Source organism: Pseudomonas mendocina (assembly GCF_900636545.1).
Lineage (GTDB): Bacteria > Pseudomonadota > Gammaproteobacteria > Pseudomonadales > Pseudomonadaceae > Aquipseudomonas > Aquipseudomonas mendocina.
The window spans coordinates 226570-340753 of sequence record NZ_LR134290.1 but is presented as its reverse complement, the minus strand read 5'-3'; the positions used below and the strand labels follow the sequence as shown (position 1 = coordinate 340753).

The following is a 114184-nucleotide window of genomic DNA, read 5'->3' as shown; positions in this document are numbered from 1 at the left end:
AGAACCAGGCGCATGGGTTCGACGAGCGTGGACAAGCGACCTCCCCCAATGATCAAGAATGATGGCGAATCGTGTCGCCTGACCGCGTCTTAACCGACGTCTAATCAATCACATCCGGGTGAAAGTGAACGCACATCCTGAGGTATAGCCAAAAAACCGGCAAGTGGAACCAGAGTACTGCATCCGTTCCGATAACCCAGCGCGCTGCGCTTCAATTCCGTGCGCCAGGCCACAGTTCCGGACGGTCGCGGCAGAAGCCGCCAGGCCTGTTAAAATGCGCGGCCATTTTTCTGTGATCGATCCCATGTCCCGACTGAACCCCCGGCAACAAGAGGCCGTGAACTATGTCGGCGGCCCACTTCTGGTGCTCGCCGGCGCAGGCTCCGGCAAGACCAGCGTGATCACGCGCAAGATTGCCCATCTGGTGCAGAACTGCGGCATCCGTGCCCAGCACATCGTCGCCATGACCTTCACCAACAAGGCCGCGCGCGAGATGAAGGAGCGCGTCGGCACCCTGCTCAAGGGCAGCGAGGCACGCGGCCTGACCGTGTCGACCTTCCACAACCTGGGCATGAACATCATCCGCAAGGAATACGCACGCCTGGGCTACAAGCCCGGCTTCTCGATCTTCGATGATGGCGACATCAAGGCACTGCTCACCGACATCATGCAGAAGGAGTATTCCGGCGATGACGGTGCCGACGAGATCAAGAACTACATCGACAGCTGGAAGAACAACCTGATCCTGCCCGACGAGGCGCTGGCCAATGCCCGTGGCCCGAAGGAGCAGACCGCCGCCATCGTCTACCTGCACTACCAGCGCACGCTCAAGGCGTACAACGCGGTGGACTTCAACGACCTGATCCTGCTGCCGGTGAAGCTGTTCCAGGAGCACGCCGACATCCTGGAGAAGTGGCAGAACCGCATCCGCTACCTGCTGGTCGACGAATACCAGGACACCAACGCCAGCCAGTACCTGCTGGTGAAGATGCTGGTGGGCATGCGCAACCAGTTCACGGTGGTCGGCGACGACGACCAGTCGATCTACGCCTGGCGCGGCGCGCGCCCGGAAAACCTGATGCTGCTGAAGGAAGACTATCCTTCGCTGAAGGTGGTGATGCTGGAGCAGAACTACCGTTCCACCAGCCGCATCCTCAAATGCGCCAACGTGCTGATCGCCAACAACCCGCACGTGTTCGAGAAACAGCTCTGGTCGGAGATGGGCCATGGTGACGAGATCCGCGTGATCCGTACCCGCAACGAAGACGCCGAGTGCGAGCGGGTGGCGCTGGAAATTCTCACCGAACACCTACGCACTCAGCGCCCGTACAGCGACTTCGCCATCCTCTACCGGGGCAACTACCAGGCCAAACTGATGGAGCTGAAGCTGCAGCACCACCAGATTCCCTATCGCCTGTCCGGCGGCACCAGCTTCTTCGCCCGCCAAGAGGTGAAGGACCTGATGAGCTACTTCCGCCTGCTGGTCAACCCGGACGACGACAACGCCTTCCTGCGGGTGATCAACGTGCCGCGCCGCGAGATCGGCTCGACCACCCTGGAAAAGCTCGGCAACTACGCCAGCGAGCGCAAGATCAGCATGTACGCCGCCGCTGGCGAGATCGGCCTCGGCGAGCACCTCGACGCGCGCTTCACCGAACGCCTGCAACGCTTCACCAAATGGATGGATCGGGTGCGTCAGGAATGCGCGCAGAACGACCCGATCGCCGCCATCCGCAGCATGGTGATGGACATCGACTACGAGAACTGGCTACGGCAGAACGCCTCCAGCGACAAGGTGGCCGAGGCGCGCATGGGCAACGTCTGGTTCCTCGTCGAGGCACTGAAAAGCACGCTGGAACGCGACGAAGACGGCGACATGACCATCGAGGACGCCATCGGCAAGCTGGTACTGCGTGACATGCTCGAACGCCAGCAGGAAGAGGAAGAAGGCGCCGAGGGCGTGCAGATGATGACCATGCACGCCTCCAAGGGCCTGGAATTCCCCTCGGTGTACATCATCGGCTTCGAGGAAGAGATACTGCCGCACCGCTCCAGTATCGAGGCCGACACCATCGAGGAAGAGCGGCGCCTGGCCTATGTCGGCATCACCCGTGCCAAACGCAACCTGGCACTGACCTTCGCCGCCAAGCGCAAGCAGTACGGCGAAATCATCGACTGCTCGCCGAGCCGCTTCCTTGATGAGCTGCCGCAGGAAGATCTGGTCTGGGAAGGCCTGGAAGAGGCGCCGACGGAGGTCAAGACCGCGCGCGGCAACGACGCCCTGGCCAATATGCGCGCCATGCTCAAGCGCTGAAGCGGGGACTGGTTGTCTGGTGGGCTTCAGCCCACCACTTCGATGCCACCGGCACCCTCGCCATATTTGCCAGTCAGAAGAACACCACGTTCAGAAACAGGGGCTGAAACCATGCGCACATTCACTCTCGACCTCGACGCCTTGGTTCAGTTGATCAACGGACGCGAACAGCAGGAACACTGGCTGGACCTGGAAAGCGGCAGCGTCCTGAGCCTGTTACCAGAGGATCAGCACAGCGAACAGCGCCAGCAGATCGAACTCGATCCCGACCGCTACAGCCAGGTACCCAACCTCGACACAGCGCAGCGCATCGCCATGCGCGAGTCGTTCCTGTTCACCCTCGATGACCTGCATGCGCACCCGCTGCTCAGCGCCGCGCTGACGGGGCGCAAACCGCTGCGCGCCTTCGATTACGAGATCGAAGCCTTTGCGCCGATTCGCCAGCAGTGGCAGGCCTACGAGCTCAAGCAACTGCGCGAATACGCCCTCAACTGGCTCTACGAACTGGGCCTGGAACCCGCACCGGACAAGTTGCCGCTCGATACCCGCGGCATCCCCAGGGACATTCTGCGCAGGCTGACCAAGAGCGCCTGAGCCGAGCGCCCCGTATTGCATCCGGGCTACGGCGCCAACAACCTGTCTGAGCGGTCAACTGGCTACGACTGTCAGTCAGGCTTCGGTTTCACTACACAATCCGGGGTGTTTTGAGCGAAAATCGGCAGCTTTTCTGCTCAACCAGAGGATCGACCGTGGAGTCGTTGAAACAGAAGATTCGCAGCGAAGGCATCGTGCTGTCCGAGCACGTACTCAAGGTGGACGCCTTTCTCAACCACCAGATCGATCCGCGCCTGATGCAGGAGATCGGCCATGAGTTCGCCCAGCGTTTCGCCGGCCAGGGCATCACCAAGATCGTCACCATCGAGGCCTCGGGCATCGCCCCGGCAGTGATGGCCGGCCTGGAGCTGGGAATCCCGGTGATCTTCGCGCGCAAGTTCCAGTCGCTGACGCTCAAGGACGACCTGCTGATCTCCAAGGTGTTCTCCTTCACCAAGCAGACCGAAAGCACCATCGCCATTTCCGCGCGTCACTTGACGGCTGCAGACAAGGTGCTGGTAATCGACGACTTCCTCGCCAACGGCCACGCTGCGAAGGCCTTGATCGACCTGATCCAACAGGCTGGCGCCCAGATTGCCGGCATCGGCATCGTCATCGAGAAGTCCTTCCAGGACGGTCGCAACCTGCTGCAAAGCGAAGGCTACCGCGTCGAATCGCTGGCCCGTGTCGCAGCGCTGGAAAACGGCCAGGTACGCTTCCTCGACTAAGGGCTGTACACGGCGTCGCGCTTCGCCTCAGCGCGCGGCGGTCGCCTGCAGCCCCGCTAGCAACAAGCGCTGGTACAAAGCCTCGCGCACGCCATCCGGGGCTTCCAGGCTCATGCGCCGCAGGTGTTCGGGATAGGCGCCCGGCTCCGGCGCATCGAGCGTGGCCTTGCCCAGCTCCAGCACCTCGGTCAGGCGCAGCTTGCTCTTGAGCCAGCTCAGCGCCCGCACCAGGTCCTGCTCGACGGCACTGAAGTCGCTGCCCAGCGGGTATTCGGCAAACAGCTCAGCATGCTGCTCGCGCAATAGCTGCAGACGCTCGGGCAGATTGTTGGCAAAGCGCGGATCGAGACGGAAATCCGCCGGCAGCTTGCCCGCCTGCTGCGCCTGCTCGATCAGCCCACTCTGGAAGCGCGAGTCGCTGATATTGAGCAGCGCCTCGATCACCTGGGCGTCGGTCTTGCCGCGCAGATCGGCGATACCGTACTCGGTCACCACGATATCGCGCAGATGCCGGGGAATGGTGGCGTGGCCATACTCCCAGACGATGTTGGAACTGACCTCCCCTCCCGACTCGCGCCAGCTGCGCAGCAGCAGAATAGAGCGCGCGTCCTCCAGTGCATGCGCCTGGGCGACGAAGTTGTACTGCCCGCCCACGCCGCTGAGCACGCGGCCGTCCTCCAACTGATCCGCCACTCCGGCACCCAGCAGGGTCATGGTGAATACGGTATTGATGAAGCGCGCCTCACGGCGCTGCAGGCGCTTGAGTGTCTCTTCGCCGTACAGCTCGTTGATGTAGCGAATACCGGTCATGGCAAAGCGCTGCCGCTGGGCATCCTCCAGCTCGCGTAGGCGGCGATAGAAGCCCTCGGGCCCGAGGAAGAAGCCACCATGCAGTAACACACCACCCCGCGCACGGCCGAGCCAGGGTTGCAGGCGAGTCTGAGTATCCGGATCACCCAGATCCGCTGCCGCATGACTGCCGTCTGGCAGATGCAAGCAGCCATCCTCCAACTGCACATCACCATGCAGCAGACCGCACTCATGCAGCCAGCTCAGCTCAGAAGGCTGCAGTGCTGACGCCAGCCCGGCATCGAGCAGGGCCTGTACGCTGCGCGGGCGCCCCTGATCATCCAGCGCACCACCGAGCGCCAGGCGCTGCAGACGTACATCCGGGTATACCGCACGCCGCACCAGACCAGCCTCGGCCAGCGCCAGCAAACCGTTGACGAACATCTCGCTGCAGCCATACAGACCTTGTTCGAGCGGGGTCAGGCCGCCGTTGGCGTTGATTGTCTGCCCCCAGTTGCCGCCACCACCCAGTGCCTGCACCAGGCTGCGGTAACGCGAGTTGTCGTGCTGACGGGCCATCAGGGCCGCGGCCAGCGCATCGCCCATCGCGCCAATACCGATCTGCAGCGTGCCGCCATCACGCACCAGGGTGCTGGCAAGCAGGCCGATGCAATGATCCTGCAGCGTCACCGGCATGTTCGGCGTTGAAAACAGTGTGGTGCGCTCATCCTCGACGATGTGGATATCGAAGGTATCGCGCGACACCTGAGCATCGCCTGCCATGTAGGGCAGGTCGCTGTGAATCTGGGCGACGCTGAGTACGGTTTCGCCCGCCGCGCGACGCTGCTGCAGCAACGGCAACAGGTCGAGGGTGACGTCCGGGTTGCAGCTCAGGCTGAAATGCTCGGGCTGTGCGGGGTGGGCCGCAACCAGCTGGGCGACCAGGTTCAGGCCCTTGGCATTGAGGTCGCGGGCGACATGGCTGTAGTTGCTGCTGATGTAGTCCTGCTGCGCCGGTTCGCATTCGAGCAGGCTGCCCGGCTGGAAGAAGAACTGCTCGACACGCACGTTGCCCGGCAGGTTGCCGGCATGCAGATCAGCGAGAAACTGCAGCTCGGGATAATCGCCGTAGACGCGGTCGACGAACGGCTCGAGAAAGCGCCGCTGCAGGTCCTGATCGGCACGTGGGCGTGCCAGGCACAGCGCGGTGTAGATGGTCAGCTGCCGCTCGGGCAGATTGCGCATGCGCTCATAGAGCGCGTTCACCCAGCGATTGGGTTTGCCCAGGCCGAGGGGCAGGCCCAGATGAATCGGCCCGTCGATCTCGCTCAGCACGTGGTCGACGGCCTGCTCGAGGGTACAGGTGTGCGGCATCTGGCGCTCCTTGCGGCATCCGTGGCGAATGCTGCTTGGACTGTGTAGCCACCGGCATGGTTGCATGCCAGAGCCAGAAACGAAAAAACCGCCCAGAGGGCGGTTTTTTCAGGGAAGCGGCGGGTCTTACAGACCGGACATCTTCTGGATCGCTTCGCGCAGTTCGTCATCCGAGCAATCAGCGCAGGTGCCCTTCGGCGGCATGGCGTTGATACCGGAGATCGCCTTGGCCAGGATTCCGTCGAGGCCGCCCTGGTGGTCAGCACGTTCTTTCCAGGCAGCAGTGTCACCGATCTTCGGTGCGCCCAGCACGCCAGCACCATGGCAGGCGTTACAGTGCTTGGCGATGATGTCGTCAGCGCTACGCGCACCACCACCGGCGGATGCAGCGACGGTTTCGACGCCCTTGCACTCTTCGCCCATGATGCACACTTCGCCTACAGGCTTGAGGCGCTCGGCGATGGCTTCATCGGTCGTGGCCTGAGCAGTCACTGCCCACAGGGCCAATACGGCAGCCGGTACTGCCAGCATTTTCTTCATCAGATTCACGGTACACCCTCTTCGTGGCTAGTCACGCCCGCGGCCACGGTTTCGCGAGCGGGCGACAGTATAACGGCAAGCGCGTCCCACCGAAACAACCCATATTGTCGCAGGGTTATTGGCTTGTGGGCGACCGTCGAGGTTCCATTTTCTCGGCCAGATCATTCTGCGGCATCCGCACGTAAGTGCCAAAGACATGATCCCAGAGTGGCGAAGAAACCCCGAAATTCTGCTCCACGCCACGTTGATGGTGCAGGTCATGGTTGGCGATCAGCCCCGGCATGAAGCGATAGAAGCAATGCTCGGGCCGATGCATCACGTAATGCAGGCCGATGTAGGCCAGGTAGCCCAGCATCACGCCAGCGAGCAGCGAGGCCAGCCCGAGCGCCTGGGACAGAAGCAAAAGGCCGACGAAGGTGGCTGTGGTCTTCCAGCTTGAGATGCCGATCAAGGCCAGTACGTCGACGTGATGCGTCCAGTGCTCACGCCGGTACAGGGAATGAAACAGGAAGCGATGCATGGCGTATTCGACGAAGCTCCAGAGCAACACGCCAGCTGCGATCTGCCAGAACTGTACGGGGCCCAGCCACAGGGCGAGCGCGAACAGCAGCGGCACCGTGAAAAAATCCAGGTAGTAGGCGAACGAGGACATCAACCACTTGTTGCTGGCTGCCATTGGCGGCTCCTTGCCATGCCGGACCGAAGCCGGCCTATCCATTGAGAGAGGGCCCCTACTCTAGCGCCACAGAAGCGGACTGGCGCTCGACGAGTTGGCGAATCGGGGCTTGCACGAAAAACGCCCCCGCGGCCAAGCCAAGGGGGCGGGAATCGGATTCAGAAATTGGCCGGTGTGGTGGCGCTGATCAGACGTGCCGGCACATCGAACGGGTTGCGAAAGCGGTGCGGCTTGCTGCTCTCGAAGTAGTAGCTGTCGCCCGGTTCGAGGATGAACACCTCGTTGCCCACGGTCAGCTCCAGCTTGCCTTCGACCAGCATGCCGGCTTCCTCGCCCTCATGGGCATACATCTCGTCACCGGTATCGGTGCCGGCCGGGTAAGTCTCGTCGAGGAAGGAAATGGCGCGGCTCGGATGAGCCTTGCCGATCAGCTTCATGGTGATGGCGCCACTGCAGATATCGGTCAGCTCGGAGGCCCGGTAGACCACCTGAATCTGGTTCTCCTGCTCCATGTCGAGGGAGAAGAATTCCACCAGCGACATGGGAATACCGCTTAGCACTTTTTTCAGCGAGCTGATCGAGGGGCTCACGCTGTTCTTCTCGATCATGGAAATGGTGCTGTTGGTGACGCCCGCCCGCTTGGCGAGTTCACGCTGGGAAAGACCTTTGAGCTTACGAATCGATTGCAGTCGAACACCGACGTCCAATGCTGGGGTCCCCCTCTGGGAGTGATACGGAAAGTGTCCGTATCATGGCATAGCGTTCGGAATTTACAACACTTGCGTTCATGCTCTTCTACAGCCGGTCGAATCAGCCCCCGAGATAGAGCAGCGGTACTCGGCGCAGGTTGCAGAAAATCTGATAAGGAATGCTGCCCGCAGCCATGGCCACATCGCTGGCCAGCACCTGCTTACCCCACAGCTCGACACGGCTGCACAGACCCGCCTGTGGCAGATCAGTGAGGTCGACGGTGAGCATGTCCATCGACACACGGCCGATCAGGCGAGTCGGCTGGCCGTCCACCATCACCGGCGTGCCGGTCGGTGCATGGCGTGGATAGCCGTCGGCATAGCCCATGGCAACCACGCCGACACGAGTCGGTCGCTCGGAGACGAAGCGCGCACCGTAACCCACGGGCTCGCCGGCTGGCAGTTCGCGCACGCTGATCACCTTCGACTCCAAGGTCATCACCGGGAGCAGACGCGCGGCCTGCTCCTGAGCCTGTTCGAACGGCGTGGCGCCATACAACATGATGCCGGGGCGCACCCAGTCGCTGGGCACTTGTGGCCAGCCGAGCACGGCCGGTGAGTTGCGCAGGCTGACCTCGGCGGCCAGGCCTTCGCGCGCCTGTTGGAAAACGGCCAACTGCTCGGCAGTACGCTCGCACTCGGGCTCGTCGGCATGGGCGAAGTGGGTCATCAGCACGATCTTGCTGATCTTGCCGCTGGCCAGCAGACGACGATAAGCCTGCTGGTAATCGCTTGGATGCAGGCCAACGCGGTGCATACCGCTGTCGAGTTTGAGCCACACGCTCAGCGGCTTGCTCAGTTGGGCCTGTTCGATGGCCTCGATCTGCCACTGCGCATGCACGACGCACCATAGGTCATGCTGGTCGATCAGCGCCAGTTCGTCGGTCTCGAAGAAGCCTTCGAGCAGCAGGATTGGCGCCCCGATGCCGGCCTCGCGCAGCGCCAGCGCTTCTTCGATGCAGGCTACGGCAAAACCATCGGCCTCGGCTTCGAGCGCCTGCGCGCAACGCACCGCTCCGTGTCCATAGGCATCGGCCTTGACCACGGCCAGAGCGCGGGCGCCGCTCAACTCGCGGGCCAGTTGGTAGTTGTGACGCAAGGCGTCCAGGTCGATAAGGGCACGGGCAGGGCGCATGGTTCGTTATTTCTCACTGCTTCGCTGGTTTCGTAGCCCGGATGGCTCCGGGGACGGTTCGACTTGCATCCGCATTACGCGGTGTAAAAAAAGCCCGGCGGGGAGCCGGGCGAGAAGCCAACACAAACAATTTTCTGGAACAATTTTTGACGTCGCCCCGCGACGGCCCGTAAGGGCGGCCGCCAGGGATGGCGGGCCGCAAAAAATTGTCTGGAACAATTTTTGACGTCGCTCTGCGACGGCCCGCAAGGGCGGCCGCCAGGGAGGGCGGGCCGCAAAAACTGTTCACTGCGATGACTGCCTCAAACGGCAGCCACCACGCACATTTCCACCAGCACCTCGGGCTTGTACATCTTCGCCTCGACGCAGGCGCGCGCCGGTGCATGGCCATCGGCGACCCAGGCGTCGTATTCGGCGTTGAGGCCATCGTAGTCGGCCATGTCCTTGAGGAAGATGGTCAGCGAGAGGATCTTGCTCTTGTCGCTGCCACCCTCAGCCAGCATCTTGTCGATGTTGGCCAGGGTCTGGCGGGTCTGCTCACGGATGTCACCGTCGAAGTCGTCGGCCAACTGGCCGGCGAGGTAAATCGTGCCGTTGTGGATCACCACTTCGCTGTAGCGCTTGGCCACATGCAGGCGCTGGATCGACATGCTGCGAATCTCCTTTGAATTTCCGGGCCGCGCAGCCTATCAGGTGCGCAGCGGCTGCGGTGCGCTATGCACTTCGCGAGCCTTGCGCGAGTAACGCGAGATATCCAAGCCATCAGCGCTGATCTGCGGGCGCTTGTTGGCCATCAGGTCGGCCAGCAGGCGACCGGAACCGCAAGCCATGGTCCACCCCAGGGTGCCGTGACCGGTATTGAGGAACAGATTGCGGAAGGCGGTGCCACCCACGATCGGCGTGCCATCAGGCGTGGCCGGGCGCAGGCCGGTCCAGAAATCGGCGCGCTGCAGATCGCCGCCTTCCGGGTAGAGATCAGAGGTGATCATCTCCAGGGTTTCGCGGCGACGCGGGTTGAGCGACAAGTCGAAACCGGCGATCTCGGCCATGCCGCCAACGCGGATACGACCGTCGAAGCGGGTGATGGCAACCTTGTAGGTCTCGTCGAGAATGGTCGAGGTCGGTGCCATTTCCGGATTGGTGATCGGCACGGTCAGCGAGTAGCCCTTGAGCGGATACACCGGCGCGCGGATGCCCAGCGGCTTGAGCAGTTGCGGGCTGTAGCTGCCGAGGGCGAGCACGTAGCGGTCGGCGGTTTCCAGCTTGCCGTCGATCCATACGCCATTGATGCGGTCGCCCACGGCGTCCAGGCGCTGGATGTTCTGGCCGAAGCGGAACTCGACGCCGAGCGCCTTGGCCATGTCCGCCAGCTTGGTGGTGAACATCTGGCAGTCGCCGGTCTGGTCGTTGGGCAGGCGCAGGGCACCGGCCAGCTTGTGCTTGACGCTGGCCAGGGCCGGCTCGACGCGGGCGATGCCGTCGCGGTCGAGCAGCTCGAACGGCACGCCGGACGCTTCCAGCACGGCGATGTCCTTGGCGGCAGCATCGACCTGGGCCTGGGTGCGGAACAGTTGGGTGGTGCCAAGCTGACGGCCTTCGTAGCTGATACCGGTTTCGGCACGCAGCTCGTCGAGGCAGTCGCGGCTGTACTCGGACAGACGCACCATGCGTTCCTTGTTGATCGCATAGCGACTGGCGGTGCAGTTGCGCAGCATCTGCGCCATCCACAGGTACTGGTCGACGTCACCGGTGGCCTTAATCGCCAGCGGCGCGTGCTTCTGCAGCAGCCACTTGATGGCCTTCAGCGGCACGCCCGGGGCAGCCCAGGGCGAAGCGTAGCCGGGGGAAACCTGGCCGGCGTTGGCGAAGCTGGTTTCCAGTGCCGGGCCATCCTGGCGGTCGACCACCACCACCTCGAAGCCCTGACGGGCGAGGTAGTAAGCACTGGCGGTACCAATCACACCGCTGCCGAGAACCAGAACACGCATGTTTTTCTCCCCGCCGCGCCAAAGGCGCGTGCGTTACAGGCCATTGTTGTCGATAGGCGCAGTATAGGAAGAGCCGCGCAGTGCTTTTCACCATATACACAGCTATATTTGGCGAGAATTCTTGGCAAAAAGCCGTTTTACAGAGGCGGATTCCCCATGAGAACCCAGCATCAAAGCCGTCGTGAACTGGACAAGATCGACCGCAACATCCTCCGCATCCTGCAGGAGGACGGGCGCATCAGCTTCACCGAACTGGGCGAGCGCGTGGGCCTGTCGACCACGCCGTGCACCGAGCGCGTACGCCGCCTGGAGCGCGAAGGCATCATCATGGGCTATCACGCCCGCCTCAATCCGCAGCACCTCAAGGCCAACCTGCTGGTGTTCGTCGAGATCAGCCTGGACTACAAGTCCGGCGACACCTTCGAGGAGTTTCGCCGCGCCGTGCTCAAGCTGCCGCACGTGCTGGAATGCCACCTGGTGTCCGGCGACTTCGACTACCTGGTGAAGGCGCGCATCAACGAAATGGCCAGCTACCGCAAGCTGCTCGGCGACATCCTGCTCAAGCTGCCGCACGTGCGCGAATCGAAGAGCTATATCGTCATGGAAGAGGTGAAGGAGAGCCTGGCGCTGCCGGTGCCGGAGTAGAACAGCGGCAGAAGAAGAACGCCCACATCGCTGCGGGCGTTCTTGCACGGTGCAAATGGCTTACCAGAAGGTGCCGCGCAGAGTCAGGGTAAAATTGCGCGGCTCGCCATAGTAGTTGCCGTACTCGGACGTACCGACGCTGGCGTAGTAGCGGCGGTCGAACAGATTGTTGCCGTTGAGGGCGACCGTCCAGTTCTGGTCGACGTCGTACTCGACCATCGCATCGTAGACCGCGTAACCCGACTGACTGAAATCGTAGTCGCGGCTATCGATGACGTTCCCACTGCTGTCGAAACGATACGCCTGGCCTTCCACATAGGTCGGGCTGGTCACGGTCACACCGCCGCCAATACGCCAGTCGGACAATTCACCCGGCAGGTTGTACAGCGTCCACAGCTTGAACAGGTGCTTGGGCGTAACGGTGCTGTAGAGCCTCTCCTCGGTGTCGTTATGGATCTGGTTGTAGGTGTAGCCGGCCATGATGTCCCAGCCTGGCGAAATTTCCCCGGTCGCTTCAAGATCGATGCCCTTGCTGGTGATCTTGTCCTGAGCCAGGAAACAGCATGAAGCGCTGTAGCTGAACGGAGGGTTCGGGTAGGCCGGGTCTTCCGCCGCCTGGTTCTCACGCGTGGTGTAGAACAGCGCGGCGCTGACGTTCAGGCTGCCGCCAAGCAGCTCACCCTTGATGCCGGTTTCGTAGGTCTTGCCGGTCATGGGCTCGATGGATTTCTTCGCATCCAACGGCCCCTGGAGTTTCTGCGCCTGAGGCTTGAACACCTCGGCATAGCTGACGTAGGTCGACCATTCATCGTTCAGCGCATAGATCAAGCCACCGTAGGGCACGAGCGTGGTCGGCTGGCGATCGAACACATCATCCTGCAGCGTCCACGGCCCGGTTCCGTCCTGCGCACGCGTGCTGTAGGCCTGCTCGAACTTGTAGCGCTGGTCGCGGGCGCCGATCACCAGTTTCAGCGGATCGGCCAGCTGCAGACGTAGCGTCGAGTACAGGCCGTACTGTTCACGACCGTTGGGGTGGTAGTCGCGCCAGAAGCTGTGGTTGGTATCGTTGTGCGGCAGCGGTGTGGCCCCTGGGTTCCAGATGTCGATCAGGTCCCCCTTACCCAGCATGCCCTGGGCTGCACGCCAGCGACTGGTAACCTTCTGATAATCACCGCCGACGAGAAGCTCGTGCTGCCGTCCGAAGGCATCGAAATAGCCCGACAGGTTCACATCGAACACCTGCTGCTTGCTCCAGCTGGAGACGTAGCTGCCCCACCAGTACGGGCCAGTGCCGGTGGTTTCGTCCACGGAGCCGTAGGGGATGATGCCCTCGGTGGTGGAGCCGTTGTAGGAGTATGTGTAAGAGGTGTTGAGTTTCCAATCCTCATTGAAGTGGTGATCGAGTTTCACGAACCACTCACGGGTGTAGCTATCGGACCAGGCCTGAACGGTGGTGTACCAGGTGCTGCGAGGCAACTTCAGATCACCGCCGGTGCTGTAACGCGGCAGGCCGTCACCCGTGCCGTTCTCCTTGAGTTTGTCGTAGCTGCCACCCACCGTGAGCATGGTGTCGTCGCTGAGATCGGCCTCGAAGATGCCATAGAGAAAGGGCTTCTCGGTACTGCGGTTGTCCATGAAGTACTGGCGATCCGTGTACGCGGCCACCACACGTCCACGCAGCTTGCCGTCGAAAGCCAACGGGCCGGTGACGTCGACCTCGTGTCGATAGTTGTCCCACGAGCCAGCAGAGGTATTTAACTTCAGCTGATAGCTGTCCAATGGCCGCTTGCGCACCAGGTTGACGATGCCACCCGGATCCCCCGTGCCACCCAACAGACCGCTGGCGCCACGCAGCACCTCCACGTGGTCATAGGGCGCCATGTCGTAAAGACGGTCGCTATAGAACGTACCCAGCCCGGTACCGATATCCATCGGCGAAGCACCGTCGATCTGCACGTTATCGATGCCGAAGCCACGCGAATAGAACTGCTGAACGTGATAGTTGTTGTTGCGCACGGTGATGCCCGGCGCTCGCTTCATGGCCTCCGGCAAGGTGGTAATGCGCTGATCCTCGATCATCTGCTGACTGATGATCGACACCGTTTGCGGCGTTTCCTTGAGGCTGACCGGGGTCTTGGAGCCGACGCTGACCAGGCCAGTGGTGTAAGAGCCTGAACCTTCGGTCGCCTCGCCCATGCCCTGTCCCTGAATGGTGATCGCGCCGAGGTTCAGCGCGGCGCCAGCCGAAGCGGGCTCGGCGATCACGTAACTGCCATCACCGGTCTCCTGCACCGTAAGCCCAGTACCCTGAAGCAGACGCTGCAGGGCCTGTTGCAGGGTCAATTCGCCGCTCAAGGCAGGCGCCTGCTGGTCAGCGGCAATCTCGGTGGCGAACAGGATACGGCTGCCGGTCTGTCCCGCCAGAACATTGAGCGCCTTATCCAGCGGCTGCGCAGGCAGATTGAGGACGTAGGTGGCGTCCTGCGCATGCAGGGTAGACGCCAGCATGATGCCAGCCGCCAGCAGTGATAGACGGCTCAGCCGCGAACGGCGCGATGATGGTTTGGTGCTCATGATTCTCCCCGGTGACGCGATCAGAAATGACGTTCACAGGGAGTGGCGGATGAGCGTCGGGCGATGTTGAGGTCGAGATGCAAAAAATTCTCGTTACTCTCTCGGGACTGGGATCAGAAAACGTGGGAGGGGCTTGAGCTGCGACTGCCTCGGTACAGAGTCAAAAGCTCGCGGCTAAAGCCCCTCCCACACGAAGCTGAAAGAGCTAGCGTCCGCTGATCGTCACGCTGCCATCATCACTGCGCATAAGCGCCACCGGCAGGATGACCGGCAGCAGGTCGAGCAGCGACTCGACGGCATCGCTGTCGAACTCGCCGGATACGCGCAAGCTGGCGAGACGAGGGTCGGCCAGACGAACCGGCGCCTGGCGATAACGCTGGATATCGGCGATCACCTCACTCAACGGCGTGCCGTCGAAGCGCAGCTTACCGTGCTGCCAGGCAGTGACGCGCTCCATGTTCGCCACCTCGCCGGCACCAACCCGGCCGGCATGAGCCAATGCCTGCTGACCGCCCTGCAAACGCTGAGGCGCTGACTGTCGGGTGGAGACCTCAACCTCGCCCTCCAACACGGCAACGGCAACACCGCGGCTATCGCTGCGCACGTTGAACACGGTGCCGATGTCGCGCACCGCGACATCCTGGCTGCGCACGATGAAGGGCTTGTCGCCATGCTCGACGGTGAAGGTCGCCTCGCCACTCAGCAGCTCGATCTGCCGACTGCGCAGGCGCCGCTCGATGCGCAGGTGCGTAGCGCTGTTGAGCACTACCCGGCTGCCGTCGGCCAGTTGCAGGCTGTCACGCTGGCCGACGGCGGTACGTACATCTTCGCTGTGCCAGGAGGGATCGAAACTCCATACGGTAAAACCCAACAACACCGTAGCCAGACCACCACCCAGTGCCTGCTTGCGCCGGCGCTGGCGAGCGCTTTGCGCCTTGGCTTCCGCAAGCAGCGCATCGCGCGAAGGCACGCGGTTGCGCAGTGCGTGCTCGAATGGCGCAAGCGGGTCGCTACCGGCTACGCCGTCAGAACGATCGGACTGAGCCATGCCTCAACCTCGCCCGGCCAGCGCTCGCCGCGCCGGCTCCCAGTCGCGGGCGATACTGCGCATGGCGCGGGAGAAATGCTGGGTCACCATGTTGGTGGAAATGCCCAGCTCGTCGGCGATCTCGCGCTGCGGCATGCCGTGGATGCGGTGCAGCAGAAATACCTGTCGGGCGCGCGCGGGCAAAGCCTCAATAATGGCCAGCAGAGCTTCGAGCTGTTGTTCGAAATCCAGTGCAGTTGCACCATCGAGCTCGTGCACGTGCCAGTCCGGCACTTCGGCGGTCACTTCGAAATAGGCGTTGCGCGTGTTATCGGCACGACGGCGGTCGATGGCGCGATTGAACGAGGCGCGGCGCAGGAAGGAAAAAGGCAGGTTCACCGGCTGCTGCGGCGGTTTCTCCAGCAGTTGCAGGCAGACATCGTGCACTACCTCGCGGGCGAACTGACTGCCCTGAAAACGCCGGCGAATGTACTCGACCAGCTCGTCGTAATGCAGCGCAAGGGCGCCGATCAGCTCGACGCTGGAGGAGGATTTGGTCATGGCGGCGACACACGACTAATTGAAAGTGAGTCGCATTATATCTACGCATCGAGGAATCCACTACACCAGACGCTGTCGCGTCGTGGCGATCAGCCGGTGCACCTTACGCTCCACCGCCGGCTCGATCGGCTGCTCCGGCCCGCGGCCATGCGGGCAAGGCAGACGCGGTGTGGTGCCGAACAGGCGACAGATCAGCGGGCGCTGGTCATACACCTCGCAGCCATTCGGTCCCAGATGCACGCAGTTGTATTCGGCCAGCGCCGCATCGTGTTCGGCATCGCTCTTGACCGGCAGGCGCGCCAGCTCCTCGGACGAGGCCGTGACCGGCCCACAACAGTCGTGACAACCAGGTACGCAATCGAAACGGGGAATCTGTCGGCGCAAGTGATCGATCTTGCGGTCGGTGCAACTCATGCTCAGGCATCCTGACGTAATCGCCACAGTCTACCCGCACGATTCGGCGCGCACGCCTTACCGCAGAGGAAATCCCCGCTTTTTTCCCTCGGACACTTGGCGTCGAATGGATTGCACGCTTATGCTGCGTTGAATTTTCCACACAACAAAATCAGGATTTCGCACATGAACGCCCGCGTTCACCAGCCCGTCCACAGCCCACAGCATGCCGCTTCCTACTACGCCGCCACCGTCAATCGCCAGCAGGCCTACCCCCCTCTGGACGGTGAACGGCAGGTGGATGTGTGCATCGTCGGTGGCGGGTTCAGCGGCCTGAACACGGCCATCGAGCTGGCACAGAAGGGTCTCTCGGTGGCACTGCTGGAGGCGCGCAAGATTGGCTGGGGCGCCAGCGGGCGCAACGGCGGGCAGCTGATTCGCGGCGTCGGCCATGATGTCGAGCAGTTCGAGGCGGTGGTCGGCAAGGATGGCGTACGCCAGTTCAAGCTGATGGGCCTTGAAGCCGTGGAGATCGTGCGCAGCCGTATCGAGCAGTTTCGCATCGACTGCGACCTGACCTGGGGTTATTGCGACCTGGCCAATAAACCGGCACACATGGACGGCTTCGCCGAGGACAAGGCCGAGCTGGAAAGCCTCGGCTATCGCCACGAACTGCGCATGGTGCCGCAGGAGCGCATCCATGAAGTGGTCGGTTCCGATAACTACCACGGCGCCATGATCGACATGGGTTCGGGCCACCTGCACCCGCTCAACCTGGCGCTCGGCGAAGCTGCAGCCGCCCAGTTGCTGGGCGTGCAGCTGTTCGAGGAGTCGCCAGTGACGCGCATCGACTACGGCAGCGAGGTGCGCGTGCACACCGCCAACGGCCAAGTGCGCGCCAAGTACCTGGTGCTGGCCTGCAATGCCTATATCAACGGTCTCAACCCGACGCTGAGCGGCAAGGTGCTACCGGCCGGCAGCTATATCATCGCCACCGAGCAGCTTTCCGAAGAGCAGGCACGGCAGCTGATTCCGCAGAACATGGCGCTGTGCGACCAGCGTGTGACTGTCGACTACTACCGCCTCTCCGCCGACCGTCGCCTGCTGTTCGGCGGTGCCTGCCATTACTCGGGGCGTGATCCAGCCGATATCGCCGACTACATGAAGCCGAAGATGCTCAAGGTATTCCCGCAACTGGCCAATGCGCGTATCGACTTCCAGTGGGGCGGGATGATCGGTATCGGTGCCAATCGCCTGCCGCAGATCGGCCGCGTCAAGGACCAGCCCAACGTGTTCCATGCCCAGGCCTACGCGGGGCACGGCGTCAATGCCACGCACCTGGCCGGCAAGCTGCTCGCCGAAGCCATCGCCGGGCAGGCAAGCCGCGGCTTCGACCTGTTCGCCCAGGTCCCGCACATGACCTTCCCCGGCGGCAAGCACCTGCGCTCGCCATTGCTGGCACTGGGGATGGCCTGGCATCGGTTGAAGGAACTGCTCTAGCGAGCCCACCGTCGGCTGAATGACTTCTCGTAGGGGGCACCCTGCCGCCGAACACCGACCTGTATCCGTGTCGGGCGCTAGGAGGTGACCTTGCGCGACTCGAAAACCAGGCGTACCGCCAACCCGGCCAACACGCCGCCCATCACGTAGCGCTGCGCGGCCAGCCACTGCGGCCTGCCCACCAGCCACGCCGACAGGCTGCCGGCAAATAGTGCGATGAGCAGATTGACGGTGAAGCTGACGCTGATCTGGGTCAGCCCGAGCAGGATGCTCTGCTGGAATACCGAACCATGCTCAGGCGATACGAACTGCGGGAAGATCGACAGGTAGAACACGGCGATTTTCGGGTTCAGCACATTGGTCATAAACCCCATCAGCAGCAGTCGTGAGGGTGGATCTGCAGGCAGTTGCCGGGCTGCGAAAGGTGATCGTGCACCGGGCCGGACAGCCTGCCAGGCGAGATAAAGCAGGTAGGCTGCCCCCGCCCATTTGAGCAGGTCATAGGCGACGGGAATCGCCAGGAACAGAGCGGTGATACCCAGTGCCGCGGCGAACATGTGCACGACAAAGCCGAGGATGACACCCAGCACCGAGATCACGCCGGCCTTGCGCCCCTGGCAAATGGAGCGCGAGATCAGGTAGATCATATTGGGGCCCGGCGTCAGCACCATCAGCAGCGCTGCACCGGCAAACAGCAGCAAGTCGTTCAGCGGAACCATCAAGGTCTCCCCATCTCAACCAGGCGGGGCCTCATTCATAGCGTCCAGAACGGTCGGCTCGCCTCACGCTCGGCCTGAGCACGGGTAAGGCCAATGTCGCGCAGATGCTGGTCGCTGAGCTTGAGCAGCATGCGACGGGTATTCAGACGGCGCCAGAAGGCCGGCCAGTCGCGGCCGAAGTAGCGAGTCTCGCTCTTCCCCGACCCTACCCGTGCTACCTCGCCCACTGCGGCAAAATCTGTCTTGCTGAACCCAGTCATGCTTGCGCTCCCGTAGCCATCTGTCATGGGAGATCAGCATGCCGTGAGCAGAAAAGCCATGACAGATTCAAAAAACTCTTATTAACTCCATACAGATTCCGCAAATTTCTCCTGAATGGGAATTTTTGCACCGATCTGTACTGGTCTCAGTTAATGCACCCTGCACCAACCGGACGACTGTCATGACGCTCTATCTGAATCTGGCCGAGCTGCTCGGCACCCGCATCGAGCAGGGACTGTACCGCCCCGGCGACCGCCTGCCGTCGGTACGCAGCCTGAGCCAGGAGCATGGTGTCAGCCTCAGCACGGTGCAGCAGGCATACCGCCACCTGGAAGATATGGGCCTAGCCTCGCCACGGCCGAAGTCCGGCTACTTCGTACCACTGGGGCGGCAAATGCCTGCGCTGCCGCAAACGAGCCGTCCCGCGCAGCGGCCAGTGGAGGTCTCACAGTGGGATCACGTCTTGGAACTGATCAGCAGCCCAGGTCGGCACGAGGTGCTCTCGCTGGGCCGCGGTCGTCCGGATATCAGCGGCCCGACGCTGAAGCCGCTGCTGCGCAATCTGTCGCGCCAGGCGCGTCGGCAGGACCCGGACGTCCTCACCTACGGCAATATCCGCGGCGATATTCGCCTGCGCGAACAGATCGCCCGGCTGATGCTCGACTCCGGTTGCCAACTGGCCGCCGAAGACCTGGTGATCACCACCGGTTGCCACGAAGCGCTGTCGGCAGGGGTGCGCGCCATCTGCCAGCCCGGCGATATCGTCGCGGTCGACTCGCCAAGCTTTCATGGCGTGATGCAGGCGCTCAAGGGCTTCGGCATGAAGGCGCTGGAGTTGCCCACCGACCCGCTCACCGGAATCAACCTCGATGCTCTGGAAATGGCCCTGGAGCAGTGGCCAATCAAGGCCATTCAGCTCACGCCGAACTGCAACAACCCGCTCGGCTACATCATGCCCGACGCCAACAAGCGCGCCCTGGTGGCCCTGGCGCAGCGCTTCGATGTGGCCATCATCGAGGACGACGTCTACGCCGACCTCGCTTACAGCTATCCACGGCCGCGCAGCATCAAATCCTTCGACGAGGATGGGCGCGTGCTGTTCTGCAGTTCCTTCTCCAAGACCCTGGCACCGGGCCTGCGGGTCGGCTGGATTGCCCCGGGACGCTACCTGGAGCAAGTGGTGCACATGAAGTACCTGGGTACCGGCAGCACCGCCCAGTTGCCACAGTTGGCCATCGCCGAGTACCTCAAGGACGGGCATTACGAACCGCACCTGCGGCGCCTGCGCGCGCAGTACCTACGCAACCGCGACCTGATGGTGGATTGGGTCAGCCGCTATTTCCCGGCCGGCACGCGGGTCAGCCGGCCGCAAGGCAGCTTCATGCTGTGGGTGGAGATGCCGCAGGGCTTCGACAGCCAGAAGCTCAATCGCGCGCTGCTGCCGCACAAGATCCAGATTGCGCCGGGCAGCATCTTCTCGGCGGCTGGCAAGTACCGTAACTGCATCCGCCTGAACTACGCCGAACCGCCGAGCGCGACCATCGAAGCGGCGGTGAAGCAGATCGGTGCGACCATCGCCGAGCTGATCGAGGAAGCCGATCTGCAGCAGACCCAGGCCCTGGGGCAGTGGCGCTGAGCAGGTTCAGGAACGCGCTGCCTCCATCTCGCTGAATGCGCCACGCTTGCTCGCCAGGATGATGAACACCAGCGCACCGGTGGCCATCATCAGCGGCAGCGCATGGCCGCTCAGCCACTGGCTGACGGCGCCGGTGGTCAACGGCCCGATCAGGCAGCCCAGCCCCCACAGCTGAGCGACGTGAGCATTGGCACGCACCAGCTCGTCATCACGATAACGCTCGCCGATCATGATCAGCGACAAGGTGAACAGGCCGCCGGCACTGGCACCGAAGGCCACCAGCACCGGCCAGATCACCGGCGTGTGCAGCAACGGTGGGATGGCCAGGCTGGAGACCAGCAGCACGACGCCACAGGCGCGGAACAGCAATTGCCGCGACATGCGGTCGGCCAGCCAGCCGATGGGCAGTTGCAGCACAGCGTCGCCGACCACCACCACGCTGACCATGAACAACGCCACCTCCTGAGTGAAGCCCTGGCGCAGGCCGTAGATCGGCAACAGGGTCAGCATCATCGCTTCGAAGGCCGCGAACAGCATCACTGCCCAGGCGATAGCCGGCAGCTTGCGGCAGAACACCATCAGCCCGCGCCCGGAGGCGCTGTGCGCATCCACCTGGGGTGCGCCAGTGCGCCCGAGTAGGATCAGCGAGCCACCGATCAGCAGGCACACGCCCGTCCAGAAACCCCGGTCGGTTGCAGTGCCGAGCGCCGTCAGCAGCAGTGGGCCACTGAGCTGGCTGAGGGCATAGCCCGTGCCGTAAAGGGCCACCAGGCGGCCGCGCCATTTTTCCACGGCGAGTTGATTGATCCAGCTTTCGCCGAGGATGAACACCACGGTCAGCGCCACGCCGATGAACAGGCGCAGGCCGACCCAGACCGCGTAGTTCTGTACCAGCGCCAGCCCGGCTACCGACACTGCACCGAGCAGCAGGCACAGCTGCATCAACACGGTGGTGCCGAAGCGCGCCGCCAGGCGCCCGGCCAGCAAGGCACCGAGCAGCACACCGACAGCCGGAGTCGCGGCCATTACGCCGATGGCGAAGGAGTCGTAGCCCCAGCTTTCCAGACGCAGCGACACCAGCGGCATGGTCACGCCCAGCGCGAGGCCGATGCTGATGACCGCCGCACAGACGGCGAAGTAGGTACCCCAACGCATTGGTGAATTCCTTGGCTGACGAGCCACTGCAAAGACAACGGCCGGGTTCCTCGGGAACCCGGCCGTAGGTTTCGGGAGCGAGGTAGCCGGCAGTTTCGCTGCACTCTAGACCCTCTCCCCCAACCCCTCTCCCATGAATGGGAGAGGGGAGCCGATCACCTGGCCGACGACCAGGAGATCGCCCCGCCACCTTTAAAGTTTGATCCAGGTGGACTTCAGTTCGGTGTACTTGTCGAACGCGTGCAGTGACTTGTCGCGGCCGTTACCGGACTGCTTGAAGCCACCGAACGGCGCTGTCATGTCGCCGCCGTCGTACTGGTTGATCCACACGCTACCGGCGCGCAATGCCTTACCGACCAGATGGGCGCGCGACAGATTGCTGGTCCACACCGCTGCAGCCAGGCCGTAGACGGTGTCATTGGCGATGGCAATGGCCTCGTCCTGATCATCGAAGCCGATCACCGACAGCACCGGGCCGAAGATCTCTTCCTTGGCGATGCGCATGGCGTTGTTCACGCCGTCGAAGATGGTCGGCTCGACGTAGGTGCCGCCGGTCTCTTCCATCACTCGCTTGCCGCCGGCCACCAGTTTGGCGCCGTCGTCATGACCGGCCTGGATGTAGCTCAGCACGTTGTTCATCTGCGTGGTGTCGACCAGCGCACCGACGTTGGTCGCCGGGTCCAGTGGGTTGCCCGGTTTCCAGGCCTTGATCGCCTCGACCACCATGGGCACGAACTTGTCCTTGATGGAGTTCTCCACCAGCAGGCGCGAACCGGCTGTGCACACTTCGCCCTGGTTGAAAGCGATGGCGCTGGCAGCGGACTCGGCAGCGGCCTGCAGGTCCGGTGCGTCAGCGAAGACGATGTTCGGGCTCTTGCCGCCGGCCTCCAGCCAGACGCGCTTCATGTTCGACTCGCCGGCATAGATCATCAGTTGCTTGGCGATCTTGGTCGAGCCGGTGAACACCAGGGTGTCGACATCCATGTGCAGGGCCAGGGCCTTGCCGACGGTGTGACCGAAGCCCGGCAGCACGTTGAATACGCCAGCCGGGATGCCGGCCTCGATGGCCAGCTGGGCGATGCGAATGCCGGTCAGCGGCGACTTTTCGGAGGGCTTGAGGATGATCGAGTTACCGGTGGCCAACGCCGGGCCGAGCTTCCAGCAGGACATCAGCAGCGGGAAGTTCCACGGCACGATGGCGGCGACCACCCCCACCGGCTCGCGAGTGACCAGACCGAGCTGGTCGTGAGGCGTGGCGGCGACCTCGTCATAGACCTTGTCGATGGCCTCGCCGCTCCAGCGAATGGCATTGGCCGCGCTGTTCACATCGATGCTCAGCGAATCGCTGATCGGCTTGCCCATGTCCAGGGTTTCCAGCAGCGCCAGCTCCTGGCCATGCTCTTCGATCAGCTCGGCGAAACGGATCATCACCTTCTTGCGCTGGGCCGGCGCCATGCGTGACCACACACCTGAGTCGAAGGTGGCGCGGGCGTCCTTGACCGCCAGCTCGGCGTCGGCCTGATCACAGCTGGCGACCAAGCCAAGGAGACGACCGTCGACCGGGCTAATGCACTCGAAAGTGGCGCCGGACTCGGCAGCGCGATATTCGCCGTGGATGAAGGCACGGGTTTCGATAGTCAGGGTCTTGGCACGCTGTTCCCAGTCGCTACGAGTCAGGCTAGTCATTCCGGCATCCTCTCAATGGGTGGAAGCGGCGCCCCAGGGACGCGCACTGTCAATAATTCTGCAAGGCCAGCTCGCTGGCCGAATTCTGTTCGCCACACTAAACCAGAGGGCTGTGGCTTTTCAATATTTTTGACAAAGCCCAGTAAAAGCCCCTTGTCATGTTCGTTTTATTAAACATAGACTGCTGCCACGTCTTGACCGTCGCGCCACTGCCGGCCGCACGGTTGCCGCCACCGACCATCACGGAACAGCCAGATGAATATCGAGCAGATCGTCGACTTCGCCCAGGCCGGCACGGCCGCCGAACACTATCGCCCTGCTGCGGAGAAGGTGCTCAAGGGCGACCCCGAGCAAAACGTCCGCAACCACTACAGCAGCCCCTGCGGCCAGTTCAGCACCGGCATCTGGGAAGGTGCGGTGGGCCAGTGGACGGTGAACTACACCGAGTACGAGTACTGCGAGATCCTCCAGGGCGTATCTGTGCTGCGTGATGCCGATGGCAACGCCAAGACCGTACGCGCCGGTGACCGCTTCGTGATTCCCGCCGGGTTCTCCGGCACCTGGGAAGTGCTGGAAGCCTGCCGCAAGGTCTACGTGATCTTCGAGCCCAAGTAAGCACCTGACCCTGCGCCTTACGGACTGGTTCCGGGCTCACCGAATCCTGTTGTTGCTTGTCACCCTTCGACCCGCCTCGTGCGGGTCTTTTTCTGCGCGGTGGGGGCTTCGGCGCACTGGCACTGCCTCGACCACGGTCGAACGCATGGCGCCCGCTGCCAATGCCAGCAGCGCGAAGAGCACGACGGCATGCGTCAGACTCAGCCAGCTCGCCAGAGCGCCGAACACCGGTGCGCCCAATGTCTGGCCAACGGCAATGCCAAGAAAGGCGATGGTCAGCCCGGTGGCGGGGCGTTCTGACAATGCAGCCACGCCCCAGACCAGATAGATGCCGCTCAGGGTGATATAGGCCGCACCAAAGAGTGCGCCGCCGAGCAGCGCCAGAGCCGGCACGTTGCCTATCCCGACCAGAATGATGGCCGCCGCCAGTGCGGCCAGACACAATCGGTGCGCCCAGTCGATGCCCAGCCTGGCGACCAGAGCCCCAGCCCCGGCACCAGCGATCCCGGCGGCGCCGATCACCACCCAGAGCAATCCGGCCCCGGCGCTCTGCCAGCCCAGACGCTGCGCCACGATCTCGCTGCCGAATGACCACAAGGCCGTGCTGGCCGCCCCCATCAACAGGGACGCCGCCACCAGCCGCTTCAAGGTGGCGCTGAACAGCGCAGCGCCAGCATGATCCTGCGCAGGCGGCGCGGAGGTACGCGGCACATGCAAAACCACCAGCACGGCCAGCACGCAGGCCGCGGCTGCGAACACGCCGTAGGCCAGCCGCCACTCGGCGCCGAACATCAGCGCGACCGGGCCGGACAGAATCACGCCTGCACTGGTGCCGGCGTTGATCAGGGTATTGGTACCGTCCTGACGCTGCGGCTGGACGATCGCAGCCATGGGCCGTGAAGCCAACCCCGTGCTCACGCCCGCGAGCAGCACCGCAGCGGCGAGCCAGAACGCCGATGGCGCGAGGGCGATACCGAGCATACCGAGCATGGCGACCGATGCTGCAGCGAATGCGACGGTACGCGCCCCCAGGCGCTCGGTCAGTTGCGCGGCGACGACGATGGCGAGGCAGTAGCCAAGAAACGAGCCACCGGCGATCAGGCCGCCAACGGCGTCCGGCAGAGCGAGGTCAGCATCGATCTGTGGCAGGAACAGGCCGAAAGCGAAACGGGCAAAACCGTAGCACACCGCGATCAGGCCGAAGCCCGTGACACCGAGGCGCCATTCGCGGGTCACGCCCGCCCCCGCAGTGCCAGCAGCGTCGCCGCGCGTCCCGCCGTGGCCACTGCCGCCAAGCCGCGGTAGCTGGCCGCGGCCGTCGCACCCTCGAAGAGAATGACCACCTGCTCGACCAATTCCTCATCGGCGCGGGTGCCCAACTGTCGGGTGAGAATCCGCCGCACCGTCTCGCTGAAACGTGCCTTGTAAGCCGCCACGACCTCGGTAACTTCCGGCAGGGCCGTGCCGAGTTCGCCCTGGGCACGCAGGAACAGGCAGCCTCGCGCGCCCTCCTCGGCCATCCAGCTGGCCAGTGCATCGAACAGCGCCGCGACGCTGTCCAACTCCAGGCGCTGCAGGAAACGCTGCCCACGCGTCATCAGCACGGCAGCGATCAGCTCGTTCTTGCTGCCGGCGTGCTTGTACAGCGTGCGACTGGACATCCCGGCAGCCTGGGCCAGACGGTCCATGCCAGTTGCGTTGAAGCCGTTGCGGTCGAACAGCTCTTCGGCAACGGATATAAGCTTGGCGTCGATATTCATGCGATAAAGGTAAAACGATCATTTTACCTAGTCAACCGGATAGCCAATTTCAGGCAAAAAAAGACCCGCACAAGGCGGGTCTCTTCATAAGCACGCAGGCGCGTGCTCAGCTTCCGGCTCAGGCCAGTTCGTCGAAGCACTCGGCGACGATGGCGATGCCTTTTTCCAGTTGCGGGTCCGGAATGGTGACGGGCATCAGGAAGCGGATGACGTTGTAGTAGGTGCCGCACGACAGCAGGATCAGGCCCTTCTCGCGCGCCTTGGCGACGATCTTGCCGACCAGCTCGGCAGCCGGCTTGTGCACGTCACCGCCCTCGAACAGCTCGATGGCGACCATCGAACCCAGGCCGCGCACGTCACCGATGACCTTGTGCTTCTCGGCGATCTTGCTCAGGCCGGCTTTGAGCTTCTCACCGACGGCGTTGGAACGCGCCAGCAGGTTCTCTTCGTCGAACACCTTGAGCACGGCCAGGGCCGCGGCGCAGGCGATCGGGCTGCCGGCATAGGTGCCGCCCAGACCACCGGGGGCGATCTTGTCCATGATCTCGGCCTTGCCGCACACGCCGGAGATCGGGAAGCCGCCGCCGACGGACTTGGCGAAGGTGGTGAGATCCGGCACCACGCCCAGTTGCTCGGTGGCGAAGAAGGTGCCGGTACGGCCAGCGCCGGTCTGCACTTCGTCAGCGATCAGGAGGATGCCGTGCTGGTCGCACAGGGCGCGCAGGCGCTGCATGAAGGCCGGCGAGTTGACGTAGAAACCGCCCTCGCCCTGCACCGGCTCGATGATGATCGCAGCGATGTCCTGCGGCTGCGCGTCGTTCTTGAAGATGCGCTCGATGCTGGCGATGGACTCGTCCTCGCTCACGCCATGCAGCGGGCACGGCGCCTGGGCACGGTACACGCCAGCCGGCATCAGGCCCATGCCGGCGGAGTACGGCACCACCTTGCCGGTCAGCGACAGGGTCATCATGGTGCGGCCGTGGTAGGCGCCGGTGAAGGCGATCACGCCGGCGCGGCCGGTGGCGGCACGGGCGATCTTCACGGCGTTCTCGACGGCTTCGGAGCCGGAGGTGACCAGCAGGGTCTTCTTGGCGAAGTCACCCGGCACGCGCTTGGCGATCTCTTCGCACAGCTCGATGTAGGGTTCGTAGGCCAGCACCTGGAAGCAGGTGTGGGTCAGCTTGGTCAGTTGCTCCTGAACGGCAGCGATCACCTTGGGATGCAGGTGGCCGGTGTTCAGTACGGCGATACCACCGGCGAAGTCGATGTACTCGCGGCCTTCGACGTCCCACACGGTGGCGTTCTCGGCGCGCTCGGCGACGATCGGGTGGATCTGGCCGACACCGCGCGGTACGGCGGCAGCACGGCGTTGCAGCAGGGATTCGTTGGTCTTGCTCATGGTGTCCTCATGGTCATCCCCGGCGGGAGGGCGGCTCAGCATGCGATGATCGACTGAGCCGAGCCCGCGAGGGACTCAATAGGGTTACGACTTACAACCGGGGCGCCGCACGCTCTTTCGCACCTTGCCCCGTCTTGGCATCAGATGCCGCCCAGGCACATGTACTTGATCTCGAGGTAATCCTCGATGCCGTACTTGGAGCCTTCGCGGCCCAGGCCGGAAGCCTTCACGCCGCCGAACGGCGCGACTTCGTTGGAGATCAGGCCGGTATTGATACCCACCATGCCGTACTCCAGCGCTTCGGCCACGCGGAACACGCGGCCCAGGTCACGGGCATAGAAGTAGGAGGCCAGGCCGAACTCGGTATCGTTGGCCATGGCGATCACCTCGGCCTCGTCCTTGAAGCGGAACAGCGGCGCCAGCGGGCCGAAGGTTTCTTCCTTGGCCACGGCAGCGGTTTTCGGCACGTCTACCAGGATGGTCGGTTCGAAGAAGGTGCCACCGAGGGCATGCAGCTTGCCGCCCAGGGCCAGCTTGGCGCCCTTGTTCACCGCGTCGGCGATGTGCTCCTGCACCTTGGCCACGGCCTTCTCGTCGATCAGCGGGCCGGTGGTGGTGCCGTCTTCCAGACCGTTACCGATCTTCAGCTTGCCCACGGCGGCAATCAGCTTCTCAGCGAAGGCATCGTAGACACCGTCCTGCACGTAGATGCGGTTGGCGCAGACGCAGGTCTGGCCGTTGTTGCGGTACTTGGAGATCAGCGCGCCTTCGACAGCGGCGTCCAAGTCGGCGTCATCGAAGACGATGAACGGCGCGTTGCCGCCCAGCTCCAGCGACACCTTCTTGATGTCCTGCGCACACTCGGCCATCAGTTGGCGACCGATTTCGGTCGAGCCGGTGAAGGACAGCTTGCGCACGATGGGGTTGCTGGTCAGCTCGCCACCCACTTCGCCGGCGCTGCCGGTGACCACGCTCAGCACACCTTTGGGGATGCCGGCACGCTCGGCCAGCTCGACCAGGGCCAGGGCGGAGAACGGCGTCTGCGAAGCCGGCTTGATCACCATGGTGCAACCGGCGGCCAGTGCCGGGCCGGCCTTGCGGGTGATCATCGCCGCAGGGAAGTTCCACGGGGTGATGGCGGCGGTGACGCCGATCGGCTGCTTGATCACGATCAGGCGCTTGTCCGGCTGGTGGCCTGGAATCACGTCGCCGTAGACACGCTTGGCTTCCTCGGCGAACCACTCGATGAAGGAGGCCGCGTAGGCGATCTCGCCCTTGGCTTCGGCCAGCGGCTTGCCCTGCTCCAGGGTCATCAGGCGACCAAGATCATCCTGATTCTCCATCAGCAACTCGAACCAGCGGCGCAGCTTGTTGGCGCGCTCCTTGGCAGTCAGCGCACGCCAGGCCGGCAGCGCCTTCTCGGCAGCCTCGATGGCACGGCGCGTCTCGGCACGGCCCATCTTCGGCACATGACCGATGATCTCACCGGTGGCCGGGTTGTTCACGGCGATGGTCTGACCGCTGTCGGCGTCCAGCCACTGGCCATCGATATAGGCCTGTTGGCGCAGCAGCTGGGGGTCTTTCAGTTGCATGGCAGTCTCCTTCAGTTCCGACACCCGGGCGTCGGCGTAAGTCGTTGGAGTCACGGACAGAACCCGCAGGCTGAACATGAGCCGTGCGGGGCCTGGTAATGGATTCAGAGCCGTTGAACGTGCGAGGGTTCAGAATGACCGAACGCACCGTTTGAAATCTCAAACGAATCCTAGGAGCGAGTCGGGTAAAGGGCAATAGCCGAAGGGGCTAAATCGACGAAAGAATGATAAAAAACTTGCGTACGCCAGCTGGAACAGGCCAGAAAGTGTAAAGCGCGTTCTGAATAACGAACACTCATGCACAATGGACGCTAACCGCCGAGATGCGTATGATTGCGCCCCGCAACGCACTCGTAGCTCAGCTGGATAGAGTACTGCCCTCCGAAGGCAGGGGTCGTGGGTTCGAATCCCGCCGAGTGCGCCAGATAAATCGAGGGCCTAGGTGAAAACCTAGGCCCTTTGTTTTTTCCAATGGTGCATGTCTCATGGACATGACCAACGACTTCGCGCCAAGGCCTGAAGCAAGGCCAGGTTTTCCCAGGAAGCATTTGGCGCACTCATTTTCTCACGTGCCGATATCGCACAAGACGAAGCCCTTGATCGCTGGAGCCTGTTAATCACATAAGTCAGGCGCGATGAAGGTGCAGCGACTCGAATAGTCGCGGGTTGACGTGTCGCCCCCCACCCGGCAGCAGGTCGGCGCGCCTCGCGATGGCTCTGATATCCAGGATGGCCTTTGGCTACTCAGCACTCCGCTTATCCGGAATCACCGTTTTTAGCTTGGGTATAACAGCTCGCGTGGTAGGGTTAGTCCCTGCTCACTTTACAATTGGCCCCCGTACAGGGCCTTCACAAGAGCCTCCCAATGCAAGCCAAGGCACGCGAAGTTCCTGTGCTGCCGGTGCTGCAAGATCTGCGGGCCGGCACTGCAAAACTGCACATCAGACTGGAAAAACAGCTTCCTTTTTTCTCAGTTCTTCTCGATACGAACGCCTTTCAACGGCTGATGCAGGCGTACTACGGTTTCTATCTGCCGCTTGAAAACGCGTTGCTCGACAGCGACGTGACGCCTGCCGATTTCGATCTGGTGTCGCGTCTCAAAGCACCGACCCTGCGCCAGGACCTGCATGCTCTAGGTCTGTCAGACGAGGCCATCGAGTGTTTGCCGGTCTGCCAGTCGTTGCCTGCAATAAGCTGCAGGCCCACCTGGCTGGGCGTTCTGTATGTGCTCGAAGGGGCAACACTCGGTGGACAAATCCTGCGCCGGGAAATGGCTTCGCGGCTGGGCCTGGATGCCGACAACGGAGCGGCATTCCTCGATATCTACGGTGCGGAAACCGGGCGACGCTGGCGCAGTTTTATCGCGTACCTGGGTAGTCGATCCCTGGATACGGACGAGCGCGGAGCCGTTGTCAGGGCGGCCCAAGCCACATTCGCCTGTTTCGAGCGCTGGCTCGAAAGCAGAGAGGTACTGATATGACCCCACCGAACAAAGAGGCCTTCGAAGTACTGCTGGCCAACTGCGCCGACGAACCCATCCGCTTCCCCGGAGCGATTCAGCCTCATGGCGTACTGCTGACTCTCAGCGAACCCGGCCTCGAGATCATTCAGGTCAGCGCCAATGTCGAAACCTTGCTGGCGCACACGCCGCAAGAAGTGATCGGCCTGCCGTTACACCGGCTGATCGGCAAGGCCCATGCCGACGCGGTGTGCAAGGCGCTCGTGCAGCCTGGGTTTGCAGACGCCGGCCCGCTGCACTTTCACGTCAATGGCAAGGCATTCGAGGGCTTGCTGCACCGGCATGAAGGTGTGTTGATCCTGGAGCTGGAAATCCACGTCGAGAATTTCCAGCCGCGCAACGTCGCTGGGCTCAACGCCAACCTGGGACGCATGCTCCAGCGCCTGCAAAAAGCGAGCGCGCTGCAGGAGCTATACGACATCAGTGTCAGGGAAATTCAGGCGATGACCGGTTACGACCGGGTGCTGATCTACCGCTTCGAGGAGGAAGGTCACGGCCAGGTCATCGCTGAAGCCTCCGCCCCGTCAATGGAGGTCTTCAATGGTTTGTTCTTCCCCGCCTCGGATATCCCCGAGCAAGCTCGTGAGTTGTATCGCACCAATTGGCTGCGAATCATCCCCAATGCCGATTACCAACCGGTGCCTCTGGTACCGAAGCTGCGTCCCGACACGCAGACCCCGCTGGATCTGAGCTTCGCCACGCTGCGTAGCGTTTCCCCGATTCACTGCCAGTACATGAAGAACATGGGGGTGCTGTCGTCGATGAGCATTTCCCTGCTCAAGGGCGATCAGCTTTGGGGCCTGATCAGCTGCGGCAATCGCCAGCCGTTGCACGTACCGCATGAGCTGCGCAGCGCCTGCCAGACCATCGGTCAGGTACTCTCATTACAGATCAGCGCCCTGGAGTCGCTGGAGATCAACCGTCAGCGTGAAGAGAAAATCGATGCGCTTACGCTGCTCAATCAGGCCATGAACGACTCTACCCCGACAGTTTTCGATGGGCTGGCAAGGCGGCCTGACGTGCTGATGGCGCTAACAGCGGCTGGCGGTGTCGCGATCATCGAAGACAAGCAGTTACACCGATACGGCAACTGCCCGGAGCCCCAGGAAATCCGTGCGCTGCACAAATGGTTGCAAGACAGAGGCGAGCCGGTGTTTTCCAGCCATCACCTTTCAGGGGTCTATCCGCCCGCCGCGCAATACCCACAGGTGGCTAGCGGTGTACTGGCGATGAGCCTACCCAAACCGGTGGATAACGCTGTGTTGTGGTTTCGACCGGAGGTAAAAGAGAGCATCAACTGGAGCGGCGACCCGCGCAAACCCATGGGTCTGGAAAATTCCGATGCAGGCTTGCGCTTGCGGCCTCGCACTTCGTTCGAAATCTGGAAAGTCGAGATGGCTGGGATCTCAACCAAGTGGAGCCAGGGAGATCTGTTTGCGGCCAAGGACCTGCGCCGCTCGGCGCTGGAGCATGACCTCGCCCGCCAAGTACTGCGCGAACAGGAAGCGGTGCGTGCCCGTGACGAGTTGGTTGCCGTGGTTTCGCACGATCTGAGAAATCCCATGACGGTGATTTCGATGCTCTGCAGCATGATGCAAAAGACCTTCAGCTCCGACGGTCCGCATACGTCACGACGCATCGCCACAGCACTCGACACCATGCAGCAGGCTGCCGGACGAATGAATACGCTGCTCGAAGATTTGCTCGACACGTCGAAGATCGATGCCGGGCGCTACACCATCACCCCGCAAAAGCTCGATGTCGGGCACATGTTCGAAGAAGCGCAATCGTTGCTCGCACCACTGGCCCTCGACAAGGACATCAGCATTTCCTTCGAGGCGGATCCTGACCTACGGATTCACGCTGATCCCGAGCGGCTGTTTCAGGTGCTCTCAAACCTGATCGGCAATGCGATCAAGTTCACCCCACGCCGGGGCACAGTCGGCGTTCGCGCAAAATCTGTCGGCGGCGATATCGTATTTAGCGTGCGCGACAGCGGCGAGGGCATCCCCGAGGAGCATCTGCCTCATGTATTCGATCGTTACTGGACAGCAAAAGATGGCAATCCAACCGGGACCGGGCTTGGTTTGTACATTACCCAAGGCATAGTGGAAGCCCACGGCGGGCATATCGTCGTCGAGAGCGAATTGGGCAAGGGCTCGGAGTTTCAGTTCACCGTGCCGGCGCTTGCAGAAAGTGCCCTGTAGGCGACTCGGAGGCCTCTCTAACGGCGAGGTTTTCGCTGGATAGGCGTCCGAGATCAGCAGGCCGCTGCTGCCACGACCATCGCTAGCCAATGGAGAGAAATACGCATGGATATTCTGCCGCTGATCGCTATCGCATTCGTGGTGCTTTCCATCTATTCGTGGCAACGCTCAAGGCCCAAGTCACTCGCGGGTAAAAAGAGGAGAAGCGGCCTGAACGGGCAGGACTCCAACACCGGCTTTGGTGACGGGGACTTCGACTCGGGCGGCGGGGGCGATGGCGGAGGGGGCGACTGAGCCGCTAAGTACCAGGCCCAGTTGAAAAACCTGGGCCTTTTTGTTTTCCGCTCTCAAACCAGCCGCAGGACGCGTTTGCCGGCCACCGTCGATCTGACGAGACGGCGCAGGGCTAGGCTGGAGTGACGGCCTGCGTCTTGCGCAGATGCCCGAGCAGATCGGAAAAGATGCGCTCGGGCGCCATCGAGAACAGCAGCATCTCCACCTGATGGTGACCGTCCACGCCCAGGCCAAGCTGTATGGCGACCTCCTCGAGCAGCGCAACGTAGCGCGAATAGGTCTGCTTCTCCGGAAGATGAAATTTCTTCTGCACCCGCGCAGAGAGCTGGCGATGCCGGACATCGTCGTCGCTGATCAGGTCCAGACGGGCCAGGAGGAAGAGGGTCTCCAGATCGATCAGGCTCAGTCGCGGGCTGCGCCCTTCCGGCATCGGATAAAAGCAGTCCAGCTGGCCGTGCATGTAGTTGATGGCGTTGATCGCGAAGGCCACCCGCGAGTCGTAGATAGGCGCCCAGTCGCACAGCAGACTCAGGTACTTGGACCAACTGCTGACACCCTTCAGCTCCACCTGCTCGAACGCCTGCCGCCCTTCTGCCGCCTGGGCACGAGTCCAGTCAACGACACGTTCGAGGTTCTTGTTGGTGCCCACGCCACCCCAGTCGGAAATGAAGTAGCTGGCGATGTCCAGATGTTCCTGGCGGCTATCCGATTGTGCCAGACGCTCTTTCAGCCGGGCTTTAAGAGCCAGCGTCTTGTCGAACCAGGTGGCCTCTGCCGGCAAGGGCTGATCGAGGTACTTCGCTGCCGCTACCTCGTTGAATGACCACTTGTAATGTTCATTCACGTTGCCGATGAAGTCGCGCAGATAGACGGTTAGTGGATTGTCTTGATGCATCTTTTCCCTCACTGGAAATCCTCACGCGACACGCAGCGCACGCCCCGCTCAATTCTTGATCGCTACGCACTCATACCGAGGTGCTGCCCTGTTGGATGGCCACGCCTCGCCAGAACCCATGAAGCAGCCCATCGGGGTCAGGCGGGGTGTCGAAAGAGTCGTAGTAGAAAGAAGCCAGACGCTCGCTGGCAAGCACTTCGCCCCGCATCGCCGCCCACTGCAGCCAGTACAGCCCGAGTAGTGGATCGAAGACACTCGATAACTCATCCAATGCCAACCGGCCGAGCAGGTAACAGGCCATGGGATCCTGCTCATCGGCACCATGCCTGTACCAAGCCAGGGCTTTGGCATGATCAGCGGCAAAGCCCTCGTCACCGTTTTCGTAAAGCCCGCCAAGTGCCTGCGCGGCACATCGAACACCCTGCTGGAACGCCAATTCGTAGTACTCGCTGGCCAGGTGCAGATCGACGACCACGCCCTTGCCGTAAGCGTGCTGCTCGGCCTGGTTGAACAGTGCTTCAGCCGAGCCCTGCATGGCTGCGATCCTGAACAGTTGCTGTGCCAACTGCGGGTCAGCTTCGACACGCGAGCCGTTCAGCCACAACCAGCCAAGATCGTTCAGCGCATCGGCATCACCAGCGACGGCTTGCGCGCGCAGCACCTCGTAATGCTGACGTAGGGCATGCGGGTCGTAGAGACTCCGAAGCCGGTTACCGGCCTTTATCTGGCAGTAGGTCACGCAGCCCTGCGTCGCCATTTCCTCGATACGCAACGACGGCATACCTATACCGGCGTAAAGCATTTGCAGTAGGCCTGGCTGGCGGATGTCGATTGCGGCGACTTGCGGAAGAAGCCCGTCGACAAGATTGAACACGTTGCTCGATTTGCTCATGCTGCCGCCCGTTCGCTGATCGCCTCGGCACATTCTCTACATCATCGCGACAGGCCATGTCGCATGAGCACAAGGACGAAACATGGAGCAGCTTTATCGTCATGACCTGATCCTTCGCCTGCTTCCCGGCAAGGACAACCCGCTGAACTCCCAGGCCATTCACCAGCGCGTGCTCAATCAGGGCATCGAGGCCGACATACGCACCGTGCAGCGGGACCTCAAGGAGCTGAGCCAGAAATATCCCCACATCCGCAGTCGCAAGGAAAACAAGGCCAACCTCTGGTGGGCAGAGAAGTCGCTTTCACGCCTGAGCATGCTGCCCACCGATGCGATGAACCTGGTGATGATCATGGATCACGCGGCACGCTTCGGCATGGCCGCACAGGTCGAGAAGCTGGCGCCACTCCGTGAATATGCGCGCTCGCTGCTCAAGGGCAAGCATCTGGATCAGGACTATTCAGGCAAGGTCATCAGCAACACCCGCTTCGTGACGCTGGAGGCCGGGGCGGTGAAACCCGAGGTTCTGGAGGTGGTGCAGCAGGCATTGCTGGATGAGAGTTCGGTTGAGGTCAGCTACCTCAAGCGCGGTGCCAGCGAGCCAAAGTCACTGCTACTAAAGCCGCTGGGGCTTTCCTACCAGGACTCCAATATCTACCTGTCCTGCGTGTTCAAGGGATTGCCGCCGGGCAACATCGCGGCGCTGCCGCTGCAACGCTTCATCTCGGCGCGCACGACCTTCGAAGACCTGCCCGCTCCGCAGGATTACGACATCAATTCCGTCGCCGCGCAGCGGAGCCTGGTGAACCTCAAATCCGACCGGCCCGTTCGCCTCGAACTGCGCATCAGCCCAACGCTCTGCGAACGCCTGCAGGAGAATGCCTTGACTGCCGACCAGCGCCTGCACGCCGACGCGGATGGCTGGTGGCGATTGAGTGCAAACCTGCACCTGAGTCAGGGACTGGAGCTCTGGCTGCTGGGCCAGGGCGAGCATGTGGAGGTAATCGAACCTATATCCCTGCGTGAACAGATGCGTGGTATCGCGCTCAGCATGGCCAGGCTCTACGACAAGGGTTGAGCATCGCGACACAGGCTGTCGCGATGCTCACCCATCCTGCCTCCATCACCTGAAAGGAGGCAGCACCGATGAAAACCTATTCCGTGTTCATGCAGCGCACCGTGGCCGGCGCTGGCCCGGCCGCAAATTTCACCATGACCGTGCAGGCCATCAACTCGGCGATGGCCAAAGCCACTGCCGAAGCCCAGTACCCAGGTTACAAATGCTTCAACTCGCCGGTTCAGGTTCGCGGATAGTGATGGGCGAAACAGTCGTCCTGGATATCGCACTGCTGGCGCCGACCAAGGTGCAGGCTGAGCACCTGCTTGCGCGGATACGCCAGGTCGGCAATATCGAGCATGCCCGATTCTTCGCATTGGGGATGGACGAAAGCTGGCCCGAAAAGTATTTCCACGAGGTGCACTGGCTGCCAAACGGCAACGCAGCACTCCCTCGGCAAAGCCTCGCTAGCCTGGCGGCTATCGTCCATATCCACCAGTGTCGGCTGCCGCACCGCGAGCTGCATTCAGGCTTTCGCCACTACATCTGGGACAGCAGCAAGCAGATGGCGGGCTTCTGGGCCAGCCTCTATCGGGCGAGGGGAAACCCAGCGATACCAGGGCTCGACTGGAATAGCTACACCAACTGGAGCCCAGGCTTGCGGGTCGGCCGCAGCCTACATGCCCATGGGACGAACCTTGCCGAAGCAGTCGAGTCGCTATCGGCACGCCTGCATGACAAGCCCTGCAGAGCGGCAGTTCAGGCCTTGCTAATCATCGAAGCCGGTTGCCCGGTCACCTTCGGCGGCTATGTCGACGCGCTCGAACGGCTCGGCCGTGTTGCAGGTGCCGAAGTCATCCCAACCGGCTGGCAGGCAGCGCAAGGCCCGGGGTGCGGTCTCTGGCTATCGTGGTTCGAACCATGCATTGAGCGCACGTTTGAGCGCATCAATTGAAGCTCCTTGCCACCAGGCCGGTACACCGTCTGGCAGTGACATCATTACGACGTTGGGAGGCTAGGTGTCCGCGGAGGGGTCTTCTTCCTGTTCCTTGCCAAACCTGCGACGCAGCCAGCGGCGAATATCACCGATGAGCATCGCGATTGCACCGATGATGGTGAGCGCGACGAAGGCAAACACGAAGTGGGCCAGCACTTCCGTTGCGCTCGCGGCAAGACGCCGATTGCCATATTCGAAACTGGCCAGCGCCAGGTCGTGAAAACCCAGCATTAGCAGTACGGCAAGCGCGAAGAGTCGATCAATACGTTTGAGCATGAAATCCTTTTCCATTCGAGGCCATCATGGCCGCGAGGCAGGGTACGCATCTGCATGCCAGGCCACAACCCCGACTACCTCTTCCAAGCCTGAAGACGCGGCTTAGATCACGCCTAGCGTCAGCGCCTTCAAGGTCGCCGCTGCGCGCGTGGAGCACTGCAGTTTGCGGAACACGCTCTCGACATGGGTACGCACCGTGCTCGGGCTGATGCCCAGGTCGCGCGCCACTTCCTTGTTACTGGCACCGCTGCTGATGCGCTGCAGGATCTGCGTCTCGCGTTCGCTGAGCAGGCCGTTGCCGGGCCTGCTGGTAAGCGGCGCCTGCTCGCCGTGCGCGGCGCTGATCACTGCCTGGCAGGCGCGTGAGTCAAAGCGGCCCTGCTCGGCTTCATCCAGTAATACGCGAGCAGCCTGCTCGTCACCGAGGGCAGCTCGCCAGGGGCGCTCGCCGCGCAATGCGAGCCAAGCCAGTGCGGCGCTCAGCAGTCGGTGTTCGGCGCTCAGGGCATCACCGCTCAGCGAGCGGAAATAGCCGCTGCCATCCAGCCGTTCGTAGGCATGCGCAGCCAGTTGTCCGGCTTCGCTCAGGCCACCGATCTGACTGCAGGCGCGGTGCGCCCAATACGGCACCAGGCGTACCGATTCAAGGTCGCCCTCAAGCAGCGGGCCGGGCGTGCTCCAGATGCGATTGGGCACGGCCGCACGCCCCAGGCCATGGAGCAACGCAGCCTTGGCCAGCAGTTCGATACGCGCTTCGGGTAAGCCCCAAAGCCGAGCTGCGTCGCGCACCAGATTCGAGGCCTGCCGCGAGTAGCCGGCCAGCCAGGACAGCTTGAGGTCGATCACATCGCCCACCAGGGTCAGCGAAACCTGCGGCCCGACGCCAGGCAGCATGCTCTCGGGCGTACGCAGTGCCTCCAGCCAATCTGCGGCATGGCGGACAAGCAGTTCGGCAAGGCCGGCAGGATAGCGGCGATCACCCTGCGCACCGATCCACTCCAGCGCCGCCTCCAGCCCGTGGACGCGCGAGAGGATTTCCAGATCGCCGGCCAGCACCACGTGATAGACCACCTGCGGAATATCGGGATGACGCAGGCCCAGCGGCCGGCCGCTGCCGTCGAAGCATTCGAAGATATGCCGCAACCCCAGCTCGACCTGCGCCGGCAAATCGAGGGTGCGGGCCACCTCACCGGCCACCTCGCAGTGCACCACGGCCAAGGGAGTGGTGCGCAGCATGGCGCGCTGACCGGCGGCATCCAGGGTGTGCGCGAGCATGTCGCGGCGCCCGCCGACATCATCACCGAACAGGCGCATGAAACCTTCGGCGTTGGCGGTACAGCCGGACCAGCGCAGCAGCGCCACCTGCCGGGCGGCATCGATCTGCGCCTGATCGCCACCAGCAGCCTGCACCAACCACTGCGCCAGGCGCGCGGTACGCCGCGACTGGTCGATGGGCTGGCCCATGCTCAGGTCACCGACCATGGCCAGCGCCAGCATGGCGTCTTCCAGCGCGACGGCGTCATTCACCTGCATGGGCAGCTCTCCTGTTTTTTGCCGGCCTCGGATAAACGACCGATACCGGGACACCGGCGCATTATCGACACTGAACTCCCCCAAGCACAGGAGATTCCATCATGTTCAATACCAAGCCGCTGATCCTCGCACTCGCCATCGCCAGCCCCTTCTTCGCCATCAATGCCCAGGCTGCCGAGGCCAAGCCCTCGGTGGTGATCGTCCATGGTGCCTTCGCCGACGGTTCCGACTGGGCCAAGGTCGTGCCGCTGCTGCAGGAAAAAGGCATCAAGGTCACAGTGGTGCAGAACCCGCTGACCTCGCTGGTCGACGACGTGGCCGCCACCCAGCGTGTGCTGAACAACCAGGACGGCGACGTGGTACTGGTCGGCCACTCCTGGGGTGGCACGGTGATCAGCCAGGCCGGTGCCGACGAAAAAGTGCGCAGCCTGGTCTATGTCGCCGCTTTCGCCCCCAACGCCGGCCAGTCCAGCGGCGAGCTCTACAGCGGCTACCGCACCGCGCCGGGTTCGAGCCAGATCGCGGCGGACAAGAATGGCTTCCTCTACCTGACGCCACAGGGCATGGCCGCCGACTTCGCCCAGGATCTGCCAGCCGCGCAGACGGCTGTGATGACCGCCACGCAAGGCCCGATCCGCGCAGCGGCGTTCGATGAGCGCACCAGCGTCGCGGCTTGGAAGCAGAAGCCGTCCTGGTACCTCGTTGCCAGCGATGACCGGATGATCGTGCCGGAGATGCAGCGCGACTTCGCCAAGAAGATCGGTGCGCAGACCACCGAGGTCGCCGCCAGCCACGTGCCGCAGCAGTCGCGTCCGGCCGATGTAGCGAAGGTGATCATTCAGGCGGTGGAGAAAACCCAGGCTGCTGCCAAATAAAGACGCCGCCTTCAGAATGAAAAATGCCGCACCCTCACGGGTGCGGCATTTTTCGTTGCAGCGCTCGGATCAGCTCAGCGCATCACGCGTGTGCACGCCGTCAACCAGACGCTGAATGCCCAGCGGGTTGGCGTTCTGCAGGGCCTCCGGCAGTACTTCGTCCGGGTAGTTCTGGTAGCACACCGGACGCAGGAAACGGTGGATCGCCAGGGTTCCGACCGAAGTACCGCGAGCGTCGGAAGTCGCCGGGTACGGGCCGCCATGAACCATGGAGTCGCAGACTTCCACGCCAGTCGGGTAGCCATTGAGCAGCACGCGGCCGGCTTTGACTTCCAGCAGCGGCAGCAGATCGCGGAAGGCGCTCAGGTCTTCACGCTCGGCGATCAGGGTCGCGGTCAGCTGGCCGTGCATGCTCTGCAGGGCACGGGTCAGCTCGGCGCTGTCGGCGACTTCGACGACGATGGTGGTCGGGCCGAAGACTTCTTCCTGCAGCAGATGGTCGCCTTCGAGCAGCATGCTCACGTCAGCCTTGAACAGTTGCGGATGCGCCTGGTTACCAGCCTGCTCGTTGCCCGCCAGGTGGGTGACCTTGGCGTGGCCTTTGAGCTGCGCGACGCCGCTGGCGTAGCTGCGCAGGGTGCCGGCGTTGAGCATGGTCTGCGCCGGCTGCGCGCCCATGGCGTCGGCCAGGCCGGCAACGAAGTCGCTGAACTCGGAGCTGCGAATGCCGATGACCAGGCCTGGGTTGGTGCAGAACTGACCGCAGCCCAGTACCACGGAACCCGCCAGCTCCTTGGCCACGGTGGCGCCACGCGCTTTCAGGGCGCCCGGCAGGACGATCACCGGGTTGACGCTGGACATCTCGGCGAACACCGGGATCGGCTGCGGACGGGCAGCAGCCATGTCGCACAGGGCGCGACCGCCTTTCAGCGAACCGGTGAAGCCAACGGCCTGGATGGCCGGGTGCTTGACCAGAATCTCGCCGACGCCGCCACCGAAGATCATGTTGAACACGCCCTTGGGCATGCCGGTTTTCTCGGCGGCGCGGATGATCGCATCGGCCACGCACTCGGCAGTGGCCATGTGGCCGCTGTGCGCCTTGAACACCACCGGACAACCGGCGGCCAGGGCCGAGGCGGTATCGCCACCCGCAGTGGAGAAGGCCAGCGGGAAGTTGCTGGCGCCGAATACGGCAACCGGACCAACGCCGATCTGGTACTGGCGCAGATCCGGACGCGGCAGCGGCTGGCGATCCGGCAGGGCGCGGTCGATGCGCGCACCGTAGAAGTCACCACGACGCAGCACCTTGGCGAACAGGCGCATCTGGCCACTTGTACGACCACGTTCGCCCTGAATGCGGGCAGCGGGCAGTGCGGTTTCACGGGTGACCAGGGTAACGAAGTCGTCACCGAGGGCATCGATTTCGTCGGCGATGGCCTCGAGGAACTCGGCACGGCGCACGGCCGACAGGTTGCGGTAGGTCGGATAAGCGGCAGCGGCAGCCTGGGCGGCAGCGTCGACTTCTTCCGGCGTGGCCTGGATAAAGGTGTACGGCAGCGCTTCACCGCTGCTGGCGTCGAGGCTCTTGTGCTCGACGGTGCCGGCGGCGCGGCGCTCACCGCCGATGTAATTGTGGCCAGTCAGACTCAGCATGGCGTTCTCCTGTCAGGAGGGACGGCAACACCGCCCCGGACAATGAATGAGGCCTCGACCTTCTGAGTCGAGGAGTGACAACTCTACTGCAGTTGTCAGACATATGATAAGTGATAACTTCGGCATTCGTCCCCTTGTGAGGGCGCAATCCGTAAATCCGCCAGGCGGATTTTCGACCCGACAGCAACGCCGCCGGGCCTGACAGCGGCTTAAAGCTGGCGTACACCACCGACCTTAACCGCTGGCGCATGCACGCTGATCCCGTTGCGCAGCGGCTCGCCCAGCGCATCCAGGCTGACTTCGAAGGTATCCCCAGGTTGCGCCTTGATGCCGTCGGCGAATGACAGGGTCGCGGTGCCGAAGAAGTGCACGTGCACGTCACCCGGACGCAGGAACTGGCGATACTTGAAGTGGTGGTACTCGAGGTTCTCCAGGCTGTGGCACATGTTGTCCTCGCCGGAGAGGAACTCCTTCTCCCACAACACCTGGTCGCCACGTCGGATACGGCTGATGCCGGACAGGTGGCGCGGCAGCTCACCGATCAGCATCTCCGGACCGAAGGAGCAGAAACGCAGCTTCGAGTGGGCCAGGTACAGGTAGTTCTTGCGCTCGACCACGTGGTCGGAGAACTCGTTGCCCAGCGCGAAGCCGATGCGATACGGCTGGCCATCGTCGCCAATCACGTAGAGGCCGGTCAGCTCCGGCTCTTCACCGAAGTCCTCGGCGAAGTCGGGTACCGGGAAGTCCTCACCGGGGCGAACCACGATGCTGCCGTCACCCTTGTAGAACCACTCCGGCTGTGCGCCTTCGCGGCCTGCAGCCGGGCGACCGCCGGCCATGCCCCACTGGAACATCTGCATGGTGTCGGTGAGCTTGCCTTCGGCCTGCTGCGCTTCCACCTGCTGGTGCATCTTGTCGCGCGTGGAGGCGCTACCCAGATGGGTCAGACCGGTACCGGAGATCAGGCAGTGAGCCGGATCGCTGTGATCCAGCGGAGCCAGCAGACGCTTCTGCTCGATCAGCTCGGCGTAGACCGGGCCCTGTTCGACGCCCAGACGCTCGATCTCGGCGATCAGGCCGTGACCGTTACGGATCGCCTGCAGCGCCAGCTCACGGGTGCTGCTGACGCCCTTGACCACGCTGATGCGTGCGTCACCGACGACGCCGACCTGGCGCTGGCCCTGTTCGTTCTCAAACTGAATCAACCGCATCGCTGTGCTCCTGTTGTTCTTGTCCGGTTGTTCTTACGCCGACGCTGCGGCGTTGCTTGGCCAGCACTTTAAAAATTGCCCGCAGTGCTGCCTAATGAAAGCTTCTGATTAGGTGATAACTTTTCGTCATCCCCCTATGTTGCAGCCACTCAACTACATCGTTTCGCGCCTGCGTATTCGCCAGTTGCGCCTGCTGATCGCCCTCGACGAGTTGGGCACCCTGCACCGTGCAGCCGAGCGCATCGCCATCAGCCAGCCGGGTGCGACCAAGGCGCTGCACGAGATCGAAACCACCTTCGGCACGCCCCTGTTCATACGCACGGCCCAGGGCCTGCAAGCCAATGACATGGGACGCTGCGTGATCCGCTACGCGCGCCTGATCCACAACGACCTGGCACACCTACACGACGAGATGCAGGGCATCCTCCAGGGCCATGGTGGTCACCTGGCAGTGGGCACCATCGCCGGCTCGGTGCCGCTGGTCCTGCGCGCCCTCACCCGGCTGCGCCAGGCGCAGCCGGATATTTCCGTGCAGATCGTCGAGGACATCAGCCCGCGACTGCTCAAGCTGCTCGATGAAGGCCGCCTGGATCTGGCCATCGCCCGCACCAGTGGCAGCCAGCATCCGGACGCCTACGAGTGTCTGAGCCTGCATGCCGAACGCCTGGCGCTGGTCGCAGCCCCGCAGCATCCGCAGCAGAACAACCCGGCACTGCAGCTGGCCGACCTGAGCACCTACAGCTGGGTGGTCTACCCGACCGGCACACCGATGCGCACGGTGCTGGAGCGTGAATTCGGCGAAGCCGGCCTGGAGTTTCCACGCAACCCGCTGGAAACTTCCTCGACCTTCACCATGCTCAGCCTGCTGCAGGAAGACCCGCAGCTGGTGGCGGTGATGCCCCACTCCATCGCCTGCTCCAGCGAAGGCTTCGGCCTGCTGCGCCGCTTGCCACTATCGCTGCAGTCGCGTAACGAACCGTGCTCGATCATCCATCGCAGCGGCACTAGCCTGCCGCCGCTCGCTACGCAGTTGCTCGAACACCTGCGCAGCGAGCAGGACGCCTTGCTGGAGGATGATTGAGCGGTACCCTTACAACGACTGACGCAGCAACTCGGCGTAGTCCTCGGCACTCGCCACCCGCGGGTTGGTCTTGTGGCTATGGTCGGCCAGCGCACCTTCGATGATCGCCGGGAACAGCGACTCGTCCACGCCCATTTCCGCCAGGCCCGAAGGCATGCCGAGACGACGGTTCATCTCACGGATCGCCGGGATGATTTCCTCCGCACTACCCAACCCCATGGCCTGAGCGATGCGTTGCAGTTTCTGCTCGTCGCGCACCGAATCGGACTGCGCGTTGAAGGCGATGACTGCTGGCAGGAATACCGCGTTGAGGGTGCCGTGATGCAACCTTGGGTTGATGCCGCCAAGCGCGTGACTGAGGCTGTGCACGCAACCCAGGCCCTTCTGGAACGCCAGGGCGCCCTGCATCGAGGCGCTCATCATGTTCAGCCGCGCCTCGCGATCTCCGGGGGTACGGGTTGCACGCTCGATGTGCCGCCAGGCGCGCCACAGGCCATCCAGGGCGATGCCGTCGGCGGGTGGGTTGAACGCCGGCGCCATGAAGGTTTCCAGGCAGTGGGCGATGGCATCCATGCCCGTGGCAGCGGTCAGTTGCGCCGGCAAGCCGAGGGTCAGTTCGGGGTCGCAGATCGCCGAACGCGGGATCAGGTAGGGCGAGATGACGCCGACCTTGCGCCCATCATCGAGAATCAGGATGGCGCCACGACCGACTTCGCTGCCGGTGCCGGCGGTGGTGGGGATGGCGATCACCGGCGCGGTGGCGGCGGTGATGCGGGTCAGCCCACCTTCGATGACGGCAAACTGCTTCAGCGGGCCTTCATGGGTGCCGCATACGGCAACACCCTTGGCCAGGTCGATGGAAGAACCGCCACCTACCGCGATGATGCCGTCGAAGCCGCCATCGCGATAACGCGCAGCCGCAGCACGCACCACACCTTCATTCGGATTCGGCGGCGTCTGGTCGAATACCTCGGCAACGGCGGGCTCGGCCAGTTGCGCCAGCACCTTGTCGACGATACCTGCAGCACGCACCCCGGTATCGGTGACGATAAAGGGCCGAGTGATACCAATGCGCTGACACTCGGCAGCCAACTGGCCGAGGGCGTCATAGCCGAACTGGACTTGCGTGAGGTAGTTGATAAGTGCCATGGGAAGCCTCTGCTTTGTTTTTGTAATAGCAGGCAGCGGAAAACGTCGAGTAAGATCACTCGGACATTCTCACGGATAGCCTTGCCGCCCAGGCAAACTATGAGATAGAGGCGCTCCTGACTAATGAGAGGCGCTGATACTGCTATAAGGGAAAGCTATATATGCTGCCATCGGTGTCCTCCATTTTTTCCCGCCTGCGCTTCCGCCAACTGCGTCTGCTGATCGCCCTTGGCGAGCAGGGCTCGTTGATCAAGGCCGCAGAACTGGTCTCGATCAGCCAACCCGGGGCCACCAAGGCGCTGCAGGAAATAGAGACCACGCTGGGCGCGCCGCTTTTCGTACGCACCAACCGAGGCCTGGAAGCCAACGAGCTGGGGCATTGCGCAATTCGCTATGCCAAGCTGATCCAGACCGACCTGACCCATCTGCGCGAGGAAATGCTGGGTATTCTCCAGGGCCACGGCGGACGGCTGTCAGTCGGCGTGATCATGGGCGCGGTGCCATTCATGACGGATGCGCTGACCCGGCTGCTGGAAGAGCACCCGGATCTTTCAGTGGAAATCGTCGAAGACACCAGTGCGCGACTGCTCAGCCTGCTCGACCAGGGCCGTCTGGATTTGGCGATCTGTCGCACCAGCATCAGCCGCCAGCCGGAGCAATACGACTGCATCGACGTGCGTGACGAAACCCTGGCCGTGGTCGCCAACCGTGATCATCCGCTGGCCGGCCGAGCGCAACTGGAACTGGCCGACCTGGCTGACAGCCGCTGGGTGGTCTACTCGGCCAACATGCCGATGCGCCTCTCACTGGAGCGGGAATTCCAGCAGGCGGGGCTACGCTTCCCGTTGCACCTGCTGGAAACCACCTCGGCCTTCACCACCCTGTCGCTGCTGCAGAAGAACCCGGAACTGGTCGCCCTGCTGTCGACAGACGTGGCGCGCTTCTGCACCGGTTTCGGCATGACCTGCATCCTGCCGCTGCAACTGAAGAGCCGCAGCGAGCCGTATCAGTTGATCACCCGGCGCGGTGTCAGCCTGTCTTCGATCAGCCGCCTGTTCATCGAGCAGCTCACACCGGCGCTGGGCAACGCCTGAGCATCAGACCAGGCCGCGTGCCGCCAGGTTGTTGATCAGCGCGTTGAGACCGAATTGCCAGACCGGCGCCTTGTCGCTGTGGTTGACGCTGTTGTGCAGGGCGCCCAGCTGCTCACTGCTGATGATCACCCGATCGGCGAGCTTGTGGGTGAAGCCGCCACCCGGTGCATCACGATCCTCGGTCGGCGCGAACAGGGTGCCGAGAAACAGCAGGAAGCCATCCGGATACTGGTGATTGCGGTTGAGCGCCTGGCCGACCAGATCCAGCGGATCGCGGCTGATCTTGTCCATGGAGCTGGTGCCTTCTAGCACATAGCCGTCAGCGCCCTCGACGCGCAGGCGAACTACCGTGTTGCGCACATCATCGAGGCTGAAGGTATCGTCGAACAGGCGGATGAAGGGGCCGATGGCGCATGAGGCATTGTTGTCCTTGGCCTTGCTCAGCAACAGGGCACTGCGGCCTTCGAAATCCCGCAGGTTGACGTCGTTGCCCAGGGTTGCACCCAGCACCTCGCCCCGGCTGTTGACGGCCAGCACGACCTCCGGCTCCGGATTGTTCCACACCGAGCCGGGATGAATGCCGATCTCCGCCCCGCTGCCAACGGCAGCCAGTACCGGTGCCTTGGTGAAAATCTCGGCATCCGGGCCGATGCCGACTTCCAGGTACTGCGACCACAGGCCCTGCTCCTGCAATAGCGCCTTGACCTGCTGGGCCTTCTCGGAGCCCGGCTTGATGCTGGCGAAATCGTCGCCCAGTACCTGCCTGACCTTGGCTCGCACACCTTCGGCCAGGCTGGCGTCGCCACCGGCGCGCTCCTCGATCACACGCTCGACCATGCTGGACGCGAAGGTGACGCCGGCAGCCTTGAGCACTTGCAGATCGGCCGGCGCCAGCAGGCTGGGCAGCTGTGGATTGAAATCAGCACCGCTGTTGCACAGCAATGCCTCGACGCTGCATAGCGGGCTGCCGCCAACGCTCGCCAGGCTGGCCAACAACTGCTCGCGCTCGAACAACCCGCTTAGGGTCGGCGCGAGAGTGGAAAGATCGTAGACGCCATCTTCACGCAGCAGGATAGGCGCAGGCCCCGCGTGCTCTCCGGGCAGCCAGGCCCGGCCGACGAGGGTTCCGCGCAGGCCGTCGGATGGCAAGGTGTTGCTGGGCGAAAGGCTGAGAGCATGTGACATGGCAGTGTCCGTCTTGTTATGCGAAGGGGATGCCTGCAGGGGCACCCAGTGGTGCAGTCAGGCCGGCCGACCTTATCTCCCCAATCGCGATAACCACCAATGACTATTAGTCAGTACGCGATATGATCCGGTTATCGAGTCTTCCTGAGCACATCCGTCATGAGCCAAACCGGCAATCTCCCGACGCTTCACAACTGGCTGCGCTATCGCCACCTGGCCTTGATCGACAGCCTGGCCCGCACCGGCAACATGCACAGCAGCGCCCAGCAGCTGGGGCTGAGCCAGCCTGCGGTGAGCAAGATGCTGCGCGACATCGAGAACCAGTTCGGCTTCACCCTGTTCGAACGCCTCAACCGCGAACTGCCGGCAACCGAGCTGGGCGCGGAAGTGATCGCCTATGCACAGCGCGCCCTGAATGATTGCCAGACCTTCAGCTATCGCCTGGAAAGCCTGCGCCAGGGCGGCCATGGCTACCTCAAGGTGGGCGCCATCTTCGCCGCCACTGCCCACGCCCTGCCTGAAACCCTGTTGCGCCTGAAAGGCAGGCGCCCGCTGCTGACCATCGAACTGCTGGAGGACACCAGTGACCATCTGCTCAAGTTGCTGGAGCACAAGCAGCTGGACCTGGTGGTCGGGCGCTTCACCGATCATCCGCAGCGCCAGCGCTTCGATTTCACCGCGCTGGCCGAAGAACCCTTCCTGCTCATCGCCCGCCCCGAACACCCGCTCTGCGCGCGGCAACGCGTCAGCCCGGCGCAACTGACCGAATGGCCCTGGGTGCTCTACCCGCTCAACACCCCGCTGCGTCAATCGCTGGAGCAGTCGTTCAGCGACGCCGGGGTCAACCCGCCAGCGAACAGCATCGAAACCACCTCCGTGCAAACCACGCTGAAACTGCTGTGCAACAGCGACACCCTGGCCCTGCTGCCGGAAGCCGTGGTGCGACAGAACCTGCTCGACGGCAGCCTGAAACAGGTACAGACAAACCTGGCGCCGCCGCCACTGGCCTACGGTGTGCTGCTGCGCAAGGACGAGCCCATATCCTCCGCAGTCCGCGACTTCATAGAGGCATTGCGGGCAGCCATTCGCGACGAATCATCAGCGAATAACCCCTAGTTATGACTCGATGAGAAAGCCTCATTAGACACCTCCACCAGAGTTGCCTAGTTTCGGCCTGGCTTTGATTCCACGCCGTGCCATCTGCCTGGCCGACTCGTTCAAGCGGAACCTAGCTGCACCTCACTCAAAATAACTTCAATAGGTGACCTTTCATGATCAAGCTAAGCACTCTGCTTCGCCCGCTCAGCCTCGCCCTCGGCTTTTCCCTTCTGGGCGCCCCAGTGGCAGCCATGGCCGAATACCCGAACAAACCCATCCAGCTGATCGTGCCGTGGGCCGCCGGTGGCGGCAGCGACTCTGCCGCACGCGGTATCGCCACGGCGCTGGAGAAGGAGTTGGGCGTCACCATCAACGTGGTCAACCGTCCCGGCGGTGGCAGCGTGGTGGGCCACACGGTAATGGCCAGCGCCAAACCCGACGGCTACACCCTGGGCTTCGTGACCGGTGAGCTGAACATGATGCACTGGCAGGGGCTGACCAAGATCACCCACGAGGACTTCACGCCCCTGGCCATGACCAACTACGACTACCCGGGCGTACAGGTCAGCGCCGATGCGCCGTACAGCAACGTCGAAGAGCTCCTGAAGGACATCGCCGACAAGCCGAAGGGTACCTTCAAGGCTTCCGGTACCGGCCTGGGCGGCATCTGGCATGTGGCCTTCGCCGGCCTGCTGATGGATCGCGGCATCGAGCCCAACAAGGTCACCTGGATTCCCAGCCAGGGCGCGGCTCCGGCCATGGTCGAACTGGCCGCTGGCAGCATCGAACTCGTCCCGTCCTCGGTACCCGAAGCCCGCTCGATGATCGAAGCCGGCAAGGCCAAGGGCCTGGCGATTCTCTCCCCCGAGCGCAACCCGGCCTTCCCGGATATCCCGACGATCAAGGAGAGCATCGGCAGCGACTACTCGCTGGGTGAGTGGCGCGGTGTCGCCGGCCCCAAAGGCATGGACCCGGCCGTGGTGGCCAAGCTCGAGGACGCCCTGGAGAAGGCCTACAACAGCGAGTTCTACCAGGACTTCATGAAGCGCCAGGGTTTCGGTGTCGAATGGCACAAGGGCGAGGACTTCAAGAAATTCCTGGTCGACAACAATGCGTACATGGGCGGCATCATCGAAAAGATCGGCATGAAGAAGTGACTTCATCCGATGCGACGCCCCGCCGGGGCGTCGCATGCTTTTGTTCCAGCGGTTCGAGAACGCACCATGAAAGACCTTCTGTTCGGCATCATTTTCATCGCCCTTGGCATCACCGTATGGCTGCTCGCGCGTGAGTTCCCCGCCGTACCGGGCATGCAGTACGGGGCCGACCTGTTTCCTTCCCTGATTGCCATCGGCATGACCGTAGGCGGTCTGCTGCTGAGCATCAGCGCCCTGCGCCAGCTGCGCGCCAGTGGGCCGGACCAAAGCACACCCCGCCTGCCCCTGCCCAGCTTCGCGGTGATTCTGCCGGGCATCCTGGTGGTGGCCTACATCTACCTCAGCGACGTGCTGGGCGCGGCCACGATGATGCTGCTGATCATGCTGGTGCTGCTTGTGCAACGCGGTGTTCGCGTACTGCCCGCCATCGTCATCGCTGCGCTGGCCACGGCGGTGATCAGCCTGTCCTTCGGCCACCTGCTCAAGGTCCCTTTGCCCGTCGGCCCTCTGGGTTTCTGAGGAAACACGCATGAACGAACTACTCGACGGCATCTTGCTCGTTTTCAATTTCCAGACGCTGTTTGTGATCATCATTGCAGCGCTGTTCGGCGTTTTCGTCGGCGCCATTCCAGGCCTTTCGGCCACCATGGCCGTTGCGTTGCTGGTGCCCATCACCTTCGCCATGGAGCCCACTGCCGCCATCGCCGCGATCATCACCACTGCGGCCATGGCGATCTTCGCCGGGGACATCCCCGGCACCTACCTGAACATCCCCGGCACACCGGCATCAGCGGCCTACGTCGCCGACTCGGCCGCGCTCGGGCGCATGGGTCGTGCCCGCGAAGCATTGGGGGTAAACGTCACCTGCTCGGTGATCGGCGGTCTGACCGGCACCCTGGTGCTGGTGATGATTGCGCCTTCGCTGGCCGAGTTCGCGCTGAACTTCAGCTCCTTCGAATACTTCTGGCTGGCCGTGCTTGGCCTCGGCAGCGCGGTGTTCATCTCCACCGGTTCGGCGATCAAGGGATTCCTGTCACTGCTGGTCGGATTGCTGCTGGCCACCGTCGGCCTGGACCTGGTCACCGGCGCGCCGCGCTTCACCTTCGACGTGCCGGACCTGATGGCCGGGATCAACTTCATTCCGGTGATGATCGGCTTCTTCGCCATGTATGAGGTCATGAAGCTCTACGCTCAACCGCGGGACAAGGCCAATGACAACGGCTCGGCCCAGGACATCGCCCCCCAGAGCGGCAGCGTCTTCGGCCTGGTGCCGATGCACCTCAAGCGCTACTGGAAGAACGTGATCCGCGGCAGCAGCCTGGGCGCCTTCATCGGCGCACTGCCGGGTGCCGGAGCGGACATCGCCGCCTGGATCTGCTACGCCGTCAGCAAGAAACGCTCGAAGACGCCCGAAGCCTATGGCAAAGGTCATATCGAGGGTCTGGTCGACGCCGGCTCGGCGAACAACGCTGCGGTAGCGGGTGCCTGGGTACCGGCTCTGGTGTTCGGCATTCCCGGCGACTCGATCACCGCCATCGTGATCGGCGTGCTGTACATGAAGGGCATGAACCCCGGCCCGACCATCTTCATGGACAACAGCGCCATGGCCTACGGTCTGTTCACCGCCTTCTTCGTCGCCAACCTGATCCTGATCCCCATCGGCTACCTGGCGATTCGCAGCGCCCACGTCTTTGCCGTCACGCCAACCCGCGTGCTGATGCCGATCATCCTGTGCTTCTGCATCGTCGGCGCCTTTGCCATCAACAACAGCATCACCGACGTGTGGATCATGTTGATCTGCGGCGTGGTCGCCTACCTGATCGCCAGCGCCGACTTCCCCATCGCCCCGGCGATCCTGGGCCTGGTGCTGGGCAATATCCTGGAAAGCAATTTCATGACCTCGATGATCAAGGCCAACGGCAATCTGCTGGCCTTCGTCGAGCGCCCGATCAGCATCGGCCTGGCCTCGCTCGTACTGCTGGTGGCCCTGTTCCCGTTGCTCGCCAAGTACTGGCGCATGCGCTACCCACGCGCCCTGACCAAGCCCAAGGAAGCACTCGAATGAGCCGTATCGCCCCTGCAGAACTCGAACAATTCATCGAACAGCTGTTTCTCGACGCTGAGGTCAGCGCGGACGTGGCAAGTGTCGTCAGCCGCGTACTGGTCGAGGGCGATCTGCTCGGCCATCACACCCATGGCGTGAAGCTCGCACAGGGCTATCTCAAGGACCTGCGCGCCAGCCACGCCAAAGGCAATGCCGAGAGTCTGCGAATCATCCGCCAGACACCGGCGGCGCGACTCTATGATGCCGACTACCTGCTTGGCCCCTACTGCGTGGAGCAGGCGCTGGACTTCACCACCCAGGCGGCCCGCACCTTCGGCATCGGCGTGGCGACCATCCGTCGCTCGCACCATATCGCCTGCCTGGCGGCCTACCTGCAGCGCTACACCGAGCAGAACCTGATTCCGCTGGTACTCACTTCCGACCCGGCCGTGGCCTCGGTGGCACCGCATGGCAGCCTCGACCCGGTGTACACGCCCAATCCGCTGGGCATCGGCATTCCCACCGGCGAGAAGCCGATTCTCATCGACGTCAGCATGTCGACCATCACCAATGGCCTGGTGAACAAGACCCATCAGGCTGGCGGGCAGCTCGAGCATGCCGCGCTGATCGGTCCGGATGGCCAGCCGACCCGCGATACGGCGGCGTACTTCGGCACGCCGCCGGGCGCGATCCTGCCGCTGGGCAGCCTGGAGTTCGGCCACAAGGGCTTCGCCCTCGGCACCATGGTCGAGGCCCTGACCGCCGGCCTGGGCGGCTTCGGCCGCAAGGATGGCGTCAAGCAATGGGGGGCTGCAGTGACCGTGCTGACCTTCGACCCGGCATTCTTCGGCGGCGTCGATGAGTTCAAGGCAGAGATGGATCACTTCGTCGGCGCCTGCCTGGACAGCCGGCCGCGCGAACCCAAGCGCCCGGTGCGCATGCCCGGTCATGCCGGCATCGACCGCCGCGCCAAGGCCTTCGAACAGGGGCTGGAGCTCCCGGAGGATGTGCTGGCGGCGCTGCGTGGGGCAGCCAGCGAAGCCGGTTGCGAATCCCCCTTCTGATAGCGCGCAGCGTGCTCGGATAGGCTCAGCGACACGTGGCAGCAACCGGGACGCAGAGGGCTCAGCTCTCGTCCCGGAAATCCCCGCGGCACGCCCACTATGGACAGTGGACGAGCAATTCAGACTGCCGACCGCTCCACCGTCGGCAACAGCTGCGCGCTCTCGCGCAACAGCGCCAGCACGCTCCTGGCAGCAGGAGACAGCAGCTCCTCGTTCTTGGTGATGATGCCGTAGGCCATCAGGTTGCGATTGAGGTCCTCCTCTATTCCAGCATCCAGTTCGGCGATCGCCAGCATGCCGTAGCGTGCGTAGTGCGCCACCACTTCGCGCGGCAGCACGGTCAGCATGTCGTTCTGCTCCAGCAGCGTGGTCACCATCAACAGGTTTTCGGCATTCACCACCTTGCTCGGCGGGTACATGCCGACGTGCTGGAAGAGAGCATCGAACTCATGCCGCAGCACACTACCGGACGGCGGCAGCACCCAATCGGCAGCGTGCAGGTCCTCGCGCGACAGTACATGGTTGATCAGTCCTGCCCGCGCACAGACGCACAGTGGTTCCTTGTACAAGGGCTCGAAGCACATGCCGGTCTGGGCACTGTCGGCAAAGAACCGCGCAACCAGGAAATCCAGCTCGCCATCGTTGAGGATCGCCATCAGATCGAGGCTCGACCCGGTACGAATACTCAACTCCAGATTCGGATGGCTCTGTTTGACTCGTCGCGTCAGCTCCGGAAGCAGCTCGGCACAGGGGGTGAGGATGGTGCCGATGCGCACATGCCCGCGTTGCCCACCGCGCATCGCACAGACTTCATCGAAGGCATCCTCGAGGCTGGTCTGGATTCTCCGTGCATGACGGATCATCGCCTCGCCATAGAGCGTCGGCACCACGCCACGGGCATGTCGCTCGAACAGCGCTACTTCCAGGCCATCCTCGAGCTCCTTGAGCAGCTTGGAGATGGCCGGCTGGGAGATACCCAGACCTTCGGCGGCACGATTTAGGTTGCCGGTATCACCCAGCGCCACCAACAGGGGAATGTGCCGGCTCTTCAGCCGGGCCCGGACAAACCAACTGCTATTGAGAGGTTTCATAAAGAATCAGGTATATCCATTTGGATATGTAGAAGGCGCAATTACATATTTGTTGATGATCCCTCGTCTGTCTACTCTCTACCCTCAGAATTACAGATGTCGCACTGCCCGTCTGTTTTCTGCCGAGGCTCTATCGCGGGCCTATGCGCTAGAAAATGCCCTTATAAAAATAACCGGAGAGGCACCATGAAACTCACTACAACCCCTTACCGCCTAGGCAAGGGCCTCGCTGCCCTGGCTTTGATCCTGAGTTCGACCAGCGCACTGGCGAAAGAGGAATGGAAGTTCCAGATCAACGTCAATGCCGGCGATGACGAATTCCGCATCGCCCAGGAATGGGCCAAGAGCGTCGGCGAAAAGACCAATGGCGAAATCCTCATCGAGGTGATGCCAACCGGCACCATCGTTGGCAACAACGAGACCCTGGACGCCGTCGGCGCCGGCATCATCCAGGGCCACATGACCGACCCCGGCTACTTCTCCGGCAAGAATCCGGCCTTCGCCGTCTACGGCAACATGGTCGGTGCCTGGAGCGATACCTCGACTTTCCTCGATTACATGCGCAACGGCGGTGAGGACGGTTACAACCGCCTGGTCGAGCCCTACAACGTGCACTTGATCCGCGCCGGTGCCGTTGGCGTCGAGTCGCTGATCACCAAGCGGCGCATCGAAAAACTCGACGACTTCAAGGGCCTCAAGGTCCGGGCCCCGGAAGGCATGGTCTCGAACGCCTTCAAGCTGATCGGCGCAGCACCGGTGAACCTGCCGACCTCCGAGGTCTACACGGCACTGGAAAAGGGCGTGATCGATGCCGCCGACTACACCGTGTTCGCCACCAACTATCAGCAGGGCTACCACAAGTACGCTCCTTTCGCGATTTACCCCGGCTTCCATTCGATGCCGATGAAGGACATCTCCATCAACAAGGCCACCTGGGATGGGCTCAGCGACGAGCAGAAGCGCATTCTCGAAGAGTCGGTGGATGCCTTCACCGCCCAGTTGATCGGAGACCTGCAGACCAAGGACGAAGAGCAGGTGGCAATCGCCAAGCAGAAAGGCGACGTGACCCTGACCACGCTCCCAGCCGAAGAGCTGAAGAAATTCCGCCAGATTGCCCGCGCCGAGTGGAGCGCCTGGCGTGACCGCAGCCCTGAGGCCAAGGAAGCCGTCGACTCGATCCAGGCCTACCTGCAGAGCAAAGGCCTGCTCTGACGCCACTCTCCAAACCACACTCAGAGCACACAGCCCCGGTTACGGTCGGGGCTGACGAGGAGCTTTACAGTGAAACTGCCGCAATCACCGAGCGACGGTCCTCTTCCCGTCACAGAACCCGTACCTGGCCAGAACCGCTTCGACCAGATCATCCAGCGTATCGGTCAGGCAGTCGCCTGGCTGGTGTTCGTCGCCATGCTGGTCAGTGTTTATGAAGTGATCATGCGCTATGGATTCAATGCCCCACGGAATGGGCTCACGAGACCACCATGTTCCTGGTCGCGACCATCTTCGCCCTGGGCGGGCCTTATGCGCTGGCGACCAACAGGCATATCCAGATTCGCATCCTGCTCGACCGCCTTTCGCCGCAAAAGCGCTCCTGGCTGGATCTGCTGAACCTGGTCCTGGGCATCCTCTTCTGCCTGGCCATCGGCTACGCCGCCTGGGTTCTGGCTTTCAACGCCACCCATGCACCGGACGGCAGCTGGCGCCTGGAAACCTCAGGCTCCTCCTGGAACCCGCCGCTACCCGCCTTCATCAAGATCATCATCCTGGTCTCGATTGCCCTCATGGCGCTGCAGCAGGTCGTACGCATCAGCCAGCACTGGCGCAAGAACCCATGACCCCGGAATCGCGCCATGAGCATTGAAATCGCAACTTATCTGATCATTTTTGCCATCTTCGGCCTGCTGATACTGGGCCTGCCCCTGGCCTATGTCACCGGCCTGGTAGCGGCGATCTTTACCCTGGGCTGGTTCGGCCCGATGGCCGTGCCCCTGGTCGCCAGTCGCATGTTCGGCTTCATCACCGAATACTCCCTGGTCGCCGTTCCCATGTTCGTTTTCATGGCCGGGCTGCTCGACCGCTCCGGCCTGGCCCGGGACCTGTTCAACTCGATGCGTTTCTTCGCGGGCCGCCTGCCGGGCGGGGTCGCGGTACAGACCTTGGTCGTGGCGTTCTTCCTGGCCGCCATCTCCGGAATCATCGGCGGTGAGATCGTCCTGCTAGGTCTGCTGGCACTGCCGCAGATGCTGCGCCTGGGTTACGACAAACGCATCGCCATCGGTGTGGTATGTGCAGGTGGCTCGCTCGGCACTATGGTGCCGCCATCGATCGTACTGATCATCTATGGCCTGATCGCCAGCGTCTCGATCGCCGACCTGTTCAAGGCTGCGGTAGTGCCGGCGTTTCTGCTGATGGGTTGCTACATGATTTACGTGGTGGTGATGTGTACGCGCTATCCGCAGATGGGCGGCGCCAATCTCGAACAGGATAGTCATACCCCACGCCTCACGGTCGCCGAGGCTTTCAGCGGCATGTTCTACCCGGTGGCCATTGCCGGTCTGGTACTCGGCAGCATCTACGGCGGTATCGCCTCGGTCACCGAGGCCGCAGCCATGGGTGCGCTGGGCGTACTGCTTGCGGTGATCGTGCGTGGAGAGTTCAGCGTCAAATTGCTTCAGGGCAGCCTGACCCAAACGCTGGAAACCTGCGGGATGATCGTCTGGATAGGCATCGGTGCAGCCTGCCTGGTCGGGGTCTACAACCTGATGGGCGGCAACCGCTTCGTCTCCTCGGCGATCACCGGCCTGGATGTAGCGCCCTTCGTCATCATCCTGGTGATGATGCTGATTTTCCTGGTGCTGGGCATGATCCTCGACTGGATCGGCATCGCCATGCTCTGCCTGCCGATCTTCGTGCCGATTGTCGTGCAACTCGGCTACGACCCGGTGTGGTTCGGCATCCTCTTCGCCGTGAGCATGCAGGTGTCGTACATCTCGCCCCCATTCGGCCCGGCAGCCTTCTACCTGAAAAGCGTGGCCCCACCGGACATCAGCCTCACCGACATCTTCAGGTCGATGGTGCCGTTCATCTTCATCCAGCTGTTCGTCCTCGGCCTGTTGCTTTACATGCCGGCGCTCTCGACCTGGCTGCTGTAAACCTCTTCCTTTTCGATCAACCCGAAAGGCCCTGAGCGGCCTTTCGCACCCTGGCAGGTTTTTCTCATGACAGACAAACGCCCCCTCCGCTCCGCCCAGTGGTTCGGCAGCGCCGACAAGAATGGCTTCATGTACCGCAGCTGGATGAAGAACCAGGGCATTCCGGACCATGAGTTTCAGGGCAAGCCGATCATCGGCATCTGCAATACCTGGTCCGAACTGACCCCCTGCAATGCACACTTTCGCAAGATCGCCGAGCACGTCAAACAGGGCGTACTCGAAGCCGGTGGCTACCCTCTGGAGTTCCCGGTGTTCTCCAACGGGGAGTCGAACCTGCGCCCGACCGCCATGCTCACCCGCAACCTGGCCAGCATGGATGTCGAGGAAGCGATCCGGGGCAACCCGATAGACGCCGTGGTCCTGCTGACCGGCTGCGACAAGACCACGCCGGCATTGTTGATGGGTGCAGCGAGCTGCGACGTCCCGGCCATCGTCGTAACCGGCGGCCCCATGCTCAATGGCAAGCATCAGGGCAAGGACATCGGTTCCGGCACGGTGGTCTGGCAGCTCAGCGAAGAGGTCAAGGCCGGCAAGATCTCGATCCATGATTTCATGGCCGCCGAGGCGGGCATGTCGCGCTCGGCGGGCACCTGCAACACCATGGGCACGGCCTCGACCATGGCCTGCATGGCTGAAGCCCTGGGCACCTCGCTGCCACACAACGCGGCCATTCCTGCGGTCGACTCACGACGCTATGTGCTGGCTCACCTGTCGGGCATGCGCATCGTCGAAATGGTCCATGAAGACCTGCGCCTGTCGAAGATTCTGACTCGCGAAGCATTCGAGAACGCGATTCGGCTCAATGCTGCAATCGGTGGTTCGACCAACGCGGTGATCCACCTCAAGGCCATCGCCGGGCGTATGGGCGTCGAGCTGGAGCTGGACGACTGGACCCGCGTGGGGCGTGGCACGCCGACCATCGTCGACCTGCAGCCTTCCGGCCGCTTCCTGATGGAGGAGTTCTACTACGCCGGCGGCCTGCCTGCCGTCATTCGCCGACTCGGCGAGAACGGCCTGCTGCCCAACCCGCAGGCGCTGACGGCCAATGGCAAGAACCTGTGGGAAAACTGCAAGGATGCGCCGATCTATGGCGACGATGAGGTGATCCGTCAGCTCGACAATCCATTGCGCGCCGATGGCGGTATCTGTGTGCTACGCGGCAACCTCGCGCCCAAGGGAGCGGTGCTGAAGCCCTCGGCAGCGAGCCCGGAACTGATGCAACACCGCGGCCGCGCGGTGGTCTTCGAGGACTTCGACGACTACAAAGCGCGGATCAATGACCCGCAACTGGACGTCGATGAAACCTGCGTTCTGGTCATGAAGAACTGCGGCCCCAAGGGTTATCCGGGCATGGCGGAAGTCGGCAACATGGGCCTACCACCCAAGGTTCTGGCCAAGGGCATCACCGACATGGTGCGTATCTCCGACGCCCGCATGAGCGGAACCGCCTATGGCACCGTGGTACTGCACGTAGCCCCGGAGGCTGCGGCTGGAGGCCCATTGGCGGTGGTACGCAACGGTGACTTCATCGAGCTCGATTGCGCCAACGGGCGCCTGCATCTGGACATCCCCGAAGCGGAACTGCAGGCGCGCCTGGCAGCCTGGCAGCAACCACAGGGCCTGCTCTGGGACGGTGGCTACCGCCGCCTCTACGTCGACCATGTGCTGCAGGCCGACGAAGGCTGCGATTTCGACTTTCTGGTTGGCTGCCGCGGCTCCGCCGTGCCGCGACATTCGCACTGAGTCGATCCGGCCTCGCGGCAAGCGAGGCACGTGCAAACCCGGCCCTGCGAAAGTAGGGTCGGGGAAAGCTCCGGTCTATGCAGACATGAAGAAGGGCGCCTCGGCGCCCTTCTTCATGTTGGCAATAAAAAACCGCCTCGTACCGCAATCGTGGGGGAGTACGAGACGGAGGGAAAACTAGGCGCGGATGCGCTCGGCCAGCGCACGCCAGTGCGGCGCGTGGATCAGGTCGGGGGTCAGTTCCTCCAGGCTGCTGCAGCCGAGCAGGCCCAGGGTGCGATCCAGCTCGGTGCGCAGGATGCCGATAGCATGCGCCGCGCCCGGTCCCTTGCCGGCGGCCAGGCCGTATAGGCCGGCGCGACCGATCAGCACGCCGCTGGCGCCCAGCAGCAGGGCCTTGGCGATGTCGCTGCCACGACGGAACCCACCATCGAGGAAAATCTCCATCCGTCCCTGGTTGATGCGCGCCACCTCAGGCAGCGTCTCCAGCGCCGACACCGCACCATCGAGCTGGCGCCCGCCGTGGTTGGACAGCACCACGCCGTCGACGCCGTACTGCAGCGCCAGGCGCGCGTCATCCGGGTGGATCATGCCCTTGACGATCAGCTTGCCGGGCCAGATGTCTCGCAACCAGGCGATATCGTCCCAGCTCAGGGTCGGGTCGAGTTCGGCGGCCAGTGCGCTGGCAGCGCCCTTCACCGAGTCCTTGCCGGGCGGCAGCAGGTCGCCGAGGTTGCGAAAGCGCGGTACGCCATCGGGCACCAGCACGTCCCAGATCCACTCGGGGTGACGCAACACATCGAGGCGGTTGCGCAGGTCCAGCTGCAGCGGTTTGGCGTAGTTGCGCTTGTCCCACTCGCGATTGCCGAAGATGGCGCTGTCGGTGGTCACCACGATGGCTTCCAGGTTCAGCCGTTTCACCCGCTCGACCAGTTTGGCCACATGGTCGCGGGTGCGGTACAGGTAGATCTGCATCCAGGCACGCACGCCGTCGACTGCGGCGATGTCCTCGATGGAAGTGGTCGAAGCATTGCTCAGTACGAAGGGAATGCCGGCATCCCCAGCGGCACGCGCCAGGTGCAGGTCGCCGTCGCGCGTCAGCAGACCGTTGAAGCCGGTGGGCCCGACCATGAACGGCAATTGCGAAGCGCGGCCGAAGAAGCTGCGCTCCAGGCTGCGCTGACCGACGTCACGCAAGGTGCGCGGTTGCAGGGTCACGCTCTCGAAGATCGAGCGATTGCGCCCCAGTGTGAATTCATCGTCCGCCCCGCCTTCGACGTACTCGAAGGAGAAGTTGGGCAGGCGGCGGCGGGCCATCTGGCGCAGCTCTTCGATGTTCTGCGCACGACGAAAATCGCGCCCCGGATAAAGGCGTCGTTTCATAGTCTGGTCTCTGTACTCGCGAATGACGGGCGGCCCCTGACCGCCCTGCTTTCAGGCAGTGCCTAGCGACTCCAGGCCACCACGTCCTGGCACTGCTCACCAAGCCCACTAATGCTCAAACGCATGCGGTCACCGGGCTTGAGAAATTGCGGCGGCTTCATGCCCGCGCCCACGCCCGGTGGCGTACCGGTGCAGATCACGTCGCCCGGGTTGAGCGTCATGAACTGGCTGATGTAGCTGACGATCTCGTCGATGGAGAAGATCATCGTGCGGGTGTTGCCGTTCTGCCGGGTCTCGCCATTCACGCTCAGGTGCATATCGAGATTGCGCAGGTCGGCGATTTCGTCAGGCGTCACCAGCCAGGGACCGATGGGCGCGAAGGTGTCGCAGCCCTTGCCCTTGTCCCAGGTGCCGCCCCTTTCGAGCTGATAGGCACGCTCGGACACATCATTGACGATGCAGTAGCCGGCGACATGCTCCAACGCCTGCTCACGCTCGACGTACTGCGCCTTGCGCCCGATGACGATGCCCAGCTCCACTTCCCAGTCGGTCTTTTCCGAGCCACGCGGAATGATCACGGCGTCGTTGGGGCCACAGATGGCGCTGGTCGCCTTCATGAACAGCACCGGCTCACTGGGCACCGGCAGGTTGGATTCCTTGGCGTGGTCGGCGTAGTTCAGCCCAACGCAGATCAGCTTGCCGATATTGGCGATGGGCGTACCGATGCGCACGCCGTCCTCGACCTTCGGCAGGCTAGCTGGATCGAGCGCGCGCAGTTCGCCGAGCGCCTTGGGGTCGAGCACCCGCGGGCTGATGTCGAGCACGTGCAACGACAGATCGCGCAGGCTGCCATCGGCCGCGACCAAAGCTGGTTTTTCCTGGCCCGGTGGGCCGTAACGCAGCAGTTTCATACCTTGTCCTCCTGACGGGCGCTGACCCGTACACCATTGATTTCGCCCAGCACGTCGAACAGGCGCGGCACGTACTTGTCGCCGTGGCCGAGCACCTTGGCCAGCATGAAGGTCTGGTACACCGCGTCGGAAACGATGCCGGTGGTCGGCGTCAGCTTGGTCAGCTCGGTGTAATAGCGCATGTCCTTCTCGCAGTTGGCCAGGGCGAACTGCTGCCCGGAGTCATCGCCGTGCAGGACGTAGGGGATGATCCGCTCGAAGGTGCGGCTGTAGCCGCCGCTCATGCTGCAGATCTCGGCGAATGCGGCCAGGTCGATGCCATTCTTCGCCGCCGTGCAGAACGCCTCGGCGAGGATGGTGGCGTTGCCCTGAGAGATGAAGTTGTGGATCACCTTGGCCTTGTGGCCCGAGCCCAGCGGGCCGAGGTGATGGATGGTCTCGGAGAAGCACTCGAGCACCGGACGCACTTTGTCGAGCACCTCGGCATCGCCTCCGGCGAGCACGTTGAGGCGCCCGGCCTGGGCGTCCTTGGGCGTGCGATTGACCGGTGTGTCGAGGTAATGCCCACCGCCAGCGGTCACCTGGGCAGCCAGCTCGGCGGTGCGATTCGGGTCGCCCGTGCTGCAGTCGACGACGATCTGTCCAGGGCGCAGGCCAGCGAGGATGCCGGTATCGCCAGCCAGAATGCGGCTGACTTCGGCACTGCCGGGCAGGCACAGCAGCACTACATCGACGGCGCGGGTCAGCTCGGCGGCATTGGCATATTCACGGGCGCCCTTGCTGACCAGGTCTTCGACTGGCTGGCGGTTGCGGTGCGCCATCACCCCCAGGGCGAAACCCCGTTTCTGGATGTTGGCGGCCATGGCGTGGCCCATCAATCCGAGGCCGATGAAACCGACATTGATAGCGGTCATGAGCGTTTCTACCTTGCGTGCAGGCGCAGCGGCCGCCGGACGACGGCCAACTGCAGGTGGGGATTACTGGGCGTTGCGGACCTTGGCGATCTCGGCATTCATTTCGGCCATCAGCTCAGGGCCATACTCGGCCACCAGCTTCTCGACGGTGGGACGCACCTGCTCACGCATGCGCTCGATCTCCGCCGGAGCGACCTCGTTGATCTGCATGCCGTGCTTGGCCAGCGCTTCGCGCGAACTCACGGCCATCTCGCGGGACACCTTGCGCTCGTATGCCTGGGCCTCCAGCGAGGCGCTGCGTACCAACTCACGCTCGGTCTCGTTGAGCTTGTCCCAGGTGCGCTTGCTGAAGATCGCCACCAGCGGATCGTAGAAGTGGCCGGTCAGCGACAGGTACTTCTGCACTTCGTAGAACTTCGAGGTCTCGATCGCCGCCAGCGGGTTTTCCTGGCCATCCACGGTGCGGGTTTCCATCGCGGTGTACAGCTCGGTGAACGACAGCGGTACCACGCTGGCGCCCAGCGCGCGGAAAGACTCGATGGCGGTAGGGATCTGCTGCAGGCGCAGTTTCAGGCCCTTGAGGTCCTCGACCTTCTCGACCGGATGCTTGCTGTTGGTGACGTGGCGGAAGCCATGGTCCCAGTAGCCCAGACCGATGATGCCGTGCGGCTCCAGGGTGGTGAGCAGGTTCTGCCCGGCCGGACCATCGAGCACCGCATCGACTTCTTCGGTGTCCTGGAACAGGAACGGCAGGCCATACAGGGCAAAGCCCTTCTCGATGCCGGACAGCAGGCCCGGGGTGACCAGCGTCATGTCGACCGTGCCGCCCTGTACAGAGGAAATCACCTGAGCATCACCACCCAGGGTGCCGCTGGCGAACACCATCACCTTCATCTTGCCGCCGCTCTTTTCCTTGATGATCTCGGCGAACTTCTGCGCGCCCAAGCCATGCGGGTGGTCCTTGGCCTGCACGAAGGCGATCTTGAAGTTGTGACGGTTGATTTCCTCGGCGTGCACCGCCGCCGACAGCAGCATCGCGGATGAGCACAGCAGTGCAGTCAGCGCTTTGGGGATGAATTTCATGACTATGTCCTCTTGTTTTTATGTGTGCCGTTGCCGGCATGGATGTGGGCGGAAGAAGCCCTGGGTAGCGGCCGTCAGGGAACGGCCGATACGCAATCTGGGGTCAGTACAGCCACTGCGCAGGGACCAGCAGTAGCTGCGGGAACAGCAGCAGCAGGCCGATGATCACCAGCTCTGCCAGCAGGAACGGCAACACGCCGCGCGCCGTGGCCAGGAAGTCGATCTTGGAAACGCCGGCCACCACGTTCAGCACCAGGCCGACTGGCGGGGTGATGAGGCCGATGGCGCAGGTCATGACGAAGATCACGCCGAAGTACACCGGATCGATGCCCGCCTCGACCGCAACCGGCATCATCACCGGCGCCAGGATCAGGATGATCGGCGACATGTCCATGGCCATGCCGATCACCACGATGATCGCCACGATCAGCAGCATCAGCAGGCGCGGGCTGTCCATCAGCGGCTCCAGCACCTCGACCACCGAGCTCGGCAGGTCGGCGACCGTGATCATCCAGGCCGCGACCATCGCCGAGGCCACCAGGAACATCACCATCGAGGTGGTCAGCACCGAGGACAGCAGCACCTGGTACATGCTCTTCCAGGTCAGCTCGCGATAGATCGCCAGCGATACGAACAGCGCATACACAGCTGCCACCACACCGGCCTCGGTCGGGGTGAAGATGCCGGCACGCAGCCCGACCAGAATGATCACCGGCAGCAGCAGCGCCCATACGCCTTCATAGAAGGCCTTGAGGATCTCCTTCAGCGGCGCGCGCGGGCGGGTGATCAGGGTTTCGCGATTCGAGACCAGGTACCAGGCGACGCACAGCGACAGCCCCATCATCAGACCCGGCGCGATACCGGCCAGGAACAGCTTGGTGATCGAGACGTTGGCGGCCACGCCGAACAGGATCAGGCCGATGGACGGCGGCAACACCGGTGCGATGATCCCCGAAGCGGCTACCAGGCCGGCCGAAGTGGCGCGGTCATGTCCGACCTTGACCATCATCGGCACCAGCAGCGCGGCCAGCGCAGCCGCATCGGCGGCAGCCGAACCGGACAGGCTGGCCAGCACACAGGCCGCCAGGATGGTCACGTAACCGAGGCCACCCTTGATGTGCCCGACCAGCGCCACAGCCATGTTGACGATGCGTTTGGACAGGCCGCCGGCGTTCATCAGCTCGCCAGCCAGCATGAAGAAGGGCACAGCCATCAGTGGAAAGCTGTCCGCTCCGTTGACCAGCCCCTGGGCGACGATCTGCGCATCGAACAGGTCCAGGTGATACATCATGGCCAGTGCACAGAGGATCAGCGCATAGGAAATCGGTACGCCAATCGCCATGGCGCCCAGCAGGGAAAATACGAAAATCGCGATGATGATCATCTCATCACTCCGTTCTTGTTATATGGAGCGCACCGCCCGTGGCAGGTGCAGGCCAGCGGGCGTATTACTGATGAATCTCGGTGGCGATTTCCGGACGATGGATTTCACCGCCCATGGCCAACCGCGCGATCTCGTAGATGTGAATGGCGCAGGCCGACAAACCGAAGAACACGCCCGTGCCGTAGAACAGGCCCATCGACCAGCCGGTGACCGGCGACGGCATGCTCCAGTTGATCTGCACCTGCTGCCAGCTGCCCCAGAAGAACAACCCCGAACAGGCCAGCATCAGCAACTGCGAAAGGATCAGGCAGCCTCTCTCGCCCCAGCTCGGCAGGGCTCGCAGGGCCAGATCGACGCCCATGTGGCCACGTTCGCGCAGCAGGATCACCGCGCCCAGAAAAGTCAGCCAGACGAAGGCCCAGCGCGAGACTTCCTCGGACACCAGGATGCTGTCGTTAAAGGCGTAGCGCAGCACGACGTTGCCGAATACCAGCACCACCATGGTGATCAGGCAGATGATTCCGAGCACCTTGAGCAGGGTGAAGTAACCCTCGATGAGCTTATGCATGACGCGCGCCCCAGCGACGGAAGGCGGGGAAAACTGGACAGGGAAACGGCTGATTGCCGACGTGCCCCGAGAGATGGCAACGGTCCATCAGGAAGGCCTCACATTGTTGTTTTTGTGGCTGCCGAGCAGCTGTGTGGCAATGACACTAACACCGTAAATTATTGCGTGCAATGTTCATTTTTGTCAGTATCTTGGCCAGACGATCACAACAACAACGAGAACGCGCCATGCAACTCATCACCAATAGCCCGACCGTGGTTATCCTCAGCGATCAAGATTCCGTGGCCGTCGCACGCCGCGCCCTGGCTCGCGGCAGTCGTGTCGAGAGCCTTGGCCTGGAGGCCCAGGACGACATCCCCGCCGGGCACAAGATTGCCCGCCGCGCCATCGCCGCCGGCGAAGCCGTGCTCAAGTACGGTCAGGTCATCGGCCTGGCCAGCCAGGCCATCGCCGCCGGCGCCCACGTACATACCCACAACGTGTCGATGCCGGAAAGCCACACCAACAGCACGCTGCCGCCCCCTATCGCTCGCACCCCGGTACTGCCGCCGGAGCAGCGTCGCCGCTTCATGGGCTACCGCCGCCCGGATGGCCGCGTCGGCACGCGCAACTACATCGGCATCCTGTCCACGGTGAACTGCTCGGCAACCGTGTCGCGCGCAGTCGCTGCGCACTTCAACGGCTCGGAGTTGCTCAAGCGCTACAACATCGACGGCGTGGTGGCGCTGACGCATGGCAGCGGCTGTGCGATCAATACCGAATCGGAGGGCTTCAAGTTTCTCGAGCGCAGCATCTGGGGCTACGCCTGCAACCCGAATATCGCCGGCGCCCTGGTGATCGGCCTGGGTTGCGAGACCAACCAGATTTCCTCGCTGATGAAGCGCTACAACATCAGCGAAGGGCCGAACTTCCGCGTTTTCAATATCCAGAACGCCGGCGGCACCCGCGCCAGCATCCAGCGCGCCATCGAGCAGGTGACCGACATGCTGGAAGCCATCGGCCGCCTGGAGCGCACCTCGGAGAGCGTCGAACACATCATGGTCGGCATGCAGTGCGGCGGTTCCGACGGCTACTCGGGCATCACGGCCAACCCGGCGCTCGGCTACGCCGCCGACCTGTTGGCCCGCAACGGCGGCACTGCGATCCTAAGCGAAACCCCGGAAATCTATGGCGCCGAGCACCTGCTGATCGCCCGCGCAATCAGTCATGAGGTCGCGCAGAAACTGCTCGACCGCCTGAGCTGGTGGGAGCACTACACGCAGATCAACGGCGCCGAGCTGAACAACAACCCCTCGCCCGGCAACAAGGCCGGCGGCCTGACCACCATTCTGGAGAAATCCCTGGGCGCTGCGGCCAAGGGTGGTACCAGCTCGCTCAACGGCGTGTATGAGTGGGGTGAACCGATCACCGAGCGCGGCTTCGTGTTCATGGACAGCCCCGGCTACGACCCGGTCTCGGTCACTGGCCAGGTAGCCTCCGGTGCCAACATGATCTGCTTCACCACCGGGCGTGGCTCGGTGTCCGGCTTCAAGCCCGCACCGTGCATCAAGCTGGCGACCAACACCGAGATGTATCGCAAGCTGGAAGAGGACATGGACATCAACTGCGGTGGCATCGTCGATGGCGAGCTGAGCATCGCCGAAGCCGGGCAGAAGATCTTCGACATCCTCATCGAAATCGCCTCGGGCGAGCCGTCCAAGAGCGAGCTGTACAACTACGGTGACAACGAGTTCGTACCCTGGCAGGTGGGCGCGGTGACCTGATGATCAGGCGCTGAAGGAATGAAAAACGGCCGGTTAATCCCGGCCGTTTTCGTCTCGATGGGCAGGCGCCAGCGGAGCACGCCCAACGGTAGGGTGCGCCGCGCGCACCAAGACCAGACAGCCTAAGCCTCGATCCGCTCCAGATAAGGCACGGCCTGGATGACGTTCTGCTCGCGGAATTGCGCCAGGCGTTGCTTGACCTTGCGCTCGGCGATCACCAGGTGCGCCTCCATGCTCTGCGCTGCCAGATCAGGGCGACCAGCCTGCAGATTCTCGAAAATGCTCAGGTGCTCGCGAAAGAAGGGTTCCTCATCCGGGAAGTAGCTCTTGTCGAGCAGGATGTGCTTACCCGAGAGCAACAGCGAATGGGTACGACGCAGAATCTGCAGCATCTGCCGGTTGGGGCAGCGGCCCAGGGTCTCGATGTGCAAATCGCTTTCCAGGTCATCGAACTGGCGACTGTCCATGTCAGGGTACAGCGCCATCGCCTGATGCAGGCGCGCGATATAGCCTTCCAGTTGCTCGGCCTCCAGGAATTCCGCAGCCCTCATCAACACATACGGCTCCAGGCGGCGGCGCACTTCGTACAGCTCGCCGAGACGCTCCTCGTCCCACTGGCCGAGCTGCCAGCGCGAGCGCTCGTCGCGCTCGACCAGGCCCATCAACGACAGGCGTGTGAGCACCTGGCTGGAGACCGTGCGGCTGATGCCGTAATGGCGTGACAACTCCAGCTCATTGATGCGGTAGGTGCCGAACAGCGACTGATGCAGCAGGTCGCGCTCGATCTGGTCATAGACCGCCTTCCAGCTTTCGGTCTTGCGCGGGGCTTGCGCCTCATCCGTTGCCAGTTGGAAGTCGGCGGCCTCCAGCTTGCGCCGCAGCACCTCGCCAGGCTCGGCACCGACCAGATACCCACGGCCATCGAAGGTGCAGATCAAACCGGCCTGGTGCAGATTGACCAGCGCCTGGCGCACGGGTGACCGGCTGACGCCGAACAGCTCCGCCAAGGGTCCCTCCAGCAACAAGGTGCCGGCTTTCAGTCGCTTGCTCTTGATGCTCGTCGCGATGATTTCGAATAGCTGATCGTTGAGGTGCTTTTTCATCATTATTGTTTTCGAACTGGTCACCTTGTCGGCGTTACGGGCACTCGTCCTGCGGCTCCATGGGTATGCGCGCAGTCCAATTATGACTTTGCGCGCAATGTACCTTAACACCGCCCTTCCATGGCCGGAAAAGACCACTGGAGTGTAATGGCTTGTCCGAGTCGTGAGCGAAACCTCATAGCAGAAAGGACCACGAGGTAAGCAAAAAATCAGGAAGTCGCTCCGCCATCACCATGCATCAATCGGTACTGATTGGGTGAAATACCGAACCAGCGTACGCAGGCCTTGTGGAAACTGCTCTGATCGCGAAAGCCCAGTTGCGCCGAAATGTACTTGAGGCTGCGCGTGGTGTTGCGCAGAAAGCTCGCGGCCTGTCGTTGACGCGCCTGGTCGAGCAGCAAGGTGAAGTTGGCCTCGTCACGAACCAGGCCATGTTGCAGGCTGCGCCGACTCATGCCGAGCAGGTCGGCCACGTCGCTCAGGCCAGGGCTGACACCCTGGCTCAGTTGCTCCGCGAGTATGCGCCGCACCCGCGCTTCCAACGAACCATCTACCTGTTCGCTCATTTGCGCCTGGGCGTATTCAACGTGCAACGTATGCAACGCGGCGGCAGCGGTGGGCAATTCGATCGCGCCGGCCTCCAGGCCGAATGTCATGCAATTGCGCCGCGCGGAAAAGCACAGATTTTCACCGAACAGTCGGTGCAACTGTCGGGTGTCCTGCGGCTCCGGATAGGTCAGTTCAAGCCGCTGCGGCATCGGCTTCTGAAAGGGCGCGAGCCAATGCACGATGGCCAAGACCAACGCGGCCCCTGCGTCGATGAACGCACGTGGCGCACGCTGGGCAACGGTAGAGTTCTCCACGCCCACCAACTCGAGGCGGTCGGCATAGCGCTCCAGAAACATGTGCGAGCCATCGCTGGTCATCGGGTGATAGTCAGCCAGGCGCTGCAACGCCTGGGCCAGCGTTGGGCTGGACATCAGGACATAGCTTTTCACACCAAGCACGCTCGGATGAAAGTGCTGATAGGCGCGCAGGCCGATATCCACATCACCGCTTTCACTGACCAAGGTCTCCAGCAGCCGGTAGACCTGTATGACCCGTACCGGCCCACCCTCGGCAAGCATCTGATCCAACCCTGAAAGATGCCTGCCGAAACGGCAGCCGTCGCTTGAAAATGCCTTGGCCATGATCTGAAAGCAGGCATTTGTAATCGTATGCATCTCATATTCCAAACATTAACTAATTCGCTTATTCCAGATACCACGCAATAAATAGGACGGCTCCCGGGACATACGAATGGTACCCGAGAACACTTCTCACAACATAAAACGGATGGGAGGATATGACTGGCGGGGTGCCGGCACTTTCAAATGCCCTTATAAAAACCGGGACATTCATCTCCCGATAAAAACCGTTTCGTCAGCAAGACGTTTTTTCATCCCGCCCCATGCTGTGATCAATATAAGGCTGCTGGCGAATGCTCTGACATTTGCCTGATTGCCACTGTCTGACGCCGCGGTACCAATAAATACTCGATAACGACTGCACTGCCGACTTCTGGCGGTGCTTGTGTATTTGTTTTTATTGCCAGCGCCCACCTAAGGGACAAAGAAAGATGCCTAACCCATGGAACCCCGACACCGCCTGGAAGGCCATCGCATGAACACTCAAGAGCCATACCTACGCTCTGCTACCAACGACCCACTGAACGACCTGCAGCGCGCGCATATGTTCTATGACGAACTGCAGCGCGGACGCTTTCACCTGGCGTTCCAGCCTGTCGTTGCCACGAATGAACCGGGGCGGGTGCTCTATCGCGAAAGCCTGCTGCGCCATGACGGCGACGGCCTTGGCTTCAATCCCTTTCCACTGCTGGAACGTCTGCACGTCATACGCCCACTGGATCACCGGGTGATCGGCAGGGTGATGGTGCTGTTGCGAGACAACCCGAGCCTGACCCTGGGCTGCAATATTTCCGCACTCAGCACCGTACTGGATGCGGACTGGGACCAGATGCTCGACTACCTGACGGCCGACCGCAGCCTGGCCGGACGCCTGATCATCGAAATCACCGAGAGCGCCGTACCGCCAAGTACCCGCGGCGCGGTGGATCTGGTCCACCGCCTGCGCCATGCCGGCTGCCGGGTCGCTGTCGATGACTTCGGCTCGGGCTTCGGCACCCTGGCATTCATCCAGCAAAGCCAGCCAGACATCATCAAGATCGACCAGAGCTATATACAGCGCGCGCGCGATAGTGCCACCGGTGAAAAAACCCTCAAATATCTGCTCGAACTGTGCAAGACCCTAGCGCCCTGCGTAATCGTCGAAGGCATCGAAACTTCCACCGACCTGCAATTGGCCGCCAGCCAGGGAAGTACCTGGGTGCAAGGTTATTTCTTCGGGCGACCAACCTGTGAACTTGAGCATCTTCAAGGTTCCTCGCGAATAACCAACTAGCCATTACTCAACGCACATTTAAATCTGATCGCTTAATCAACTTTTAAGTAACCCACCGCATTAATCCGCTGCGGGTAAACGAGGTAGTCATGTTATTGAGAAAGATGAAAATCGGTTGGCGCGCGGCGACAAGCTTTGCCGTATTGGGGCTACTGGTATTGCTTCTGGGCTGGATCACCCTGGCGCAAATGTCGCGCATGGACGACATGTCCGACGCGGTCGAAGCCAAATGGTTTCCTTCCGTGCTGGCCCTGGATGAAATGAACCTGAGCGCCGCCCGAATCCGTGCGCTCACCTTGCGCATTCACATCACCCAGGATACGCAGAGCCGCAGCACCGACCTGGCCTCTTTGGATCAGGCCAAGAGCGACCTGATACGTGTCGAACAAACCTATGTGCAGTTCATCGACTCCCCTGAGGAGCAGATGGCCTACGATGCGTTCCGCAGTAGCCTGGAACGCTACCTGGCCAGCCAGGGCGAAGTGATGGAGGCGATTCTGGCCGGCAACGATGCCCAGGTCAGGCAACTGGTCGGTGGCACACTGAGCGAGACGGCCGATGCACTGACCGCAGCGATGCGGGCACTGATGCAGCTCAACAAGACCGGTGCAGAAAAAGCCTCGGCGCAGAGTGAAGACGCGTATGTGAGCGCCAAGTACATCGTGCAGGCCGCCGTCGCCGTGGCCGTACTGCTCACGATCATCCTCGCCCTGCTGTTCACTCGCAGCGTCGTCATTCCCCTGGGCAAAGCTGTTGGCCTGGCCGAGGACATTGCAGGCGGCGACCTCAGCCAGGACGTCAGCGACGATGGCCACGACGAGCCTGCGCAACTGCTGGCGGCACTCGCCACCATGCGGCGTAGCCTGCGCGACACCATCCAGCAGATCGCCGACTCGTCCAGCCAACTGGCTTCTGCCTCCGAAGAACTGCATGCCGTGACCGAGGACAGTACACGCGGCCTGCACCAGCAGAACAACGAGATCGAACAGGCCGCCACCGCAGTCAACCAGATGACCGCCGCGGTGGAAGAAGTCGCGCGCAACGCCGTCAGCACATCCGAGGCATCGCGCGAGACCGACCATACCGCCCGCCAAGGCCGGAATCAGGTGGGGCAAACGGTGGAATCAATCGGCCTGCTGACGCAAGACATCTCCACCACCAGCGAAGAGGTCCGCCGCTTGGCCGACAATGTGCGCAACATTGGGCAGGTGGTAACCGTTATCCGCGCCATTGCCGAACAAACCAACCTGCTGGCGCTCAACGCCGCCATCGAGGCCGCGCGGGCCGGCGAGCAGGGCCGTGGCTTCGCCGTAGTGGCCGACGAAGTACGCGCGCTTGCCCACCGCACCCAACAATCGACCGGCGAGGTCGAGCAGATGATCGAGCTGATTCAGAGAGAGACCGAACAGGCCGTGCAGGCGATGGATACCAGCATGCAGCGTGCTGGCTCGACGCTCGACCTGGCTCAGTCCGCCGGACAAGCGCTGGAAGAAATCACCCAGTCCATCAGCGCGATCAACGAACGCAATCTGGTGATCGCCAGCGCCTCGGAGCAACAGGCGCAGGTGGCTCGCGAGGTGGATCGCAACCTGGTCAACATCCGCGACCTGTCGTTGCAAAGCTCGGCCGGCGCCGATCAGACCACTGCCGCCAGCCAGGAGCTGTCGCAGTTGGCCATCGGCCTCAACCACTTGGTAACGCGCTTTCGCCTCTGAACCGATGACTCACACCGGCGCGCTGGCCTGCATCGAGGCGCGCTGGGCGAAGGCCTGGTGGAAAGCGGCCAGGCCCGGATGCGCAGCGCGCCAGTCGAGATCGGCAAAGCGGAAATCCAGATAGCCCAGGGCGCAGGCGACGCCAATCTGCGCCAGATCGAGCGGCCCCTGAAGGTGGTCGACCTGGCGCTCCAGCTCCGCCAGTGCCCGCTGGATCTTGCCCAACTGCCCCTCCAGCCAGGCCGTCCATTGCAGCTCGGCCGGGCGCGCAGCGCGCTCGTAACGCGCCAACAGCGCAGCATCCATTAGGCCATCGGCCAGCGCGGCCATACGTAACACAGGCCAGCGCGCAGCACCGTCCGGCAGCAGCTTTGGGCCCTGATGCTGGGTGTCGAGGTATTCGCAGATCACCCGGCTGTCATACAACGCCTCGCCAGCGTCGGTCAGCAGCACCGGAATCTTGCCCAGCGGGTTGAGCGCGTTGACCTGCTCGTTCAGCGTGGTCGGCAGCACAGCGGTATCGAGCAGCTCGATGCGCTCCAGCAGGCCGGTTTCCGCAGCCAGTACGCGTACCTTGCGGGCGAAGGGTGAGGCAGCGGCGTAGATCAGTTGCATGCGCGTGTTCCTGTGTCGTGTTGTGATGAAGCGGGTGGAGGCCTTAGGCTGTGGGCCACCTAAAGCGGCGTGAATATCTCATGGTCATCGAAAAAAAGATCAATACGGCGTCTGTGAGCCTGAAATCGCTGGATCCGCTCGACCATAGCCTCGAGCTGTTGCACTTCGGCTTCCGTGGCCTGACGGTGGCGGCCGACCACTTTCTCGAAGCGCGCGGGCTGTCCCGCGTGCACCACCGCATTCTGTATGTGATCGCCCGCGCCGACGCAATCAGCATCGGCGAACTGGCCACGACTCTGGGCGTCAGCAACCAGGCGCTGCATCGCCCACTCTCGCATCTGTTTGAACAGGCGCTGGTGCAGTACACCCGCGAACCAGGTCGGCATCGCTTCAAGCTGCTGGCCCTGAGCGAGACAGGCACGGCGCTGGAGGCCGAAGCCACCGAGCTGGAGCGGCGCACCCTGCGCGAGGCACTGGCCACCACCGACACGGATGGCCAGGAGGCATGGCGCCGAGTGATGCTGGCGCTGGCCGAACAGCTCAATTGAGCACGCTCAAGTGATACGCTCGCGCACCACGATGCACTTGGTCAGCGGCTGAATCAGCGCCTGTGGCGCGTCCTCCCAACCCACCACCTGCGGGTTGACCAGCAGCGGATCGCAGCAGCCGCTGTGCACCAGATCCAGCACCTTGGGGATGTGCTGCTGCACGCTGCAGGCACCAACCGAGAAGGTGACGTCGCGCAGGTACATGTCGAACAGCGGAATCTTCGGATCATCGAAGATGATGCCAATGCACGAGCAATGTCCGCCGGGCGCCAGCGCCAGCAGCCCACGGCGCAGCGCCTGATGATCGCGAGTGGCAGAGATCACCAGGTCATAGCTGCGGTCGAGATCACGCCCCGCCAGGTCGACACCGGCGCCACTGCGCGCGGCAAGCTGCTGGCGCAGCGGATGCTCGTCGAGGTAGTCCACGCTGCCCGCACCGGCCGCCCGTGCCATCTGCACGGCGAGCACGCCGAGGCTTTCCGTGCCGCCGACCACCAATACCCGGGCACCCTGGCGTGTAGCCAGCGGCCGGCTGGCGGCCACCCAGGCATCGGTAAGGTTGTCACTGGCACTCGAGACCGCCACGGGATCGAGCCCCGCCGGCAATGGCACCAGCATGGAGTCGGCGAATGGCACCAGCACCATTTCCGAGAACAGACCGCCCCAGTGCCCGCCTGCCGGTACGCCATAGGCGGCCATGCGCGGTACCGCCGTACAGGCGCTGGAACGCCCGACCAAGCATTGGGCACAGCTGCCGCAGGCGATCTTCCAGGGCACCGAAACCAGGTCGCCACGGCTCAGGTTACGCACCGCGGAGCCCACTTCCAGCACCTCGGCCACGCATTCGTGCCCCAGCGCGAAGGGCGGCTTGAACGGGGTGGTACCAGCGATCAGGCGACGATCCAGATCACAGGAGGCCGAGGCGATGGGCCTGACCAGCGCACTAGCCGCGGTAGCAAGTTGTGGATCGGGCGCCTCGACCCAGGCCAGTTGGCCAGGACCCTGAACCATGAGCTCCTTCATGCCTTGGCCACTCCGATGACGAAGGTGGTAGTGGCCTTGGCGCACAACTTGCCCTGCGCGTCGACGATCTGCGCATCACAGATCGCCAGGCTGCGGGTGCGCTCGACCACCCAGCCGCGTACCTGATAGACCTCGCCGGGGCGCAGGGGACGCACGTACTTGACGTTGAGATCCACCGTCGAGTGCGGCACGTCCGCCTCCAGGGTGGAGAACAGCGCCAGCGCCGCGGCGCCGTCCAGGCAGGTGGCCGCGAAACCGCCATGTACGGCCCCGGCTGGGTTGAGATGGCGCTGATCCGGACGCCCCTCCAGGGTGATGCTGCCCGCCTCCACCTGCACTGCATGGATGCCCATGGTCTCGCCGATGGAAGGCGCCGGCAGTTCGCCGCGAATCAGGGCTTGCAGAGCCTTCAGGCCGGAGGTCGCGGGTAGCGAGGCAAAATCGTTCATGGCGGTACTCCTCAAACAGGAAAGGCGCAGGCATTGACCTGTACCGATGCAAGACTGCCCGTACGGTAGCCCCTGCTCACCAATCACATCAACACTATTGAAATGACAAACAAAGGGGCATTCCAGACATTGCCATCTGCAACCAAAGTCGCACCTACCGATCACCGCTGCCCCACACGGATACGGCACAATCGCCTATCGCTGGATAAGGACAGGCCCATGCTGATCGATGAAGAACTGACTCTGAAAAAGCTGGAGGTCTTTCTCGCCTTCATGCGCAGCGGCAACCTGGCGCGTGCCGCCAGCGAGCTGCAGACCAGCAACGTCAGTGTGCACCGCGCCATCCATTCGCTGGAAAGCGCGCTGCGCTGCCCGCTGTTCAAGCACGAAGGGCGCAACCTGATCCCGCTAGAGAGCGCCTACGTGCTGGAAGAAAAGGCGCAGAAGCTGATCCAGGACGCCCAGGAGATGGTGCGTCTGACCCGCGAAGCGGCGGGTTTCGGCGCCGAGCGTTTCAAACTCGGTGCGCTCTACTCGCTGACCGTGAAGACCGTGCCGCAACTGATCATGGGCCTAAAGCTGCGCCGTAGCGAGCTGAACATCGACCTGGTGCTCGGCTCCAACGTCGACCTGCTATACAAGCTGAAGAACATGGAGCTGGACGCCATCCTGATCGCCCTCGACGACAGCGTCAGCGACCCGGATTGCGAACAGCTGGCGCTGTTCTCCGATGACATTTTTCTCGCCACTCCGAATGACTCGCCCTTCGCCGACCACGCAGAGGTGGACCTGGCCGATCTGCGCGATTCGACCTTCATCACCCTGACCCAGGGCTACGCCACCTTCCGTGACGGCGAGCGGGTGTTCCAGCAGGCCGGTTTCGAGCCCAAGGTGGCGATGCAGGTGAAGGACATCTTCACCCTGCTCAGCATGGTCAGCTCCGGCGTCGGTTATGCCCTGCTGCCGGGGCGCGTGGCGGCGGTATACGAAAACCGGGTGAAGCTGATTCCGCTGCAGCCCAAGTACCACCTGCAGCAGCATATCGGCGTGGTCTTTCTCAAGGCCAAGGAGCGCGACCCCAACCTGCTGGCGCTGCTGGCCGAGTGTCGGATGTATAGCCGGCAATCGTAGTCGCCAGCGTCGCCGCTGAAGCGCCTGCCACAGGGCAGCGCGTTCAGCTTGAATAAAAAGCCCGCCATGACGGCGGGCAAAGGTCAGCCTAGAAGGCCTCGCATCAGAAAGTAGAGCAGCGATGGGCCGAGCAGGCAGCCCAGTGCGGTGTAGAACGCCGCGGTGAGGCAACCGTATGGCACCAGCTTGGGATCGGTTGCCGCCAGGCCTCCGGCCACGCCGCTGGAGGTGCCCATCAGACCGCCGAAGATCACCGCGCTGCGCGGATTGTTCAGACCGATATAGGGCGCGATGAAGGGCGTCGCCACCATCACCAGAATCGCCTTGATCAGACCAGCGGCAATCGACAGGGCCATCACGTCGGAGCTCGCGCCGATCGCTGCGCCAGTCACCGGTCCGACGATATAGGTCACCGCGCCGGTGCCGATGGTGGTCAGGCTGACCACGTCGGTGTAGCCGAACGCCATGGCCACTCCGACACCCGCCACGAAAGAGGCGAAGACGCCGACAAACAGCGCCAGCACCCCGGCGAGACCGGCACGCTTGAGTTCTTCGGTACTGACCCCAAAACCGGTGGCGACGATGGCGAAGTCACGCAGCATGGCACCACCGAGCAGGCCGATGCCGGCGAACAGCGGAATATCCACCAGGCCTTTCTGGCCGCCGGTGTAGGCGCCACCGATATAGGACAGCAGCAGGCCGAGCAGGATGGCGATGGCCGAGCCGTGCAGGCGGCCCTTGGTGAACTTGTCGGAAATCCAGTACGACACCCACATGGTGATGCCGACGATGGCGAAGCCGCTGAGCAGGCCGTAGCCGGTAATGACCTTCATCAAAGATTCGTACATGGCAATCACCGTGGCGCTTTGTTCAGGGAGGGGGCAACGTCGGTTTCAGGCTGCTTTTGCCCGATGCGGCTCAGTGCGGGGACCAGCGCAAAACCGATAGCGACGGCAGCGGTGCCAGCGAGAATCGCCATCGGGCCGCCTTTGAGGGCGCCGTAGACGTTCTGCTGGGCGGCCATGGCGACCACGATGGGAATGTAGATGGCGCTCCAGAACTCCACGCCCTGCTCCGACTTGCCGGTGAACAGGCCGCGCTTGTTCAGGTAACTGCCGAGGAAGATCAGCAGCATCATGGCGATACCGACACCCCCGACGTTGGCGGGCACGCCGATGAGTTTGCCTAGCAGTTCACCGATGAAGATGCCTGCCAGGGTGCAAAACGCCAGGAAGGCGACACCGTAGATGATCATTGTTGTTGTCCTCGTCTTACGTATCGAAGTTGTTGTTTTTGTGCTTCGGTAAACGCTACGGCTCAGCGGTCGCGGCTTACCTCCTGACGCAACATGGCGTCGAGTGTATCCAGACGGGCACCGCTGAAGGCGATGGCTTGACCCGCGTCGAAGACACGCCGGGCGAGGCCGGTCAGTACGCTGCCTGGAGGCAGTTCCAGGTGCAGGCGCACGCCACGCTCATAAGCGGTGACGAGCGTGGCCTGCCAGTCGACGACGCGGCTCATGTTCATGGCCAGGTCATCACGCAGGGTTCCGGGGTCACGGATCAGGCGCGCCGAGCTGCTGCTCAGGTAGCGCACCTGCGGCGTGCGCATCTCGACCTTGGCGAACGCAGCAGCCAGCTCGCGAGCCGGTGTATCGAGCAACTCGCAGTGCGACGGCACGCTCATCGCCAGGCGCCTGGCACAACCGGCACCCTGCGCCCGGGCGCGTTCGGCCACCTTGGCCATGGCAGCATCGCTACCAGCGATCACCAGTTGGGTTTCGGCATTGATATTGGCCAGGTACACCGGACCCTCGGCGTCGGCCAGCAGGCGCTCGACGCTGTCCTGGTCAAGGCCGAGGATGGCGGTCATGCCGTAGCCATCGGGATAGGCGCGCTGCATCAGCTCGCCACGCAAGGCGACCAGGCGCACGGCGTCGGCGAAGTCCAGCGCGCCGGCCACCACGGCAGCGGCATAGGCACCGATGGAAAGCCCGGCGACCATATCCGGACGATGGCCGCGCTCGCTCAGCACACGCGCCGCCGCTACGCCGGCGATCAGCAGGCAGAGCTGCACGGCACGGGTGTTTTGCAACGCTTCGGCCGAATCCAGCAGGCGCACATCTTCACCCAAGGCAACGCTCGCCTGCTCGATACAGGTCTGCACCACTGGCGCGTCAGGCAAAGCCTGCAGCATGCCGGGCTGCTGCGCGCCCTGGCCGGGGAAGGCCCACAGCGCGCTCATGCTGCCACCTGCTGCAACTGCCACGGGTCGCTGACCAGCAGCGGGCCGTTCTGGGTTTTCAGCAGAACGCGCGGCGCCTCGCTGGCCCATTCGCGTAGCGCCACGGCGCCATGCGGCGTTTCCAATTGCAGATCGATACGCACCGGCGCCTCGTCCAACAGTCGGCACAGAGTGCGCGCCCAATCGCGCGGCAGGTGGCGCGGCGCACGCAGAGACAGATCGAGATCGCTGTCTGGATGCGCGGCGCTGATGCCGCTGGCCAGCTCGAAGCCCAGGCTGCCGGTCACGCCCCAGGCCAGGCCTAAGGCATCGAGACGCGGTGCCAATAGACTCAGGGCGCGCAATGCCGGCCAGTGTGGCTGCGCATGACTGCGCCAGCGCCCGGCGCGGGCGACTGCCTGTGGGGTGACCAGACGGCTGATCTCGCTCAGGCGCATCCAGGTGGCGTAACGCTGCTCACGAGCGGCGCCACGAATACCCACCGCGACCCAGCCGGACTCGGCCGGCGCACGGCGCACCACCACCGGCACATGCCCGCCCAGGGCGGCACGGGCCCAGGCCGGCGCCTCCTGTGGCAGTTGCTCGGGACGCAGGCCCCAGAGCAGATCATGTGGACGGGGGGTATGCATGCTCGGCTCCTACCACTGCGCACGCAGCAGTTCGCGCACCTGTGTGGATGCCGCGCGGTTGGCGGCGCCCAGGCGGTTACGCAGATCGCGCGGGCTGGCGGCGATATCGCTCAGGGCGCGTCCCAATGCATCCTGCACGCAGGCCAGATCGGAAGCCGTCGGCTGCGTCACCTGCTCCACGTCGAGCACCTCCGACAGCAGACCAAGCGAGGCGTAGTTGTCGAGGTCGTAGGCCATCGGTGGCACGCTGGCGGCCAGCGTCTCCAGCTCGTCGACGCTGCGCAGGGTGATGCGCGCGGCGGCGGCCTTGCCCATGGCGTGCACCATCACCCCGGCGTCATGCAGGGCTATCAGGCGGTTGGCCTGGTAGCCATGGGCGAGGAAGGCGCCGGACATGGCCTTGCCCACCAGCAGACCGATCACCGCATGGCCGGCCAGGCGGGCACGGGCATAGGCGTCCACCGCGCCGGCCAGAGCCTGATGAATACCGTAGGCTTCCTCGCGGCGCCCGTAGGCCTGGCTCGGCACGTCGACAATGGCGATCAGCGCGCGCTTGTGCGCCTGGTCGCGATCCGCCTCGATGGCTTCATCCACGGCCTGCGCCAACCCCCAACCTTCGAGCAAGCCGACCTCGCCGCTACGGGCGCGGGGGAAGGGATTGTTGGCATCGGCGATCACCGCCAGATAGCGCACCGCCTGGCCGGCCAGTTCGCCATCGGCCACGCGTAGCGAGGCCGGCAGTCCGGGGATCGACTGAGCATTGCCGGCCAAGGCGTTGAACCAGTGCAGGCCGCGTTTTTCCTGTGCAGTTGTCATGTTCATGCTCCCTGGTAGGCGTTGCGCACGGCAGCGGCATCAGCCTGGATCGAGGTGTCGACGTCACGCAGGCGCTCAAGGAACCAGGCATGGCGACGGCTGCGCTCAAGCTCAGGTTTGCCCTTGGCGAACAGCCCATGCAGCTCGCTGCGAATGGCCTCAACGTCATCACTCACGTAGCCGTCGACCAGGCTGCTGGCGTGACGCTGCTCGCCGCCGGTCAGGCTCCAGATAAAGGGGCGGTCGCGCGAGTCGTATTCATCGATCCCGGCTTCCTGCTCGATCACCTGCGGGCCGTTGAGCCCCAGGCGCGCCTCGCGGGTCACCAGCAGGTAGCTGCACAACCCGGCGGCGATGGACATGCCGCCAAAGCAGCCAACTGGACCAGCAACCAGGCCGATTACCGGCTGATACTGGCGCAGCTCGACGATGGCAGCCTGGATCTCGGCGATGGCCGCCAGGCCCAGGTTGGCTTCCTGCAGGCGCACGCCGCCGGTTTCCAGCAGCAGCACGGCGCGGGTCGGCGTGCCGTTACGGTTGTCTTCGGCCGAGAGTTCCAAGGCGCCGGCAATCTTCGCCCCGCCCACTTCGCCAAGGCTGCCGCCCTGGAAAGCACCTTCGATGGCGATCACCACCGCTGGCTGGCCATCGATCAGCCCCTTGGCCACCACCACGCCGTCATCGGCCTGGGGCACGATGCCCTGCTTGGGCAGCCAGGGCGACATCAGCCGGGCAAAGGGGTCGAGCAGCTCGCGGAAGCTGCCGCCATCGAGCAATGCGCGGGCCCGCTCGCGGGCACCGAGTTCGGTAAAGCTGCGCTGCGCCAGCAGGCGTTGGATATTCTGCTCAGCCATGGTTGAGTTCCTCCAGGCCCTGTTCCAGGCGCAGGCGCACCACGCCGGGCGTGGCGCCGAAATCATGAATCGCGATGTTCAGTGCAGGCAGTTGCTGCTCGCGAAACATGCGCTCGAACAAAAGCTGCCAGCGCGACGCACTGCCATTGACCGAGGTGACCACTTCGATCGCCAGGGTGCCGGCCTGACCGGGTTCGAACAGCACTTCCAGGTCGCCGGAACCGACGCAACCCACCAGCGCGCGACCCTGGGCCGGTTGCCCGGCGGGGAATTGAAAAGACAGGGTTTCCATTTCACAGACTCCCAAGCTGCGCCGGCAGGCCATGCTGCAGGCGGTCGAGGAACAGGGTGGCGGCGAGCAGATCGGCAGCGCCGCCAGGCGAGGCGCGCAGGCGCAGCATGTCGCGTTCGAGTTCGCGCAAATGGCGACGGCCGTCGAGGCTGGCGCAGCCGCCGGCGGCGAGCACCGCGCGGGCACCGCTCTGCATGCTGACCAGCCCGGCCATGCCGGCGCGGTAGAGTACGCAGGTGTCGGCCAATTGGGTCATGATCGCCAGCAGCGCATCGAGGCGAGCGTTCTGCTCGCCTGCCCCGGCGGCGCGGCTGCGCGCCAGTTGCGGCAGCGCCTGCTGGATCACCGCCGGGAAGCCCAACTGCGCTTCCTCGCGGGCGCCATGCACGCCGTACAGACGGCAAACCTGAGCACCATGGCTGTCGCCCGTCACGGGTACAGCGCGGTCATTGAGCAGAGCCAGGCGTGCGGCGCGCAGCGCGACCTGTTCTGGTGCCAACTCGCGGGGTTCGAGTGCGGCAGCAGCACTGAGCAGACCCAGCGCCCAGATCGCACCGCGATGGGTGTTGACGCCGCCAGTGACGCGCAGCATCTCCACCTCACCTTCACGACCAATGCGGCCGACGTCCTCACGCAATGCCAGGTCGATAGCGCCGCGTTGCTGGGCGGCCTCGGCCATGGCCTTGAAGCTGGGCCACAACGCCAGCGCCGAGGCATGCATCAGACCCAGGTGCAGGTCGGTGTGCGCGCCGCTGCCACGACGGTCGACCAGGCCCGGCTTGGGCGACAGGTCGGCCTCGTCGATCAGCGCATCGACGGCCAGGTCGGCCAGCCAATCGCTGAGCGAAAGCTGGGGCTGAATTGCAGTCAGTGCATTCATCACCAGCTCCTGAATTTGGCAGGCGGGTTGTACAGGCCGCCCGACCACTCGACCAGTTCGGCGATGCTCTTGGCCGCGAGCAGTTCGCGGGTCGCGTCGGTACGGCGGATGCCGAGGTCTTCGGGGAGGGCGATCAGCCCTTCGCGGCGCATGCGTGCGGTTTCTTTCGGGTCGTGGCGCAGGCCAATGGCGGTGACGCCGGCCACTGCGGCGATCATCGCCTGGCGCTCTTCCAGGGTGCGCGCCTTGTACAGGTAGGCGATGCCTTCCTCGGTGAGCAGGTGGGTGACGTCATCGCCGTAAATCATGATCGGCGCCAGCGGCATGCCGGCTTTCTTCGCCACCTCGACGGCATCGAGCTGCTCGACGAAGGTGGGTTTGCCGCCCTCCTGGAAGGTCTCGACCATCTGCACCACCAGCTTCTTGCCGCGTTCGAGCAGGGTCACCGGTCCTTCGCCGCCCGGCGTCGCCATGTCCAGCCAAGCGGGCGTGCTATGGCGGCGGCCACGCGGGTCGTGGCCCATGTTCGGTGCACCGCCGAAGCCGGCCAGGCGGCCACGGGTAACCGTCGAAGAATGACCATCACCATCCACTTGCAAGGTAGCGCCGATAAACAGGTCCACCGCGTACTGCCCGGCCAGCTGGCACATCATGCGATTGGAGCGCATCGAGCCGTCGCGGCCGGTGAAGAACACGTCCGGGCGCTGGGCGATATAGTTCTCCATGCCCAGCTCGGTGCCGAAGCAGTGCACGCTTTCCACCCAGCCGGTCTCGATGGCCGGGATCAGCGTCGGGTGCGGGTTGAGCGTCCAGTTGCGGCAGATCTTGCCCTTCAGGCCCAGCGATTCGCCGTAGGTCGGCAGGATCAGCTCGATGGCGGCGGTGTTGAAACCGATGCCATGGTTGAGCGACTGCACGTTATGTTTTTCGTAGATGCCGCGGATCGCCATCATCGCCATCAGCACGTGCACCGGCTTGATATGGCGCGGGTCGCGGGTGAACAGCGGCTCGATGTAGAAGGGCTTGTCCGCCACCACCACGAAGTCGACCCAGGACGCGGGGATGTCCACACGGGGCAGCTCGTCGACGATCTCGTTGACCTGGAAGATCACGATGCCGTCGGAAAACGCGGTGGGCTCGACCAGCGCCGGGGTGTCCTCGGTGCTCGGCCCGGTGTAGATATTGCCGTGGCGGTCGGCCTGAAAACCCGCGACCAGGGCGACGTTGGGAATCAGATCCACCAGCAGGCGCGAGTAGAGTTCGATATAGGTGTGGATGGCGCCGACTTCCATCTGCCCGTCTTCGAGCAGTTGGCCGATGCGCAGGCTCTGCGGCCCAGCGAAGGAGAAGTCGAGCTTACGGGCGATGCCACGTTCGAACAGATCGAGATGCTCGGCACGGCTGACGCTGGGCATGATCATGTGCAGATCGTGCAGGCGACCGGGATCGGCCTTGGCCAGCGAGCGGGAGAGAAAGTCCGCCTGCTTCTGGTTGTTGCCTTCGAGCACCACGCGGTCGCCAGGGGCGATCAGCGCCTCAAGGGCCGCGACGATCTTGTCGCTGGGCAACACCACGCCATCGGCGAGGTTGCGCACCTGATCGAGTCGCCGGGCTTTTTCAGCGCGACGACGCGACCACTGCGGCGGTGGGGATATTGTTGTTGTCATTGAGGACTCCACGAGTTCCGCTGTCGTGGAGGCACATTAGGAGCGTGACCCTCGGGTCATCAATCAAGCAGGCGGAGCAATCGTTACGCTTGGGTTAACGATTGCTCAAGCTCGGGCATCAGCGGCACCATCCAGAGTCGAGCGAGCGGGCGCCTTGGCCACTTCCAAGCGGTCACGGCCGCGTTGCTTGGCCTGGTAGAGCAGCTTGTCGACGCTGTTGAGGAAGTCCAGCGGGCGGTCGTGGGCACCCGGCACGATAGTGCCCACGCCGAGGCTGATGGTAAGCATGGACGACACCGACGAGCGCTCATGGGGAATGCGCTGCTGACGCACCTGCTGGCGGCAGCGCTCGGCGATATGACGAGCGGCGGCCTCGTCGGTCTCCGGCAACACCAGCACGAACTCCTCGCCACCGAAGCGACCGACGAAATCCCGTGGCCGGCTGGCCGCGCGGCTCAGCGCCTGGCCGACGCTCTTCAAGCAATCATCGCCCTGGACGTGGCCATAATGGTCGTTGAACTGCTTGAAGTGATCGATATCCAGCAGGATCAGCGACAGCGGCTGCTGGGTACGCTGGGCATTGGCCCATTCGGTGGCCAACACGCTGTCGAACATGCGCCGGTTGGCGACGCCGGTGAGGCCGTCCTTGTAGGAGTACTCTTCGAGCTGCTTCTGCAGGGTCAGCAGTTGCTCCTCGGTCTTCTTGCGCTCGCTGATGTCGAACATGAAGCCGATCAGCGAATCCACCTCGCCGTTGTCGTCGCGCACCACATGCACCACGTCGCGAATCCATACGTAGTCACCGGCGGCGGTCAGTGCGCGGTAGTCGGCCTCATGATCGACGCCGTTCTGCGACTGCGAGATGCAGAACTCCACCACCCTGTCGCGATCATCCGGGTGCATGCGCGTCGCCCAGTCTTCGGCGCTGACCCAACTGGCCTGCGACCAACCCAGCAGGCTCTCGATCTGCGGGCCGATGTAGGCGAAGGTCATGGTCTTCCAGTCGATCTTCCAAGGAATCGCCCGGGTGGACTCCAGAAGAGTCTTGTAAACCGCCTGATCAGTTGCTTCGCTCATGCCCGCCACCTCTGCCCGACTAGCGCTTGGTTATAGCGCAAAAGCAGGCGGCCGAGGAGGCAGACTGGCGAACGGCTATCAGGCCTCTTTGGCCTGCAGGCCGGCGTACAGACGGGTCAGCTCGTTGAGCTGGCGGAACAGCGAGTCGGTGCTGACGGTGATCACGGTCGGCACGAAGTCCTGCGAGGCGTGCAGGTCGATGCCCTTGAGGGTGAAGCCCCAGTGGGCGCGGGCGCGACGCTGGGTGTTGGCGATTTCCTCGTTCGGCGTGCCGCGGGCTTCCAGCTCCTTGAGGATGGTCTCGAAATCGCTCACGGCCTTGTCCAGCTTGGCGTCCAGGTCCGGCGCAGGCACACGCCAGGACTTGGCCATGTAGAGCATGGCGATGCGCTGGGTCTGCACGCGCGCCCAGCCGGTGTGGTGCACGGAGGCGCCCATGGCGCCCAGATGCTGACCCATCAGGTCACTGACGTGCTGCGTCTGCTGCAGCAGCTCCTCGCTGGTGGCGAGCATTTCCGCGGCCTTGGCGTGATCCGGCTTGGCTTCGACCTGCTGGCGATGAACAGCCCAGGTGGCGTCGACCTTGGCCAGCGCAGCCTTGATCTCGGCAGTGGGTGCGTAACCAGCCAGGGCCTTCTGGCTGGCATCGAAACGTTCGATGGTTTCCTTGAGCTGACGCTGGGCCACATCTACACGCACGTCGGCACCGAGCATCAGGTAGTTCTTGGCCATGCGCTGGGTCAGCGAGCGCTGCAGGCCGGCCATGTTCATGGCTTCGGAATCGCTCAACTGCGCCAGGCTGGGCATGCTCACCAGCGCGGTGCAGGCGAGCAGAATGACAGACAGGTACTTCTTCAACACGTCGGTACTCCAATTCGAGGACGAGGCAATGCACCGCAGGCGAGCGCCGGCAGTGATGGGTGAACCCTTGAATGCGGGGTTTTTATTGGAATGCGAGGGGGCAGTTTCGACGGGCGCACGGCCCAGATGCTGCGGAAAGGGCGCGATGATAGCTGTTAAAACGCCATCATTCTGTGCGACTGGTCATGAAGCGGACGACTGGTCGTGCTTGTCTGCCGCGTTCGGATAAAAAAGCCGCCAGTCGCCATGAAACAAGGGGGAAGCGACTGACGGCTGAGGAATCGATATTCCGCCGATCAGGACAACAGGCTGACCACGCTGGAGCGGCTGATGTTGGCCTGGGCGACGACGGTCTGGGTTACCGCGGCATAGCTGCTGGGGCTGCGACGCATCAGGTTGAACACTTCGCCGGCAAAATCCCGCGCCCACTCGCGCTCGTTCTGCTCGGCATGCCGAGCTAGAAACTCGCGGATTTCATCCTGGCGATGGCTGAGCTGCTCACGCAACGAGCCGATCTTGTCCAACGCCGCCACCACCTCATCCAGGGCCCGGCGCAGTTCACGGGCACCGTCCAGGCGGGCGGCGTCGGGCAGGCGCAGCAACTGGTCTTCCTGGCTGACCACAGGCGCTGCGGCCTTGGCCGCCAGCTTGCCTTCGCCCTGCACACGCAGCTCGCCCTTGAGCTGCTGCCACTCGCTTTCGCGGGCGCTGAACTTGAGCGCTCCACCGCTATCCACTTCTGCGCGAATGCCGGCCGGACCTAGGCCAGCATTGAAACGACGCAGGATCTGCTGTTCGCTGAGCCCTTCGTCGAGCACCACGGCCAGTGGCTCGGCCAGTTTGCGCCCGGCGCTGAACAGCAGGGTTTCCTTGCCGGCCTGTTGCACGCTGGCGATCGAATCCAGGCCCTGCAGGCTGAAACGACTGCGCACCGGCTCGTTGAGGCGCAGTTTGAAGCCGGCATCCAGCGCCTCGCCGGAGCGCTGGCCGCGCTCGTCCAGCAACTTGCGCACCTGCTCCAGTTCGCGCTTGAGGCCTTCGCGTTCACCGGCCTGGGCATTGCTCAACTCACGACTGAGGCTGAGCTTGAGCTGGCCGAGGCGCCCGGCCAGTTCGCCCAGGTAGCTGTCGGCGGCCTGCATCGAGGTCAGTTGCTGGTTGAGCTGCAGGTTGAAGGTGGCGCTCTTGCCGCGTGGCTGCGCCGTCTGCTCGGCAGCGGGCGCCTGCTTGCGCTGGCGTTGCACGGCCTGCTCGCCCTGCACCGGGCGCCGCGCCTGCGGATCGAGCGCGGTGACGACCGGCAGCTGTGTATCGACCTTGATCACCAATGCCACTCCTTACAGCAGGCTGAACAGCGACATCTGGTTGATCTTCAGGTAGGTCTTCTGCGTCGCCCCCAGGGCCAGTTGGTAGTCGTTGAGGTCGATCGTGGCGCTGGCATAGTCGAGGCGCGACAGTTCGCCCTCGATCTTCTGGTTGACCAGCGAGACGTCCTCGTTGCTGTCGGTCAGCAGGGTCAGGGCGTTCTGCCGACCACCAAGCTCGGTGATCGAGCCCATCACGCGACCATGCGCCTCATCCAGGGCACCCAGGGTGTCGACGATCTGCTGCCGTACGGCCGGGTCGGTGGCGTCCAGGGCCGGGTCCTGCAAGGTGTTGATCAGGCCACGCAGCTCGTTGAGCACGCCCACCCCCGCGCCGAAAATGCTGGCGGCGGTGACGTTCTCGTCAACCAGCACGCCGTTGGCCACGGCGGCCTGACGGTGCTTGTCGTTGCCGGTGACGCTGTAGGTCTGGGTCGCGGTGTCGAAAGCCAGCGCCGGGGTGTCGCTGAGGGTCCCGGAGAACAGATAGCGGCCTTCCTCGTCGCGCACGTTGGCGAAGCTGAAGATGGTGTCCTCGATGATCGACAGCTCGCCGGCCATGGCGGACAGGTCCTCGCTGGTATTGGAACCGTTGGCCGCCCACAGCAGCAGGTCACGCACATTGAGCATGGCGTCGGAGGTCGACTTGAGATTGGCCTCCTGGGTCGACAGGCTGCCGGAGACGTTGGCGATGTTCTTGCGGAACTGTTCCAGGCTCGATTCTTCACGCTGAACGCGCAGCACGCGGACGCTGGCGATGGGGTCGTCGGAGGGCAGCAGGAGGCGTTTGTTGGTGGCCATCTGCTGCATCAGCTTGCCCAACTCGGCGGAACTGGCGTTCATCGAGTTGTGCATCATCGAGGTGATCTGCGAGTTGGTGATGCGCATCATGGCTGAGTCTCTCTGAAACCGCGTCAGAACGCGGAAAGCATGTCGTCGAACAACTGGTTGGCGGTGCTGATGACCTTCATGTTGGCCTGGTAGGCCTGCTGGTAGGTCATCAGGTTGACCGCCTCCTCGTCCAGGCTCACGGCGCTGACGCTGTCACGTTGCGACTGGGCCTGCTGGGTCACGGCAGTGGCGGACTTGAGGTCGGCCTGATTCTGCCGGCTGTTGCTGGCGACCTGGCCAAGCAGGCCGGCATAGGCATCGTTGAGCGTCACCTGGCTACCGTTCAGGGTGATGGTCTGGTTCTTCAGCCCGAGCAGGCTCAGCAGCACTTCGTTGTTGCCGGTTTCCCCGGCAGCCGAGGACAGCGCCAATTGCTCGGCGGTCAGAGGCTCGACCCGCAGCAGCGCGGTGGTGCTGGTGGGGTCATAGGCGAATAGCGGCTGGCCCGGGTTGCCATTGAGGTCGAAGCCAGTGGCGAGCACGTCGTTGACCATCTGCGCCAGCTGGCTGGCCATGTCATGCAGCGCCTCCAGGTTCGGCCGCAAGCTGCCGTACTCGACGTCGTGGAGGCCGCCGAAGGCACCGCCGAAACCATCCTGACGCAGCGGGAAACTGGTGCCGGCGAACGCCAGGCTGACTTCCTGCTCGCCGCTCGCCGTCATCGCCACCTTGAGCTGCCCGGCAGTGGCACCGGCCACCAGCGGCTGCCCGTTGGCCAGGGCGACGCTGACCGAGCCGTCCGGCGTTTCGTTGATACGCAGCTTGGCGAACTGGGTGAGCTGGCCGATCAGGCTCTCGCGCTGGTCGCGCAGCGCGGTGCTGTCACCCTTGACCGACTCGGTCTCGACGATCTTCTTGTTCAGCAGCGCGATGTTCTCGGTCAGGCCGTTGATCTCGGTGGCCATGGCGGTGCGCTGCTCCTGCAGCGCCTTGACCTGCGCGTCGATGTTGCTGCTCAGGCCGTTGAAGCGCTGCGCCAGGTTGCCGGCCTCGCCGATGATCTGCTGGCGCAGGGCGATGGAGCCGGGCGTGGCGCTGGCTTCGCTCAAGGCCGCGAAGAACTGGTCGAGGCCCGCGCTGATGCTCGAACCGGTACCGGACATCAGCGCTTCCAGCGCGGTCAGGTACTGCTGCGAGGCACTGTAGAAGTTCTGCTCGGTGGTCGCGCGCCACAGCTGCTGGTTATGAAATTCGTTGGTCATGCGGCGAATGCTGATCACCTCGACACCGCCGCCGACGCTCAGTCCACCCTGCCCGGCCAGCGACCCGGTGATGGTCTGCAGGCGGCTGAAGCCCGGCGTCTTGACGTTGGCGATGTTCTGCCCGGTGGTGGCCAGGGCCACCTGGCTGGCACGCACACCGCTATAGGCGATCTGGTTGAGGATGCTCACGAATTAACTCTCCTGTCGCTCGAAGCGCATCGGCTGAGCGAAGGCTGCCAGACGTGGCGCACGGGCGTTGTCAGCAGCGAATTGGGCTGTTCCAGAGGACAGAGCGACGGAATCGGCGGTGGACTTAAATTCATCACGCGCCAACGCCTGCTTGCCGGCGACGGCGCCGAGCAGCAGGCCGCTGTCGGCACTCAGGGCGCTGGCCAGTTGCTGGCGGGTCTGCGCGCTTAGGGGGCTGCTGGCCTGAGCATCGTCCTTGACCGGCATCTCGGTCTTGGCCAGGTCGCCAAGAATCTTGCGCGTGTAGTCACGGGTTTCCTGAAAGGGGATGCGCTCGATCCAGGCGCCGGTGGCGATCTCGCCGCTGCGCGGGTCGCCGTTGACCTTGAGCCACTCGTCGACGCGACCAGGGCCGGCGTTGTAGGCCGCCAGCGCCAACGCCTGGTGGCCGTCGTAACGCTGCAGCATCTTGTCCAGGTAGGCACTGCCCAGGCGCTTGTTGTAGGCGGCGTCGCTTGTCAGGCGGGCTTCGCTGAATGGCAGGCCGAGCTCGGCGGCCATTTCCCGCGCGGTTTCCGGCATCAGTTGCATGAGGCCGCGCGCGCCCTTGGGCGATACCGCGTCGATGCGACCGGCCGACTCCTGCTGGATGACGCGATCGACCAGGGCGACGAAGCCAGCCGAGCCCTTGTCCCAGACCTTGCCGAGGCTGTCGATGCCGCGCTGCCAGGTGCTGCGCAGCGGCTCCAGTAGGCTGCTACCGGGGCGCTGCGGTAGCTCGGCGGAGCGGGCAGCAGCGGCGGCGGCGTCCATGTCCACCGTGCCATCGCCAGCACCGGACAATTGCTTGACCAGCATGTCGGCGATGCCGGTCTGCTTGCGCCCGGCCAGGGTCTCGGCCAGCACTTCGTCGTAGAAGTCACGCATGGTGTCCATCTCGCGACTGCGCATCGGGTTACCTTCGGCGAGCACGTCGCTGGCCTTGCGCATCTGCTTGAGGATCTGCTGCAGGAACAAGGCCTCGAACTGCTCGGCTGCAGCCTGCAGTTGCTGCTCGCGGGCGGTGCCGATACCGTCGGCGCTGCCGCGGTGGCTGTTCATGTGTTGGGCGAGGGAAACGATGCTCATGGCTCAGATCACGATCAGTTCAGCGTTGAGGGCACCGGCCTGTTCCAGCGCCTGGAGGATGCTCATGACATCGTCCGGGGTAGCGCCGAGGCTGTTCACGGTGTTGATGATGCTGTCCAGGCTGGCGCCGTCGGGCCACTTGAACATGGCGTTCTTGTCCTGGCTGACGGCCACGTCGGAGCGCGGTACTACGGCAGTCTGGCCGCCGGAGAAGGCGTTGGGCTGGCTGACCTGCGGGTTCTCGCTGATGGTCACGGTCAAGGTGCCGTGGGCCACGGCAGCAGCCTTGACCCGTACGCCCTGACCGACCACCACGGTACCGGTGCGGCTGTTGAACACCACCTTCGGTCGCTCACGACCTTCTTCCACTTCGAGCCCCTCCAACATGGCCATAAAGCCGATGCGCTGGGTGCTGGTAATCGGCGCGCGGATGGCGATCTTGGTCGAATTCAGGGCGCTGGCAGTGCCGCTGCCGAAGCGGCCGTTGACCGCCTCGACTACCTTGGCAGCGGTCTGGAAGCTGGGCTGGCGCAGGTTGAGCATGACCTCGTCACGGGTACTGAAATCGCTGGGGATCATCCGCTCGACGGTGGCGCCATTGGGCACGCGGCCGCTGTTGGCGGAGTTGATCGCCACGCTGGAGCCGCTCTGCCCGGTGGCATTGAGGCCGCCGACGACCACGGCGCCCTGGGCCAGGGCATAGGTTTCGCCATCGACACCCTGCAAAGGCGTCATCAGCAACTGGCCGCCACGCAGGCTCTTGGCATCGCCCAGCGAGGCGACGGTGACATCGACGCTCTGCCCCGGACTGTAGGACGGCGGAATCTCCGCCGTGACGGTCACCGCGGCGACGTTCTTCAGCTTGGGATCGACGTTCGGCGGCAGATTGATGCCGAACTGCTTGATCATGTTGGCCACCGACTGGCTGGTGAAGCGCACCTGGTTCTTGTCGCCGGTGCCGTCCAGGCCAACCACCAGGCCATAGCCGATCAGCTGGTTGCCACGGATGCCTTCGATATCCACCAGGTCCATCAGCGGTACGGCCTTGGTCGACAGTGGCCAGCCCAGGAGCAGGGCGACGAGTGAGCGTTTGATCATGATCCAGGCCTCAGAGCGGGAACAGCGGGCTGGTGAAGAAGCGCGTCAGCCAGCCTGCCGAGTTGCTGTCATTGAGCACGCCACGGCCTGCATAGGAAATCCGTGCGTTGGCCACGTTCTGCGAGGACACCTGGTTGGCACGGTTGATGTCGTCCATGCGCACCAGGCCGACCAGGCGGATGTACTCGTCGCCCTGGTTCAGGCGCAGGGCCTTCTCACCCTTGATCAGCAGGGTGCCGTTGGGCAGCACCTGATGCACGGTCACGGCGATGGAGCCGCGCAAGGTGTTCTGCTGCGAGCTGCGCGCCGAACCATTGAAATCGCGCTCGGCCGAGGCGGAGCTTTCCAGGCGGTCGTAGGTCTTGCCCAGCACCGTCGGAATACCGATGGCAGCATTGGCGGTCTTGCCGAAGCTGGTGCCGGCGCTCTTGCTCGACTGGGTGGACTCGTCGAGCACCACGGTGAGGATGTCGCCGACCCGTACTGCGCGCTTGTCGCCGATCAGCGAGCCGCTGTAGCCACTGCGAAACAGGCCGCCGCCGGTGGTCGGTGGCACGCTGTAGTCCAGTGCCAGCGGCTCGTAGTGGCTGGAGTCCTCGTCGGGCAGCATCTCGTTGAAGCTGGCGCAGCCGCCGAGGAGCAGAAGCAGAGCGAGCGGGAGCAGGCGGGTCATGGCGATCACACGGTCTGGTTGAGGAACTGCTGCATGCCCGACGCGGCATCGAGCACCTTGGCGTTGGCCTCGTAGGCACGCTGGATGGAGATCATCGCCACCATGGCCTCGACCACCTGCACGTTGGAGCCTTCCAGCACGCCCTGCTTGAGGTTGCCCAGGCCATCGGCGCCCGGTACGCCCTCGACCGGCTCGCCGCTGGCCACGGTTTCGCGGTAGAGGTTGCCACCGAGCGCCTCAAGGCCGCCCGGGTTGGTGAAGTTGACCAGGGTGATCTGGCCCAGCTCCGAAGGCAGGGTGTCGCCGGCCAGTACGGCGGTGACGATGCCGTCGCTGCCCACAGTGAAGCGGCTGCTACCGGCCGGCACTTCGATGGCCGGGGTCAGTGGCAGGCCCTGGGAGTTGACGATCATGCCTTCGGCGTTGAGCTGCAGCTGGCCGTTCTCGGTGTAGTAGATATCGCCGTTGGGCGCTTCCACTTGGAAGAAACCGGCGCCGATGATCGCCAGGTCCATCGGCTGGCCGGTGGTCTGGATGCTGCCTTCGGTGAACACTTTCTGCGTACCGGCTACGCGCACGCCACTGCCGAGCTGGATGCCCGACGGCACGGTGTTGACCTCGTCGGCCTGCGCGCCAGGCTGCAGTTCGATGGCGTAGAACAGGTCCTCGAACACCACGCGGTCGCTCTTGAAACCGTTGGTATTGACGTTGGCCAGGTTGTTGGCCACGGCGCTCATGGCCTTGTCCTGGGCGGCCAGACCGGTCTTGCTGACCCAAAGTGCGGAACTCATATCGTGTCTCCTGTTACCTGTAGCCCGGATGCAATCCGGGGAAATCGTTCCCGGATTGCATCCGGGCTACTCGTCGTGTTCGGTCACCCTACAATCGGAATGCTCAACCGCCGCGGATCATCCGGTTGCCGGCATCGGACAGGTCTTCGGCAGCCTTCATCATCTTCACCTGGGTTTCGAACAGGCGGTTCAGGCTCATGGTCGCCACCAGCTGATCGATGGCACCGACGTTGCTGGCTTCCAGGTAGCCGGACGCCAGCACCGGCGCATCCAGGCCTTCGGCCGGCTGGCCATCGATGCGCGTCAGCAGGCCGCTGGCATCCTTGGTCAGGTCGGCGGCGTCGACGTCGACCACGCGGATGCGATCCACTTCGGCGGTGACGAAATCGCCACGCGGGATCACCGAAACGGTGCCGTCACGGCCGATGTGCAGGCTGTCGTACTCGGGCAGCACAATGGGGCCACCCTCGCCCAGCACGGCGCGGCCATTGAGGGTCAGGCGCAGCTCGGCATCGACCTGCAGCGCACCGTTGCGGGTGTAGCGCTCGGCGCCGTCATCGCCTTCGACGGCGAACAGACCACGGCCCTGGATCGCCACGTCGAGGTCACGACCGGTGGCCATCAGCTCGCCGGGCGCCAGGTTGACGCCGTTGTTCTTGACCCGCGCCAGGTGCCGGCTGTCGTAGCCGTAACCCTCGACGGCCACGGCCTGGGCCTGCTCCAGGTCGGCCCGGAAGCCGGGCGTGTTGACGTTGGCCAGGTTGTTGGCGCGTACCGTGAGCGAGCTCATGGTGCGACTGGCAGCGGTCATTGCGGTGTAACCGAGACGGTCCATGGGTCAGCCTCAGATCGCGCCGAACAGCACTTGGGTGAGTTCCTTGTTGGTGGTCAGCACCTTGGTGTTGGCCTGGTAGTTGCGCTGGCCCTCCATCAGGCCGACCAGCTGCTGGGTCAGATCGACGTTGGAGTTCTCCAGCGAGCCAGCCACCAGGGCGCCGAATGGGCCGACACCGGGTACACCGATCAGGGCCGCGCCGGAATCGGCGGTTTCCACCCAGGCGGTGCCGCTGACGTTCTTCAGCCCGCCGGCATTGGCGAAGGTAGCCAGCGCCACCTGGCCCTGCAGCATGCGCTGGCCGTTGCTGTAGTTGGCGTAAACCATGCCGTCCTTCTCTACCGAGAGGCCGGTCTGCTCACCCGCTGCATAACCACTGGCACGGTTGGTGGTGACGACGAAGTCGGAGCCGTACTGGCTGGAGTTGCTGTAGTCGATGGCGATGGCCATCGGGTCGACACCGGGCAGGGCGAAGCCGACGTTGACCGGGCCGGCCGGCGCAGTGAGCGTGCCGTTGGTGCCGAAGGTCAGCGCCTGCGGGCCGCCGACAGCGGTGTTGCCCTGGTAATAGCGGACATCCCAGGCGTTGTCGCCGGTCTTGACGAAGTACTGGGTCAGGGTGTGTTCCTTGCCCTGGGAGTCGAAAATCTTGGTGGTGTAGGTGGAGTTGTAGGTGTTCACATCAGCCGGATCGAATGGCGCGGTAGCCGGTACGGTCTGGTTGGAGTCCAGGTTCATGACGAAGGCCAGCGTGTCGGTGGCGCGGGCCGGCAGGTTGGCGGTCTGCAGCTGCAGGTCGCCCATGGCACCTACCTGCAGGTTGCCGGCGGCATCCACCGGGTAACCCTGCAGGGTCTGTCCGGCTGCGTTGACGATGTTGTTGTCCTTATCGGCGCCGAAGACACCGGCACGGGTGTAGCTGACATCACCATTGCCACCGCGGGTGACGAAGAAGCCGCCGCCGGAAATGGCCAGGTCGAGACTGCGCCCGGTGGTCACCAGGGAGCCGCCCTGACTGATGCTCTGGGTGGTCGCCAGCACTTCCACGCCCATCGCCTGGCTGTCGGCGTAGATGCTGCCGAACTCGGTGCGCGAGGACTTGAAGCCGGTGGTACCGGCGTTGGCGATGTTGTGGCTGATGGTATTGAGCTGTTCGTTGACGGCGCTGAGGCCGGTCATGGCGATATTGAAACTCATGGCGACTGGACCTTTGAATTGAACGACTGGGTGGATTCAGAGCAGACCGGCGGTCTGCGCCTGGCCGAATTCGGTGATGTTGTAGAAGGGCACTGAGCCGATGCCGACGACTTCCAGCACCGGCCCCTCGGCGCTGACGCGTACCTGGGTGACACGGCCGGCCACCTCGACCTTGGGGTACTCGCCACTGTCGCTCTTGACCTCGACCTTATAGCTGCCCGGCGCCAGACCAAGGGCCGCGGGGTCCAGCTCGAAGGGCACGCGACCCGGCGACTGGGAGCCCAGGTCGATTTCCTTCTTCACGCCGTTGCTGTCGGTCACCACCAGGGCCAGCTTGCCGGCGGCGTGTTCGAGATTGAGCTCGCCCTTGACCTTGTCCGTGCCCAGCTCCAGCTGCTCGGTGGCGACCTTCACTTCCTGACCGACCAGACCAGCGGCGGTGAGGGTCTGCAGGTTATCCAGCAGCACCAGGTTGCTCTTGCTCAGCGAGGCCATGTTCTCCAGGCTCTTGACCTGGCTCATGGCAGCGAACTGGTTGAGGAACTCGGTGCTGTCCACCGGCTTGGTCGGGTCCTGGTTCTGGATCTGCGCGACCATCAGGGTGAGGAAGTTGTTTTCCAGCTGGGTCGCATCACTGACGTTGACCGACTGCTTGACCGCCTCGTCGATGCTGTAGGCGGGATTGTTCTGGCTGTTGTTGCTGACCGCGGCCATCAGGATTCTCCGAGCTTGAGCAGGCCCTGCTGCATGCTTTTCAGGCGATTGAGCACTTCGACGCTGGTCTCGAAGCTGCGGGTGGCCGACATCATGTCGGTCATTTCCTCGATCTGATCGATGTCGGCGTAGAACACGTAGCCCTTGTCATCGGCCAGCGGGTTGTCCGGCTCGTAACGGCGCACAGGCTCGCGACCGGCGGTGACCACATCGAGCACCTGCACATGGGCGCCGCCCATGCCCACGCCACGGGTCAGCTGATCGTTGTTGTAGACGGCGGCGAAAACCGGCTTGCGCGCCTGGTACACATCCTCGGCGCTGGCCGCGGCCGAGTCGGCGTTGGCCAGGTTGCTGGCCACGGTATTGAGGCGCACGGTCTGCGCGTTCATCGATGAACCGGCAATGCGGTAGATGGAATCGAAAGCCATGGTCAGCGTCCCTCGATGGCCTGTTTCAGGCCGCGGAATTTCATGCTGATGAAGGTCAGGCTGGTCTGGAAATCCATGCTGTTCTTCGAGAACGCGGCCTGTTCCACACTCAGCTCGACGCTGTTGCCGTCCTGCGACGGCTGGGTCGGCACGCGGTACTTGAGGTCGGCACTGCTGGCGGCGAACGCCTGCTGCGGATCGAGCCGCTGCATTTCCCCGGCGAAATCGATATCGCGAGCAAGAAAGCCCGGCGTGTCTTCGTTCGCCAGGTTGGCTGCGAGGATTTCGCTGCGTTGCATGCGCAGTTCCAACGCACGCGAATGCAGGCCCACCACGTCATCAATCCGTATACTCATTCACCGGTACCCTTCACCCAAGGTTGTGCCCAGGTGCCTTGAGCACAAAGCGTGCCCAACCCATAAGAGAGCCGTACTGCATTGATTTATCAGGGATTTAACAGATCGAACGGCGATATTCGCGTCGCCCTCTTTCCGCATCTACGTATCGCCGAAGGGAAAAGCGGAAAGACTTTTTCCGCCTTGGCGTCGGTGCTCTTCCTCTTCTCCGCGCTGACTGTGGATTTGGCACACGCACAGGCAGATGCCGCAGGTCAGATCGACCAGGCCATCGCCACACACATGCAGCAGAAGCTAGCCGAGGAAGCCAAACGCCAGGCCTGGCAGGGGCAGCGCCACAGCCTCAACGTCACCCTGCTCAATAGCGCCGAACGCCTGCCGGTCTGCACACAGGCGCTGAGCGTGGCGGTCAGCAGTGACGATCCCTCCCCCCTCTCACGCCAGCGTCTGGACGTGAGCTGCGCCGATGCTTCCGGCTGGAGCGTCACGGCGCTGGTGCAGGCCAGCGTGTTCCTGCCGGTGGTACATGCCGCGCGGGTGATCGAGCGCGGCCAGACCATCAGCGCCGAGCAACTGCAACTGCAGGAAGTGAACATCGGCAAGGCGCCGAGAGGCTTCTACAACAGCTTCGACGAGGTGGTCGGCCAGGGTGCCAAGCGCCGTGTGCGCGCCGGCCAGCTGATCGCACCGAACCTGCTTACCGCACCGCTGCTGATTCGCCGCGGCCAGCAGGTGACCATCGTCGCCAGCCAGGATGGCATATCCGCCTCGGCCACCGGCGAGGCGCTGGCCAATGGTCGTGAAGGCGAAGTCATCCGCGTGCGCAACCTGGGCAGCCAGAAGGTGATCGAGGCGCAGGTGGTGGAAGATGGCGTGGTCACCAGCATCTTCAGGTAGGGGCCATGCCACGTGGGAGGCGCTTCAGCGGCGAGCGGGTCTGGAGGGCCGCGGCTAAAGCCCCTCCCACAAATATGTAGAGCGAGCATAACCCGCCACCAATGGCCGGCGGGTTCACCGCCCTACGCCCAGCCCTCCAACCGCATGGTCGCGCGCACCAGGCGCTGCTCTTCCTGCTCGATCTCCTGCAGGTTGTCGCGAATGCTGTTGATGTGGTCGCGCGCGGCGCGCTGGGCCTGTTCCGGCAGGCGCTCGATCACTGCATGGTAGAGGCGCGAGTGCTGGCGGTCGATCTGCCGCTTCTGCGCCGGGCGGTGATAGAGGTTGTTCACCGAGGCGAACACGGTGCTGAGCATCAGGTCGGTCAGCGACTGCAGGGTATGCACCAGCACCGGGTTGTGCGAAGCCTCGCAGATGGCCAGGTGGAAGGCATGATCGAGGCGTGCGTGCTCGCGCGGGTCGACCGGATGCTCCTGCGCGTGGGCCGCCAGCATCTCTTCGTAACGCCGGGTCAGCAGGACAAAATCCGCATCGGTGCCACGCAGCGCCGCCAGGCGCGCCGACTCGCCCTCGAGCAGGCCGCGTACTTCCAGCAGGTCATACAGGGTGCGCGGCTGCGAATTGAACAGGTGCATCAGCGGGCTGGCGTCGCGCTCGCCGCTGAGCTTGGCCACCCGTGAATCACGGCCCTGCGCGGTCTCGATGATGCCACGCCCACGCAGCACCTTGAGTCCCTCGCGCAGCGCCGAGCGGGAAATGCCCAGTTTCTCGCACAGGCGCCGCTCCGATGGCAGCGGCTGGCCCACCTTGAGTACGCCATCGACGATCAGCCGCTCGATGCGCTCGGCCACCACGTCACTGACCTGACGTCTTGCAGCGCCCTGATTCGTGTCCATTTCAACCCTCCCTACAACTGGTCGTACCAGCTGACGCGAGCATGCACGTCACATCCGGAAGCTATGATCAAAGCCCATGAGGATAAGCACTTTGCCAAGTTTTGTGTGAAAGGCTGACGAAAGAAACTGGTCCTACCAGCAGCACGGAGGGTGGACGTAAAAATTTAGGCAGCCTAAACATACGGCCCATGGTCGCGGGATGACCGCTTATAAAAACAACGTTCACGATTGAGCCTGCCATGAGCATTCTGTACGACGAGCGCGTCGACGGCGCACTGCCCAAGGTCGACAAGGCCGCGCTGCTGACCGAGTTGCGCCAGCACCTGCCCGACCTCGACATCCTGCACACCCAGGAAGACCTCAAGCCTTACGAGTGCGATGGCCTGTCCGCCTATCGCACCACGCCCATGCTGGTGGTGCTGCCCGAGCGCATCGAGCAGGTGCAGCAGCTGCTCAAGCTCTGCCACGCCCGTGGCGTGCCGGTGGTCGCCCGCGGTGCCGGCACCGGCCTGTCCGGCGGCGCGCTGCCGCTGGAGCAGGGCATCCTGCTGGTGATGGCGCGCTTCAACCAGATTCTCGAGATCAACCGCGAGGGTCGCTTCGCCCGCGTGCAACCTGGCGTGCGCAACCTGGCGATCTCCCAGGCCGCCGCGCCCTTCGACCTGTATTACGCCCCCGACCCATCCTCGCAGATCGCCTGTTCCATCGGCGGCAACGTCGCCGAGAACGCCGGCGGCGTGCACTGCCTGAAGTACGGCCTGACCGTGCACAACCTGCTCAAGGTGGACATCCTCACCGTCGAAGGCGAGTTCATGACCCTCGGCAGCGATGCCCTGGACGCGCCGGGCTTCGACCTGCTGGCGCTGTTCACCGGCTCCGAAGGCATGCTCGGCATCGTCACCGAGGTGACGGTCAAGCTGCTGCCCAAGCCGCAGGTGGCCAAGGTGCTGCTGGCGGCCTTCGACTCGGTGGAAAAGGCCGGCCTCGCCGTGGGTGACATCATCGCCGCCGGCATCATCCCCGGCGGCCTGGAGATGATGGACAACCTGGCGATTCGCGCCGCCGAAGACTTTATTCACGCCGGTTACCCGGTGGAGGCCGAAGCCATCCTGCTCTGCGAGCTGGACGGAGTGGAGGCCGACGTCGCCGACGACTGCGAGCGCGTGCGTGAGGTGCTGGAAAAGGCCGGCGCCACCGACGTGCGCCTGGCCCGCGACGAAGCCGAGCGGGTGAAATTCTGGGCCGGACGCAAGAACGCCTTCCCCGCAGTCGGGCGCATCTCGCCGGACTACTACTGCATGGACGGCACCATCCCGCGCCGCGAGCTGCCCGGTGTTTTGCGCGGCATCGCCGAGCTGTCCGAGGAGTACGGCCTGCGCGTGGCCAACGTGTTCCATGCCGGCGACGGCAACATGCACCCGCTGATCCTCTTCGATGCCAACGTGCCTGGCGAACTGGAGCGCGCCGAAGCCATCGGCGGCAAGATCCTCGAACTCTGCGTCAAGGTCGGCGGCAGCATCACCGGCGAACACGGCGTCGGCCGCGAGAAGATCAACCAGATGTGCGCACAGTTCAACAGCGACGAGATCACTCTGTTCCACGCGGTGAAGGCGGCGTTCGACCCCAGCGGCCTGCTCAATCCGGGCAAGAACATCCCCACCCTGCACCGCTGCGCCGAGTTCGGCGCCATGCACGTGCACCACGGCCAACTGCCCTTCCCGGAACTGGAGCGCTTCTGATGCAGCATGATTTCGATGCCAGCGCCGCGCTGCTGGAACAGGTCAACCACGCGCTCAACAGCGCCACGCCGCTGCGCATCCAGGGCAGCGGCAGCAAGGCCCATCTGGGTCGCGCCACCCCGGGTGAAGTGCTGGACACCCGCCAGCATCGCGGGATCGTCAACTACGACCCCACCGAACTGGTGCTCAGTGCCCGCGCCGGCACGCCGCTGGCCGAGATCGAGGCCGCGCTGGAGGCGAACAACCAGATGTTGCCGTGCGAACCGCCGCATCTGGGCGATGGCGCCACCCTGGGCGGCATGGTTGCCGCCGGGCTGTCCGGCCCGCGCCGCCCCTGGGCCGGCTCGGTGCGTGATCAGGTGCTCGGCACTCGGGTGATCACCGGCCAGGGCAAGCTGCTGCGCTTCGGCGGCGAGGTGATGAAGAACGTCGCCGGCTACGACCTGTCACGCCTGATGGCCGGCAGCTTCGGCTGCCTCGGCCTGCTCGCCGAGGTGTCGATCAAGGTGCTGCCCAAACCGCGCCAGGTGCTCAGCTTGCGCCTGGAAGTGGACGCCCTGCATGCCCTGAACAAACTCGCCGAATGGGGCCAGCAGCCATTGCCGATCAGCGCCGCCAGCCATGACGGTGCTGCGCTGCACCTGCGCCTGGAAGGCGGCGAAGGCTCGGTTCAGGCCGCGCGCCAACGCCTCGGTGGCGAGGAGATCGACAACGGCTACTGGCATGAGCTGCGCGAACAGCGCCTGCCGTTCTTCAGCGCCAGCGGCACGCTGTGGCGCCTGTCGCTGCCGGCCAACAGCGGCATTCTCGATGTGCCCGGCCGCCAGCTGATCGACTGGGGCGGCGCGCAGCGCTGGCTCAAGACCGACGCCGACGGTGAGCTGATCCAGCGCGTCACGGCCAAGCTCGGCGGCCACGCCACCTGCTTCGCTGCCGGCCAGGCACAACCTTTCCAGCCGCTGGCTGCACCGCTGCTGCGCTACCAGCGCCAGCTGAAAAACCAGCTCGACCCCCAGGGCATCTTCAACCCTGGCCGCATGTACGCCGAGGTATAAGACGTGCAGACCAATTTGAGTGAACAGGCCAAGCGCCTGCCGCGCGCCGAGGAAGCCGAACGCATTCTGCGCTCCTGCGTACACTGCGGCTTCTGCAACGCCACGTGCCCGACCTACCAGCTGCTCGGCGACGAGCTGGACGGCCCGCGCGGGCGTATCTACCTGATCAAGCAGATGCTCGAAGGTAACGAAGTCACAGCCAAGACCCAGGAGCACCTGGACCGCTGCCTGACCTGCCGCAACTGCGAAACCACCTGCCCGTCCGGTGTGCAGTACCACAACCTGCTGGATATTGGCCGCGAAGTCGCCGAAAGCCAGGTAGCTCGACCGCTGAACGAGCGCCTGCTGCGCCAGGGCCTGCGCACCGTGGTGCCGCGCCCGGCACTGTTCAAGGCGCTGACCCAGACCGGTCTGGCCCTGCGCCCGCTGCTGCCGGCCGCACTCAAGGCCAAGCTGCCGCGCGAGATTCGCCCGGCCAAGCCGCGCCCGACCACGCAGCACACACGCCGCGTGCTGATGCTCGAAGGCTGCGTGCAACCGGGGCTGTCGCCCAACACCAATGCCGCCAGCGCACGCGTGCTGGATCGCCTCGGCATCAGCGTCACGCCGATCCGCGAAGCCGGCTGCTGCGGCGCCGTGGACTATCACCTCAACGCCCAGGAAGCCGGGGTACAACGCGCCCGGCAGAACATCGACGCCTGGTGGCCAACCATCGAAGCCGGTGCCGAGGCCATCGTGCAGACTGCCAGCGGCTGCGGCGCCTTCGTCAAGGATTACGGCCACCTGCTCGCCAGCGACCCGGCTTATGCGAGCAAGGCAGCGCGGGTCAGCGCCCTGGCCAAGGATCTGGTCGAGGTGCTGCAGGGCGAGGCCCTGGAACAGCTGCAGGTACGTGCCGAGCAGCGCCTGGCCTTCCATTGCCCCTGCACCCTGCAGCATGCGCAGAAGCTCGGCGGCGCGGTGGAAGGCGTACTGACGCGCCTCGGCTTTGGCCTGACCGCCGTGCCGGATAGCCATCTGTGCTGCGGCTCGGCCGGCACCTATTCGCTGACCCAGCCGGAGCTGTCGCGGCAGCTTCGCGATAACAAGTTGAACGCCCTGGAAAGCGGCAAACCGGATGCCATCGTCACCGCCAATATCGGCTGCCAGACCCACCTGGACGGCGCCGGGCGTACGCCGGTGCGCCATTGGATCGAGATCGTCGAGGAGGCGATGGGCTGAAAGCCTGAACCCTCTCCCCCAGCCCTCCTCCCATTTACGGGAGAAGGGAGAAAAACCAAGAACACGAGGTATGCCATGCAACATAAAGCCGTACTCAGCCAGAGCGAAGCCAGCCAGATCCTCCAGGCGGCCCGCAGCGAAGCGCAGCAACAGGGCTGGGCCGTGGCCATCGCCGTGGTCGACGACGGCGGTCATCCGCTGGCCCTGGAGCGCCTCGATGGCTGTGCACCCATCGGCGCCTACATCGCCACCGAGAAGGCTCGCAGCGCCGCCATCGGCCGCCGCGAAACTAAGGGCTACGAGGACATGGTCAACGGCGGTCGCACCGCCTTCGTCAGCGCGCCACTGATCACCTCGCTGGAGGGCGGTGTACCCGTGCTGGTGGACGGCCAGGTGGTCGGTGCCGTCGGCGTGTCCGGGGTCAAGGCCGAACAGGATGCGCAAGTGGCCAAGGCGGGTATTGCGGCCCTTTAAACATGCGGCGCAGCCGCCAACTGATGACCTTCTCCCTCTGGGAGAAGGTGTCACGAAGTGACGGAAGAGGGTTCCAACAGACAACGACTGGCCCCTCTAGCAAGCGATTAGACAGGAGAACAGCAACATGACCGAACGCGTGCAATGTCAGCGCCTGCAAGTGGCCGCCGAGCTCAAGCAATTCATCGAAAGCGAGGTGCTGCCCGGCAGCGGTGTCGAAGCCAATGCCTTCTGGAGCGGTTTCGATGCGCTGGTGCACGACCTGGCGCCACGCAATCGTGCGTTGCTGGCCGAGCGTGACCGCCTGCAGAGCGAGCTGGATAGCTGGCACCGCGCCAACCCCGGGCCGATCACTGACATGAACGCCTACCGCGCCTTCCTCGGCTCCATCGGCTATCTGCTGCCGCAGCCGGAGCAGGTCAAGGCGACCACCGCCAATGTCGACAGCGAGATCGCCACCCAGGCCGGCCCACAGCTGGTCGTGCCGGTGATGAATGCGCGTTATGCGCTGAACGCCGCCAACGCCCGTTGGGGCTCGTTGTATGACGCCCTATACGGCACCGATGCCATCAGCGAAGAAGGTGGCGCCAGCAAAGGCCCAGGCTATAACGAAGTGCGCGGCGCCAAGGTGATCGCCTTCGCCCGCTCATTCCTCGACCAGGCCGCCCCACTGGCCCAGGGCTCGCACGCAGATGCCAGTGCCTATGCCGTGGTCGCCGGCCAACTGCAGGTAACCCTGAGCAGCGGCGCGCAGACTTCGCTGGCGCAACCGGAGAAGTTCGTCGGTTTCCAGGGCGAGGCTGCCACGCCGAGCGCCGTGCTGCTGAAGAACAACGGCCTGCACTTCGAGATCCAGATCGACGCGGGTAGCCCCATCGGCCGTACCGACGCCGCCGGAGTGAAGGACGTGCTGATGGAGGCGGCGCTGTCGACCATCATGGACTGCGAGGACTCCGTGGCTGCCGTCGACGCCGCCGACAAGGTGGTGGTCTACCGCAACTGGCTGGGCCTGATGAAGGGTGACCTGGCCGAGGACCTGGACAAGGGCGGCAAGCGCATCACCCGCCGTCTCAATGCGGATCGCGTCTACACCGCAGCCGATGGCGGCGAACTGACCCTGCACGGTCGTTCATTGCTGTTCATCCGCAACGTCGGCCACCTGATGAGCAACCCGGCGATCATCGACGGTGAAGGCTTGGAAATTCCCGAGGGCATCCTCGATGCGGTGGTCACTAGCCTGATCGCCCTGCATGACCTCAAGCGCCGCGGTAACTCGCGCACCGGCAGCGTCTATATCGTCAAACCGAAGATGCACGGGCCGTTCGAAGTGGCCTTCGCCAACGAACTGTTCGGTCGCGTCGAGCAACTGCTGGGCATGCCGGCCAATACCCTGAAAATGGGCATCATGGACGAGGAGCGGCGCACCAGCGTCAACCTCAAGGCCTGCATCGAGGCCGCCAGCGCGCGCGTGGCCTTCATCAACACCGGCTTTCTCGACCGCACCGGCGACGAGATGCACACCGCCATGGAAGCCGGCGCGATGCTGCGCAAGGGCGACATGAAATCCAGTGCCTGGATTCAGGCCTACGAGCGTAACAACGTGCTGGTAGGCCTGGCCTGCGGCCTGCGCGGCAAGGCGCAGATCGGCAAGGGCATGTGGGCCATGCCGGATCTGATGGCCGCCATGCTCGAACAGAAGATCGGCCACCCGAAAGCCGGCGCCAACACCGCCTGGGTGCCGTCGCCGACCGCAGCCGTGCTGCACGCCCTGCACTATCACCAGATCGACGTGCAGGCGGTGCAGAGCGAGCTGGAGTTGATCGACCTGGCCAGCCAGCGCGACAGCCTGCTCAACGATCTGCTCAGCGTGCCGGTCAGCGCCGAGCGGCCGTGGAGCGCCAGCGATATCCAGCAGGAGCTGGACAACAACTGCCAGGGCATCCTCGGTTACGTGGTGCGCTGGGTCGAGCAGGGTGTCGGCTGCTCCAAGGTGCCGGACATCCACAACGTCGGCCTGATGGAAGACCGCGCCACCCTGCGCATCTCCGCCCAACATATCGCCAACTGGCTGCACCACGGTGTGGTCAGCGAGGCCCAGGTGCGCGAGACGCTGCAGCGCATGGCCCGCGTGGTCGACGGGCAGAACGCCGGCGATCCGGCCTACCGCCCGATGGCGCCGAACTTCGAGCAGTCCCATGCCTTCCGCGCTGCCAGTGACTTGGTGTTCAAGGGCCGCGAGCAGCCGTCCGGCTATACCGAGCCGCTGCTGCATGCCTGGCGACTGCGTTTCAAGCAGGAGGCCTAAGTAATGTGGGAGGGGCTTTAGCCGCGACAAACCAACTACAAAAAGCTCGCGGCTAAAGCCCCTCCCACTGAGCAGTAACAAGCCCTGACGGTTTCTAGCCGTCGGGGCTTTCGAGCATGAGCGCGGCGATGGGTGATCCCTGCCGTCGCGGCTCGCGGAAAGGCCGGCGCCGTAGTGCCCGGCTCTTCCAGATGCGTGGCGCCGGGTATCCCCGGAAAACTGTGGTTCACAAGAAAAAGAAGGAACCAACCCATGAGTCAAACGCTGCTGTCCATCCTGGCCTTCGTGCCACTGGTACTGGCGGGTGTACTGCTGATCGGCTTTCGCTGGCCGGCCAAGTACGCGATGCCGCTGGTGTTCGTCCTCACCGCCCTGATCGGCCTGCTGGCCTGGGACATGTCCCTCAACCGGGTCATTGCCTCCAGCTTGCAGGGGCTGATTCTCACGGCCTCGATCCTGTGGATCATCTTCGGCGCTATCCTGCTGCTGAACACCCTCAAGCACTCTGGTGGCATCGCGGCGATTCGCCGGGGTTTCTCCAACATCAGCCCGGACCGCCGCGTGCAGGCGCTGATCGTCGCCTGGCTGTTTGGCTGCTTCATCGAGGGCGCCTCCGGCTTCGGCACCCCGGCCGCAGTGGCCGCACCGCTGCTGGTGGCACTGGGCTTCCCGGCACTGGCTGCGGTGGTACTGGGGATGATGGTGCAATCCACACCGGTGTCGTTCGGTGCGGTGGGTACGCCGATCCTGGTGGGCGTCGGCGCCGGTCTGGACAGAACCGGCATCACCGAGCAATTGGCGGCTACCGGCAGCACTTGGGAAACCTTCTTCCACCTGATCTATTCACGCGTGGCCATCACCCACGGCCTGATCGGCCTGCTGATGCCGCTGATCATGGTGATGATCATGACCCGCTTCTTCGGCAAGAATCAGAGCTGGAAGGAAGGCCTGGCCATCGCGCCGTTCGCTATCTTCACCGCCTTCGCCTTCTCCCTGCCGTACATGGCGGCCGGCGTGTTCCTCGGCCCGGAATTCCCCTCGATGATCGGCGCCCTGGTCGGCCTGGCCATCGTGGTACCGGCAGCCAAGGCCGGCTTTCTGCTGCCCAAGGACACCTGGGACTTCGCCGATGCCAAGGACTGGCCGTCCGACTGGATGGGCAAGATCGAAATGAAACTGGAAGAGGTGGCCGGCAAGGCGCCGATTTCGGTACCCATGGCGTGGGCGCCCTACCTGCTGCTGGCGGTGTTCCTGGTGATCTCGCGCACCTTCCCCGAGGTGAAAGCGGCACTGATGAGCTTTACCTTCGGCTGGAAGGACATCCTCGGTGAGACCGGCGTGTCCGGCACCATCGAGCCGCTGTACCTGCCGGGTGGCATCCTGTGCATGGTGGTGCTGGTGACCTTCTTCCTGCATCGCATGCGCTTCTCCGAACTGAAGGCGGCGGTGGGCGAGTCGAGCAAGACCCTGCTCGGTGCGGGCTTCGTGCTGATCTTCACCATCCCCATGGTGCGTATCCTGATCAACTCCGGGGTCAACGGCAGCGACCTGGTGTCGATGCCGGTGGCCATGGCGCAACTGGTGGCCGACAGCGTTGGTGGCGTGTATCCGTTCTTCGCACCGGCCGTGGGCGCACTGGGCGCCTTCATCGCCGGCTCCAACACTGTGTCCAACCTGATGCTGTCGCAGTTCCAGCTCAATGCAGCCGAGCTGATCGGCGTGTCCGGGGCGATGATGGTGGCAGTGCAGTCGGTCGGTGCAGCGGCGGGCAACATGATCGCCATTCACAACGTGGTGGCGGCTTCGGCGACCGTCGGCCTGCTCGGGCGCGAAGGCATCACCCTGCGCAAGACCATTCTGCCGACGCTGTACTACCTGGCCGTAGCCGGCGTGATCGCGCTGGTGACGATGTATGGCATGGCGCTGACCGACCCGCTGATGGCCGCTCGCTAACGCGACACGGGTCGTCTATCGCACGACCCGACTTTGGTTGGCCCCCGGCTGGCGACGATTGCCGCCAGCCGGCTTGGCGCATCCGTGCAATTGCGGTAGCGTGCCGGCACCGTGAGATTCACCCGAGGTCGATATGAAGAAGTGGCAATGCGTGGTCTGTGGACTGATTTACGACGAGAGCCAGGGCTGGCCGGATGACGGCATCGCCCCCGGCACCCGCTGGGAAGACGTGCCGGAAGACTGGCTGTGCCCCGACTGCGGCGTCGGCAAGATGGATTTCGAGATGATCGAAATCGGCTGATCCAGCCCTGGCAATACGACAACGGCGACCTTCGGGTCGCCGTTTTCATTACTGCCCCGCCCCCACCGCCGCACCCACATTTTTCAACGAATGGCCAAGGCCCGTACCAAAACTCCACCGCAGCCCAGGAAAAACATCCGCGCCATTTAATCAGTGTCAAAGGCCGGTCGCCCTTCACCTTCAGCAGGCAATCACAGCCAGCTTCATTCCGCGCTCACCGCACGAAGGATTACGATCATGGCCTTGTCGATTCACACCAACTACTCCTCCCTGGTCACTCAGACCAACCTGGGCAAAACCAACAACGCCCTGGGCACCAACCAACAGCGCCTGGGCACCGGTCTGCGCATCAACAGCGCCGCCGATGACGCCGCCGGCCTGCAGATCGCCACCCGCCTCAACGCTCAGTCGCGCGGCATGGACGTGGCCATGCGCAACACCGGTGACTCCATCTCCCTGCTGCAAACCGCCGAAGGCGCCTTCAGCGAGATGACCGACATCATGCAACGCATGAAGGACCTGGCCACTCAAGCCGCGAACGACACCAACAGCGACGACGACCGTACTTCGCTGAAGGCCGAGTACGACGAACTGGGCAACGAGCTGACCAACATCATCAGCAACACCAAGTACGCAGGCGAAGCCCTGTTCGCGGCCGGTGGCAAGCTGACCGCTGCAATGACCTTTCAGATCGGCTCCAGCAGCGCCGAAACCTTGTCGTTCAACGCCACCGCCAACCTCACCGCCGTCACCGGTGCGATCACTACCATCAAGGCAGAGACCCTCGATGACGCCACCAATGCCGGTAGCGCCATGGACGAGCTGGAAACCGCTCTGGACGCCGTGGGCACCCTGCGTTCGCAGCTGGGCGCCAACATCAACCGCCTGAATCACACCGCCAACAACCTGGCCAACATGAAGGACAACACCGACATGGCCAAGGGGCGCATCATGGACGCCGACTTCGCCAAGGAAAGCGCCAACATGACCAAGAACAGCATGCTGATGCAGTCCGGCATCTCCATGCTCAAGCAAGCCGGCCAGATGCCCGGCATGGTCATGTCCCTGCTGGGCTGATCACAGGCCGCGACAGCGCAAGGGATTGCGCCACTCCCATTTCACGATTGAACACCTGCGCCCTTAAGGCATTCACCAAGACGGTCGCCCTGTTACTACAGCACCGCTTCCAGGCGTTCACGCACGAAGGATTACGATCATGGCTCTCTCGATTCATACCAACTACTCCTCGCTGGTAACCCAGACCAACCTGGGCAAAACCAACAATGCTCTGGGTACCAACCAACAGCGCCTGGGCACCGGCCTGCGCATCAACAGCGCCGCCGACGATGCCGCCGGCCTGCAGATCGCCACCCGCCTCAACGCCCAGTCGCGCGGCATGGACGTGGCCATGCGCAACACCGGCGATGCCATCTCCCTGCTGCAAACCGCTGAAGGTGCGTTCAACGAAACCACCGACATCCTGCAGCGCATGAAGGACCTGGCCACCCAGGCCGCGAACGACACCAACTCCGCTGACGACCGCACCTCCCTGCAGTCGGAATTCGACGAGCTGGCAAAAGAAATCACCAACATCTTCAACAACACCAAATACGCAGGCGAAAACCTGTTCACCGGCAAGCTCGCCGCCGCGGTCAGCTTCCAAATTGGCTCCAGCTCGGCAGAAACCCTGAGCTTCGACGTCAGCACCGATCTGGGCACCCTGGACACCACGCTCAATACCGACGTGGCCGCCCTGACCCTCGACACTGCAGCCAACGCCGGTGCCGCGATGACCGCGCTGGAAGGCGCGCTGGACGATGTCGGTGCGATGCGTGCCAGTTTCGGTGCCAACATCAATCGCCTGAACCACACCGCCAACAACCTGGCCAACATGAAGGACAACACCGACATGGCCAAGGGGCGCATCATGGACGCCGACTTCGCCAAGGAAAGCGCCAACATGACCAAGAACAGCATGCTGATGCAGTCCGGCATCTCCATGCTCAAGCAAGCCGGCCAGATGCCCGGCATGGTCATGTCCCTGCTGGGCTGATCACAAGCCGCGACGGCGCAAGGGACTGCGCCACTCCCATTTCACGATTGAACGCCTGCGCCCTTAAGGCATTCACCAAGACGGTCGCCCTGTTACTACAGCACCGCTTCCAGGCGTTCACGCACGAAGGATTACGATCATGGCTCTCTCGATTCATACCAACTACTCCTCGCTGGTAACCCAGACCAACCTGGGCAAGACCAACAACGCCCTGGGCACCAACCAACAGCGCCTGGGCACCGGCCTGCGCATCAACAGCGCCGCCGACGATGCCGCCGGCCTGCAGATCGCCACCCGTCTCAACGCCCAGTCGCGCGGCATGGACGTGGCCATGCGCAACACCGGCGATGCCATCTCCCTGCTGCAGACCGCCGAAGGCGCCTTCAGCGAGATGACCGACATCGTCCAGCGCATGAAGGATCTGGCCACTCAGGCTTCCAACGCCACCAACAGCGGCGCTGACCTGATCGCTCTGCAGAACGAGTACGACGAACTCGGCAAGGAAATGGCCAACATCGTCAAGAACACCAAGTACGCTGGCGAGAATCTGTTCAGTAACGGCACCACCGTCGACGGCTCCAACGGCAAGCTGTCCGCTGCGGTGAACTTCCAGATCGGCTCCAGCTCCGCCGAGACCCTGGAACTGGACGTCAGCGGCAAACTGACCGCTCTGGGCACCTCCCTGGCGGCGATTTCCGATACCTACACCACCGCCGGCACCCCGGGTACCGAGTTGGCCACCACTCAGGATCCGACCACTGCGGTCAACACCAACGCCAACGCGATGATCGACACCCTGAGCGACGCACTGGACGACATCGGCGCGCTGCGTGCCAGCTTCGGTGCCAACATCAATCGCCTGAACCACACCGCCAACAACCTGGCCAACATGAAGGACAACACCGACATGGCCAAGGGGCGCATCATGGACGCCGACTTCGCCAAGGAAAGCGCCAACATGACCAAGAACAGCATGCTGATGCAGTCCGGCATCTCCATGCTCAAACAAGCCGGCCAGATGCCCGGCATGGTCATGTCCCTGCTGGGCTGATCTCGCGTCATCCAGGCGCAACGGATTGCGCCCCCCTCTTACGCCCCGCATCGCCGGGGCGTTTCTCATTCCCGCAAAACTCCCCCCGCCGTCACGTTTTTCAACCGTCACGAAGCGATGACATGATGTTCGTCGTCTGGCGATTCTCGGCAATCTGCTTTACTTCAGCGGCGAACTGACAGGTATTTCCTTGGCAGACTGCCCTCGCGAAGCAGGCGCTGGTTGGCACAAGACTTGCCACTCCGATTTCATGACGCCAGAATGCCGACCGTTTGCTCCTCAGAAAATTCCCCGCTCGGAAGTTCCGCTCATCTCTAGGACCGTATGAATACCAGCACGGAGACTTTGGCCAGCGAGCCGGGAAGCAACATCACCTGCCTGATCATCAGGACCGGGCGGCCTGACTGTTACGCACATTTCTATCCCGCGCTCTATCAGCTGACCTTGGTCAAGGACGGCATCGAGGAGAAGATCGACCTGGGCTACTCCGGCAGCCGCCTGCTCGAGCGCCTGCTGCAGGAACCCGGCGATGTGGTATCGCGCGAAGAGCTGATGAACCACGCCTGGGCAGACCGGGTCGTAGGCCAGGGCAGCCTCAACCAGCAGATCTACACCCTGCGCCAGATACTGGGCGACGAGAAAAACCGGGAAATCATCCAGACCCTGCCGCGCCGCGGCTATCTGCTCAACCCCAACTACCTGGTCGAGCCGCCAAGCATCGACGACACTGGCACCGTCAGCGAAACGCTAGATACACCGGCAGCGCAACCCGCCTTTCTACAGCGCCATAGTCGCCAACGAACATCCTGGCTGATCCTGCTGAGCATTTTCAGCATCATCGGTCTCACCTTGTTCGCGGCGCTGTATCACATCAGCCAGCCCAAGGACCTGCTCAGCAGCGAAATGAACCTGGGCTCGCTACACGTCCACTACATCGATCATGACTCGCAGCGCCTGCAGCAGCTGATTTTGCAAACACACGGGCTGACCAGCCGGCTTGCGGTGCTGGCCAGCAAACCGGCAACCCTGGTGCTACGCCTGCATAGCGGTTTCTATGAGCTGCTGTGCCTGCAGCCCAACGGCGGCGCTCGCTCGCTGATGATGCACGAAAGCCAACTGGATCAGGTCGCCGACACCCAGCTGAGCAGGTGTCTGCCATGAGCAAGAGCAAGCAGTGCGGGATCAGCGGCGGCTGGTTGCTGATCATGTTCGTCACGGCCGTGGGCATGCTCCTGGGCATGCTGGCCCTGTGGTTGAGCTTCATATCCAGCGCCGAACTCGATGGTCGCTATCGGTCCACCGGCCAGGTGCAGTTGAGCAATGGGCAGGTGCTGGACATCAGCCACAGTCTGCAGGTAAGCAACGGCCGCTTCTATGCCATGACCCGTCAGGGCGCCAGTATTCTGGAGACCTCGGGCGTGGTCGACTATGGCTTCCTCGGTAACTACCGCCTGCGCGTCGAGGACGGCCAGGTCACCGGGCTGGCCAGCGAGATCGACGACGAACTGGTGTTCAATCTGCTCTACGGCCGCCACAAGGGCTCGACCATTCGCCTGACCAGTCTCGACGGCTGCCTTTATGCGCTGGAGACCCGACAGGTCTACTGCCAGGTCCGCAATCCGTAGACCAAGAGACCTCATCGCTCAGGATTCCGGCACGCTGAGCTTCACGCCTTCGGCACGGACCTCCGCCCGCACCTGAGCCTCGCCGAACAACTCGCGATACAGGCCTTCGGCCTGGCTGGTAAGCAACAGCAGCTCGATACGGCGATTGGCCCCATTCTCCGGATCGTTCGGCAGCAGCGGCATGCCGTCTGCCTGCGCGGCAACCTGCAGCACGTTGCCGGTCGGCAGGCCCGCCTCGACCAGCACGTTGCGCGCACGCAGCGCACGGTCGCCGGAGAGGTTCCAGTTGTTGTAGCCACCGACCACGCCACGATAGGGCATGGAGTCGGTGTGGCCGCTGATGATCAGATGGTTTTCCACACGCCCCAGAATGCCGGCGAGACGCCGCAGCAGGGTTTCGAAGTGTGGATTCAGGTGGGAGCTGCCGCGGTTGAACATGAAACGCTGCGCATCGTCCTTGATCAGGATGCGCAAGCCCTGCGGTACCACCTGCACTTCGATGTTGGCCTCGGCATCCAGCTGCAGGGCCAGCTCTTTCATCAGTTTGGCCAGCTCCTGCATCTGCAGCGGCTCGGCGAAATGCGGTCGACGCGGCTCCCCCGGCAGCCCCTCGCCCAGGGCCGCACCGGGATCTTCCTGGGGCGTGCGCGCGCGATTCTCTGGATCGCGGCGCGGGGCGACCTGCACCGGCACACCATCGAGATCCAGCGGCGTGGTGCTGGTGCCATCGAAGATGCCGGCACCACCATCGACCAGCGGATTGTTCAGCATGTCGGCGTTGGCGCGGCTGGCGTCCTGGGTCTGCGGCTGGATGATCCACAGCACCATGAACAGCGCCATCATGGCCATGGTGAAATCGGCGAAGGCCACCTTCCAGGCACCGCCATGCTCGTCGTGGCCGCCCTTCTTGCCACGCCGCTTGATGATGATTTCGTGGCCGTCACCGCCGCGCGGTTTCATGCGGCATCCCTTTCATCTTCGTAACGGTTGACCCAGATTTCCAGCTGCTTGAACGCCGGTTTGACGTCCTGCTCGATCAGCTTGCGCCCGGCATCCACCGCCAGCAGCGTAGGCTTGCCGGCGACGTGGGCGACCAGGGTGGTACGCACGCACTCAAGCGCAGACATCTCGGTCTTGATGCGCTGGCCCATCGCACTCGACAACGGCTCCATCACGCAATAGCACATGAAGATGCCGAGGAAGGTGCCGACCAGTGCCGCCGCCACGTGGGCACCGATCTCGGCCACCGAGCCGCCGATGTTGCCCATGGTGATGACGATACCGAGGATCGCCGCGAGGATGCCGAAGCCCGGCATGGCCTCGCCGATCTTGTGCAGCGAGCGCGAAGGCTGCATCAGCACGTGCTCCATGGCCTCCAGCTCCTGCTCGAGGAAGCCTTCCAGTTCATGCGCGCTGATCTTGCCCATGGCCATCAGACGGAAGTTGTCGGCGATGAAGGCCATCAGGTTCTTCTCCTGACGGATCAGCGGGTACTTGGCGAACAGGTCGCTCTGCTCCGGCTCCTCGATATGCGCATCGAGTACCTTGAGGCCGCCCACGTCGACCATTTCCAGCAGTTCATAGAGCATCATCAGCAGTTGGCGCTGGAACTCCTCGCCACGCTTCTTGTAGACGAACACACCCTTGATCTGGTGCAGCATCTCCAGCAGCACGTCCTTGGGGTTGGCCACCACCAGCGCGCCAAAACCGGCGCCGACGATGATGATCACTTCGGCCGGCTGCCAGAGCATCGCCAGCTCGCCATGGGCCATGACGTAGCCTCCGAGCACGCAGGCGACGATGATCAATGCACCTAATAACTTCTGCACCCTAGCCTCTCTCGTTCAGGTAACGGCTGGCCTTGGCAATCGCCTGCTTGCTCAACTGGCAGACGCGCGCGTCGCTCAGCTCCAGCACCAGGGCGATTTCCTTGAGGCTCAGCTCGTGTTGGTAGTAAAGGGTCAGCACCAGACGCTCGCGTTCGCTGAGCTGGCTCAGCGCCTGGGTCAGCAAACGCTCCTTGAGCACCCGCTCTTCGACCGCGCTGCCGCCACAGGCGAAGCCCTCATGGCCGTTCTGCAGCAGTTCATCGAGGCTTTCGATGGCTTCGCAGGCGTCGGCCTGGAGAAACTCCTGGTATTCCTTGGCGTTTATCCCGGCCGCCTGAAGAATCTCCTCCTCCTGCGGCACACGCCCCAGTTGCCGAGCCAGCTGGCGAATGGCATCGCGGATCTTGTGCGTCTGCTGACGCACCTGACGCGGCCGCCAGTCCTGGCGACGCAGTTCATCGAGGATCGCGCCACGTATGCGCAACGCGGCGAAACGCCCGAACTGCTCGTCCGGCGTACCGTAGCGACGCAGGCATTCGAGCAGCCCCATCAGACCGATCTGCTCCATGTCCTCGCGGTCGAGCACCTGGTTGGCCTGCAGCGCCAGCTGGCTGACGATGCGCTTGACCAGCGGCAGGTACTGCAACAGCCACTTCTGCTCGGCCCCTGGGGCGAACAGCGCGGCACCGCCCTGTTCAGCGGCGTAGCGGTAGTCGATGGCGCAGTTGGCGTTCATGGATATTCGGCTCCGGTTCCAGCGCAGTCGCGTGCAGCGCCCTACTGGACGATCAGCTTGCTGACCAACACGTTGGCGAAGGGCATCGCCAGCTTCTTGCTGGCGAAATCATCTGACAGCACCCGTTCCAGGGCGCCCTGCAGCTCGGGAATGGGCATGCCGCGCAACTTCTCGAAGGTCATCGAGGACAGATACGCCACCACCGAATTACGCACCATGGGATCGATCTGCTCGAGCTTCTTAGGATCGGTTTCCAGATCGGCCTGCAGCACCAGGTCCAGGACGAAGTAATGTTCGCGGGTCTCGCCCTGCAGGCTGACGATGACTTTCTCGATGGGGAAGAAGCGGTATTCGCTCGGGGTCTCCTGCTCTTCGCTGCCTGCGTTGTCGGCGGAAATACCGAGCACGGGCTGGCCGCTCTGCATAGACTTGAGCGTGGCGTAGTTGAAGATGGTGCCGCCGATCACCACCAGGGTGTTGAAGATAACCAGCAGCAGGAGGGCGCGCGGCATTGTCATGACTGATCTCGATTCACTAACGGGAAATTAAACGGTGACCAGCACATCGCTGGACGATTTCGCAGCGCCAGGCTCGCCGCCGACCGGCAACGCGGCGGCGGCAGCCACCTCGTCCTCGATACGCCAGGCCTGAGCCTGCGCCTGTTGCTGCTGGCGGCCACCCTGAGCATCAGCGGACACCTGCACGTTGACCTGCACGAAGTTCTGCCCCACCAGTTCCTGGCGCAGGCGCTCGCTGGTCTGCTGTAGCAGGCGCGCCACATCGGCATTGGCCGCGGACAGCTGCACACTGAGGCGCCCGGACTCGTGGCTGAGGAAAATCTCCAGGCTGCCCAGCTCCGGCGGATCGAGGCGGATGGTGGCGTTCTGAATGCGCTGATTGATCTGCAGATCGACATGCTCACGCAGGCTGGCCAGCATCTGCTCGCCCCACTGCGCCTGCGGTGCATGCAACTTGAGCGGACGCTCAGCGGCCAGCGGCGCAGTAGGGGCCGAAGTGGAGGTAGCAGTGCCCGGCGTCGCCTTGTCGCTGTCCGTGGTGCCGCTCGGCAGGCGCTCGGT

Annotated in this window: 112 protein-coding genes and 1 tRNA gene (2 of these 113 running past the window's edge); 44 read left to right on the top strand and 69 right to left on the bottom strand. The window is 63.5% G+C overall.

Annotated elements, in window-relative coordinates:
* Positions 1-35, bottom strand: the 5' portion of a protein-coding gene (locus tag EL191_RS01610) for a putative bifunctional diguanylate cyclase/phosphodiesterase (protein WP_041769319.1). It extends 1636 nt beyond the left edge of the window; only the first 35 of its 1671 coding nucleotides appear in the window; its start codon is at positions 33-35; the stop codon falls past the left edge of the window.
* Positions 36-304: 269 nt separating this feature from the next.
* On the opposite strand from EL191_RS01610, the gene rep reads away from it, so the two are divergent.
* The 3 genes from rep to EL191_RS01595 all read left to right on the top strand — a co-directional run bounded on the left by rep (position 305) and on the right by EL191_RS01595 (position 3636).
* On the top strand, positions 305-2314 hold the full coding sequence (gene rep / locus EL191_RS01605; RefSeq protein WP_041977130.1) for a DNA helicase Rep: 2010 nt from the start codon (positions 305-307) through the stop codon (positions 2312-2314).
* A 111-nt stretch (positions 2315-2425) separates the two neighbouring features.
* Positions 2426-2908: a UPF0158 family protein gene (locus EL191_RS01600; RefSeq protein ID WP_013713463.1), complete on the top strand. Its 483-nt coding sequence runs from the start codon at positions 2426-2428 to the stop codon at positions 2906-2908.
* Positions 2909-3063: 155 nt separating this feature from the next.
* Entirely contained in the window at positions 3064-3636 is a 573-nt protein-coding gene (locus tag EL191_RS01595) for a xanthine phosphoribosyltransferase (protein ID WP_013713462.1), read from the top strand.
* A 27-nt stretch (positions 3637-3663) separates the two neighbouring features.
* Here EL191_RS01595 and EL191_RS01590 read toward each other — a convergent pair whose 3' ends face one another.
* The 7 genes from EL191_RS01590 to dadA all read right to left on the bottom strand — a co-directional run bounded on the left by EL191_RS01590 (position 3664) and on the right by dadA (position 10887).
* Positions 3664-5799 carry an acetyl-CoA hydrolase/transferase C-terminal domain-containing protein gene (locus tag EL191_RS01590; RefSeq protein ID WP_041976022.1) on the bottom strand — a complete coding sequence of 712 codons (2136 nt, stop codon included), beginning with the start codon at positions 5797-5799 and terminating at the stop codon, positions 3664-3666.
* Between the two features lie 126 nt (positions 5800-5925).
* Positions 5926-6348: a c-type cytochrome gene (locus EL191_RS01585; protein ID WP_013713460.1), complete on the bottom strand. Its 423-nt coding sequence runs from the start codon at positions 6346-6348 to the stop codon at positions 5926-5928.
* A gap of 106 nt (positions 6349-6454) precedes the next feature.
* Positions 6455-7015: a sterol desaturase family protein gene (locus EL191_RS01580; protein WP_013713459.1), complete on the bottom strand. Its 561-nt coding sequence runs from the start codon at positions 7013-7015 to the stop codon at positions 6455-6457.
* A 158-nt stretch (positions 7016-7173) separates the two neighbouring features.
* Positions 7174-7722, bottom strand: a complete 549-nt coding sequence (locus EL191_RS01575) for a cupin domain-containing protein (RefSeq protein ID WP_013713458.1) — start codon at positions 7720-7722, stop codon at positions 7174-7176.
* A gap of 103 nt (positions 7723-7825) precedes the next feature.
* Positions 7826-8899, bottom strand: a complete 1074-nt coding sequence (gene alr, locus EL191_RS01570) for an alanine racemase (RefSeq protein WP_041976020.1) — start codon at positions 8897-8899, stop codon at positions 7826-7828.
* 302 nt (positions 8900-9201) lie between these two features.
* Positions 9202-9549: a RidA family protein gene (locus EL191_RS01565; RefSeq protein ID WP_013713456.1), complete on the bottom strand. Its 348-nt coding sequence runs from the start codon at positions 9547-9549 to the stop codon at positions 9202-9204.
* 39 nt (positions 9550-9588) lie between these two features.
* On the bottom strand, positions 9589-10887 hold the full coding sequence (dadA, locus tag EL191_RS01560; protein WP_041976019.1) for a D-amino acid dehydrogenase: 1299 nt from the start codon (positions 10885-10887) through the stop codon (positions 9589-9591).
* Between the two features lie 156 nt (positions 10888-11043).
* Between dadA and dadR the strand changes: the two genes are divergently transcribed.
* On the top strand, positions 11044-11532 hold the full coding sequence (gene dadR / locus EL191_RS01555; RefSeq protein ID WP_013713454.1) for a transcriptional regulator DadR: 489 nt from the start codon (positions 11044-11046) through the stop codon (positions 11530-11532).
* Positions 11533-11592: 60 nt separating this feature from the next.
* On the opposite strand, the gene EL191_RS01550 is transcribed toward dadR, so the two are convergent.
* The 4 genes from EL191_RS01550 to EL191_RS01535 all read right to left on the bottom strand — a co-directional run bounded on the left by EL191_RS01550 (position 11593) and on the right by EL191_RS01535 (position 16108).
* On the bottom strand, positions 11593-14106 hold the full coding sequence (locus tag EL191_RS01550) for a TonB-dependent siderophore receptor (protein WP_041976016.1): 2514 nt from the start codon (positions 14104-14106) through the stop codon (positions 11593-11595).
* 205 nt (positions 14107-14311) lie between these two features.
* On the bottom strand, positions 14312-15154 hold the full coding sequence (locus EL191_RS01545; RefSeq protein ID WP_013713452.1) for a FecR family protein: 843 nt from the start codon (positions 15152-15154) through the stop codon (positions 14312-14314).
* 3 nt (positions 15155-15157) lie between these two features.
* On the bottom strand, positions 15158-15694 hold the full coding sequence (locus EL191_RS01540) for an RNA polymerase sigma factor (protein WP_013713451.1): 537 nt from the start codon (positions 15692-15694) through the stop codon (positions 15158-15160).
* 60 nt (positions 15695-15754) lie between these two features.
* The gene (locus EL191_RS01535; protein ID WP_017361193.1) at positions 15755-16108 is read right to left on the bottom strand and encodes a YkgJ family cysteine cluster protein; all 354 of its coding nucleotides are present in this window, start codon (positions 16106-16108) and stop codon (positions 15755-15757) included.
* Between the two features lie 165 nt (positions 16109-16273).
* On the opposite strand from EL191_RS01535, the gene EL191_RS01530 reads away from it, so the two are divergent.
* Positions 16274-17587 (top strand): NAD(P)/FAD-dependent oxidoreductase, encoded by a 1314-nt coding sequence (locus EL191_RS01530; protein WP_041976014.1) that lies wholly within the window; start codon positions 16274-16276, stop codon positions 17585-17587.
* Positions 17588-17664: 77 nt separating this feature from the next.
* Here the strand turns inward: EL191_RS01530 and EL191_RS01525 are convergent, their stop codons facing one another.
* Both EL191_RS01525 and EL191_RS01520 read right to left on the bottom strand, forming a co-directional pair.
* Positions 17665-18306 (bottom strand): LysE family translocator, encoded by a 642-nt coding sequence (locus tag EL191_RS01525; protein WP_041976012.1) that lies wholly within the window; start codon positions 18304-18306, stop codon positions 17665-17667.
* A gap of 35 nt (positions 18307-18341) precedes the next feature.
* The gene (locus EL191_RS01520) at positions 18342-18566 is read right to left on the bottom strand and encodes a DUF1127 domain-containing protein (RefSeq protein ID WP_041976010.1); all 225 of its coding nucleotides are present in this window, start codon (positions 18564-18566) and stop codon (positions 18342-18344) included.
* A 182-nt stretch (positions 18567-18748) separates the two neighbouring features.
* Here EL191_RS01520 and EL191_RS01515 point away from each other — a divergent pair, with 182 nt between their 5' ends.
* Positions 18749-20203: an aminotransferase-like domain-containing protein gene (locus tag EL191_RS01515; protein WP_041976008.1), complete on the top strand. Its 1455-nt coding sequence runs from the start codon at positions 18749-18751 to the stop codon at positions 20201-20203.
* A 6-nt stretch (positions 20204-20209) separates the two neighbouring features.
* On the opposite strand, the gene EL191_RS01510 is transcribed toward EL191_RS01515, so the two are convergent.
* Together EL191_RS01510 and EL191_RS01505 are read right to left on the bottom strand one after the other, a co-directional pair.
* Positions 20210-21358: an MFS transporter gene (locus EL191_RS01510; protein WP_013713446.1), complete on the bottom strand. Its 1149-nt coding sequence runs from the start codon at positions 21356-21358 to the stop codon at positions 20210-20212.
* Positions 21359-21550: 192 nt separating this feature from the next.
* A complete protein-coding gene (locus EL191_RS01505) occupies positions 21551-23044 on the bottom strand; it encodes an aldehyde dehydrogenase (RefSeq protein ID WP_041976006.1) in 1494 nt (497 codons plus the stop codon).
* A 255-nt stretch (positions 23045-23299) separates the two neighbouring features.
* Between EL191_RS01505 and EL191_RS01500 the strand changes: the two genes are divergently transcribed.
* On the top strand, positions 23300-23659 hold the full coding sequence (locus EL191_RS01500) for a cupin domain-containing protein (protein WP_041976004.1): 360 nt from the start codon (positions 23300-23302) through the stop codon (positions 23657-23659).
* 36 nt (positions 23660-23695) lie between these two features.
* Here the strand turns inward: EL191_RS01500 and EL191_RS01495 are convergent, their stop codons facing one another.
* From EL191_RS01495 to gabD, 4 genes are all read right to left on the bottom strand, one after another.
* A complete protein-coding gene (locus tag EL191_RS01495; RefSeq protein ID WP_041976002.1) occupies positions 23696-24895 on the bottom strand; it encodes an MFS transporter in 1200 nt (399 codons plus the stop codon).
* Positions 24892-25419 carry a TetR/AcrR family transcriptional regulator gene (locus tag EL191_RS01490; RefSeq protein WP_041976000.1) on the bottom strand — a complete coding sequence of 176 codons (528 nt, stop codon included), beginning with the start codon at positions 25417-25419 and terminating at the stop codon, positions 24892-24894. Before EL191_RS01490 ends, EL191_RS01495 begins: the two co-directional genes overlap by 4 nt.
* A gap of 118 nt (positions 25420-25537) precedes the next feature.
* Positions 25538-26818 (bottom strand): 4-aminobutyrate--2-oxoglutarate transaminase, encoded by a 1281-nt coding sequence (gene gabT, locus EL191_RS01485; RefSeq protein WP_041975998.1) that lies wholly within the window; start codon positions 26816-26818, stop codon positions 25538-25540.
* 140 nt (positions 26819-26958) lie between these two features.
* On the bottom strand, positions 26959-28410 hold the full coding sequence (gene gabD, locus EL191_RS01480) for an NADP-dependent succinate-semialdehyde dehydrogenase (RefSeq protein ID WP_017361188.1): 1452 nt from the start codon (positions 28408-28410) through the stop codon (positions 26959-26961).
* A gap of 347 nt (positions 28411-28757) precedes the next feature.
* On the opposite strand from gabD, the gene EL191_RS01475 reads away from it, so the two are divergent.
* From EL191_RS01475 to EL191_RS01460, 4 genes are all read left to right on the top strand, one after another.
* Positions 28758-28834: transfer RNA gene (locus tag EL191_RS01475), tRNA-Arg, on the top strand.
* A 441-nt stretch (positions 28835-29275) separates the two neighbouring features.
* On the top strand, positions 29276-29890 hold the full coding sequence (locus tag EL191_RS01470) for a biliverdin-producing heme oxygenase (protein WP_041975996.1): 615 nt from the start codon (positions 29276-29278) through the stop codon (positions 29888-29890).
* Positions 29887-32136, top strand: a complete 2250-nt coding sequence (locus EL191_RS01465) for an ATP-binding protein (RefSeq protein ID WP_041975994.1) — start codon at positions 29887-29889, stop codon at positions 32134-32136. Before EL191_RS01470 ends, EL191_RS01465 begins: the two co-directional genes overlap by 4 nt.
* Positions 32137-32241: 105 nt before the next feature.
* The gene (locus EL191_RS01460) at positions 32242-32430 is read left to right on the top strand and encodes a hypothetical protein (RefSeq protein WP_041975992.1); all 189 of its coding nucleotides are present in this window, start codon (positions 32242-32244) and stop codon (positions 32428-32430) included.
* 112 nt (positions 32431-32542) lie between these two features.
* Here the strand turns inward: EL191_RS01460 and EL191_RS01455 are convergent, their stop codons facing one another.
* Both EL191_RS01455 and EL191_RS01450 read right to left on the bottom strand, forming a co-directional pair.
* Positions 32543-33325, bottom strand: coding sequence for a hypothetical protein (locus EL191_RS01455; RefSeq protein ID WP_041975990.1), 783 nt, complete (start codon positions 33323-33325; stop codon positions 32543-32545).
* 70 nt (positions 33326-33395) lie between these two features.
* Positions 33396-34217 (bottom strand): tetratricopeptide repeat protein, encoded by an 822-nt coding sequence (locus EL191_RS01450; protein ID WP_232005505.1) that lies wholly within the window; start codon positions 34215-34217, stop codon positions 33396-33398.
* A gap of 82 nt (positions 34218-34299) precedes the next feature.
* Here EL191_RS01450 and EL191_RS01445 point away from each other — a divergent pair, with 82 nt between their 5' ends.
* The 3 genes from EL191_RS01445 to EL191_RS01440 all read left to right on the top strand — a co-directional run bounded on the left by EL191_RS01445 (position 34300) and on the right by EL191_RS01440 (position 36226).
* A complete protein-coding gene (locus tag EL191_RS01445) occupies positions 34300-35292 on the top strand; it encodes a helix-turn-helix transcriptional regulator (RefSeq protein ID WP_041975986.1) in 993 nt (330 codons plus the stop codon).
* 68 nt (positions 35293-35360) lie between these two features.
* Positions 35361-35528, top strand: a complete 168-nt coding sequence (locus tag EL191_RS24355; RefSeq protein WP_013713434.1) for a hypothetical protein — start codon at positions 35361-35363, stop codon at positions 35526-35528.
* Positions 35495-36226 carry a hypothetical protein gene (locus EL191_RS01440; protein ID WP_162184338.1) on the top strand — a complete coding sequence of 244 codons (732 nt, stop codon included), beginning with the start codon at positions 35495-35497 and terminating at the stop codon, positions 36224-36226. The genes EL191_RS24355 and EL191_RS01440 overlap by 34 nt, the downstream gene beginning before the upstream one ends.
* Positions 36227-36286: 60 nt before the next feature.
* Here EL191_RS01440 and EL191_RS01435 read toward each other — a convergent pair whose 3' ends face one another.
* Both EL191_RS01435 and EL191_RS01430 read right to left on the bottom strand, forming a co-directional pair.
* Positions 36287-36544, bottom strand: a complete 258-nt coding sequence (locus EL191_RS01435) for a hypothetical protein (protein WP_126403450.1) — start codon at positions 36542-36544, stop codon at positions 36287-36289.
* Positions 36545-36646: 102 nt separating this feature from the next.
* Positions 36647-38077 (bottom strand): HD domain-containing phosphohydrolase, encoded by a 1431-nt coding sequence (locus tag EL191_RS01430; protein ID WP_174447336.1) that lies wholly within the window; start codon positions 38075-38077, stop codon positions 36647-36649.
* Positions 38078-38178: 101 nt separating this feature from the next.
* Here EL191_RS01430 and EL191_RS01425 point away from each other — a divergent pair, with 101 nt between their 5' ends.
* Positions 38179-38952 (top strand): alpha/beta fold hydrolase, encoded by a 774-nt coding sequence (locus EL191_RS01425; protein WP_041975980.1) that lies wholly within the window; start codon positions 38179-38181, stop codon positions 38950-38952.
* Between the two features lie 69 nt (positions 38953-39021).
* On the opposite strand, the gene EL191_RS01420 is transcribed toward EL191_RS01425, so the two are convergent.
* Positions 39022-40605, bottom strand: a complete 1584-nt coding sequence (locus EL191_RS01420) for an aldehyde dehydrogenase (NADP(+)) (protein WP_041975978.1) — start codon at positions 40603-40605, stop codon at positions 39022-39024.
* A gap of 209 nt (positions 40606-40814) precedes the next feature.
* Positions 40815-41816 (bottom strand): AraD1 family protein, encoded by a 1002-nt coding sequence (gene araD1, locus EL191_RS01415; protein ID WP_041975975.1) that lies wholly within the window; start codon positions 41814-41816, stop codon positions 40815-40817.
* A 136-nt stretch (positions 41817-41952) separates the two neighbouring features.
* On the opposite strand from araD1, the gene EL191_RS01410 reads away from it, so the two are divergent.
* Positions 41953-42897: a LysR family transcriptional regulator gene (locus EL191_RS01410; protein ID WP_041975973.1), complete on the top strand. Its 945-nt coding sequence runs from the start codon at positions 41953-41955 to the stop codon at positions 42895-42897.
* Positions 42898-42906: 9 nt separating this feature from the next.
* On the opposite strand, the gene EL191_RS01405 is transcribed toward EL191_RS01410, so the two are convergent.
* Positions 42907-44046 carry an iron-containing alcohol dehydrogenase gene (locus tag EL191_RS01405; protein ID WP_013713426.1) on the bottom strand — a complete coding sequence of 380 codons (1140 nt, stop codon included), beginning with the start codon at positions 44044-44046 and terminating at the stop codon, positions 42907-42909.
* A 161-nt stretch (positions 44047-44207) separates the two neighbouring features.
* On the opposite strand from EL191_RS01405, the gene EL191_RS01400 reads away from it, so the two are divergent.
* Positions 44208-45140, top strand: coding sequence for a LysR family transcriptional regulator (locus EL191_RS01400; RefSeq protein ID WP_013713425.1), 933 nt, complete (start codon positions 44208-44210; stop codon positions 45138-45140).
* A gap of 3 nt (positions 45141-45143) precedes the next feature.
* Here the strand turns inward: EL191_RS01400 and EL191_RS01395 are convergent, their stop codons facing one another.
* A complete protein-coding gene (locus tag EL191_RS01395; RefSeq protein ID WP_013713424.1) occupies positions 45144-46325 on the bottom strand; it encodes a fumarylacetoacetate hydrolase family protein in 1182 nt (393 codons plus the stop codon).
* A gap of 159 nt (positions 46326-46484) precedes the next feature.
* On the opposite strand from EL191_RS01395, the gene EL191_RS01390 reads away from it, so the two are divergent.
* The 5 genes from EL191_RS01390 to EL191_RS01370 all read left to right on the top strand — a co-directional run bounded on the left by EL191_RS01390 (position 46485) and on the right by EL191_RS01370 (position 51688).
* Positions 46485-47441, top strand: coding sequence for a LysR family transcriptional regulator (locus tag EL191_RS01390; RefSeq protein WP_013713423.1), 957 nt, complete (start codon positions 46485-46487; stop codon positions 47439-47441).
* A 155-nt stretch (positions 47442-47596) separates the two neighbouring features.
* Positions 47597-48580, top strand: coding sequence for a tripartite tricarboxylate transporter substrate binding protein (locus EL191_RS01385; protein ID WP_013713422.1), 984 nt, complete (start codon positions 47597-47599; stop codon positions 48578-48580).
* Between the two features lie 66 nt (positions 48581-48646).
* The gene (locus EL191_RS01380; protein WP_013713421.1) at positions 48647-49099 is read left to right on the top strand and encodes a tripartite tricarboxylate transporter TctB family protein; all 453 of its coding nucleotides are present in this window, start codon (positions 48647-48649) and stop codon (positions 49097-49099) included.
* 10 nt (positions 49100-49109) lie between these two features.
* Positions 49110-50645, top strand: a complete 1536-nt coding sequence (locus EL191_RS01375) for a tripartite tricarboxylate transporter permease (protein WP_013713420.1) — start codon at positions 49110-49112, stop codon at positions 50643-50645.
* A complete protein-coding gene (locus EL191_RS01370) occupies positions 50642-51688 on the top strand; it encodes an Ldh family oxidoreductase (RefSeq protein WP_041975971.1) in 1047 nt (348 codons plus the stop codon). The genes EL191_RS01375 and EL191_RS01370 overlap by 4 nt, the downstream gene beginning before the upstream one ends.
* A gap of 119 nt (positions 51689-51807) precedes the next feature.
* On the opposite strand, the gene EL191_RS01365 is transcribed toward EL191_RS01370, so the two are convergent.
* Complete coding sequence (locus EL191_RS01365) at positions 51808-52779, bottom strand: LysR substrate-binding domain-containing protein (RefSeq protein WP_026041927.1); 972 nt, start codon at positions 52777-52779, stop codon at positions 51808-51810.
* A gap of 186 nt (positions 52780-52965) precedes the next feature.
* On the opposite strand from EL191_RS01365, the gene EL191_RS01360 reads away from it, so the two are divergent.
* From EL191_RS01360 to EL191_RS01345, 4 genes are all read left to right on the top strand, one after another.
* Positions 52966-53991 (top strand): TRAP transporter substrate-binding protein, encoded by a 1026-nt coding sequence (locus EL191_RS01360; protein WP_041975968.1) that lies wholly within the window; start codon positions 52966-52968, stop codon positions 53989-53991.
* 269 nt (positions 53992-54260) lie between these two features.
* Positions 54261-54614 (top strand): TRAP transporter small permease subunit, encoded by a 354-nt coding sequence (locus tag EL191_RS24490; RefSeq protein ID WP_232005504.1) that lies wholly within the window; start codon positions 54261-54263, stop codon positions 54612-54614.
* A gap of 15 nt (positions 54615-54629) precedes the next feature.
* Complete coding sequence (locus tag EL191_RS01350) at positions 54630-55931, top strand: TRAP transporter large permease (RefSeq protein WP_013713415.1); 1302 nt, start codon at positions 54630-54632, stop codon at positions 55929-55931.
* Between the two features lie 66 nt (positions 55932-55997).
* Positions 55998-57734, top strand: a complete 1737-nt coding sequence (locus EL191_RS01345; protein WP_041975966.1) for an IlvD/Edd family dehydratase — start codon at positions 55998-56000, stop codon at positions 57732-57734.
* A gap of 177 nt (positions 57735-57911) precedes the next feature.
* Here EL191_RS01345 and EL191_RS01340 read toward each other — a convergent pair whose 3' ends face one another.
* From EL191_RS01340 to EL191_RS01315, 6 genes are all read right to left on the bottom strand, one after another.
* Complete coding sequence (locus tag EL191_RS01340) at positions 57912-59117, bottom strand: alpha-hydroxy acid oxidase (RefSeq protein ID WP_017361171.1); 1206 nt, start codon at positions 59115-59117, stop codon at positions 57912-57914.
* A 62-nt stretch (positions 59118-59179) separates the two neighbouring features.
* Positions 59180-60028 carry a fumarylacetoacetate hydrolase family protein gene (locus tag EL191_RS01335; RefSeq protein ID WP_017361170.1) on the bottom strand — a complete coding sequence of 283 codons (849 nt, stop codon included), beginning with the start codon at positions 60026-60028 and terminating at the stop codon, positions 59180-59182.
* The gene (locus tag EL191_RS01330) at positions 60025-60942 is read right to left on the bottom strand and encodes an NAD(P)-dependent oxidoreductase (RefSeq protein WP_017361169.1); all 918 of its coding nucleotides are present in this window, start codon (positions 60940-60942) and stop codon (positions 60025-60027) included. The genes EL191_RS01335 and EL191_RS01330 overlap by 4 nt, the downstream gene beginning before the upstream one ends.
* Before the next feature lie 63 nt (positions 60943-61005).
* Positions 61006-62025 (bottom strand): TRAP transporter substrate-binding protein, encoded by a 1020-nt coding sequence (locus EL191_RS01325; RefSeq protein ID WP_013713410.1) that lies wholly within the window; start codon positions 62023-62025, stop codon positions 61006-61008.
* A gap of 103 nt (positions 62026-62128) precedes the next feature.
* Positions 62129-63406: a TRAP transporter large permease subunit gene (locus EL191_RS01320; protein WP_026041926.1), complete on the bottom strand. Its 1278-nt coding sequence runs from the start codon at positions 63404-63406 to the stop codon at positions 62129-62131.
* 67 nt (positions 63407-63473) lie between these two features.
* Positions 63474-63977: a TRAP transporter small permease gene (locus EL191_RS01315; RefSeq protein WP_041975963.1), complete on the bottom strand. Its 504-nt coding sequence runs from the start codon at positions 63975-63977 to the stop codon at positions 63474-63476.
* Between the two features lie 227 nt (positions 63978-64204).
* Between EL191_RS01315 and EL191_RS01310 the strand changes: the two genes are divergently transcribed.
* A complete protein-coding gene (locus EL191_RS01310) occupies positions 64205-65740 on the top strand; it encodes a UxaA family hydrolase (protein WP_013713407.1) in 1536 nt (511 codons plus the stop codon).
* A gap of 122 nt (positions 65741-65862) precedes the next feature.
* Here EL191_RS01310 and EL191_RS01305 read toward each other — a convergent pair whose 3' ends face one another.
* Positions 65863-66846, bottom strand: a complete 984-nt coding sequence (locus EL191_RS01305; protein WP_013713406.1) for a GntR family transcriptional regulator — start codon at positions 66844-66846, stop codon at positions 65863-65865.
* 206 nt (positions 66847-67052) lie between these two features.
* Positions 67053-68066: an AraC family transcriptional regulator gene (locus tag EL191_RS01300; RefSeq protein WP_041769316.1), complete on the bottom strand. Its 1014-nt coding sequence runs from the start codon at positions 68064-68066 to the stop codon at positions 67053-67055.
* 439 nt (positions 68067-68505) lie between these two features.
* Between EL191_RS01300 and EL191_RS01295 the strand changes: the two genes are divergently transcribed.
* A complete protein-coding gene (locus EL191_RS01295) occupies positions 68506-69303 on the top strand; it encodes an EAL domain-containing protein (protein ID WP_013713404.1) in 798 nt (265 codons plus the stop codon).
* Between the two features lie 89 nt (positions 69304-69392).
* Positions 69393-71018 carry a methyl-accepting chemotaxis protein gene (locus tag EL191_RS01290; protein ID WP_041975961.1) on the top strand — a complete coding sequence of 542 codons (1626 nt, stop codon included), beginning with the start codon at positions 69393-69395 and terminating at the stop codon, positions 71016-71018.
* 9 nt (positions 71019-71027) lie between these two features.
* Here the strand turns inward: EL191_RS01290 and EL191_RS01285 are convergent, their stop codons facing one another.
* A complete protein-coding gene (locus EL191_RS01285; RefSeq protein ID WP_041975959.1) occupies positions 71028-71633 on the bottom strand; it encodes a glutathione S-transferase in 606 nt (201 codons plus the stop codon).
* Positions 71634-71713: 80 nt separating this feature from the next.
* On the opposite strand from EL191_RS01285, the gene EL191_RS01280 reads away from it, so the two are divergent.
* The gene (locus EL191_RS01280; RefSeq protein ID WP_041975957.1) at positions 71714-72181 is read left to right on the top strand and encodes a MarR family winged helix-turn-helix transcriptional regulator; all 468 of its coding nucleotides are present in this window, start codon (positions 71714-71716) and stop codon (positions 72179-72181) included.
* 6 nt (positions 72182-72187) lie between these two features.
* Here EL191_RS01280 and EL191_RS01275 read toward each other — a convergent pair whose 3' ends face one another.
* Both EL191_RS01275 and EL191_RS01270 read right to left on the bottom strand, forming a co-directional pair.
* Entirely contained in the window at positions 72188-73204 is a 1017-nt protein-coding gene (locus EL191_RS01275; RefSeq protein ID WP_041975955.1) for a zinc-dependent alcohol dehydrogenase, read from the bottom strand.
* Positions 73201-73653: a PaaI family thioesterase gene (locus EL191_RS01270; protein ID WP_041975953.1), complete on the bottom strand. Its 453-nt coding sequence runs from the start codon at positions 73651-73653 to the stop codon at positions 73201-73203. Before EL191_RS01270 ends, EL191_RS01275 begins: the two co-directional genes overlap by 4 nt.
* A gap of 219 nt (positions 73654-73872) precedes the next feature.
* On the opposite strand from EL191_RS01270, the gene EL191_RS01265 reads away from it, so the two are divergent.
* Positions 73873-74784 (top strand): LysR family transcriptional regulator, encoded by a 912-nt coding sequence (locus tag EL191_RS01265; RefSeq protein ID WP_041975951.1) that lies wholly within the window; start codon positions 73873-73875, stop codon positions 74782-74784.
* Positions 74785-74867: 83 nt separating this feature from the next.
* On the opposite strand, the gene madM is transcribed toward EL191_RS01265, so the two are convergent.
* From madM to flgB, 23 genes are all read right to left on the bottom strand, one after another.
* On the bottom strand, positions 74868-75632 hold the full coding sequence (gene madM / locus EL191_RS01260) for a malonate transporter subunit MadM (RefSeq protein WP_041975949.1): 765 nt from the start codon (positions 75630-75632) through the stop codon (positions 74868-74870).
* Positions 75633-75637: 5 nt separating this feature from the next.
* Positions 75638-76039, bottom strand: a complete 402-nt coding sequence (gene madL / locus EL191_RS01255; RefSeq protein WP_013713396.1) for a malonate transporter subunit MadL — start codon at positions 76037-76039, stop codon at positions 75638-75640.
* Between the two features lie 62 nt (positions 76040-76101).
* A complete protein-coding gene (mdcH, locus tag EL191_RS01250) occupies positions 76102-77028 on the bottom strand; it encodes a malonate decarboxylase subunit epsilon (RefSeq protein ID WP_041975947.1) in 927 nt (308 codons plus the stop codon).
* Complete coding sequence (locus tag EL191_RS01245) at positions 77025-77657, bottom strand: malonate decarboxylase holo-ACP synthase (RefSeq protein WP_041975945.1); 633 nt, start codon at positions 77655-77657, stop codon at positions 77025-77027. Before EL191_RS01245 ends, mdcH begins: the two co-directional genes overlap by 4 nt.
* Positions 77658-77666: 9 nt before the next feature.
* Positions 77667-78473 (bottom strand): biotin-independent malonate decarboxylase subunit gamma, encoded by an 807-nt coding sequence (gene mdcE / locus EL191_RS01240; protein ID WP_017361160.1) that lies wholly within the window; start codon positions 78471-78473, stop codon positions 77667-77669.
* 2 nt (positions 78474-78475) lie between these two features.
* Positions 78476-79327: a biotin-independent malonate decarboxylase subunit beta gene (locus EL191_RS01235; protein ID WP_041975943.1), complete on the bottom strand. Its 852-nt coding sequence runs from the start codon at positions 79325-79327 to the stop codon at positions 78476-78478.
* Positions 79320-79619, bottom strand: coding sequence for a malonate decarboxylase subunit delta (locus EL191_RS01230; protein WP_013713391.1), 300 nt, complete (start codon positions 79617-79619; stop codon positions 79320-79322). Before EL191_RS01230 ends, EL191_RS01235 begins: the two co-directional genes overlap by 8 nt.
* 1 nt (position 79620) lies before the next feature.
* Complete coding sequence (locus EL191_RS01225; RefSeq protein WP_041975941.1) at positions 79621-80499, bottom strand: triphosphoribosyl-dephospho-CoA synthase; 879 nt, start codon at positions 80497-80499, stop codon at positions 79621-79623.
* On the bottom strand, positions 80499-82166 hold the full coding sequence (mdcA, locus tag EL191_RS01220; protein ID WP_041975939.1) for a malonate decarboxylase subunit alpha: 1668 nt from the start codon (positions 82164-82166) through the stop codon (positions 80499-80501). The genes EL191_RS01225 and mdcA overlap by 1 nt, the downstream gene beginning before the upstream one ends.
* 105 nt (positions 82167-82271) lie before the next feature.
* Positions 82272-83243 carry a GGDEF domain-containing protein gene (locus EL191_RS01215; protein ID WP_041975937.1) on the bottom strand — a complete coding sequence of 324 codons (972 nt, stop codon included), beginning with the start codon at positions 83241-83243 and terminating at the stop codon, positions 82272-82274.
* A gap of 78 nt (positions 83244-83321) precedes the next feature.
* Entirely contained in the window at positions 83322-84104 is a 783-nt protein-coding gene (locus tag EL191_RS01210; RefSeq protein ID WP_013713387.1) for a type IV pili methyl-accepting chemotaxis transducer N-terminal domain-containing protein, read from the bottom strand.
* A 296-nt stretch (positions 84105-84400) separates the two neighbouring features.
* A complete protein-coding gene (locus EL191_RS01205; protein WP_013713386.1) occupies positions 84401-85432 on the bottom strand; it encodes a hypothetical protein in 1032 nt (343 codons plus the stop codon).
* 9 nt (positions 85433-85441) lie between these two features.
* Positions 85442-86359 (bottom strand): flagellar hook-associated protein FlgL, encoded by a 918-nt coding sequence (gene flgL / locus EL191_RS01200; protein ID WP_013713385.1) that lies wholly within the window; start codon positions 86357-86359, stop codon positions 85442-85444.
* Between the two features lie 23 nt (positions 86360-86382).
* Entirely contained in the window at positions 86383-87750 is a 1368-nt protein-coding gene (gene flgK / locus EL191_RS01195) for a flagellar hook-associated protein FlgK (protein WP_013713384.1), read from the bottom strand.
* A gap of 3 nt (positions 87751-87753) precedes the next feature.
* Positions 87754-88878, bottom strand: coding sequence for a lytic transglycosylase domain-containing protein (locus tag EL191_RS01190; protein ID WP_041975935.1), 1125 nt, complete (start codon positions 88876-88878; stop codon positions 87754-87756).
* Positions 88879-88881: 3 nt separating this feature from the next.
* Positions 88882-89976 (bottom strand): flagellar basal body P-ring protein FlgI, encoded by a 1095-nt coding sequence (locus EL191_RS01185; RefSeq protein ID WP_013713382.1) that lies wholly within the window; start codon positions 89974-89976, stop codon positions 88882-88884.
* Between the two features lie 10 nt (positions 89977-89986).
* Positions 89987-90649: a flagellar basal body L-ring protein FlgH gene (gene flgH / locus EL191_RS01180; protein ID WP_026041921.1), complete on the bottom strand. Its 663-nt coding sequence runs from the start codon at positions 90647-90649 to the stop codon at positions 89987-89989.
* Between the two features lie 5 nt (positions 90650-90654).
* Entirely contained in the window at positions 90655-91440 is a 786-nt protein-coding gene (flgG, locus tag EL191_RS01175) for a flagellar basal-body rod protein FlgG (RefSeq protein WP_013713380.1), read from the bottom strand.
* A gap of 103 nt (positions 91441-91543) precedes the next feature.
* Positions 91544-92275, bottom strand: a complete 732-nt coding sequence (locus tag EL191_RS01170; protein ID WP_013713379.1) for a flagellar basal body rod protein FlgF — start codon at positions 92273-92275, stop codon at positions 91544-91546.
* Between the two features lie 9 nt (positions 92276-92284).
* Positions 92285-93472 (bottom strand): flagellar hook protein FlgE, encoded by a 1188-nt coding sequence (gene flgE, locus EL191_RS01165; RefSeq protein WP_041975933.1) that lies wholly within the window; start codon positions 93470-93472, stop codon positions 92285-92287.
* Between the two features lie 36 nt (positions 93473-93508).
* Positions 93509-94186: a flagellar hook assembly protein FlgD gene (gene flgD / locus EL191_RS01160; RefSeq protein ID WP_013713377.1), complete on the bottom strand. Its 678-nt coding sequence runs from the start codon at positions 94184-94186 to the stop codon at positions 93509-93511.
* On the bottom strand, positions 94186-94614 hold the full coding sequence (flgC, locus tag EL191_RS01155) for a flagellar basal body rod protein FlgC (protein WP_013713376.1): 429 nt from the start codon (positions 94612-94614) through the stop codon (positions 94186-94188). Before flgC ends, flgD begins: the two co-directional genes overlap by 1 nt.
* Before the next feature lie 2 nt (positions 94615-94616).
* On the bottom strand, positions 94617-94970 hold the full coding sequence (flgB, locus tag EL191_RS01150) for a flagellar basal body rod protein FlgB (protein WP_026041920.1): 354 nt from the start codon (positions 94968-94970) through the stop codon (positions 94617-94619).
* Positions 94971-95162: 192 nt separating this feature from the next.
* On the opposite strand from flgB, the gene flgA reads away from it, so the two are divergent.
* Complete coding sequence (gene flgA / locus EL191_RS01145; RefSeq protein ID WP_041975931.1) at positions 95163-95867, top strand: flagellar basal body P-ring formation chaperone FlgA; 705 nt, start codon at positions 95163-95165, stop codon at positions 95865-95867.
* Positions 95868-95989: 122 nt separating this feature from the next.
* Here the strand turns inward: flgA and glcC are convergent, their stop codons facing one another.
* Positions 95990-96763: a transcriptional regulator GlcC gene (gene glcC / locus EL191_RS01140; RefSeq protein ID WP_013713373.1), complete on the bottom strand. Its 774-nt coding sequence runs from the start codon at positions 96761-96763 to the stop codon at positions 95990-95992.
* 239 nt (positions 96764-97002) lie between these two features.
* Here glcC and glcD point away from each other — a divergent pair, with 239 nt between their 5' ends.
* From glcD to EL191_RS01080, 12 genes are all read left to right on the top strand, one after another.
* A complete protein-coding gene (gene glcD, locus EL191_RS01135) occupies positions 97003-98502 on the top strand; it encodes a glycolate oxidase subunit GlcD (protein WP_041975929.1) in 1500 nt (499 codons plus the stop codon).
* Positions 98502-99557, top strand: coding sequence for a glycolate oxidase subunit GlcE (glcE, locus tag EL191_RS01130; RefSeq protein ID WP_041975927.1), 1056 nt, complete (start codon positions 98502-98504; stop codon positions 99555-99557). The genes glcD and glcE overlap by 1 nt, the downstream gene beginning before the upstream one ends.
* A gap of 3 nt (positions 99558-99560) precedes the next feature.
* Positions 99561-100778, top strand: a complete 1218-nt coding sequence (glcF, locus tag EL191_RS01125) for a glycolate oxidase subunit GlcF (protein ID WP_041975925.1) — start codon at positions 99561-99563, stop codon at positions 100776-100778.
* Positions 100779-100853: 75 nt separating this feature from the next.
* Positions 100854-101252, top strand: a complete 399-nt coding sequence (locus tag EL191_RS01120) for a heme-binding protein (protein WP_041975923.1) — start codon at positions 100854-100856, stop codon at positions 101250-101252.
* Between the two features lie 127 nt (positions 101253-101379).
* The gene (locus EL191_RS01115; RefSeq protein ID WP_041975921.1) at positions 101380-103557 is read left to right on the top strand and encodes a malate synthase G; all 2178 of its coding nucleotides are present in this window, start codon (positions 101380-101382) and stop codon (positions 103555-103557) included.
* Between the two features lie 252 nt (positions 103558-103809).
* A complete protein-coding gene (locus EL191_RS01110) occupies positions 103810-105510 on the top strand; it encodes an L-lactate permease (RefSeq protein ID WP_013713367.1) in 1701 nt (566 codons plus the stop codon).
* Positions 105511-105643: 133 nt separating this feature from the next.
* Positions 105644-105811, top strand: a complete 168-nt coding sequence (locus tag EL191_RS01105; RefSeq protein WP_003242223.1) for a rubredoxin — start codon at positions 105644-105646, stop codon at positions 105809-105811.
* A gap of 237 nt (positions 105812-106048) precedes the next feature.
* The gene (gene lafA / locus EL191_RS01100; RefSeq protein WP_013713366.1) at positions 106049-106888 is read left to right on the top strand and encodes a lateral flagellin LafA; all 840 of its coding nucleotides are present in this window, start codon (positions 106049-106051) and stop codon (positions 106886-106888) included.
* Between the two features lie 139 nt (positions 106889-107027).
* Positions 107028-107864: a lateral flagellin LafA gene (gene lafA / locus EL191_RS01095; RefSeq protein ID WP_041975917.1), complete on the top strand. Its 837-nt coding sequence runs from the start codon at positions 107028-107030 to the stop codon at positions 107862-107864.
* Positions 107865-108003: 139 nt separating this feature from the next.
* The gene (gene lafA / locus EL191_RS01090) at positions 108004-108915 is read left to right on the top strand and encodes a lateral flagellin LafA (RefSeq protein ID WP_041975915.1); all 912 of its coding nucleotides are present in this window, start codon (positions 108004-108006) and stop codon (positions 108913-108915) included.
* Positions 108916-109239: 324 nt separating this feature from the next.
* The gene (locus tag EL191_RS01085) at positions 109240-110076 is read left to right on the top strand and encodes a winged helix-turn-helix domain-containing protein (RefSeq protein ID WP_013713365.1); all 837 of its coding nucleotides are present in this window, start codon (positions 109240-109242) and stop codon (positions 110074-110076) included.
* Positions 110073-110540, top strand: coding sequence for a hypothetical protein (locus EL191_RS01080; RefSeq protein ID WP_041975912.1), 468 nt, complete (start codon positions 110073-110075; stop codon positions 110538-110540). The genes EL191_RS01085 and EL191_RS01080 overlap by 4 nt, the downstream gene beginning before the upstream one ends.
* 18 nt (positions 110541-110558) lie before the next feature.
* On the opposite strand, the gene EL191_RS01075 is transcribed toward EL191_RS01080, so the two are convergent.
* The 5 genes in view from EL191_RS01075 to EL191_RS01055 are tightly spaced (at most 41 nt apart) and all read right to left on the bottom strand, a layout consistent with a single transcriptional unit that may run on beyond the window.
* Complete coding sequence (locus EL191_RS01075) at positions 110559-111500, bottom strand: flagellar motor protein MotB (protein WP_013713363.1); 942 nt, start codon at positions 111498-111500, stop codon at positions 110559-110561.
* Complete coding sequence (gene motA, locus EL191_RS01070) at positions 111497-112369, bottom strand: flagellar motor stator protein MotA (protein ID WP_013713362.1); 873 nt, start codon at positions 112367-112369, stop codon at positions 111497-111499. The genes EL191_RS01075 and motA overlap by 4 nt, the downstream gene beginning before the upstream one ends.
* Before the next feature lies 1 nt (position 112370).
* Positions 112371-113105: a FliA/WhiG family RNA polymerase sigma factor gene (locus EL191_RS01065; RefSeq protein WP_041975910.1), complete on the bottom strand. Its 735-nt coding sequence runs from the start codon at positions 113103-113105 to the stop codon at positions 112371-112373.
* Positions 113106-113146: 41 nt separating this feature from the next.
* Positions 113147-113623 (bottom strand): flagellar basal body-associated FliL family protein, encoded by a 477-nt coding sequence (locus EL191_RS01060; RefSeq protein ID WP_017361135.1) that lies wholly within the window; start codon positions 113621-113623, stop codon positions 113147-113149.
* 27 nt (positions 113624-113650) lie between these two features.
* Positions 113651-114184: the final stretch of a flagellar hook-length control protein FliK gene (locus tag EL191_RS01055; protein ID WP_041975907.1), read on the bottom strand. Its footprint extends 555 nt past the window's final position; the window shows 534 of its 1089 coding nt (coding positions 556-1089); the start codon falls outside the window, past its right edge; it ends in the stop codon at positions 113651-113653.

Bases quoted from the DNA above. Each gene is read 5' to 3' on its own strand.
- gabD (WP_017361188.1), bottom strand. From the start codon at position 28,410: ATGCAACTGAAAGACCCCCAGCTGCTGCGCCAACAGGCCTATATCGAT.
- EL191_RS01470 (WP_041975996.1), top strand. From the start codon at position 29,276: ATGCAAGCCAAGGCACGCGAAGTTCCTGTGCTGCCGGTGCTGCAAGAT.
- EL191_RS01385 (WP_013713422.1), top strand. From the start codon at position 47,597: ATGATCAAGCTAAGCACTCTGCTTCGCCCGCTCAGCCTCGCCCTCGGC.
- mdcE (WP_017361160.1), bottom strand. From the start codon at position 78,473: ATGACAACTGCACAGGAAAAACGCGGCCTGCACTGGTTCAACGCCTTG.
- araD1 (WP_041975975.1), bottom strand. From the start codon at position 41,816: ATGCGGTTGATTCAGTTTGAGAACGAACAGGGCCAGCGCCAGGTCGGC.
- flgE (WP_041975933.1), bottom strand. From the start codon at position 93,472: ATGAGTTTCAATATCGCCATGACCGGCCTCAGCGCCGTCAACGAACAG.
- flgG (WP_013713380.1), bottom strand. From the start codon at position 91,440: ATGAGTTCCGCACTTTGGGTCAGCAAGACCGGTCTGGCCGCCCAGGAC.
- EL191_RS01285 (WP_041975959.1), bottom strand. From the start codon at position 71,633: ATGCAACTGATCTACGCCGCTGCCTCACCCTTCGCCCGCAAGGTACGC.
- EL191_RS01245 (WP_041975945.1), bottom strand. From the start codon at position 77,657: ATGCATACCCCCCGTCCACATGATCTGCTCTGGGGCCTGCGTCCCGAG.
- madM (WP_041975949.1), bottom strand. From the start codon at position 75,632: ATGTACGAATCTTTGATGAAGGTCATTACCGGCTACGGCCTGCTCAGC.
- EL191_RS01075 (WP_013713363.1), bottom strand. From the start codon at position 111,500: ATGAAACCGCGCGGCGGTGACGGCCACGAAATCATCATCAAGCGGCGT.
- alr (WP_041976020.1), bottom strand. From the start codon at position 8,899: ATGCGCCCTGCCCGTGCCCTTATCGACCTGGACGCCTTGCGTCACAAC.
- dadA (WP_041976019.1), bottom strand. From the start codon at position 10,887: ATGCGTGTTCTGGTTCTCGGCAGCGGTGTGATTGGTACCGCCAGTGCT.
- EL191_RS01270 (WP_041975953.1), bottom strand. From the start codon at position 73,653: ATGAACGATTTTGCCTCGCTACCCGCGACCTCCGGCCTGAAGGCTCTG.
- EL191_RS01335 (WP_017361170.1), bottom strand. From the start codon at position 60,028: ATGAAACTGCTGCGTTACGGCCCACCGGGCCAGGAAAAACCAGCTTTG.
- glcD (WP_041975929.1), top strand. From the start codon at position 97,003: ATGAGCATTCTGTACGACGAGCGCGTCGACGGCGCACTGCCCAAGGTC.
- EL191_RS01590 (WP_041976022.1), bottom strand. From the start codon at position 5,799: ATGCCGCACACCTGTACCCTCGAGCAGGCCGTCGACCACGTGCTGAGC.
- EL191_RS01360 (WP_041975968.1), top strand. From the start codon at position 52,966: ATGAAACTCACTACAACCCCTTACCGCCTAGGCAAGGGCCTCGCTGCC.
- mdcA (WP_041975939.1), bottom strand. From the start codon at position 82,166: ATGACAACAACAATATCCCCACCGCCGCAGTGGTCGCGTCGTCGCGCT.
- EL191_RS01455 (WP_041975990.1), bottom strand. From the start codon at position 33,325: ATGCATCAAGACAATCCACTAACCGTCTATCTGCGCGACTTCATCGGC.
- EL191_RS01420 (WP_041975978.1), bottom strand. From the start codon at position 40,605: ATGCTGAGTCTGACTGGCCACAATTACATCGGCGGTGAGCGCCGCGCC.
- EL191_RS01235 (WP_041975943.1), bottom strand. From the start codon at position 79,327: ATGGCTGAGCAGAATATCCAACGCCTGCTGGCGCAGCGCAGCTTTACC.
- EL191_RS01265 (WP_041975951.1), top strand. From the start codon at position 73,873: ATGCTGATCGATGAAGAACTGACTCTGAAAAAGCTGGAGGTCTTTCTC.
- EL191_RS01120 (WP_041975923.1), top strand. From the start codon at position 100,854: ATGCAACATAAAGCCGTACTCAGCCAGAGCGAAGCCAGCCAGATCCTC.
- EL191_RS01440 (WP_162184338.1), top strand. From the start codon at position 35,495: ATGCTTCAACTCGCCGGTTCAGGTTCGCGGATAGTGATGGGCGAAACA.
- glcC (WP_013713373.1), bottom strand. From the start codon at position 96,763: ATGGACACGAATCAGGGCGCTGCAAGACGTCAGGTCAGTGACGTGGTG.
- EL191_RS01525 (WP_041976012.1), bottom strand. From the start codon at position 18,306: ATGGTTCCGCTGAACGACTTGCTGCTGTTTGCCGGTGCAGCGCTGCTG.
- EL191_RS24490 (WP_232005504.1), top strand. From the start codon at position 54,261: ATGTTCCTGGTCGCGACCATCTTCGCCCTGGGCGGGCCTTATGCGCTG.
- EL191_RS01505 (WP_041976006.1), bottom strand. From the start codon at position 23,044: ATGACTAGCCTGACTCGTAGCGACTGGGAACAGCGTGCCAAGACCCTG.
- EL191_RS01515 (WP_041976008.1), top strand. From the start codon at position 18,749: ATGACGCTCTATCTGAATCTGGCCGAGCTGCTCGGCACCCGCATCGAG.
- flgB (WP_026041920.1), bottom strand. From the start codon at position 94,970: ATGAGTATACGGATTGATGACGTGGTGGGCCTGCATTCGCGTGCGTTG.
- EL191_RS01060 (WP_017361135.1), bottom strand. From the start codon at position 113,623: ATGACAATGCCGCGCGCCCTCCTGCTGCTGGTTATCTTCAACACCCTG.
- EL191_RS01225 (WP_041975941.1), bottom strand. From the start codon at position 80,499: ATGAATGCACTGACTGCAATTCAGCCCCAGCTTTCGCTCAGCGATTGG.
- EL191_RS01215 (WP_041975937.1), bottom strand. From the start codon at position 83,243: ATGAGCGAAGCAACTGATCAGGCGGTTTACAAGACTCTTCTGGAGTCC.
- EL191_RS01545 (WP_013713452.1), bottom strand. From the start codon at position 15,154: ATGGCTCAGTCCGATCGTTCTGACGGCGTAGCCGGTAGCGACCCGCTT.
- EL191_RS01170 (WP_013713379.1), bottom strand. From the start codon at position 92,275: ATGGACCGTCTCGGTTACACCGCAATGACCGCTGCCAGTCGCACCATG.
- EL191_RS01185 (WP_013713382.1), bottom strand. From the start codon at position 89,976: ATGATCAAACGCTCACTCGTCGCCCTGCTCCTGGGCTGGCCACTGTCG.
- lafA (WP_013713366.1), top strand. From the start codon at position 106,049: ATGGCCTTGTCGATTCACACCAACTACTCCTCCCTGGTCACTCAGACC.
- EL191_RS01305 (WP_013713406.1), bottom strand. From the start codon at position 66,846: ATGATGAAAAAGCACCTCAACGATCAGCTATTCGAAATCATCGCGACG.
- EL191_RS01330 (WP_017361169.1), bottom strand. From the start codon at position 60,942: ATGACCGCTATCAATGTCGGTTTCATCGGCCTCGGATTGATGGGCCAC.
- EL191_RS01290 (WP_041975961.1), top strand. From the start codon at position 69,393: ATGTTATTGAGAAAGATGAAAATCGGTTGGCGCGCGGCGACAAGCTTT.
- EL191_RS01275 (WP_041975955.1), bottom strand. From the start codon at position 73,204: ATGAAGGAGCTCATGGTTCAGGGTCCTGGCCAACTGGCCTGGGTCGAG.
- EL191_RS01065 (WP_041975910.1), bottom strand. From the start codon at position 113,105: ATGAACGCCAACTGCGCCATCGACTACCGCTACGCCGCTGAACAGGGC.
- EL191_RS01080 (WP_041975912.1), top strand. From the start codon at position 110,073: ATGAGCAAGAGCAAGCAGTGCGGGATCAGCGGCGGCTGGTTGCTGATC.
- EL191_RS01580 (WP_013713459.1), bottom strand. From the start codon at position 7,015: ATGGCAGCCAGCAACAAGTGGTTGATGTCCTCGTTCGCCTACTACCTG.
- EL191_RS01370 (WP_041975971.1), top strand. From the start codon at position 50,642: ATGAGCCGTATCGCCCCTGCAGAACTCGAACAATTCATCGAACAGCTG.
- EL191_RS01410 (WP_041975973.1), top strand. From the start codon at position 41,953: ATGTTGCAGCCACTCAACTACATCGTTTCGCGCCTGCGTATTCGCCAG.
- dadR (WP_013713454.1), top strand. From the start codon at position 11,044: ATGAGAACCCAGCATCAAAGCCGTCGTGAACTGGACAAGATCGACCGC.
- EL191_RS01600 (WP_013713463.1), top strand. From the start codon at position 2,426: ATGCGCACATTCACTCTCGACCTCGACGCCTTGGTTCAGTTGATCAAC.
- flgL (WP_013713385.1), bottom strand. From the start codon at position 86,359: ATGATGCGCATCACCAACTCGCAGATCACCTCGATGATGCACAACTCG.
- EL191_RS01530 (WP_041976014.1), top strand. From the start codon at position 16,274: ATGAACGCCCGCGTTCACCAGCCCGTCCACAGCCCACAGCATGCCGCT.
- EL191_RS01350 (WP_013713415.1), top strand. From the start codon at position 54,630: ATGAGCATTGAAATCGCAACTTATCTGATCATTTTTGCCATCTTCGGC.
- EL191_RS01510 (WP_013713446.1), bottom strand. From the start codon at position 21,358: ATGCGTTGGGGTACCTACTTCGCCGTCTGTGCGGCGGTCATCAGCATC.
- EL191_RS01540 (WP_013713451.1), bottom strand. From the start codon at position 15,694: ATGACCAAATCCTCCTCCAGCGTCGAGCTGATCGGCGCCCTTGCGCTG.
- EL191_RS01365 (WP_026041927.1), bottom strand. From the start codon at position 52,779: ATGAAACCTCTCAATAGCAGTTGGTTTGTCCGGGCCCGGCTGAAGAGC.
- flgH (WP_026041921.1), bottom strand. From the start codon at position 90,649: ATGACCCGCCTGCTCCCGCTCGCTCTGCTTCTGCTCCTCGGCGGCTGC.
- EL191_RS01405 (WP_013713426.1), bottom strand. From the start codon at position 44,046: ATGGCACTTATCAACTACCTCACGCAAGTCCAGTTCGGCTATGACGCC.
- EL191_RS01500 (WP_041976004.1), top strand. From the start codon at position 23,300: ATGAATATCGAGCAGATCGTCGACTTCGCCCAGGCCGGCACGGCCGCC.
- EL191_RS01310 (WP_013713407.1), top strand. From the start codon at position 64,205: ATGCAACTCATCACCAATAGCCCGACCGTGGTTATCCTCAGCGATCAA.
- EL191_RS01325 (WP_013713410.1), bottom strand. From the start codon at position 62,025: ATGAAATTCATCCCCAAAGCGCTGACTGCACTGCTGTGCTCATCCGCG.
- rep (WP_041977130.1), top strand. From the start codon at position 305: ATGTCCCGACTGAACCCCCGGCAACAAGAGGCCGTGAACTATGTCGGC.
- EL191_RS01390 (WP_013713423.1), top strand. From the start codon at position 46,485: ATGAGCCAAACCGGCAATCTCCCGACGCTTCACAACTGGCTGCGCTAT.
- EL191_RS01550 (WP_041976016.1), bottom strand. From the start codon at position 14,106: ATGAGCACCAAACCATCATCGCGCCGTTCGCGGCTGAGCCGTCTATCA.
- EL191_RS01430 (WP_174447336.1), bottom strand. From the start codon at position 38,077: ATGCAGGTGAATGACGCCGTCGCGCTGGAAGACGCCATGCTGGCGCTG.
- EL191_RS01490 (WP_041976000.1), bottom strand. From the start codon at position 25,419: ATGAATATCGACGCCAAGCTTATATCCGTTGCCGAAGAGCTGTTCGAC.
- EL191_RS01295 (WP_013713404.1), top strand. From the start codon at position 68,506: ATGAACACTCAAGAGCCATACCTACGCTCTGCTACCAACGACCCACTG.
- gabT (WP_041975998.1), bottom strand. From the start codon at position 26,818: ATGAGCAAGACCAACGAATCCCTGCTGCAACGCCGTGCTGCCGCCGTA.
- mdcH (WP_041975947.1), bottom strand. From the start codon at position 77,028: ATGAGCGCGCTGTGGGCCTTCCCCGGCCAGGGCGCGCAGCAGCCCGGC.
- EL191_RS01460 (WP_041975992.1), top strand. From the start codon at position 32,242: ATGGATATTCTGCCGCTGATCGCTATCGCATTCGTGGTGCTTTCCATC.
- EL191_RS01340 (WP_017361171.1), bottom strand. From the start codon at position 59,117: ATGAAACGACGCCTTTATCCGGGGCGCGATTTTCGTCGTGCGCAGAAC.
- EL191_RS01565 (WP_013713456.1), bottom strand. From the start codon at position 9,549: ATGTCGATCCAGCGCCTGCATGTGGCCAAGCGCTACAGCGAAGTGGTG.
- lafA (WP_041975917.1), top strand. From the start codon at position 107,028: ATGGCTCTCTCGATTCATACCAACTACTCCTCGCTGGTAACCCAGACC.
- glcE (WP_041975927.1), top strand. From the start codon at position 98,502: ATGCAGCATGATTTCGATGCCAGCGCCGCGCTGCTGGAACAGGTCAAC.
- EL191_RS01085 (WP_013713365.1), top strand. From the start codon at position 109,240: ATGAATACCAGCACGGAGACTTTGGCCAGCGAGCCGGGAAGCAACATC.
- EL191_RS01395 (WP_013713424.1), bottom strand. From the start codon at position 46,325: ATGTCACATGCTCTCAGCCTTTCGCCCAGCAACACCTTGCCATCCGAC.
- EL191_RS24355 (WP_013713434.1), top strand. From the start codon at position 35,361: ATGAAAACCTATTCCGTGTTCATGCAGCGCACCGTGGCCGGCGCTGGC.
- EL191_RS01300 (WP_041769316.1), bottom strand. From the start codon at position 68,066: ATGCATACGATTACAAATGCCTGCTTTCAGATCATGGCCAAGGCATTT.
- madL (WP_013713396.1), bottom strand. From the start codon at position 76,039: ATGATCATCTACGGTGTCGCCTTCCTGGCGTTTTGCACCCTGGCAGGC.
- flgD (WP_013713377.1), bottom strand. From the start codon at position 94,186: ATGGCCGCGGTCAGCAACAACAGCCAGAACAATCCCGCCTACAGCATC.
- lafA (WP_041975915.1), top strand. From the start codon at position 108,004: ATGGCTCTCTCGATTCATACCAACTACTCCTCGCTGGTAACCCAGACC.
- EL191_RS01425 (WP_041975980.1), top strand. From the start codon at position 38,179: ATGTTCAATACCAAGCCGCTGATCCTCGCACTCGCCATCGCCAGCCCC.
- EL191_RS01190 (WP_041975935.1), bottom strand. From the start codon at position 88,878: ATGAGCATCGTTTCCCTCGCCCAACACATGAACAGCCACCGCGGCAGC.
- EL191_RS01375 (WP_013713420.1), top strand. From the start codon at position 49,110: ATGAACGAACTACTCGACGGCATCTTGCTCGTTTTCAATTTCCAGACG.
- EL191_RS01465 (WP_041975994.1), top strand. From the start codon at position 29,887: ATGACCCCACCGAACAAAGAGGCCTTCGAAGTACTGCTGGCCAACTGC.
- EL191_RS01450 (WP_232005505.1), bottom strand. From the start codon at position 34,217: ATGAGCAAATCGAGCAACGTGTTCAATCTTGTCGACGGGCTTCTTCCG.
- EL191_RS01445 (WP_041975986.1), top strand. From the start codon at position 34,300: ATGGAGCAGCTTTATCGTCATGACCTGATCCTTCGCCTGCTTCCCGGC.
- EL191_RS01115 (WP_041975921.1), top strand. From the start codon at position 101,380: ATGACCGAACGCGTGCAATGTCAGCGCCTGCAAGTGGCCGCCGAGCTC.
- EL191_RS01520 (WP_041976010.1), bottom strand. From the start codon at position 18,566: ATGACTGGGTTCAGCAAGACAGATTTTGCCGCAGTGGGCGAGGTAGCA.
- EL191_RS01110 (WP_013713367.1), top strand. From the start codon at position 103,810: ATGAGTCAAACGCTGCTGTCCATCCTGGCCTTCGTGCCACTGGTACTG.
- EL191_RS01345 (WP_041975966.1), top strand. From the start codon at position 55,998: ATGACAGACAAACGCCCCCTCCGCTCCGCCCAGTGGTTCGGCAGCGCC.
- flgC (WP_013713376.1), bottom strand. From the start codon at position 94,614: ATGGCTTTCGATTCCATCTACCGCATTGCCGGTTCATCGATGAACGCG.
- EL191_RS01535 (WP_017361193.1), bottom strand. From the start codon at position 16,108: ATGAGTTGCACCGACCGCAAGATCGATCACTTGCGCCGACAGATTCCC.
- EL191_RS01380 (WP_013713421.1), top strand. From the start codon at position 48,647: ATGAAAGACCTTCTGTTCGGCATCATTTTCATCGCCCTTGGCATCACC.
- EL191_RS01400 (WP_013713425.1), top strand. From the start codon at position 44,208: ATGCTGCCATCGGTGTCCTCCATTTTTTCCCGCCTGCGCTTCCGCCAA.
- EL191_RS01435 (WP_126403450.1), bottom strand. From the start codon at position 36,544: ATGCTCAAACGTATTGATCGACTCTTCGCGCTTGCCGTACTGCTAATG.
- EL191_RS01230 (WP_013713391.1), bottom strand. From the start codon at position 79,619: ATGGAAACCCTGTCTTTTCAATTCCCCGCCGGGCAACCGGCCCAGGGT.
- EL191_RS01315 (WP_041975963.1), bottom strand. From the start codon at position 63,977: ATGCATAAGCTCATCGAGGGTTACTTCACCCTGCTCAAGGTGCTCGGA.
- EL191_RS01105 (WP_003242223.1), top strand. From the start codon at position 105,644: ATGAAGAAGTGGCAATGCGTGGTCTGTGGACTGATTTACGACGAGAGC.
- EL191_RS01280 (WP_041975957.1), top strand. From the start codon at position 71,714: ATGGTCATCGAAAAAAAGATCAATACGGCGTCTGTGAGCCTGAAATCG.